Here is a 112374-nt window from a genome sequence, read left to right as displayed (position 1 = left end):
CGCTGCTGCTGCGCCGGCTCCGCCGGGTGGCCGCCCGGTACGGCGCGGACCCCACCTTCGTGCTCGCCTCCGCCACGGTCGCCGACCCGGCCGCGTCGGCGCGGGCGCTGCTCGGCGTGGACGTCGCCGCCGTCACCGAGGACGCCTCGCCGCGCGCCGGTCGCACGGTCGCGCTGTGGGAGCCGCCCCTGCTCGAAGACCTGGAGGGCGAGAACGGCGCCCCGGTGCGCCGGTCGGCCGGCGCGGAGACCGCGCGCATCCTGGCCGACCTGACCGTGGAGGGGGCCCGCTCGCTGGCGTTCGTCCGCTCCCGCGTCGGCGCCGAGCTGACCGCGATGGGCGCCCGCCGCCTGCTGTCGGAGGTCGACCCGGAGCTGGCGGGCCGGGTCGCCGCCTACCGCGGCGGGTACCTGCCCGAGGAGCGGCGGGCGCTGGAGCGGGCCGTGTCGTCGGGCGACCTGCTGGGCCTGGCCACCACCAACGCCCTGGAGCTGGGCGTGGACATCGTCGGCCTGGACGCCGTCGTGGTGGCGGGCTTCCCGGGCACGCTGGCCTCGTTCTGGCAGCAGGCGGGCCGCGCCGGTCGGACCGGCGACTCGGACGCCCTGGTCGTGTTCGTGGCCCGGGACGACCCGCTGGACACCTACCTGGTGCACAACCCGTCCGCCGTGCTGCACAGGCCGGTCGAGGCCACGGTGCTGGATCCGACCAACCCGTACGTCCTCGCGCCGCACCTCGCCTGCGCCGCGGCGGAGCTGCCCCTGACCCCGGACTCGGCGGCGGACTTCGGCGGTGACGCGGCGCTCGCGGTGCTGGCGGACCTGACGGCCGAGGGGGTCCTGCGCAAACGGCCCAACGGTTGGTACTGGACGTCGCGCGACCGGCCGCACGCCGACGTCGACATCCGCGGTTCCGGCGGCGAGCAGGTCGTGGTGGTGGAGGCGGACTCGGGCCGGATGCTCGGCACGGTGGACCCGGGCTCGGCGCACTGGACGGTGCACCCCGGCGCGGTCTACCTGCACCAGGGCGAGTCGTACGTGGTGGACCAGCTGGACCTGGAGACCGGTATCGCGCTCGTGCACGCGGAGCGGCCGGACTGGTCGACCACCGCGCGGGACACCAAGGACATCTCGGTGGTGCGGGTGCTGGAGGAGCGCCGGTTCCCGGGGGTGACGGTGTGCCTGGGCGAGGTCGAGGTGACCTCGCAGGTGGTCGGCTACCTGCGGAAGCTGCCGTCCGGCCAGGTGATCGACTCGGTGGTGCTGGACCTGCCGCCGCTGACCCTGGTGACGCGGGCGGTCTGGTACGCGGTGTCGTCGGGGTTGTTGGGCAGTGCGCCGGGGGGCGCCGGTCTGGCTCCGGCGCGCGTCCCCGGCGCACTGCACGCTGCCGAACACGCGGCGATCGGCCTGCTACCGCTCTTCGCGACCTGCGACCGCTGGGACATCGGAGGTGTCTCGACCGCCTTGCACCAGGACACCGGGGAGGCGACGGTGTTCGTGCACGACGGTCATCCGGGCGGTGCCGGGTTCGCCGACCGCGGGTTCAACGCGGTCGTCCCGTGGTTGGTCGCTACTAGGGAGGCCATCGCGGCTTGCGCGTGTCCGGCCGGGTGCCCGTCCTGCGTTCAGTCGCCGAAGTGCGGGAACGGCAACGATCCGCTGGACAAGGCGGGCGGGGTGGCCGTGCTGGACGTCGTGCTCGGGGTGGTCGGGGTAGACCCCGGAGGCGTCGCCCGGCACGGCCACGGGGATCACGACCGGTCGGCGGCGACCAGGTCGTAGCTCGGTGCGCTGAGCAGTGCCTCGTGCACGACGTTCGCGTGCGGCAGCTGCCAGGCGCAGATCTGGGGCTTGACCCGCCAGTGCACGACCCCGTGGTGGGCCGGGCTCGGCGGCAGCGGGACGTACTCGCCCTGCGCGTGGTGCGTGACACCCGGGTCGGCGATCACCACACCGCCGGAGGCCACCAGGAACATCCAGCGCCCGGCGGGCGTGGCCACGATCGGGACCGGGATGCCGGTGGCGCGCAACGCCACCGCCGCCCGACGGCCCAGGTCGGCGTCGACCTCGACGGCGTCCACGCCGTGGCCGGTGGCCAGCAGGATGCTGTAGGAGCCGCCGGTCCACCAGGTGGCGACCTGGTCCGCGCGGGTGCCGATGCGGTCCTGCCAATCGCGGTGGACGGGCACCGGTCCGTGGTCCTCGGCACCGTCGCGACCGGCCCACTGCCCACCCGCCGGATAGGTGCCCGGAAGCACAGACCACCCGTGCCACGCGAGGTTGACCGCCTCCGCGCGCAGCTCGATGCGGAAGGCCCCGCGCCAGCTATCCGACCACTCCATCGTTAGTTCGCCTCCTGATCGGCCTGTCGGCCCGCGACACCGTGTCGGGTGTTCCTCGACACCGCGTCGGTGCCGCCACTTGAACTAACGACATGACCGGGGGTTCTGGTAACCGCCAGTCGACAACTGGTCGATTCGGCACGGCGAGCGAAACAGCGGCGGACGAGCGGCAGAACGGCGGGGGAACTGCCCATACCCCGCCAGGCCGCGAATCTGCGGCCTGGTGAGCCCGCTCACCGCCGATGAACGACCGCTCGTCGCGGGAGCAGGGGTTCATCCTTCAGCCGGGCCTGCCCGTGCCCGCGCGCTCGGCGCGCCGAACAACGGAGAACCGCCGAACAGCGGAGAACCACCGGACACCGCGGAACCACCGGACGACCGGGCCTCACCGACCACCACGACGCTCACCTCCCACCCGTCCACCTCGCAACCGGTCAACCGACCACCCATCCGCCCCACCACCACCTCGGCCTTCCCGCACGCCGCGCCGACCCCCGCCACCAGGTGCCCGGCCGCCGCCACGGCCGCGAGGTCGGCGGCAGCGGCCACCCGGTGCCGAGCCACCACGGCCTCCCCGACGTGCACCCCCACCAGGACGAGCCCGAACCACACCCCCGCGACACCGACCGCGAACACCGAAGCGGCCCCTCGGTCGTCCCCGAGCCGCAACCTCCTCATCGCACCCCCACCACCCCCGGCTCCACGACCGCGTAAGCACGGGCCCGCAACTCCACGCCCAACCGGGACACCGCCACCTCGACCCAGGCCCCGTCCCCTTCCCGCCGAACCGACACCCACGCCCCGACCGGAGCGATCGCCAGCACCACGGCACCCACCCGCCCCTCGTCCCCCCGAGCGACGAGCCGAGCCGCCTCCCGGGCCGCGTCCGTGCACCGGACCTGGTCCACGACCGCCATCACCGCCGACGCACCGAGCACCAGCACGATGACCAACCCGGACATCACGATCGCCGCCTCGACGGTCACCGCGCCCCGGTCCCCGCGCAACACCCACCGCCACCGCGAGCACCACCCGCCCCGACGCCGACCGCGCCCCGCAGCCCGCCCACCGCCGTCCACGGCGGGCAGGACCGGCAGGGCCAGTGCGGTTCGCGCAGCCGCTGCGGCTGGTGCGGCTGGTGCGGTCCGTGCGGCTGGTGCGGCTCGTCGGGGCGATGCCAGCTGCGCGGCCGATGCGGCTCGCGCAGTCGGTGCGGTCCATGCCGCCGGCGCAGCCCGCGCGGCCGGCAGAACCCGCGCGGCCGGCACGGCGCCCGCGACCGCCCCGGTCGGCGAGTTGTTCCGGGGCAACTCCTCCCCCGGCTCGGCCCTGGCGCGGACCCGGTGAAGCCACCACTTCCCCCTGCTCTTCCCCCGAGCCGCCGAGTTCTCCCGGTTCGACGCGCAGCCGGTCCTCATGCGCTCACCGTGAAGGCCCGTTCCAGCATTCCCTGGACCTCCCTGGCCACCCAGTCGCCGTTCACCACCACGATCAAGATCGTCGCCAGTGCGGCGGCGGCGAGCAGGCAGAGCGAGTACTCCACCGTCGAAGTTCCCCTGTCGTCCAACAACTTCTTCCCCTTTCCTCCAAAGTGGACATTCGTCATCGCTCGCTCACCCCGCCGACCAGACCGATCACCACCGGCACCACGCCGAGGCACAGGAAAGCGGGCAGGAAGCACAGCGCCAGCGGTCCCGCCACCAGCACCGCCGCCCGTTGCGCACGGGCCTCGGCCTGGTCGGACACCTTCGCCCGCGCCTCGGCGGCGAGGTCCGCCGCCGCGCTCGCCAGCGCCGCGCCGGAGCGGGCCGTGCGCCGGGCCGCCCGCGCCAGCGGCGCGATGTCGGGGTGGTCCAGGGCCCTGGACCACGCGGTCACCGGGTCCGCGCCCAGGGCGAGGAGGTCCCCGACCTCGCGCAGGCGTTCGGCCGGGCCGGGCGGCACACCCGAACGCACGGCGTGCACGGCCCTGGCCACGGGCAGCCCCGCCCGGAGCGCCGCCGCGAGCAGGTCCCAGGCCGCCGCCGCCGCGAGCGGGTCCGGCGGGACGGGTTTGAGCTCGCGCGGGTGGGCGCGGGCCGGCTTGAGCCTCGACGCGGCCCTCCGGGGTGGTGGGAACACCAGCAGCGCCAAGGCGAGCAGGAACAGGCTCACGGGATCACCTGCCTGGTCAGTCGACCGCTCCAGCGCAGTCCCGCGCAGATCAGCAGCGCGCCGACGACGAGGAGCACCTGCCCCGACCCGGTACCGATCAGCACGGCGAGCGGACCCGCTCCGGACAACTCGCCCAGCACGACCCCGAACAGCGGCAGACCGGCCAGGACGGCGGCGCTGGCACGCGGCCCCGCCATGCGGGCCTGGACCTGCCGGGTGAACGTCGCGCGCCGGTCCAGGTCCCGGCGCACCGCCTCCAGCACGTCGGCCAGCGGCACGCCGTGCTCCGCCGCCAACCGCCACGCCCGCGCCAGGTGACGGGCGTCCGGGAACCCCGCCAGCGCCACCTCGACGTCACCGCCCCGAGCCGACGCGGCGGCGATGGCCCGCAAGACCCCGTCGGCCGGCGGCTCCGCGTCCTCGGCCGCGCAGGCGGCGGCCCTGGCCGGGTGCGCGCCCGTGCGCAGTTCGGCGACGAAGGCGTTCAAGCCCTCGGCCAAGGCTGCGGAAGTCCGGAGTCGCGCGCGCCGACCCACGGTCTCGCGGTGACCGTGCCAGGCGGTCACCGCCAGCACCGCGCCCGCGATCGCACCCCCGACACCGGCGAGCAGACCGACGGCCGCGCCCACCGCCACCACGACCGGCCGGCCGGGGGCGGGGAGCCGCCACCGGCGCACCGGCCGACCCCGGAGCAGAGCCAAGCGTCGGCGAGCGGAGCGTGATGGATAAAGCAGGACCGCAGCCGCCAGCAGCAGGAGGCTCATGGCACACCCGCCTCGGACCTCGTCCTGACCACGGGGATGGTTTCGGGCAGCGGTGCCGTGCCGATGAGCAGCGGCGCGGCCACCGACTTCGCCCCGCCGGCTCCGGCGGCCAGTTTCGCCCTGCCGACTACCTCTGCCCCGCCGGCCCCACCGGCCGGCTCCGCCCCGCTGGCCAGTTCTGCTCCGCTGGCCAGCTCTGCTCCGCCGACTACCTCCGTCTCACCAACCAGCTCCGCCCCGCAGGCTCGGCCGGCCAACTCCGCCCTGCCGGCCAACTGCGCCCCGCCAGTCGTGCCGGTCCTGCCAGGCCCGTCAGCCGCACTGCCCCAGCCAGCCGCATCCGCCCAGCCAGCCGCATCCGCCCAGCCAGGCATGAGAGCCCCGCCCGGCACGAGTGCCACAGCTGGCGTGGATACCGCGTCCGGCGTGGGTGCCAGGCCCGGCGCAGGTGCCAGGCCCGGCGTGAGCGCCGCACCTGTCATGGGTGCCAGGTCCGGCGGAGGTGCCGGGTCCGCCGTAGGTGCCGGCGGCGAGGAGCGCGGCTCCGGCCAACCCACCAGGGACCTCAGTGCGACCGCAGCGTCGTGCCAGCCCATGTCGCGCTGCCAGGCCGGCTCGACCACCACATCACCGTCCCGCCGGTGCAGCACGCCGATTCCCGCCAGGTGCCGGGTGCCGTCTGGGGCGCGGCGCACGTGGAGCACGACCTTGACCGCCGCGGCCAGTTGGCTGTGCAGCGCGTGCCGGTCCAGCCCGCCGAGGGCGGCCAACGCCTCCAGCCGTGCCGGGACCTCGGCCGGCGAGTTGGCGTGCAGGGTGCCCGCACCGCCGTCGTGGCCGGTGTTGAGCGCGGACAGGAGGTCGCACACCTCGGGGCCGCGCACCTCGCCCACCACGATCCGGTCCGGCCGCATCCGCAGTGCCTGGCGGACCAGGTCGCGCATCGTCACCTCGCCCGCGCCCTCGATGTTCGGCCCCCTGGCCAGCAGCCGGACGAACTGCGGGTGTCCGGGTTGGAGCTCACCCGCGTCCTCCACGCAGACCACTCGTTCGTGGTGCGGCACGCAGCCGAGGAGCGCGGCGAGCAGGGTGGTCTTCCCGAAGCCCCGGCGGAGACACCCAAAAAGACGATCCCGCCCGGTGCTGTCACACCAAGCGGGATCTAGACGGACGCTGGAGGTCCGCCGTGCCCGCAATCCTGCCCCATCCCTGTCCCCGCCCTGCGGTGACCCGCAAGCACCTCACGTACACGGAGCCGTCCGGCTGGACCTCCTCCGGTCACTGCCTGGAGGACCGCGCCGCCGCCGAACGTCTGCGCGCCGCGACGAACTTGCTCGGCGGTCGCAGCGCCGCCGCCCGCCGCACCTGGTCCATCACCGAGTGCCCCGGCGACGACTGCGGGGTGCAGCGGTGAACGCGCACGTCCCCTTCCCCGAACCGAGTGACGAGGATGTGGAGAACGCCGTGGCGGAGCTGGAGAAGTTCGTGGCCGGTCACGCCCCGGCCGTTCCGCAGTCCCCGACGCCGCCCGCCGACACCCGGAGGGTCCGGGAGCTGCGCGCGGAGGTCGCCGAGTCGCACGCGCTGCTGGACCTCCAGGCCGACGCCGCGCCGTTGCTCGTGGACACCGACCGCGTGCGCCGGTCCCGCAAGCGGGCGGCGGAGGCGGCCCGCCTGCACGCCCTGGCGCAGGACCCTGCGGCCCGCGCCTGGCAGGCCGCCCGCGTGCGCCTGGTGCTCACCGCCGTGGCGTTGACCGCGCTGGTCGGGGCGCTGGCGTGGTCCACCACGGGCGTGCACCACACGCTCACCCTGGGCATGGTCGAGCGCACCGCCGCGTGGTGGGGCGCGTGGGCCGTGGAGCCGGTGATCTCCGCCGTGCTCCTGGTCGTGGTCGGCGCGCGGGCGTTCCTGGCGGCCCGGGGCCGGGTGCTGCGGCACCGGCACCTGACCGTGGTCGAGTACGGCGCGCTGGGCGTCACGCTCACGCTCAACGTGTGGCCGTACCTGCCATGGCAGGTCGAGCGGTTCGACCCGATGCAGCTCCTGGCGCACGCCGTCGGGCCGCTGATCGCGGTCGGCGCGGTGGCCGTCCTGCCGATCATCTGGACCGCGTTCGCCGAGCTGGACCACGGCCTCCCGGCCGGCCCCGCCGCCGCCCCTTACCCCGGCCTTACCCCCGCGTCGTACAGCGGAAATGCCGCCGCGACCGCCCCCGCCGGGGACGGGCTTACCGGCCGCCTGGCGGCCCGTGCGCGGAACCTGATCGCCGCCGGGGAGCTGCCCGCCGACCCGTCCGCGAACCGGCTGCGCACCGCCCTGGGCTGCGGCATGGACACCGCCCGCGAGGTCCGCGACGCCCTGCGCGGGGGTGCCGCGTGAGCGCGCCGATCCGGAAAGACGAGGACGACATGACGGGCGAGCTGATCCCGTTCCCCGGCGCGGCCGTGCCCGCGCCCGCCGACGAGCCGGGGCCGGTCACGCCGGCCCCGGCCGCCGGGCCGGTGCAGCCCGCGCCGGAGGTGCTGACCGGGGAGTTGGTGGACGAGGTCGAGTACGCGGCGCAGCGTCGTCGGCGGTTCACCGAAAGCCTGCCCGCGCTGCTGGGCGACCCGGCCGCGCGGCGGCAGGCCGGCCGGGACCTGGGCGCGCGGGTCGCACGGGTGCCGCTGGACTACCCGGCCGCCGTCGCGCGCGGCACGGTCGTCACGTGGCGGACCTGGCGGGCGTGGGTGCGCGTCGCCGAGCTGCGCGACGCCGCCAAGGAGGCCGGGGCCGCCACGGTGGTAGCCCGGTTCGACGACGTGCGCGAGCTGTCCCGCGCCCGCTGGCGGGTGACCGGGATCGGCGTCGGTGTGGCCGGCATCGGTGGGACCGTCGTGGAGCTGGCCGTCGGGTCCGTGCCGCTGATGATCGCGGGCGGCGTGGCCTCGGCTGTGCTCGCCGTGGCGGGGCGCAGGAAGGACGGCACGCCGGGCCGCAAGTCGGTGTTCCCCGGCCCGCGCACGCTGGCGTGGACGATCGACGGGGCCGCGTTCGTGGAGGCGTTCCGCGCAGCGAAGGTCATCGGCCCGCGCGAGGTGCTGCTGTTCGCCGAGCGGCCGGTGAACGACGGCACCGGCTGGGCGGCCGTGGTCGACCTGCCCGCCGGCCGCAAGGCGTCTTCGGCCATCGCCGCCCGCGAGGCGCTGGCGAGTGCCCTGGGCGTGGACGAGTCGCAGGTGGTGCTGGAGCGGGTGCGCGGCAAGGGCGGCCACGCGGCCCGCCTACGCATGTGGGTCGCCGACACCGACCCGTTGGCCGAACCGCCGTTGGTCTCCTACCTGGAGGCGCTGCCGGAGCTGTCGATCTGGGACGGGATCACGATCGGCGCGACGGCACGCGGCCGTGAGGTCGTGGTGGCCCTGACCTGGACGGCGTGGCTGATCGGCGGCCTGCCCCGCTACGGCAAGTCCAACCTGCTCAGGCTGTTCCTGGTCGCCGCGTGCCTGGACCCGCACACGCGGATCTACGCGGTGGACTTGAAGGACGGCGCGGACTTCAACCCGCTGCGCCCGGTGGCGCACCGCCTGCTGATCGCGTCGGCGGAGGGCGAGGACACCGTGCCCACGCTGCTGCGGCTGCTGGAGCTGCTGGTCGAGGTCGAGAACGAGGTGCTGGACCGGTATCGCCGGTTCAAGGCCATGCCGGAGGCCGACGTGCCAGAAGGCAAGATCACGCGGGCGCTCGCCACCGACCCGGCGGCCGGGATGCCGTGGATCGTGCTCGCGATCGACGAGTGCCAACTCACGTTCGAGGCGCTGGGCAGCGACGACAAGGAGGTCAAGTCGCTGCGCCGCGTGATCGTGGACAAGGTGAGTTGGCTGATCCGCAAGGGTCCGGCGGCGGGCTGCACGGTCATGTTGGCGACGCAGCGACCGTCCGCCGAGTCGGTGCCGACCCGGTTGCGGGACAACGTGGGCAGCCGGGCCGCGCTGCGCCTGCCCACGCAGGCCGCCTCGGACATGGTGCTGGGCACCGGGATGCACGCCGCCGGGGTGTCCGCGACCGCGTTCACCGCACGGCACCGGGGCGCGGCCTGGCTGGTCGCCGACGACCTCTCCGGGGTCGGCGCGGACGAGGGCGTGGTCATCCGCGCCGCGAAGCTCGACCTCGGCCCGACGCGGGCGGCGGCGGAGATCGGCAGGGAACGCCGGGAGGCGTTGGGGCTGCTGACCGGCGACGCCGCCGGCCGCCCGCTGACCGGCGGCGTGGACCCGGCCGTCCTGGCCGTCCTGGCCGACGCGGACGACGACGGGCCGGTGGACGCCGAGCTGCTGCCGGAGGTGCTGGCGGCGCTGGCCGACGTGCTCGGCGATGACGAGCGCGGGACGGTGCCCGTCGCCGAGCTGGCGGCGCGACTCGACTGGACGCCGAAGCGACTCGGCGAGGAGCTGCGCGCGGCCGGGGTGCCGTCGGCGGGCAAGCGGCGCGTGGAGGGCCACCCGAACCCGGTCGCGGTGGTCGACGTGGGCGCGATCAGGGCCGCGCTCGGCGGCTGACGGGCCGGAACACGGGTCGGAACGGTCGGCACGGCCGTTCCGACCCTCGGTGCCACTGTTCCGACCCCGCAAGACCGCCTGACAGGCCCGTGAGCTGCACGGACGGGCTTGTTCCGAGGTCACCGCGGGCTCACCGCAGATCGCCCTCACAGGGGCTCTCAGGCCCGATTCCGGGCCTTGTTCCGACCACCTCGGCACACGGTCGAGGTCGGCACATCAGGGAGGACACCATGCCCACCATCAGCACGTCCCGCGAGTTCCGGCCCGCCCGGTGGCTCGCCCTGGCCGCCGCCGCGTGCGTCGCCGCCTACGTGTTCGGGTTGGTCAGCGCGACGCCGGACGGCACCGCGACCGCCCCGCCGTCGGCGGTGTGCACCACCCCCTGACCGACGGGGCCGGAGCGGCTTTCACCCCGGCCATTTTGCGTTTTCGCAGAATACTGCTCTGGCCGCACCGAGTTAACTCGGCTAGTCATTCCTATTTGATGCGCCGAGTTAACTCGGGAAGACAAACCCGCAGGTCAGAGGGGGTGCGCAGCTTGCCGGCGAGGCGGCCCGCATGTAATGTCCCCGCTTGTATCGACCCCTGGGAGGAGTTCGACATGACGCGTAGCTACACCGTCCCGAATTCGGAGAAGTCCCGCGCGCACCAGGCGGCGGCTCGCGCACGCTGGGCGGGAACCACCCCCGAGCAGCGCAGCGAGTTCGCACGGCGCGTGGTGCGGGTCCGATGGGACCGCGTCGCCGCCGAGCGCGGGAACGAGAACGGCGGCCCGGCCGCCGCGTGAACACGGGGGCACACCGCCCCTGAGCAGTGAAAAGGCCCCCCGCCTGAGTCCGGTGGTAGCACACCGGGGCGGAGGGCCTTGAGACCGGAATCCCCTCACAGGAACCGCTCTCGTCCCGATTGTAGCCGGCTAAGGCCGGCGCGTGAACCGGGATGGGGGCGTTCCGCACACCCCCCAAAGGACTCACCACGATGGTGTCACACCCCGTCGACCTGCGCGAACCCCGACGGTGCCCTGACTGCAACGCCGACCTCGTGCCCACCGGGCGCGGTCCGTTCTCCCTCGTGCACAAGGCGACCTGCCCCGTCGCAGTGGACGACCGCGCGCAGCGCGCCGCCGACTTCGCGTGGCTGACGGCCCACCCCGGCGAGGTCCGCGACCGCGAGCCCAGCGCCGGCGAGCGCGAGATGATCGCGATGCTCGGCGCACCCCGCAAGATCGTCCGCTCCGTGCGCGTGCGGGTCAGCGCGCACCATGGCGGGCGGCTGATCATCTTCCACCGGCACGGCACGGCGCTCGTCGCCACCGCCGACGTGCCCCGTGGCGGTACGGCGTGAGCGCGGCCCTCGACACCAGCGCCCACCTGCGGAGGTTCGACCCGCCGGCCGCTGACGCGCCCCTGCTCGACTGGGCGATCTGGTGGGCCGTTAACCACGGCGTACCCGTGGTCCCACTGGGCGACCGCCGGACCCCCGGCACCCTCCCCGCCGGCGCGCAGGACTGGTCCAAGCGGCCGCGCGGCGGGTGCGCCGCGTGCAAGTCCGCCAAGGCCGCCGGGCTGGCCGCCCGGCGCTGCTTCGAGCAGTGCGGGCACCGGCTGTGTCACGGCGTGCTCGGCGCGAGCACCGACGTGGAACAGGTCGTCGAGTGGTGGACGCGGTTCCCCCGCGCCAACATCGGCGGCGCGATGGGGCCGGAGGCGGGCATCCTGGTGTTCGAGGCCGACACCGCGCACAAGACCGCCGACGGGTCCATCGTGGACGGCCGCGACACGCTGCGCGCGGAGATCGAGGCCAACGGCGGCGACTGGCCCGCCACCTGGACGAACACCAGCGGCGGCGGTGGCCCGCATTTCCTGTTCGCATGGCCGACGCGGCGGCGCGGCGACGGCAAGCCGTGGGGAAACGGCGTCGGCGCGGAGAACAAGAACAGGATCGCCACGGGCGTGGACGTGCGCGGCGCGGGCGGCTACATCGTCTTGCCGCCCAGCAGCAGCAACAAAGGCGTGTACCGCGTCGACCGCATGGCCCCGCTCGCCCAGCCTCCCGGGTGGGCACTGGACCGCATCGACAAGCAGCCCCGGCCCGTCGCGCCGGCCCGTGCCGCCGGGACGGGCACGTTCCGCTCCACCGCCACAGGGTCCGGCCGCCGCGTGTTCGAGAACCTGGTCAACGAGCTGCGCAACACCGGCAGCGGGCGCAACCAGAAGCTCAATGACACTGCGCACGCCGTCGCCGGGCTCGTCGCGGACCCCGCCAACGGCATCGGAGAGGACGAGGCCCGCGATGCCCTGTGGCGCGCGGCCGAGGCCAACGGCTACGTCGGCAAGGACGGCCTTGCCGAGACCACCACGACCCTGGACAGCGGGTTCTCCTCCGGGCTGCTGCGGCCGTGGCAGCCCGACGAGCGTCCGTGGATCCGTCCGCCCGTCCACCGCGAGACGGTCGCCTCCGTCCGCAAGGCCGTGCTCAGCGGCACCTATGACCGTGAGGACGCCGTGACGACGTTCGGCCTGGACGACGAGCAGATCGCCTACGTGGGCCTGGACGACCTCGTGACCCAGCGCGCCCGCATGGCGGCCGACGGCGTCGAGTACGACGAGGACACCGTTCCCGCACCGGCCCCGGCGGACCGGGCGCAGCAGGCCGACACCGTGCCAGCCGCCGACGAGAAGCCCCAGGGCCGCCGCAGGACCAGGGCGGCCTTGGAGGAGAGCCCCGGCGACAAGCGCCCGCGCGTGCGGATCAACGCCCGCCACCTGCGCGACATGTACGACGACACGGTCAAGCACCTGCTGGTGGCAGAATTGACCGACCCCACGCTGTTCGCACATGGCAGCGAGGCCCTGGCGACCGTCAGCCCCGAGTACGGCGTCCTGCGGCAGCTTGGCGCGGACGAGCTGTCCGTGGAGCTGTCCCGCCGGATCGACTTCGTCCACGTGTCGCTGGACGAGGAGGGCAAGGAGAAGGACACCCCCTCCGACCCGCCGATCCGGGTCGTCAAGGCGCTGCTGGCGAACCCGGAGAAGACCGGGCTGCCCAACGTCGCCCGCGTGGTCAACGCCCCGTACTTCACCGCGTCCGGCCGCCTGATCACCCGGCCCGGCTACGACAAGGAGTCCAAGGTCCTGTTCCTGCGCCCGCGCGGCGGCGTCCTCGTCCCCGAGGTCCCTGACGACCCCAGCCTGGCTGAGGTGAGCACCGCCCTGGACACCCTGCACGAGATGTATGGCGACTTCCCGTTCGCCTCCGAGGCCGACCGGGCGCACGCCTTCGCCATGCCGCTGACCCTGATCACCCGGCCGATGATCGACGGGCCGTGCCCGCTGTTCGCCATCGACGCGCCCACCGAGGGCAGCGGCAAGGGCCTGTTCACCGAGGTCACCCTCAACCCGCTGATGAGCGGGTTCACCGTCGAGGCCGCCCCCACCCAGGCGTCCGAGTGGTGGAAGACCATCATCTCGTCGCTGATGGAAGCTCCGAGCGTCGTGATCTACGACAACGTCCACGGCGAGATGGACAGCGGCCCCCTGGCGAGCGCCGTCACCGCGTGGCCGCTGATCAGCGGTCGCGTCTTGGGGCAGAGCAAGCTGGTCCGGCAGCACCCGCCCGCCGTATGGGCCGTGAGCGGCAACAACATCGCCATGTCCTCCGAGCTGACCCGGCGCACCGTGCGCGTCCGCCTCGATCACACCGTGCACGGCTACCACGGCAAGCCCTCTGAGCGCACCGGGTTCCGGCACCCCAAGCTGCGCTCTTGGGTCCGCGAGAACCAGGGCCAGGTCATTTGGAGCTGGCTCGTCGTCATCCAGTCGTGGCTCAAGGCCGGTCGCCCGATCCCCGACAACCTGCCCACGATGGGGTCGTTCACCGAATGGGTCGAGGTGGTCGGCAGCATCCTCGACCACGCCGGGATCAAGGGCCTGCTGACCAACCGCAACGCCGTCGCCGCGCAGGTGGACACCGAAGCCCAGCTCACCGAGGGGTTCATGTTCTCCTGGGCCAACGACCCCGGCCAGAAGGAGATCAAGAACGCCGACGGCGACGTGATCAAGCCCGGCCGCGCCTCCTACGCCCTCACCGCCGTGTCCGCCGCCGACCTGCTGAAGATGGTCGAGGGCCTGGAGCTGGAGTTGCCCACGAAGATCGGCCCGATGGGCACCGACCGGCGCTCCGCCTTCGGCAGGTGGCTGGGCAGCATCGTGGACAAGCAGTTCGGGCCGTACCGGGTCACCAAGGGCACGGCCAAGGGCAAGTCGATCTACCGGATTCACAACAACGGCACGAAGTCCCAGATGGACGGCGACGACGGCGGCGTGTTCATCCCCGAGTCCCCGGACGCGCCCCCCGTGGCGGAGCACCCGACCGCGCACGTGGCGACGGGGCCCGAGGACGGCGAGGAGACCCCGCAGGCCACGCGGGACGACGAGGAGGAGGCGTACTGGGCCAGCCTGGCGAGCGAGGACGCCTGACCTCCACAGCACGACCCACGCGACCCCGGTCTCCACGGCCGGGGTCACGGCATGTCCGGGGTCGAGAAGTGGATCAAGGTAGGGGTGAGGGTAGGAGTGAAATCGGGCTGGGTAGGAGTGCGGGTAGGGGTGGATTGTTCAGGTTTCCGCAGTTCAGACCACGTGGGTAGGAGTGGGTAGGAGTGACCTCGAAATCCAAGCGTGTGAGGAGTTGTTGTCGTGGTCGTCGTGTGGCGTACGGACGGGCGCAGGTGCGCGCTCGTGTGGGTAGGGCGGCAGGTTCACTCCTACCCACTCCTACCTAGTGCCACTGACCTGCGAAAACCTTCGGAATCCACCCCTACCCGCACTCCTACCCAGGCCGATTTCACTCCTACCCGCACCCCCACCTTGATCAACTTCACGACCCGGCCCTACCCGCCGTAGCCCCGATCCGCGCCGCCCACCGGCCCGCCGACGGGAATCCGCGGTGACCTTCCCCGCGTTCTGCGGCTTGCCCTGCGTCCCGTAGTGCGCGGTTGTCGCTCTCGACGGGATCGGCGTCCCGCTACCCTCGCCGGCGGTCCCCGGTGTGCTGTGGGACCACCATGCAGTGCACAACGCTGGAGGGGTTCGTGGACAACCCGGTGGAGTCGAGGACTTTCGAGGGATGGGCTGGCCCGTTCAAGGCCGGTGACCTTGTGACGGTGTACGCGGCGGGCACCACCCATCAAGACGGTGTTATCGCGCTGCTCAACGACGATGGGCTCTGGCTGACACATCCCGACTACCGCAACTCCGGCCGGTGGTACCCGAGAAGCGGCATCACCTGGATCGGCCCCGATGGCTGGCAGGTACGTGGACCGGAGTAGAAGCGACGGCTGCGGCGCACTGACCATGCCGTCCGTCCGGAGTGCGCCGGGGACATGTCCGTCCGTGCGTGCGGCGTGTTTTTGACGCGCCGGCCAAGCGTCGGGCGCACCATGCCTGTATGGATCACGACACGTCCCGCGCGCCCGTGGTGACGCCCACGTGGCGGCGGCCCGACACGTTGCCGCCCCGTCCGGTGCCGCCCGCCGAGCGCACCCGGCTGCGCGCCGAGTTCGGCGCGGCGGTCTGGGCGGAGCGCGCGGCGCGCGGCTGGAGTCAGCCCGTGCTCGCTGCCGCGCTCGGCGTGTCCACGCGGACCGTGCAGCGCTGGGAGGGCGGCACCGTCCGGCCGACGGCGCGCGTGTGCGCCCGCCTGGCCGCCGCGTTCCTGCCCGACTCCGACCCGGTGAGCCGCACGGTGCTGGCGCTGCGCCTGGAGCGCGCCGCCGGGTCGAGCCTGCGCAGGCCCCGCCGTAAGCCGCTGCGGGCGCACGTGCGGCGGGTGCGGGAGCAGGCGGCGGCCCGCCTGGAGCGGCCGGACGCGGCCGGGGGCCTGGCCCTCGCGCAGGCGCTGGCGGCGCTGGCCCCGCCGCCGGAGCCGTGGGCGCGGCGTCGCCCGGCCGTGCGGGGCGCGGCGTGACCGGCCCGGCGGGACCGGACGGGCCGTCGGTGTGGGCGGTCGACGTGGCCGAGCTGGCGCGCTGGGCACCGGCCGTCGACCCGGACGCGGCGGGACGGCGGGCGCTGTCCGAGGCGCTGGAGGAGCTGGAGGAGGTGCGTGGTGACGCTGGTTGACCTGGCGCCGGGTTCCGGGCGGTTCCCGACGGCCCGGAGCGTGCCGGAAGGCCGTGACCAGGGCGTGGACCCGTTGACGGCGCTGCCCGCCCTGCTGCGGCTCGCGCAGGCCCGCGCCGACTGGTTGGGGGAGCGGCTGCGCGAGCAGATCGAGCGCGACGGCCTGGCCGGCGTCGTCGGTGAGGTGGTGGCGGTCGGGCCGGAGGGCCTGCCGGTGCGGGTGGGCGAGTTCGCGCGGCAGCTCGCGGACCTGGAGCACCGCGAACGCGTCACGGCGGAGAGGTTGGCGCGGGACATGCTGCGCCTCGACCTGGAGGCCCGCGCGGGACGTGCCGACGCGGCGTCGGGCGCGTTGATCGTGGCCGCGCTGCGGGCGTTCGCGGAGGAGTTGGGCGTGCCGTGGGAGGCGGAGGCCACGCGCGGGGCGGCGCGGGCGGCGGTGCTGGCGGTGCGCCGGCAGGCCGGTTACGAGCGGCCCGGGGCGGCCGACCACGGGCAGGGGGCGTGATGACGATGACGGAGCCGGCCACGGGCGTGGTCGAGGTGTTGGCGGCGGTGACCGGGGTCAAGGACGACGTGGGCGACGTGATCACGCCGGGGGCGTTCGCGCGGACGTTGCGGGAGCGCAGGCCCAAGGTGTGCTTGGGCCACGACTGGCAGCGTCCGATCGGGCGTGTGCTGGAGGTGCGGGAGCTGCTGCCGGGGGACGCGCGGCTGCCGAGGCTGACCGCCGACGGCGGGCCGTGGCCGGCGGGAGCGGGCGCGCTGTGGGCGCGTGCGGCGATCAACACCGAGACGCCGGACGGGCGGGCGGCGCTGCTCAACGCGAAGTTCTACGGGCCGCAGGAGTCGACGTGGTCCATTGGGTACAACGCGAAGCGGACGCGGCAGGTCGGCGGCACCCGCCACATCGACGACCTCGACCTGTTCGAGTTCGGGCCGGTGCTGCACCCGGCGAACCGGTACGCGCGGCTGCTGTCGGTGAAGGGCGGCCCGGCGGGGCCGCTGGAGGTCAAGGTCGTGGGCCTGCGCGCCGGCGGGCCGTCGTCACGGCCGGGCCGTGCCCGGCTGACGCGGGACGAGCTGGCGGCGGCGCGGGCGGTGCGGGAGGACGTGCGGGCGCTGTACGCGGAGGCGACGGACCGGGAGGTCGTGCGCGTGATGACCCCGGACGGCGACGTGGTCCCGGCGGCGTGCGCGGTGTGCGGCGGGCGGGTGCTGGCGCGCGACGGCGGCCGGGCCGGGGGCTCGCTGTACTGCGGTCGGCACGCGTGGGGACGGACGGCGTGACCGGGGACATGCGGGAGGTGGCGGCCGAGACGGCGGAGCGGTTGCGGGCGGTGCTGGAGTCGATCGACGCGGGGGAGCTGGAGGCGGAGCCGGGGCAGCGGGCGTACTTGGAGGGCGCGATGGACGCCTTGGAGGCGTTGGCAGCCGGGGTCGATCCCACCAGATTTACGGAAAACGACCGTTTACCGTAAAGTGGAGTCGTGACCGCCCCGCGCAAGACCCGCCCCACCGCCACCGTCGACACCTCGAAGGTGCTCGCCTACCTCCGCGTGTCCACCGCCGAGCAGGCCGACTCCGGCGCGGGCCTGGACGCCCAGCGCGCCGCGATCACCGCCGAGGCCCTGCGCCACGGCTGGGACGTCGAGTTCGTCGTGGACGCCGGGTACTCGGCGAAGTCGCTCGACCGGCCCGCGCTCACTGAGGCGCTGGCCCGGCTCGACCGGGGCGAGGCCGCCGCACTGGTCGCCGCGAAGCTCGACCGGGTGTCCCGCTCCGTCGCGGACTTCGCGAGCCTGCTCGACCGCTCCCGCCGCAAGGGGTGGCGGCTGGTGCTGCTGGACACGGGCGTGGACACCTCGACCGCGTCCGGCGAGCTGGTCTCGAACATGTTGGCGTCGGCCGCCCAGTACGAGCGCAGGCTGATCAGTCAGCGCACCCGTGACGGCCTGGCCGCCAAGCGCGCCGCCGGGGTCCGGCTGGGGCGTCCGTCGGTGCTGCCCACGGCGGTCGTGGAGCGGATCGTGGGGGAGCGTGCCGAGGGGAAGGGCCTGCGCGTCATCGCCGAAGGACTGACCGCAGACGGCGTGCCCACGGCGCGCGGCAAGGCGACGTGGTCGACCAGCTCGGTTCAGGCGGTGCTGCTCGGACAGGAGGCGGAGAAGGTGGACGGCAAGTACAACCCGTTGAACCGGTACCTGCGGGACGCTGCGGACCGCGAGACCGCAGAGATCGAACTGGCCTTCGCCGAGATCGCCGCGCTGGTGGGTCCACTGCCGGCCTCCGCATACCGGAGGCGGTCGTGGTGGGGCAACGATTCGGGCAGCACGCACACGCAGGCCCGTGCGTGGCGTGACGCCGGTTGGAGTGTTGCTCGGGTTGATCTCGTCGGTGAGCGGGTGACGTTCACGGCGAGCCGGGCCAGCAGGTAGTGCTATGGGGCTCTGTCGTCAGCTCCGGCCGATCACTCCGCCGAAAGCTGAGACCTGAGAGCACTACCGGACCGAACGGTGTCGTTGCCCATTCGCGGCGTTACGCCGCAGTGGGCGTGTTGATAGGTACCGCGCGCGCATAACGGCACCCACGGCAAGATCGATTGCCGTCAGCGCCAACACGGACAGGGCGACTACCCCGGTCAACGGAGAGTCGTCGCCCTTGACCTTTGCCAAGACAAGCAGGGCAATCAGTGCGGCTAGGCTGGACAGTCCTGCCACCACGCGAACTATCGTCAGCGCCTGCGGGGCACGTTCCTGTCGGACCGTGACGTCTACTAGGTCGCCAACCGGGCAGAAGTCCGGTTTGCCGTCGAGCAGCACCGTATAGCGAAGTCGGTGCCGCCGGGTCAGCAACGAGGGACCCAGGTGCAGCGCGGTTCCGATGATCTCGACCTCGGGCGGCCGGACCGCCGCCCGACCTGCGTCTGCCTGCCACTCCAGTAGACCCAGTACGGGCGCGCCGAACTCCAACTCCAGGGGGCGTCCGCCGAACGCGGACGCGGCGATGTCCAGCGCGCCCCGACTGACGACCTCCGCCGCCACCACATACGGCGCGGTCAACTCCTGGTCGTCGAGGGTGACCGCGAGCCGCCGACCGTGCAGTCCTCGTGCCGTGTTCATCAGCGGCACCGCCGAGTCGACCCACACGTAGAGAACGCGTCGGGGACGGGCGCTGCGGAACGCCGCCCACGCCCCCACCACGATCGCCACCACCGCGACCACTACAGCCGCAATCGCCCAGAACGTGCCCGAGGCGTACCAGGGCTCCCCCGCTGCCAGCGGCTGCTCGGTTAACGGCATTCGGCGATTTAAGCAGGCCGTCAGGCGGATGATGCGCCGACCCGGCCCGGCTACTCTCACGGGCACTGGAAGCCCGTATCGCCCGATCGCGGCCACGCTGGACTCCGAGGGGCACCGGCCGCACCGGGCCGCCACGTGGTCGGCGATGGCCGTGCGCAACGTCGTGCTGCGCGAGACGAAAGGGAAAGTCTCAGCCGGCGAAGAAGACGATGACAGCGGAGACATGCAGACAAAACGATACTCTGCGTGGTAATCTATTACACAACGTTACATCGGACGCAAATTCATTTCAGCATGTGACTTTTCTGTTTCACGGGAAACGTGAGTTATCCACATCGCATGTGCATTTTATACTAGACCGCAAAGTCTCGATATTGCGTGTTTGCCCAGCTCAGAGGGCATAAGTAGACCACTTTCGAGTTGTCCACAGGGACGACGGCCCCGAGGTGACAAAGCGGGGGGCGTAGTCATACGTTCTCGACGTGATCCAGCGAGCGGGTTCTGTAGGGGGCGGTGTCGCCGCCCGTCCACTCATGCACGCCTTCATCGACGAGTCGGGGCAGCGCGCCCGCTCCGCCAAGTCGAGCGCCCACTTCGTCATGACCGCCGTCGTCGTGCGGGACGAAGACCTCCCCGAAGTGCCCGCGATGCTCGCCAAGCTCCGCGTCGACTTGAACCGGCAGCCCGGCAACCCGCTGGCGTGGAAGAACATCAGGCCGCACTCGCAGCGCCTGCACGTCAGTCAGACGCTCGGTGCCGCCGACTGGCTGACCGTGTCGAGCGTGGTCGTGTGCAAGCCGCACTTGACCGGCGACCCGCTCGACGACGACCGGACGTACCTCTACACGCTGCGGTACCTGCTCGAACGGCTGTCGTGGCTGGCGAAGGGCAACGGCAGGGTGCTGAACTACACGATGGCGCACATCGTGCGGTTCAAGATCGCCAAGCTGCGCGCCTACGAGGCGAAGCTGCGCGCGGAGCCGAGGTGCAGCATCGAGTGGCCGTGGCTCGACCCTCGCGGCGGGCAGATGGACCAGCCGTCGCGCCTGGAGGAGTTGCAGCTCGCGGACCTCGCCGCGTCAGCGACCGGGGCCGCGTTCAACGCCGACGACTTCGGCAACACCGAGACCCGCTACCTCCGGCAGGTGGCACCGCGGCTCTACCGGCGCAACGGCAACCTGCTGTCGTACGGGCTGAAGCTGCACCCGTCCGACCAGACCACGAAGGCCGCCTACCCGTGGGTGGCGGCCCTGTGAGGCACGTCGACCGGCTGTGCTGCGCAACGCAGGTGCCAATGTCTCCATCAGCAGACGGCCATCCGTGCACCTTCCATGCTACGTACCCCCGGTGACGAGGGGTAGAGGCACGGGGGGTGCCCCCGCCTCTGCACACCTATAACCGCAGGTCAACACTGGTATTTCAGGTGAAGATCCAACAAATGGAGCAGCGTTGATCACTGTGCGGTGGCCTGATCGCCACGACGAGCCCGAACTGGGGCGACGAATCTGGGAGGTCTTGGACGGTGCCGGCCTGAAGGTCGAGCAGTTCAAGCTCATCCACCGCCCGCTGACCGATCCGGTCGCCCTCGCGGAGACCGCCGACGGGCGCGCCGTCGGGGTGGTTCGGGCCGACTTCCGCCCGGAGCCGTTCGACGAGCGGTTCGGCGAGTTGGCCGGGCTTCCCGGGCCGCGCTGCCTGGTGAACCAGATCGCCGTGTTGCCCACCGAACGCCGGTCGGGCATCGGCAGGCTGCTCATGCACGAGACCGCCCAGGAGGCGCGTCGCAGGAGGTGCACCAACATGGCCCTGATGGTCGACTGGTCGTCGACTTCGACGGCGGAGCGGGTCGCGTTCTTCGAAGCTTGCGGCCTGCGTCCGCTGGTCCCGACGAGGGGCGACGACCGGTACGGCGCTGACCTGGAGACCGTTCTGGAGGCGACCGCCCCGGCGTAAGCGGTGGTCGTGCACCGACGTCGCGCTGCGGGAAGTGGCGCGGAAATGCTGGCCGTGCATCCAGCCTGTCCGTGCTGGCGCGAGAGCTTCTGGAAGGTGTGAAGGGTCGAACGCGGCCCCGATCCCGACCAGCAGGAGTAAGAGATGACCGACTACATCGACCCGACCGATGACAACACCGCCGACCCGCGACGCTGGAAGGCGGGCCGCGAGGTGTACCTGGACGCGGCCGGACTCCGTCAGGAGGGGCCGATGCACATCCTGGACGAGAACGGGACGATCGCGCACGACCTGGCCACCGGGCACGCCTTCGAGCCGATGGGTGATCAGCGCTTCGGCGTCGCGTGGTTCCGGCACTGCGACGCGTGCCTCGCTGCGGTTCCGCAGGGCTGACGAACGACACCGGCCCGCCTCTGGACAAGGCGGGCCGGTGAGGCCGCGGCGGGTTCGCCCGCTGCCGTGGGCCGGCTGGACGGCCTACGGCGTCCACAGTCCCGGCCCGACGCCCTTCACGAGGCGCGGCGCGGTCGGCGCGTCCGGCGGCGGCAGTTCCAGCAGCGCGTCCACGACCTCCGCCAGGCCGCCTTCGCGCTGCCACAACAGGCCGCCCGTGTCGTCGGTGCGCACGGCCGCCGCGTCCGTCGCGGTCCGGACCCGGACGGCGTCGGCGTAGCCGCCGGTCCACGTGCGGACGCCGTGCAGTTCCACCACCTCGCCGTTCCGCGCCGTCGGCAGCCACACCCACGGGCCGCTGTCGCGCAGGGTCGCCAGTCGTCGCAGCTCCGGGTGTGCGCCGAAAGCCAGGTACTCGTTTTGGGTCAGCACGTCGTCTCCTGTTGCGCAGGGGCGGGCCTCACGGCACGACTGTGCGCGCGAGATGAGCATCAAACAAGAATCACGAGCATATTCCCATCCTGATGCCACCCGATCGGGCGATGATTCGCGGGCGTCCGGTGGCTTTCGATCGTCGGGGCGCGAGCATCGGCGAGCGCGGCACCGATCCGAGGAGAACGACGTGAAGTTGACCCACCTGGGCACCACCAGCGGCACCACGACGTGCCCGAACCTGTACGAGACCGACCGGGGCACCTACCTGGTGCAGGGCTACGTGGTGACCGACCCGGAGGCGCTGGCGACCATCCGGGAACGCGGCCTGCCCGAGGGGGAGACGGTCGTGGAGATCCCCAAGGAGCTGCTGGCGTTCGCGCCGCAGCCGGGCGCGTGACCGGCCGCCCCGTCGACCGCGCCGGGTTCGCGGAGCTGTTCCACGGCTTCGCGGACTCGGCGTTCCGGCTGGAGACCCTGCCCGTCTACCGGGAGCCGCACGAGCGGGACGCGGTGCGCCGGTTCCTGGCGGGCGAGCCGCCGGACGACGCGTGGATGGTCGGCTACCTCGACCTGCTGCGGGAGCTGCGGCGGACCGGCCGGACGCTGCGCCGCGTGCGGGTGCTGGACGACCCGCCGACCGACTACCAGCGGTTCGTCCAGGACCTGGCGGCGCGGCGCAACGTCCCGGCGGGCGAGGAGCTGCGCGTGCTCGACCGCGACGCCGCCGCGGGCCTGGGCGTGCGCGGGGGCGGCGACTTCTGGCTGTTCGACGGCGCGACGGCGGCCGTGATGAGGTTCGACGGCGGCGCGTTCGCCGGAGCTGAGATCATCACGGCACCCGACCTCGTGGCCGGGTACCGGGCGCTGCGGGACGTCACGTGGAACGCGGCGCGGGAGTTCACGACGACGAGGTGACGGTGACGTTCCAGGAGCGGCGCGAGGCGTTCGGCGACAAGCTGCGCGCTTTGCGCGCCCGCTCCGGCATGACCGGCCGCGACTTCGCCGCCGCCCTGGGCGCGGGGCAGCCGAAGGTGTCGAAGCTGGAGACGGGCCGCCAGACCGCCACCGACGAGGACGTGACGGCGTGGGCCGCCGTGGTCGGCCTGTCCGAGGAGGAGACGGCCGCGCTGCTCGCCGAGCTGGCGGAGCTGCGGGTGGAGCAGGCCGGCTGGCGGCGTCAGCTCCGCTCCGGCCACCGGGCGCGGCAGAACGAGATCGGCTCGCTGGAACGCTCCGCGGCGCGCATCCGCGCCGTGGACGTGATGGCCGTGCCGGGCCTGGTGCAGACGCCCGACTACGCCCGCGCGATCTTCGCCGGCCAGGCCGAGCTGTACGACGTCGAGCGCGACCTGGACGAGGCGGTGCTGGCCCGGATGCAGCGCCAGCAAGTGCTGTACGAGCCGGGCCGCGACATCGAGATCCTGATCGCGGAGGCGGCGCTGCTGCATCCGGTGTGCACGTCCGCCGAGACGGCGGCGCAGCTCGACCGGCTCATGGCCGTGATCGGCCTGCCCGGCGTGCGGCTGGGCGTCCTGCCGTCCGGCCGGCGGCTGCCGTTCGTGCTCGCCCACGGCTTCGCGATCGTCGGCGATCAGGTGCTGGTGGACACGATGACTTCGGAGCTGCGGATCGTGGACCCGGACCAGGTGGCCACCTACAACCGGATCACGGACCGGCTGTGGCCCGTCGCGGTGGAAGGCGACGACGCCCGCGCTCTGCTCGCGCGGCTCGCGTCCGGCCCGCTGTGACCGGTGGTCCCATCGACCGCGAACGCCGCTCCATCAGGGGATCGCTTGGCCAACGGTCCACGGCCACGCTGAAGACGTGCGACGACTCGAAGTTCTGTTGCCCGCCGACGTGACCAGCCGCGAGTACGCGGCCGTGGCCCATGCCGTGTGGGCCGTGCTGAACGCGGCCGGGCTGGGCGGGGACAGCGCGTTGCGGCCCGACGAGAAGATCACGGATGCGGAGCTGAACGCGGCGTTCGACGAGGACGTGGCCGGCTACCCGTGGGCACCGTGAAGCTCGATGACTGGTGCGAGCTCACCGCCGATTCTGTAGAAGCGCAAGACCGCCCTGCCTGGTGAGCCTGGGCACCGACACAATCAGGTCATCACCGGTCAGCACTTCGATCATGCCGTCTTCATGCAGTGATCGCAGCGCCTGCTGGACGTGGTGGTCCTTCAGACCCAGTTCGTCGGGCAGTGTCTTGACGTTGACCGGCCGCCTGTCCTGGAGACGTTCGTAGAGAGCCCTCAGCACGAGAAGGTGGAGACCTTCGTCCGAAGGGGATGCGGCCACGGGCGTCACGGCGTCACGAGATGTCGCTTCGGACGTCTCCTCGGCGGTCACCCGCACGGGGGTGCCGCTGTTGACCCGACGCCACCGTTGGCCGCTTGCGTCGGTGAAGCTGATGGTGAAGTGGTAGCCCTCGCCTGGCGCACGGTGCTCTGCGCCGTCCTCGTCGGTGAAGTCGATGTAGTACGTGTGGGAGCCGCCCGCCGTCAGCGTTTCCCGCACCGCCCTCTGCGTTCCCACGGTCGGGCGGAACCGCCATGTGAAGGTCGGGTTCCCTACGGCCTCCACAGACTCCAACTCAAGGTCGTACACCGGCTTGGTGCCGTCGTTGGTCACCTTCAAGGCCACGCCGCCCATGTTCGTGAGCGCGCCTCGGACGGTGCTCGCTTCGGCCACGGCGGTCTCGTCGCGTTCGGTTTGCTCGCGTGCGTCCTTCTCCCGCATGAACTCGTTCGCTTTCCGGGCCTCAGCGGCGCTCTCCTCGGCTGCCTTCGCGCTGCGCTGAGCCTGCTCGACGCCCGCCTCCGCGGCCTCGCGGGCCTTCTTCGCCTCGTCGGCCTGTTGAAGTGCCGCAGCCGCCTGTGTCTTCGCCGCTGTGACCTGCCGACTGGAGAACACGGCGGCGACCACCGCGACCACCATCGAACCGAGCGCCACGACGGCCGCGACCCATGCGGGAACATCTCCGAAGTCCACCCTGCCCCCTTGCCTCACCGAGTCGACCCGGCGCGTCATTGGTGGAGAGAGGGTACGCGCACCTCCGACACGACGGGCCGCACGACAACCGGGCGGGTGGAACGACGAGCCACGACATGGCGATGATGCCGACGTGACCGACGAGCACCCCGCCCCGTTACCCCGCCCCACCCCGCCCGTCCCCGAGAACACGAAGCCCCGGCCCCGCTTGCCGCGGTGGCCGGTCCCGCTGGTCGCAGTGCTCGTGTCAGCCGCCACCGTGGCCGCGCTGGTGGTGCTGTGGCGTTGGATCGACGGCCTCGCACTGGCCGACGCGGAGAAGCGGGCGACCGCGCAGCTCGACGCGCTGAAGCTGGCCGCGTCGATCGTCGTGGGCGGCGGCGGGCTGTTCGCGCTCTACCTCGCCGCCCGCCGGCAGCGCACACAGGAGATGGAGTTGGACGCCCGGCACGCCGAGCTGACTCAGCGCGACCGGGTGCAGGTTCACGCCGAGCAGGTCGCCGAGACCAACCGACTGCACGCCGAGCGGGTCGCTACTGACGCGCATGTGCACGCCGAGGCTCAACGCATCACGGAGCTGTACACCAAAGCCTCCGAGCAGCTTGGGTCCGAGAAAGCCCCGGTCCGGCTGGCCGGGCTCTACGCCCTGGAGCGGCTGGCCCAAGACAATCCGCACCAGCGACAGACCGTGGTCAACGTGCTCTGCGCGTACCTGCGGATGCCGTACACGTTGCCCGGTGATCCGCCCGCCGAGGACGCCGACGAGCAGATCCGTGCCCGCTACGAGAAGCGGGTGCAGGAGCGCGAGGTTCGGCTCACCGCCCAGCGCATACTCGCCGACCACCTATACATCGGAACCGCTGCGCGCAGGGTCGCGACTTTCTGGCCTGACATTGACCTCAATCTCATCGGAGCCACCCTTATCGACTTCGACCTTGCGCGCTCCGAACTCCGCGATGCCAACTTTCTCAGGGCAAGGTTCATTGGATATACCCGGTTCAGTCGGGTGAATTTCGGCAGGATCGCACTATTTGCTGAGGCGGCATTCGAGGGGGACGCCGAGTTTGTTGGGGCTACGTTCGCCGAGGCCCAGCTGCTCGCCGAGCATGTGGAGTTCGTCGGATCGATATTTGCCGGGCTCGCCGGATTTACCCTTACAACGTTCGGCAGGCGGGCCAGATTTGAGGGAGTAGATTTCGGTGGGTACGCCGTTTTTGACGATGCAACCTTTGTTCAAGGTGTGAGTTTCGACGGCTCTTTTAGCGCCCATTTGACACCCGACCACTCGGTTTGGCCAGCCGGATGGGGTCTTAGAGACGAGCACGGTCCCATCAAGGGGCGAGACGGTACCTGGCACCAACTCGTTCCCCTGCCGTCGGTGACTCAGACGAGCTGACCGCCACTTCTGATGTCAACGCTTCTTTCGTGACGTAACCAGGCCGCCCCGGCGACGTGCCCGGGGCGGCCTCGTGGTCATGCCCCCGGCCGTGACCGGGGCACGACCGTCATCCGCGCCGCAGTACGCGAGTCCACCCCGGCGGCGGTTCCGCCGGGGCCTGCTGCGGCCGGGCGTCCAGCTCCGCGAGCGCGCGCAGCAACTCGGCGCGGCGCTCGGCGCGCTCGACGTCCTCCACCAGCTCGACGCGCTGCCGGTCGGCCCGGTGCTCGTCGGCCACGACCTGGCGCTCCCGCTCCGCACGGGCGCGGCCCGCCGCGAGCTTGACGGCCGCCTCCAGGTCGGCCGCTCCCGGCGTGACGCCGAGCTGCGGCACGACGTTGCGCCTCGCGACCATGTCGCGCAGCACGTCCGTCGTGATCAGCACGGCCTGGCCCGCCTCGCGGCCGACCAGCGCCCCGTCCTCGTTGAGCGCGAGCGGCCCCGCCCAGCTCTCCAGCAGCCGCGCGAGCTGCTGCCCGAGCGGCACGGCGGACGGCGCGCCGGCCTCCCGCACGAGCGCGGCACGGAAGCGGGCGGCCGGTTCCTCGCCGCCGGGCTGCGGCAGCGACATGGTCGACACGTCGGAGGCGGTCACGCGGCGGCCTCCTCGGTGGACGCGGCGTCGAGGGCGGGCGAGCCCGCGAGGATCGCGGCGACCCGCGCCCGGGTCTCAGGGGACAGCGGCGGCGCGGCGTCCACGGTGGCCTGCACGTACGACACCAGCCGCGCCTCCTGGTACGCGGCGCGGGCCTGGCGGGTGGCTTCGTGGTCGCGGCCGAACTTCTTGGAGGTGCGCGCGAGCTTCCACGACGGGATCTGCTGACATCGGTGCTCCTGGGCACGCCGAAGGGCGTCCAGGTCGGAGGCCACACGCCCGCGTAGCGGGGCGGCTTCCCGGAGGACCGGGGTGCGCGGCACTTCTTTCGACGGCGTCCGCGCCGACCGTCCTGGCACCTACTGTAGCTAGGTATGGGCTTAGAAGACGATCTCAGACGGTATGACGAGCTTGAGGCGACACGGAAGCGCGTCGACGAGCGCGCCGCACAAGAGCACGATGCCCGCATCGCCGAGTTAGCGGCAGACTTTCAAGCCGCACTGCGCAAACGCGGGGTGGCCCCCCGTCCCGTTCACGCCATCCGCAGCTTGTACGGGAACTCCGTACCGACTCCGAAAACCATCGGTAACGGCTGGATCTTTGGAGTGTCGGACAACGAGAGCTCGTCGTGGTACGTCGCACTGCTGACCGACGGCAGCCTGCGAAATGCGCACCCTATGGGGCATATGCGCCCAGGGCAGATCAAGAAGTTCGGCATCACCAGGAAGTACTGGCCGCAAGGCGACTTCATCGGCATGGACGAGTCGTCCCAGGGCTACTACGGGAACATCGAACAGATCAAGGACGGGATGATGCACTTTCTCCGCCGAGGTTAGCCGCGCTCCCGGCCACGCCATCCACCACGAACCACCATTTGTCCGGCCGGTGCGTGAGGTCGTACAGGTCGAGCCGCCCGCCCCCGGCCGCCTCCCACCGGTCCAGCAGCGCCGTCAGCGCGTCCACGGGCAGGGTCACCGACCCGCGCCGGTCCCCCGTCGCCGCGCACGTGGGACAGCGTCCGCGCCACACCGCGCCGCCGGGCCGCTGGAACACGCGCGAGTGCCCCTTGCCGGGCAACGCGTCCTCCGGGTGCTGCGCGTCCGGCAGGGTCGGCCCGTCGGCCAGCGGTCCGCAGTTCTCGCCCGTCCACGCGCCGTCCAGCAGCTCGAACAGCTCGATCCGGCGGGGCCGGCGACCGGTCCGGCCGCACGTGCACGCCAGCCGCACCTCTCCCCAGCCGCTCACCGCGCGTCCTTCCAGTCCCAGCTCAGCGAGTTCTTGTCGAAGTACGAGCCGTCCGCGCGGCGGCCCGGTGCCTGCCTCCGGACGGTGACCGTGACCACCGCGTCGAGGATGGACCGACGGCGTCCGAGGTCGAGGCCGTCGGAGCGGTCGGGCAGCGTGCCGAACCACACGCGGTGGACGTCGGGTGCGCCGACGACCCCGGCCAGCGGGTCCACGCGCACCGCGCCCGCCAACGCCTTGTCCAGCTCGTCCAGGCGGACCTTCAGCCGCTCGTTGCGGCGTGCCCAGCGCACTCGGCTGATGGTGCCCGCGTCCAGGTCGTCGTCCAAGGCGTCGAGCTGGTGGCGCACGGCCTGGATCTCGGCGTTGAGCGCGGCCACGTCCACCGCGTCCGTGCGACGCCGCAGCAGGTCCACCGCGTCTGGCCGCGACAGCCGCTCGACCAGGACGCGCTCCACCACCTCGTCCACGGCCGTGGCGCGGCGGCTCACGTGCGGGCCGGTCACCTGCCGGTCCCGCGACGAGCACCGGTAGGCGGGTGCCCGCGAGCCCCCGGCGACGCTGGCCCGGAGCGTGGGCCGCTCGCACACGCCGCACAGGTACAGGCCGGAGCCGAGCCACTTGACCTTGTTGTTCGCGCCGTTCGTGCGCCGGGCCGGGTCGGTGAGCAAGGCCATCAGTGCGCGCCACGTCGGCTCCGGGAGGATCGCGGGCCAGCGCCCCTTGACGCCCTCCATGATCGCGCCCTGGTAGACAACCAGGCCCGCGTTGCGCGGCCGGAGCAGGACGTCGCGGAACGCGATCGTGGACCACTCGTCCTTGTTGAACGTGGTCGTCACGCCTCGCGCGTTCAGGTCGCGGACCACGCTGCGCAGGCTGCCGCCGGCCAGGATCGCCTCCGCCGCCTTGACGATCTCGGCGGCCTCCGCCGGGTTTAGGGACTCCCCGTCCGCCCCGTACCCGAACGGCCTCGCGCCGCCCTGCCAACGGCCCTCCCGGGCCGCCTCCAGGCGGGCACGCCGGACGCGGTCCGCTTTGTGCTCGCTCTCCTGCGCGGCCCACGCCGCTTGGGTGATCGCCGACGCCCGGCCCGTCGGGGTCGTCAGGTCGAGCTGACCGGCCCGGCACGTGTGGGTGTCGACGCCGCCCGCGTTGCTCGTGGCGATGTAGTCGAGAAGTTCCCGGACGTTGCGGTGCAACCGGTCCGTGTGCCAGGCGAGTACGCCGCCGATCTCGCCGTCGCGCATCGCGGCGAGCAAGGCCCGGTAGCCCGGTCTCGGCTTCCCCGAGTACGCCGAGATGTCGTTGTCGGTGAAGACGTGCACGACGTCCCAACCCAGCCGGGCGGCCAACTCGCGGCAGTCCGCCACCTGGCGGTCGACGCCGAGGTGCGCACCCTCGCGGTCTTCAGAGATCCGCGCATAGATCGCGCAACCGGTTGTGCTCATGCCGGAAGGGTGTCATAGAGTGGGTCTCGTCTTGCCCGAGCCCGTGCCGCCGACCACGAGGAACGCCTGCCTGCTCACCACGATCGCCCGGAGCAGGGCGGCGATCTCGGCGTTGAACGTGCCCCTCGCCTCCAGTGCGGCCAGGTCGTGCGCGGCCGGGCGAAGGACGCGCAGCGACAGGCAGGTCGTCGGCGCGACGGGCGGCAGCACCGCGTGCAGCCGGACCGAGCCGGGCAGCCAGCCGTCCACGTACGGGGCGGCGTCGTCCAGCCGGCGGCCCGCCGCCACCGCCAACCGCTGGGCGAGCCGCCGGACGGCGGGCTCGTCGGGGAACGCGACCCCGGTGCGGCGCAGTCCCTCGGCACCGTCGACCCACACCTGGTCGGGCGCGGTGACCAGGACGTCGGTGGTGCCCGGGTCGCGCAGGAGCGGTTCGAGCGGACCGGCGCCGACGAACTCCTGACGCAGCACGGTGAGCGCGCGCCGGACGTCCTCGTCACCGAGCACGCCGCCCGCCTCGCCGCGCACCGCCGCCGCGACGGAGGCGGGGGTGAGGTCGGCGGGTCCGTTGGCCAGGCGTTGGCGAACGCGTTCGACCAGGTCAGCCACGGCCTGACTCCTCGGGGTGGGGTTCCCGCTGCCGGGCGGGGGGAACGGGGTGGGCGACGGGGGTGCCGGACGGGAATCCGGTCGTGAGGCGGGGAGGTGCCCACGGGGTGGCCGCGTCACCGCGCGGGCCGTCGACGCGAGCCGGGACGTCGACACAAGCCGGGACGAGCGGTGCGGGCAGGCCGAGCGGTGCGGACAGGACGGCGACCGCCGACCGCACGAGGCGCGCGAAGCGGTCCTCGATCGGGGCCCGGGGGAACGGCAGCCCCGACGCCTCGCCCCGCTCGTCCGGCGGCACGTGCGGGCGGCAGGTGCGGAACCCCGGGGGTGGGCGGTGCAGTGGGTGCCGCACCACGGTCGGTTCGCGGTCAGCGCGCATGGAGCACCGCCAGGACCTCACGCGCCGCCTTGGCCAGCGGTCCCCGGCCGGTGCGCGGGACGCGCCCGTTGTCCAGGGCGGCCGCCAGCCCCGGCTCGGAGCGCATGGTGGTGAGCAGCGGCAGCTCCACTGCGTCCGCCACCTCGGCCGTCGACAGACCGCCGGGCGCCGGACCGCGCACCACCGCGCGCATCCGCACGCCGCGCGCCGCCACCTGCTCGACCAGGCCCTTGGCGGCCATGCACGCCTTCACGTCCGCGGGCACCACCAGCACCACCAGGTCGGCCCGGTCCAGGGCCGCGCACGCGGCCCCGGTGAGCTGCCGCGGCACGTCGCACACGACCGTCCCGCCGGCGCGCCTGCCCGCCTCGACCACCGCCACCACGGCCTCCGGCACGGGCCCCGGGCCGCTCCTGCCGCAGGACAGCACGGACAGCCTGCCCTTCCCGCGCTCACGCCCCGGCAGGGCCGAGTGGAGCGCCGCCGCGGGCACCCGCCCCTCCTTGAGCTGCAACGTGGACCAGCGCAGGCCCTCCTGCCGCTCCGCGCCCAGCAGCAGGTCCAGCCCGCCGCCGAGCGGGTCGCAGTCGACGAGCAGCGCCCGGCCGCCGGCGGCCAGCACGGCCTGGCCCACCGCGACCGCCAGCACCGAGGCCCCCGCGCCGCCCCGCGCGCCCACCACCGCCAGCACCCTGCCGCCGCCCGCCGAGCCCTCGACCGCGTCGGCCAGCGCCGCGCCCAGCCCGGTCAGGCCGCCGGGCAGCTCGAACACCTGCTCCGCGCCCAGGGCCAGGGCGCACCGCCAGGTGGCCGAGCCCGGTGGACCGGTGCTCACCACGAGCACCCCGGGTCTGCGCGGCAGCTCGGCGGCCGCGCACGCGACCACCGCGCCCTCGTCCAGCACCACCGCGGGCGCGCCGGCCCAGCGGCCGCGCAGCTCGCCCGCGTCGGCCACCCGCTCCAGCTCGCAGCCGACCACCGCCGCCGCGTGCAGCACCTCGTCGACCAGCACCGCGTCGGCCACCAAGGCCACCGGTCGCTTCATCGCCCCTCCCGAGCCCGAGTCGTGGATGTTCGGGTTCCACGGTCTCGGGCGGTGAGGAAGGACACAACGGGGCAAGATCAAGCTGTGGACAACTCGGGGGCCTGTGGACAGGTCGGTCGGATCAGGCCCGGATGCACCCGGTCGGGCTAACCCGTCCCACAGACGCGAAAAAAGTTCAGAAGACGATGGAACCGGCCGCGAACGCCTTCGGCGGTCCACGCGGGGGAGCCGGAAACCGACCCCGGACATGGGACGACCCCCGCCAGGGGGGAGGGACGGGGGTCGCCGATGGTTCAGTCCCGGGGGTCGGACTGAACCTGTCCGGTCGAACCGGACCCGTCTACTGTATCCCCCTGGGGCGGGGTCTTGCGTGTCTTCCGTTCGAGGGACGCCGAAAATTCGGCCGACCGCACATTCAGTTCGTAAAACGCCGAACGAGTGCCGGCGGACCGGACCCTCCCCCCGCCTAAGCTTGACCGGTGACCGATCGCGCCAACGAGGGCAGTCGAGTCGCCGCGTTCTTCGACTTGGACAAGACGGTCATCGCCAGGTCGAGCACGTTGGCGTTCAGCCGGCCCTTCTTCCAAGAGGGCCTCATCAACCGGCGCGCGGTGCTCAAGGGCGCCTACGCGCAGTTCGTCTTCATGCTGGCCGGCGCCGACGCCGACCAGATGGACCGGATGCGCTCGCACATCACCGCGCTCTGCGAGGGCTGGGACGTCGGGCAGGTGCGCTCGATCGTGGAGGAGACGCTGCACGACATCGTCGACCCCCTGGTCTACAAGGAGGCCACGCAGCTCATCGGCGACCACCGCGAGGAGGGCCACGACGTCGTCGTGGTGTCGGCCTCGGGCGAGGAACTGGTCGCGCCCATCTCGACGATGATCGGCGCGACGCTGAGCGTGGGCACGCGGATGGTCGTCGCCGAGGGCCGCTACTCGGGCGAGGTCGGCTTCTACTGCGCGGGCGAGAACAAGGCCATCGCCATCAAGCAGCTGGCCGACCAGCACGACTACGACCTGTCCCGCTGCTACGCCTACTCGGACTCGATCAGCGACCTGCCGCTGCTGGAGGCGGTCGGCCACCCCACCGCGGTCAACCCGGACCGCGCGCTGCGCAAGGTCGCGGCGCAGCGCGGGTGGCCCGTGCTCACCTTCTCCGACCCGGTCTCGCTGCGGGCCCGCATCCCGCGCCCCTCGGGCACGGCGGTCGCGGTGACCGCCCTCGGCCTCGGCGCGGCGACGGCGGCCGGCGTGGCCTGGTACGGCCTGCGCAGGCGCCGCCGGAGCTGATTCACCCGTCCATGCCCCGGACAGCGGTACCGAACCCGGCGCGTGAGCGGAAACCCCTGTCCCACCGGGAAAGCCGCTACGGAACGTCGCTTGAACGGTGCACCCCATCGAGCCCTTGCTGTGACGCCGAACACGGATTACAAATGAAGTGCGGACCTCGGGTCGGCCAGGGGCGAAGCGGAGGAGAAGCCTCGCCCTCCCCGGCAGAGCTCCGTACGCGGACTTCGAGACACCCACGCGCAGCACGCCGCGGGAGGCTTGTCGTCTAGGGCCTGCGTACCGGGACGCCGGACGCCGAGGCCAGGTCGGTACGACACGAGTTGCACGCTTGGTAACTCGACAGCCCGCGCTGCGACGGTGGGCCCCTCCCCGGAGGGGCCCACCGTCTGTTTGCGCGCCGCCGTCGTGGACCCGAACCGCCGTGGTGACCCCGAATTCCGCCAACTTCGCCCGATCGGGTGACCGCGCACGACGCGATCCTGTCGGTGCTCCCCAGGACAATTCCCCCGCGGCACGACACCGTTGACCCGCCCCAGCTACGTGGGTAACTTGCCGATTGTCGCCACTAGTGGTGGATGATTCCCAGTGGGGAGGTCGAAGTGCTCCGTCCGCTCTTCGCCGCCGTCGTGGTCGCGGCCTCCGCCGCGTCCGCCCCGGCCGGCGCCGCCCCCGCGGCCGACCCCGGCGCCGCCGACCAGGTCCGCGCCGTCACCACCCTGGTCCGCGGCATGACGCTGGAGCAGAAGGTCGGCCAGCTGTTCGTCACCTACGTGCACGGCCAGTCGGCCGACGAGGCGCACCCCGGCAACCTGCGCGACTTCGGCGTGGCCACCCCCGCCGAGGTGGTCGCGCGGCACCAGCCGGGCGGCGTCGTCTACTTCAACAACTCCAGCTACGACAACATCGACACCCCGCGCCAGATCGCCGCCCTCTCCAACGGCCTCCAGGCGGCCGGCCGGATCCCGCTGGCCATCTCCACCGACCAGGAGATGGGCCTCGTCACCCGCATCGGCCCGCCCGCCACCCAGTTCCCCGGCAACATGGCCCTCGGCGCGGGCCGCAGCGCGCGGGACGCCGAGCGCGCCGCCCGCACCACCGCCCGCGAGCTGCGCGCGATGGGCATCAACCAGAACTTCGCACCGGACGCGGACGTCAACTCCAACCCGGCCAACCCGGTCATCGGCGTGCGCTCGTACTCCTCGGACCCGGCGCTCGCCGCCGAGCTGACCGCCGCCCAGGTGCGCGGCTACCAGCAGCACCCGCTGTCCCCGCACGCGGTCAGCGCCACCGCCAAGCACTTCCCCGGCCACGGCGACACCGCCGAGGACAGCCACACCAGCCTGCCGGTGGTCGACCGCACCGCGGAGCAGTGGCGCGCCCTGGACGCCCCGCCGTTCGAGGCCGCCATCGCCGCGGGCGTCGACTCGATCATGACCGCGCACATCCGGGTGCCCGGGATCGACCCGTCGGGCGAGCCCGCGACGCTGTCCAAGCCCGCCATCGACCTGCTCCGCGAGGACCTGGGCTACGACGGCGTGGTCATCACCGACTCCCTGGCCATGGCGGGCGTCCGGCAGCTCCACCCCGACGCCGAGATCCCCGTGCTGGCCCTGAAGGCGGGCGTCGACCAGCTGCTCATGCCGATGAACCTGGGCGAGGCGATCGGCAGCGTGGTCGCGGCGGTGCGCGCCGGCGAGCTGACCGAGCAGCGCATCGACCGCAGCGTGCTGCGGGTGCTGCGGATGAAGCTCCTGCGCGGCGTGCTCACCAGCCCGCCCACCAGCCCCGCGCGGGTCGACTCGACCGTGGGCGCGGCCGCGCACCTGGCCACCGCGCGGGAGATCACCGACCGCACCGTGACCGCCGTGCGCAACGACGCCGGCGTGCTGCCCCTGGCGGCCCGCCCGACCGCGCCGCTGGTCACCGGCTGGGGCGAGACGGCGACCCGCACCCTGGCCTCGACCCTGGGCGGCACCGCGCTGCCCACCGGCACCGCGCCGACCGAAGCGCAGGTGGCCGCCGCGGTGCGCGCCGCGGGCGCCGCCGACCTCGTCGTCGTGCTCACCAACGCGCTGTCCCGGCAACCCGCGCAGCGGGCCCTGCTGACCGCGCTCCTGGCCACCGGCACCCCCGTGGTCGCCGTGGCCGTGCAGAACCCGTACGACGTGGCGCACACCGACGCGCCGACGTGGCTGGCCACCTACGCCTCCGGGCCCGTCGCGATGGCCTCACTCGCCCGTGTGATCACCGGCGAGGTCCGACCCAGCGGCAAGCTCCCGGTGGCCGTGCCGGGACCGCGGCCGTACCCCTTCGGCCACGGCCTGGGTTGGTGAGTCCGGGTGGACCGCAGGCACTTCCTCGTCGCCGGGGCCGGCGCGCTCGCCGTGCCCGCCCTGTCCGCACCCGCGCCGGCGGGCGCGGAGGACCACCGCGGGCCGAGCCGCCCGCGCCGGGTCGAGACCGGCGCGGAGCAGCTGGCCGCGCGGGGGTGGGACCGGTTCGCGGGCCGCCGGGTCGGCGTGGTCACCAACCCGACCGGCGTGCTCCGCGACCACACCCACGTCGTCGACTCCATGGTCGCCGCCGGTCGCCCGCCCGTCGCCGCGTTCGGCCCGGAGCACGGCTTCCGCGGCACCGCCCAGGCGGGCAGTTCGGAGGGCGACTACCGGGACCCGCGCACCGGCATCCCGGTCTACGACGCGTACGGCGCGAACGCCACCAAGCTCGCCGGCATGTTCACCAAGGCGGGCGTGGACACGGTCGTGTTCGACATCGCGGACGTGGGCGCGCGCTTCTACACCTACATCTGGTCCATGTACACGGCCATGCAGGCCGCCGCGGCCACCGGCGCCGAGTTCGTCGTGCTCGACCGCCCCAACCCGGTCGGCGGCACGTCCCGCGGTCCCCAGCTCGACCCCGCGCACGCCACGGGAGTCGGTCGCAAGCCCGTCGTCCAGCAGCACGGCCTGACCGTGGGCGAGCTGGCGCTGCTGTTCAACGCCGAGTTCCTGCCCGACGACGGCGGTCGCGTGGAGCGCCTGGACGTCGTGGAGGTGCGGGGCTGGCGGCGCGACGACCTGGACACCGGCCTCCCGTGGGTCCCACCGAGCCCGAACGTGCCCACGCGCGACACGGCGCTGGTCTACCCGGGCACGTGCCTGTTCGAGGGCCTGGTGTTCTCCGAGGGCCGCGGCACCACGCGCCCGTTCGAGACCATCGGCGCGCCGGGCCTGGACTGGCGGTGGGCCGAGGACCTGAACGCGCTGGGGCTGCCCGGCGTCCGGTTCCGCGAGGCGTACTTCACGCCGACCTTCCACAAGTTCGCCAACCAGCTGTGCGGCGGGGTGGCCCTGCACCTCACCGACCCGAGCCGGTTCGACGCGCCCCGCACCGCCGTGGCCATGATCGTCGCGGCCAAGGCCCGCTACCCCGACCGGTTCGGGTGGCGGCCGGACAACTGGATCGACAAGCTCAGCGGCTCCGACCGGCTGCGCCGCATGGTCGACGCGGGCGCGGGCACCGACGAGGTGGTCGGGGCCTGGCAGGACGAGCTGGCCGCGTTCGAGCGCACCCGAAGGCCCCACCTGCGCTACCGGTAGATGGAGGAGCGATGCGCGTCCCCGCCCTGCTGATCGCCACCACCCTGCTGACCGGCGTGCCCGCGCACGCCGCCGGGGGTCGCGAGGCCCGGTTCGACCGACCGCACGAGGGGTGGTCGAACAGCGTGCTGCGATCGGGTACCCCGGAGCGCGTGGGACTCGACCCGGCACCCCTGGACGAAGCGTTGGCGCAGGTGGAGCGCTACACGCAGGCCGACGCGAGCGGCCACCCGCTGTTCTCGGGCGCGGTCACGCTGTACGCGCACGAGGGCGCCGTGGTCACCCACGAGCCGACGGGCTGGGCGGTCCGCTACGCCGACGCCACCACCGAGCTGCCCGAGGACCAGCGGGTGCCGATGACCCGCGACACGATCTTCGACCTCGCGTCGATCTCGAAGCTGTTCACCTCGATCGTGGTCATGCGCCAGCACGAACGGGGGAAGTTCGAGCTGGACGACCCGGTCGCCCGCCACCTGCCGGAGTTCGGCGTCAACGGCAAGGAGGCCGTCACCGTCCGGCAGCTGCTCACGCACACGTCGGGCCTGGTGGCGTGGCTGCCGCTGTGGTCGCAGTACCCGGACGTGCCGTCCCGGCTCAAGGCCGTGATGGACACCAGGCCGGTCAACCCGCCCGGCACGAGGTACGTCTACTCCGACCTCAACCTGATCACGCTCGGCCTGCTGGCCGAGAAGTGGTCGGGCAGGGGGCTGGCTGACCTGGTCCGCGAGGGCATCACCGCGCCGCTGGGCCTGCGGGACACCGGCTACAACCCTCCCGCGAGCAAGCTCGACCGCATCGCCGCCACCGAGCACCAGGCCGGCCGGGGCGTGGTCAGGGGCGTGGTGCACGACGAGAACGCGTGGTCGCTGGGCGGCGTCGCGGGCCACGCGGGCGTGTTCTCCACGGCGCGCGAGCTGGCCGTGCTCGGCCAGGCGATCCTCAACGGCGGGCACCACGCGGGCAGGCGGATCCTGCGCGAGGAGACCGTCGAGCTGATGCTCACCGACTTCAACCAGGGCTTCCCCGGCAACTCCCACGGCCTGGGCTTCGAGCTGGACCAGCGCTGGTACATGGGCGCGCTGACCTCGCCGCGGGCCGCCGGGCACACCGGGTTCACCGGCACCACGCTCGTGCTCGACCCGCTGTCCCGGTCGATGGCGATCCTGCTGACCAACCGCGTGCACCCGACCCGCGACTGGGGCTCGATCAACCCGGCCCGGCGCGTCGTGGCCGACGGCCTGGCGCGGGCGCTGGCCGTGTCGCCGCGGCGCGGCACCGCGTGGACGCCGGAGGCCGACGGCGCCGTGCTGGCCACCCGCGACCTCGCGCGGCAGGCCGGTGAGCAGCGGTTGTCGTTCTCCGCGTTCGTCGACCTCGATCCCGGGGACCGGGTTGTCGTGGAGGCGACTAACGACGGCGCCACTTGGCGCGATGTCCAGGTGTTGGCCGGTTACGGGCAGCGGCGGTGGCAGCGGGTCGAGGTGGTGACCGAGGCGGCGCTGAGCTACCGCTGGCGGTACGCCCGGGGCACGGGTTACGGCGGTCGCGGCGTGTACGTGGACGCCGTGCGCGTCACCGACCAACACGGTGTGTTGCTAGACGCGGAGCGGGAACCCGCCGGACTTCACTCCGTTGGGTGGCGAGTCGCGGACCGGTAGTCACCCAAGGTCACGGTTTGGGGTGTTATGGGCCCACTCTCCGTTGACCGTTCCTTGAATGGTTAGTAAGTTTCCCACGTGTCCACCGAGAACACCGCCGAGGCCAGTCCCCTGGTGACCATCCGCTCCCTCCTGCCGGGCCTGGCCCGCGCGGAGCAGCGGGTCGCCAAGGTGGTGCTGGAGAACCCGGCGACCGTCGCCCACCGCAGCATCACCGAGGTCGCCGAGGCCGCGGGCACCAGCGAGACCACGGTGACCCGGTTCTGCAAGGCCATCGGCGTCGGGGGCTACCCGGAGCTGCGCATCGCGCTGGCCGCCGACACCGCGCGCACGGCCGCGCGCACCGACCGGGACCTCGGCGGTGACATCGGGCCGGCCGACGACCTGCGGCAGGTCGTGGGCAAGGTGGCGTTCGCCGACGCGCGGGCCGTCGAGGAGACCGCCGAGCAGCTGAACGTCGAGACGCTCCAGGCGGTCGTCAACGCGGTCGCGGGCGCCCGGCGGGTCGACGTGTACGGCTTCGGGGCCAGCGCGTTCGTCGCCTTCGACCTCCAGCAGAAACTTCACCGGATCGGGCGAACCTGTTTCGCCTGGAACGACACGCACATCGCGCTCACCTCCGCGGCCGTGCTGACCGGCGACGACGTCGCGGTGGGCATCTCGCACACCGGCTCCACCTCGGAGACCGTGGAGGCCCTGCGGGTCGCCCGCGACCACGGCGCGACCACCGTGGCGCTGACCAACTTCCCGCGCTCGCCGATCAGCGAGGTCTCCGACCACGTGCTCACCACGGCCGCGCGCGAGACCACGTTCCGCTCCGGCGCCATGGCCAGCCGGATCGCGCAGCTCACCGTGATCGACTGCCTGTTCATCGGCGTCGCGCAGCTGCACGTGGACAGCGCCAAGACCGCCCTGGAGGCGACCTACCACGCGGTGTCCGGGCACCGCCTGGGCGCCCGGCCGGACGGCAGGCGCCGACGGGAGACCGGTAAATGACGCCGCCCCGGCACGACGTCGCGGTCCGCGTGGACTCCCCGACCGAGGCCCGCAACCCCAGGACCGGCGACATCGACCGGCTCTCCACGCTGGAGGTCCTGCGCCTGATCAACACCGAGGACCACCTGGTCCCGGACGCCGTGGCGGCCGTGCTGCCCGAGCTGGCGCGGGCCGCCGACCTGGCCGTGGTGGCGCTGCGCGCGGGCGGGCGGGTGCACTACGTGGGCGCGGGCACGTCCGGCCGGCTCGCCACCCTCGACGCGGCCGAGCTGGTGCCGACGTTCAACTCGCCGCCGGACTGGTTCGTCGCCCACCACGCGGGCGGGCGGGAAGCCCTGGTGCACGCCGTGGAGGACGTGGAGGACCAGGCGACCAGCGGCGCGGCCGAGATCCGGCAGCACGCCGCGCCCGGCGACGTCGTGCTGGGCGTGACCGCGTCCGGCCGCACCCCGTTCGTGCTGGCGGCGCTGGCGGAGGCCCGGCTGCTGGGCGCCAGCACGGTGCTGGTGTCGAACAACCCGTCCGCGCCCGCGCCGGTCGACGTGGACGTGCTGATCGCGGTCGACACCGGTCCCGAGGCGATCGCGGGCTCCACCCGGATGAAGGCGGGCAGCTCGCAGAAGCTGGTGCTGACCTCGTTCTCCACCGCGGTGATGGTCCGCCTGGGGCGCACCTACTCGAACCTGATGGTGTCCATGCGCGCCACCAACGCCAAGCTGCGCGGCCGGACCGTGCGCATCCTGCGCGAGGCGACCGGGCTGCCGGAGCACGAGTGCACCACCGCGCTGACCGACGCGGGCGGCGACCTGAAGGTGGCCCTGGTGCACCTGCTGTCCGGCGCGCCCGCGGCCCAGGCGGCCGAGGCGCTGGAGATCACCCAGGGGCACGTCCGGCAGGCGCTCAGCCGGCTGTCACCGGGCGCCACGGGATAGGCGTCGACAGCACCATCGCGCTGGACGTCTCGCCGTAGCCGCCCAACCGCACGAGCAGCCGCTCCAGCTCGCTGACCGAGGTGGTCACCACCTTGACCACCGAGCAGATGTCGCCGGTCAGCCGCACCACCTCGACCACCTCGGGGCAGTCGTCCAGCAGCTCCGGGTGCACCGTGATGCACCGCGGCCCGTAGCACTTCATCCGCACCAGGGCGACCACCGAGCGGCCGACCGCCGTCGGGTCGACCGCGGCCCGGTAGCCGGTGATGACGCCCGCGTTCTCCAGCCGCCGGACGCGCTGCGCGACCGTGGGCGGCGAGACGTGCACGCGCCGGGCCAGCTCGTTGTACGACAGTCGCGCGTCCTGCTGGAGGGCTTCCAGCAGGGCCCAGTCCACGCGGTCAAGCTCGATGTTCACGAACCGAAAGCTACCGGCCCCACGGGTTCACGGACGCAAGAAGATGGCTGGTCGACAACGTGCGTTGCCCATTCAGTTCACCCTTTCGTCCACCCATCATTGGGTTCATGACTTGTCCCGTCTCACCCAAGCTCGACTTCGGCGGCACGACGCCCTACGAGGACTACGTGCACGCCTCCGTGCTGCACGGCCTGCAACGGCAGTGGTCCGACGACCCGCGCGAGATGTCGTTCCTGGTGATCACGCAGGTCATGGAGCTGTACTTCGGCCTGCTGTGCTTCGAGTGGCGGCAGGCGCAGAAGGAGCTGCGGGCCGACGACCTGCGGGCCGCCGTGCGCACCCTGCGCCGCAGCGAACTGCACATGCAGGCGTTGAACGCGGCGTGGCGGCCGATCGCGCGGATGACCCCGGCGGAGTTCAACTCGTTCCGCGACGCGCTCGGCGAGGGTTCCGGCTTCCAGTCCGGGCGCTACCGCGAGGTGGAGTTCCTGCTCGGCGAGAAGTCCCGCTCGATGCTGGGGCCGCACCGGGCCGTGCCGGCGCAGCACGACGCGCTGGAGGCGCTGCTGCACGAGCCGAGCCTGTACGACGACGTGCTCGCCGCGCTCCAGCGGCAGGGCCTGCCGATCCCCGACGAGGTGCTCAAGCGCGACCTCAGCCAGGCGTACGAGCCGAGCGACGCCGTGGAGGGGGTGTGGGCCGACGTCTACCGCGGCGGTTCCCGCGACCTGCTCGAACTGGGCGAGGCGCTGACCGACATCGCCGAGGAGTTCGCCCGCTGGCGCTACGACCACCTGCTGGCCACGCGGCGCTCGATGGGCGCGAAGGCCGGCACCGGCGGCTCGGCGGGGGTCGCGTGGCTGGAGAAGCGCACGCGGCGCTCGGTGTTCCCGGAGCTGTGGACCGCGAGGAGCTACGTGTGATCGACCCGTTGGCGCACGTCCGCGAGCTGTTCGACCTGGACGACGACGTCGTCTACCTCGACGGCAACTCCCTGGGGGCGCCGCCGAGGAACGTGGCCGCGCGGGTGCAGGAGGTGGTGCGGGAGCAGTGGGGCAGGCGGCTCATCCGCAGCTGGTCCGAGGGCTGGTGGGAGGCGCCGGAGCGGGTCGGCAACCGGATCGGGCGGCTGATCGGCGCCGGACCCGGGCAGGTGGTGGTCGCCGACTCGACCAGCGTGAACCTGTTCAAGGCGCTCATGGCGGCGGTGCGCAACACCGACCGGTCGGAGATCGTGGTGGACGCCGGGACGTTCCCGACCGACGGGTACGTGGCGCGGTCGGTGGCCGAGCTGACCGGGTTGGCGCTGCGGCCCGCGCCGCCGGAGGAGTTGGACCTGCGCGACACCACGGCGGTCGTGCTGCTCAACCACGTCGACTACCGGACCGGGCGGCTGCTGGACATGGCGGAGCTGACCCGGCAGGCGCACGCGGTGGGCGCGAAGGTGGTGTGGGACCTGTGCCACAGCGCGGGCGTGCTGCCGATCGAGCTGGACGCGCTGGGCGTGGACCTCGCGGTCGGCTGCACGTACAAGTTCCTCAACGGCGGGCCGGGGTCGCCGGCGTTCATCTACGTGCCGAAGCACGGGCAGGCCGGGTTCGAGCAGCCGCTGACCGGGTGGACCGGGCACGAGGTGCCGTTCGCGATGGACCCGGAGTACCGGCCCGACCCAGGCGTGTCCCGGGCGCGCGTCGGCACCCCCGACATCATCTCGATGCTCGCCCTGGATGCCGCGCTGGACGTGTGGGACCACGTGTCCCTGACCGACGTCCGCGCCAAGGGCCTCGCGCTGACCGCCCGCTTCCGCGACCTGGTGGAGCCCTTGCCCGGCGTCGAGGTGATCACCCCGGCCGACGAGTGGCGGGGCCACCAGGTCTCGCTGCGCCACCCCGAGGCCCTGCGCCTCGTGGACGAGCTCGTCGAGCACGGGGTCATCGGGGACCACCGGCCGCCCGACGTGCTCCGCTTCGGCTTCGCCCCGCTCTACAACACCTTCGACGAGGCCGAACGAGCCGCCACCACCCTGGCGAAACTCCTCTGACCCGCGCGAGTCGTACGTTCAGGACGACCGTGTCGTACCTCCAGGACCCCCGAGTTCTACGTTCAAGTACCCCCGAAAGGGCGCGAACGTGGAACTCGGGGGTCCTGAGCGTTCGACACGGTGGTCGCGAGTGTTCGACTCGCGCGGTCTGAACGTGTAGTTCGGGGGGTCTGGACGTACGACTCGCGCGGGCTGGAGGTACGACTCGCGCGGGTCAGGGGGTGGCGGCGTCGGCGATGCCGCGGGCCTCGCGGGCGCCGGACTGGAGGGTCTGGCAGCAGAAGAGGACCCACTGGGTGATGCCCTCGGGGGTGCCGGTGGAGAAGGCGTGCAGGGCGGTGTCGTAGTCGGTGCGGCGGCGCAGGCACAGGACCTCGGGGACGCCCAGGGACTTGGGGTCCAGGCCCGTCGAGATCGACGTCAGGCGGGCGGCGGCGCGGGCGACCACGCCGTTGGCGGTGGCGAAGGGCGACAGCGCCATCAGCTCGCCGTGGACGACGGCCACCAGCAGCGGGCCGGGGACCGACGTGCCGCCGGTGACCAGGTGGGCCAGCAGGTCCAGGCGCTCGGCGACGCCCGGCACGAGGCGCGGGCGGCCGGGGTCGGGGTCCAGGTCGGCGGCGGCCAGCACGTGCAGCCTGGCCAGGGCCTGGAGGGGCGCGCGCTGCCACGTCGGCAGGAGCACGCCCAGCGCCTCGGCCACGCGCAGGGAGCCGGCCAGCACCGGGTCGGTCACCTCGCCGTCGGCCGGGATCTCGGTGGGGCCGCCGTCGACGGCCGCCGACGCGCGGGCGGCCCGCACGGACGCCTCGGCCGCGGTGGTCGCCCAGCCGCGCAGGTTCACGCGGTGCCGGTGCACCTGGAACACGGCGTCGCGCGCCGAGGCGACGGCCTCGGGCACACCGGGCAGGTCCAGCAGCGGGGCGAGCGGGTCGGTCACGGCACCGAACACTACCCGTCGGTAAGTGGTCTCTTGAAAGACGTTGGGATTGGCCATTACGGATAGCCACTTCCGGGACTAGCTTCGGGGTATGACCTGGTACGACCGTCCTCTCCTCATCGGGGACCACGTCCGCCTGGAGCCCCTGGACCTCCACCACGTGGAGGGCCTGCACGCGGCCGGCCGGGACCCGGACACCTGGACCTGGATGAACACGCCGCAGCCGAGGGACCTCGACGACACCCGCGCCTACGTCGAGCGCGCCCTGGCCGACCCCGACCGCCTCGCCTGGGCCCAGGTCGACCCGCGCACGGGCGAGGTCGCGGGCACCACCTCCTACTACGAGATCGACCCGCGGCACCGCGGCCTCTACATCGGCCACACCTGGATCGGCACCCGCTGGCAGCGCACCGCGCTGAACACCAACGCCAAGTTCCTCCTGCTCCGGCGCGCGTTCGAGGAGCTCGGCGCGCACCGCGTCGGCTGGCACACCGACCTGCGCAACGAGCGCTCCCAGCGCGCCGTCGAACGCCTGGGCGCGACCCGCGAGGGCGTCCTGCGCGTGCACCGGGTCCGGCCGGACGGGACGTTGCGCGACACGGTCGTGTACTCGATGACCGCCGAGGAGTGGCCCTCGCTGAAGGCCCGCCTCACCGCGTGACCAGGCTCACGCCACGTGCCGTTTGTCGCAACTTTGGTGTCGTTCGTCGGGAACACCATGGTCAGGGGCCTCCGAGCGGGTTACACAGTTACCCACGCGTTTCGGAGACCACCGAAATTGGTCTGAACCTTTTGGGTGCGCAGTGAGCTGGATCGCACTACGGTCGGTGCGCACCCCACGGATTCAGGAGGTACGCCCCGCCATGACAGAGCCGCACGCCGCCCTGGACAACCTGCTGACGGAGAACAGGACGTTCCCGCCGAGCGAGGAGTTCGCCGCGCAGGCCAACGCCACCGCCGAGCTGTACGACCGGGCGAACGCCGACCGCGAGGCGTTCTGGGCGGAGCAGGCCGGGCGGCTGTCGTGGGCCGGCGGGTGGGACCAGGTGCTCGACTGGTCCGAGGCCCCGTTCGCCCGGTGGTTCGTCGGCGGCAAGCTCAACGTCGCCTACAACTGCGTCGACCGGCACGTCGAGTCCGGCCACGGCGACCAGGTCGCCATCCACTGGGAGGGCGAGCCCGGCGACAGCCGCGCCATCACCTACGCCGAGCTCCAGCGCGAGGTCTCCAGGGCCGCCAACGCGCTGACCGAGCTGGGCGTGGGCGCCGAGGACCGGGTCGCCATCTACATGCCGATGGTCCCCGAGGCGATCTTCTCCATGCTCGCCTGCGCCCGCCTCGGCGCGCTGCACAGCGTGGTGTTCGGCGGCTTCTCCGCCGAGGCGCTGCGCACCCGCATCGAGGACTCGCGGGCCAAGCTGGTGATCACCACCGACGGCCAGTACCGGCGCGGCAAGCCGGCCCCGCTCAAGCCCGCCGTGGACGAGGCCGTGGCCAAGGCCGGCAGCGTCGAGCACGTGCTCGTGGTCAAGCGCACGGACACCGAGGTCGAGTGGACCGAGGGCCGCGACGTGTGGTGGCACGACGTGGTCGACCGCCAGTCCGACCGGCACACCCCCGAGGCGTTCGACGCCGAGCACCCGCTGTTCATCCTCTACACCTCGGGCACCACGGGCCGGCCGAAGGGCATCCTGCACACCTCGGGCGGCTACCTGGTCCAGTCGTCGTACACGCACCACGCCGTGTTCGACCTCAAGCCCGACACCGACGTCTACTGGTGCACCGCCGACATCGGCTGGGTCACCGGGCACACCTACATCGTCTACGGCCCGCTCTCCAACCGCGTCACGCAGGTCGTCTACGAGGGCACCCCGAACACCCCGCACGAGGGCCGGCACTGGGAGATCATCCAGAAGTACGGCGTGTCGATCTACTACACCGCGCCCACCCTGATCCGCACCTTCATGAAGTGGGGCGCGGACATCCCGGCCAAGTACGACCTGTCCAGCCTGCGCGTGCTCGGCAGCGTCGGCGAGCCGATCAACCCCGAGGCGTGGATCTGGTACCGGGAGAACATCGGCGCGGGCACGACGCCGGTCGTCGACACCTGGTGGCAGACCGAGACCGGCTCGATCATGATCTCCCCGCTGCCCGGCGCGACCTCCACCAAGCCCGGCTCGGCGCAGCGCCCGCTGCCCGGCATCTCGGCGAAGGTCGTGGACGACCAGGGGGTCGAGGTCGCCAAGGGCGGTGGCGGCTACCTGGTGCTCGACGAGCCGTGGCCGTCGATGCTGCGCGGCATCTGGGGCGACGAGGAGCGCTACCGCGACACCTACTGGTCCCGGTTCGGCGAGCAGGGCTTCTACTTCGCGGGCGACGGCGCCAAGTACGACGCGGACGGCGACATCTGGCTGCTCGGCCGGGTGGACGACGTGATGAACGTGTCCGGGCACCGCATCTCCACCACCGAGGTCGAGTCCGCGCTGGTCTCGCACCCGACCGTGGCCGAGGCGGCGGTCGTCGGCGCGACCGACGCGACCACCGGCCAGGGCATCGTGGCGTTCGTGATCCTGCGCGGCGGCGTGGCCGAGGGCTCCGACGGCGCGGAGGCGATCAAGGCGCTGCGCGAGCACGTGGCCAAGGAGATCGGGCCGATCGCCAAGCCCCGGCAGATCATGGTCGTGCCGGAGCTGCCGAAGACCCGCTCGGGCAAGATCATGCGCCGGCTGCTGCGCGACGTGGCCGAGAACCGGCAGATCGGCGACGTCACCACGCTGGCCGACTCGTCCGTCATGGACCTCATCTCCAGCGGCCTGAAGTCCGGGGCCTCGGAGGACTGAGCACGAGGTGACGCGAGGGGGGCGCTCCCGGTCCGGGGGCGCCCCCCTCGCCCGCGCCGGGGTGGTTCCCGGTGAGCCCGCTCGTCCGCCGCAGCCGCGCACACCGGCGCGCCGACGCGCCGACGCCGGGAAGTGATCCGCCGGTCGAGCGGCCTCGACCGCCCGTGCATGGCACGATGGCGCGGTGACCAGCGCTCGGGAGAACACCAACGGCAGCGGGCTGCCACCTGTCCCGTCGATCCCGTTGACCGCGGAGAGCCCGGCGACGATCGCGCACGAGACCTCCATCGGCGGTCTCGTGCGCGATGCGACCGCCCACCTGTCCACCCTGGTCAGGGCGGAGGTCGAACTCGCCAAGTCCGAGGTCGCGGGTGAGATCAAGAAGGGCGTGAAGGGCAGCGTCTACTTCATCGTCGCGCTGACGGTGCTGCTGTTCAGCTCGTTCTTCGCGTTCATGGCCCTCGCGTTCTTCTTCACCGACGCGTTCGACTGGCCCACCTCGTTCTCGTTCCTGGTGACGTTCCTGCTGATGCTGCTGGTGGCGGGCGGGTTCGCGTTCCTCGGCGTGCGCAAGGTGCGGAAGCTGCGCGCGCCGCAGCGGACCATCGACTCGGCCAGGGACACCGTCGCCGCCATCCGGCACCGCGGCGAGAGCCGCTGACGGCCGTGCCGCCACCCGACCCGTCGAGTTCGCGGGTACCCGGCCCCTGGGCGCACCGGGACGTGTCCGCGAACGGCATCCGCCTGCACGTGGCGGAGCTGGGCGACGGGCCGCTGGTGCTGCTGCTGCACGGGTTCCCCGAGTTCTGGTGGACGTGGCGGCACCAGCTGCCCGCCCTGGCCGAGGCCGGGTACCGGGCGGTGGCCGTGGACCTGCGCGGCTACGGCGACTCGGACAAGCCGCCGCGCGGCTACGACGGGTTCACCCTCGCCGGCGACGTCGCCGGGCTGGTCAAGGCCCTCGGCGCGACGCGGGCGCACCTGGTCGGGCACGCGTGGGGCGGGATGCTGGCCTGGACGGTCGGCGCGATGCACCCCCGCCTGGTCTCCTCGGTGACCGCGGTGGCCGCGCCGCACCCGCTGGCCCTGCGCCGGGCGATCCGCCGCCACCCCCGCCGCCAGGGGCGCGCCAGCGCGCACGTGTTCCGCTTCCAGCTGCCGCTGCTGCCCGAGCGCGGGCTGACCAGGGACGGCGCCGCAGCGGTCGGCGGCCTGTTCACCGCCTGGTCCGGTCCGAAGTGGACGGCGTCGCCGGAGTTCGACGAGGTGGTGCGGCGCAACCGCGGGGCGGTCCTGGTGCCGGGGGTCGCGCACAGCGCCCTGGAGTACTACCGCTGGGCCGTGCGCTCGCAGCTGCGCAGCGACGGCCGCCGCTTCGCCGAGGCCATCGACCGCCGGCTGGAGGTGCCGGTGCTCCAGGTCCACGGCGCGCTCGACCCGGTGGTGCTGGAGTCGACGGCGACCGCGTCGGGCCAGTGGGCGGGGCCGAACTCGGCGCTGCACGTGCTGCCGGGGGTCGGGCACTTCCCGCACCAGGAGTCGCCGCGCACCACGACGAAGCTGATCAGCGAGTTCCTGGGGTCCGGTCCGGGCCCCGCCTGAACGCACGGGGGCCTGGTGACGAGGACCTGGTCCGAGGGGGCCGGGCTACGAGGGGACCTGGTCACGAGGGGACCGGGCCACGAGGGGACCGGGCTACGAGGCGCAGGTCTGCGTGGACGCCCGCCGCACCAGCCCCGGCGCCCGCTCCACCTCCTCCGCGACCTCCTGCGCGGTCAGCACGAACCCGGTCTCCTGGTCGTCCACCGCGGCGCCGAACACCACGCCCATCACCCGCCCCTGCGGGTCCACCAGGGGCCCGCCGGAGTTGCCGCTGCGCACCTCCGCCCGCACCGTGTAGACGTCCCGCGTCACGGTCTGCGCGTCGTAGATGTCCGGTCCGCGCAGCACCGGGATCCGCTCGCGCACCCGCGCCTCGGACGCGGTGTACGGGCCGTCCAGCGGGTAGCCCAGCACGATCCCGTCCTCGCCGGGCTCGATCTCGTCCGTGCGGAACTCCAGCGGCGCGGCGTCGAAGTCCGGCACCGCCAGGACGGCCACGTCGGTCTGCGCGTCGTAGTGCACGACCGTCGCGTCGAAGCGCCCCAGGCCGACCTCGATCGACACGTCCGTGGTGCCCGCGACGACGTGCGCGTTCGTCATCACCCGCTCCGGCGCGATGACGAAACCGGTGCCCTCCAGCGCCCGCGAGCACGCCGGCGCCCGCCCGCGCACCTTCACCACGCTGGGCCGCAGCCGCTGCACGACCGGGTCTTCGGTCAGCGCCGGGTCGGGCGGCTCGACGTCGCGCAGCGGGGTGCGGTCGAACGGGTTGACCGCCGCCGGGAAGCCCGACACGTCGAACAGGTTGCGCAGGTCGTCGGCCAGCTGCCGGGCCGCCTGCGGCATGGCGTGGTCCACCGTGGACAGCATCACCGACTGGTTCAGGCCCCTGGACAGGCCGGGCATCCCCGCGACCATGGTCAGCGGCAGCGCGATCATCCACGCCACCACGAACACCACGGACGCCTGCACGATCGCGCCGAGCGCGCTGTCCACGCCGCGCAGCGGGCTGGAGCTGACCCGCGACTTGAAGGTCCGCCCCGCGTAGACGCCCAGCGTCTCGCCCAGGGCCACCAGCAGCACCACGATGCCGACCGCGAAGACGACCTTGGTCACCACGTTCTCGAACTCGGCCACCACCAGCGGCGCGAGCTGGGTGCCCAGGACCAGGCCGATGAGCACGCCGACGAACGCGGGCAGCGCGACGACCACGCCCTGTCGGGCGCCGGACACCGCGGCGAAGGCGGCGAGCGCCAGCACGAGCAGGTCGACCCAGTTCACGGCACCTCCGTCGCACGCAGGGCGAGGTCCAGGTCGCGCACGTCCGCGGTGTCCCACGGCCGCTCCCACCCGCCCAGCCCCAGCAGGCCGTTGAGCAGCCCGGCGGTGAACCCCCACACCAGCATGCCGGGTGCGGAGAACGCGGGCCCGACGTAGCCGGCCGAGTGGCGCACCCGGAACCGGTTGGCCGGGTCCGCCAGGTGCGCGATCGGCACCCGCGCCACCGCGGCCGTCTCCGCCGGGTCGACCGCGACCACCGGCGACGGCTCGGCCCAGTGCGCCAGCACCGGCGTCACCACGAAGTTGGACACCGGCACGTGCAGCTCGGGGAGCATCGCGACCGGCCGCACGCCCTCGCGCAGCACGCCGGTCTCCTCGAACGCCTCGCGCAGCGCGGTGTCCACCGGGCCGTCGTCGGTCGGGTCGGCCGCGCCGCCGGGGAAGGCGACCTGGCCGGGGTGCGAGCCGAGGGTGTCGGAACGGCGCAGCAGCAGCACGTCCGGGCCGTCGTGCCCCTCCCCGAACAGCATCAGCACGGCGGCCGGGCGGCCCGTGCCGGGCGGCGGCGGCAGGATGCGGGTGAAGGTGCGGGCGTCGATCTCGGCGGTGGCCTTGACCAGGCCGGCCATCCAGTCCGGGACCTCGCCCGGGTCGACCAGGGCGGTCACCCGACCACCCCGCGCACCTGCTCCACCGACGTGAACACGGTCGGTTCCGCCACCTCGGTCAGCGAGCCGTCCTCGCCCACGAGGTAGCTCACCGGGAGCGTGGGCGGCACGCGGACGGCCCCGCGCACCACGTCGGCCGCGTCGTGGACGGCCGGCAGGCGCACCCCGAGCTTCGCCAGCAGCTCCAGACCGTCACCCTCCTTGCTCGCCACGAGCACCGCCAGCACCGGCACGGCGCCAGGCTCGCGCGAGTACGCGTCGAGCACCTTCAACTCCTCCTTGCAGGGAACGCACCAGGTCGCCCAGAAGTTCACCAGGGCCCGTCCGGGCAGCGCGCCGGCCAGGTCGACCTGCCCGCCGTCGCCCAGGCAGGTCACCGCCAGGCCGCGCAGCACCTCGGGCCCGCCCGGCTCCCCCGCGCACGGCGGCAGCCCGGCCCGGTCGCGCAGCGGGCCCAGGTCCGGCGCGGTCCGGGACGGCGGGCCGGCGCCCACCGGGTCGTCGGAGGCGCGCGGCCACAGCGCTACGGCACCCGCCACCACCAGCACCAGGACGACGACCGCCCACCGAAGCCCGGCGCTCACGCCAACTTCTCCCCCGCCCGGACGCGCTCGGCCAGCTCGATCAGGTGCGGCGCCTCGTCGCCCTTGACCAGCTTCTGCGCCTTGGCCGGGTCGACCTGGCCGATGCCGTAGGACGGGCACAGCGGCGCCAGCAGGCACGCGCCGCAGGCGGGGGTGCGGGCGTGGCACACGCGCCGGCCGTGGAAGATCGTGCGGTGCGAGATCAGGGTCCAGTCCCGGCGCTCGACCAGCCCGCCGACCTCGCGCTCCACCTTGACCGGGTCCTCCTCGGTGGTCCAGCCCCAGCGGCGGGTCAGCCGGCCGAAGTGCGTGTCCACGGTGATCCCGGGCACACCGAACGCGTCGCCGAGCACCACGTTCGCGGTCTTGCGGCCCACGCCGGGGAGTGTGACCAGATCCTCCAGCCGGCCGGGCACCTCGCCGCCGAACCGCTCCACCAGCGCGGCGCCCAGCCCCATCACGGAGTTCGCCTTGGCGCGGTAGAAGCCGGTGGGGCGCAGGATCTCCTCCAGCTCGGTCCGGTCGGCGGAGGCGAAGTCCAGGGCCGTGCGGTAGCGCCGGAACAGCGCGGGCGTGACCTGGTTCACCCGGACGTCGGTGGTCTGGGCCGAGAGCACCACGGCGACGAGCAGTTCGAGCGGGTTGGTGAAGTTCAGCTCGCAGTGCGCGTCGGGGTAGCCGAGGGCCAGGACGCGTGTCGTCCGGCGCGCCCGGCGAACCAGCCCCAGCCTCGTCTCCGGCTGCTTCACCGCGCTCTTGGCCATGCCCGAACACTACTGCGTTGGGCGGCGTCACCTCTCGTGGCGGCGGGTCCCGCCGCGGGGCGTTTGCCGGCTCACGATCGCGGGGAACAGCAACGGCGAGCAACCAGCACCCCGTACCGGACGTCCCCTGTAAGAACGCACGACGACTCGCCGGAGTGACCCCCTCTCATGCGCGCCCAGGCGGATGCGCAAGGATCGGAGCCATCATGACTGCCTGGTTCGTCATCGCCGTTCCGATCGTGATCATGTTCTTCGCGCTCTTCATGGAGCGCGTCGAAGCTCGTCTCCGGCACGTCGCGGTGCAGGAGGACGAGGTCGAGGAGTTCCTGGAGTCGGCGCGCCCCGACGAGGTCAGGGCGCTCTACGGGCACGGCATCGGCCGCGCGCTGGAGCTGTTCCGGCTGCGCAGGCTCGGTGGCCGGGCCAGGAACCTGCGTCAGCGGCGCACCCGCCGCTAAGCGGGGACCACATCGGCGAGGCCCTCGGGGGTCACCCCCGGCGGGTCTCGTCGCGCTGTCCAGGGCGCTGTTGGCGGCGCGCCGAAAGGCGATCCCCACCACAGCCCTTAGACTGCTCTCAGTGATCGGCGGCAAGGCGCTGCTCCGCCAGAAGGCGGAACGCGCTCGACCATGCCGCCGTGTCTCGACAGGAGGGACGAGGTGGACGAGACCCTGGCCCGTGCGGGCATCTTCCAGGGGGTTGAACCGGCTGCAGCGGAGGCACTGGCGCAGACGCTGGAGTCCGTTGAATTCCCGCGTGGCCACGTGATCTTCGCGGAAGGCGAGCCGGGCGACCGGCTCTACATCATCCAGTCCGGGAAGGTGAAGATCGGCCGGAAGTCCCCCGACGGCCGGGAGAACCTGTTGGGCATCTTCGGCCCGTCCGACATGTTCGGCGAGCTGTCGATCTTCGACCCGGGTCCCCGCACGTCCACCGCGACCACGGTGACGGAGGTGCGGGCGGTCAGCATGGACCGGCCGGCACTGCGGCAGTGGATCACCAACCGGCCGGAGATCGCCGAGCAGCTGCTGCGGGCCCTGGCCCGCAGGCTGCGGCGGACGAACTCCATGCTGGCGGACCTGATCTTCACCGACGTGCCCGGCCGGGTGGCCAAGGCGCTGTTGCAGCTCGCGCAGCGCTTCGGCAGCCAGGAGGCCGGGCTGCTGCGGGTCACCCACGACCTGACGCAGGAGGAGATCGCCCAGTTCGTGGGCGCCTCGCGCGAGACGGTGAACAAGGCCCTGGCCGACTTCGCCCACCGCGGTTGGCTGCGGCTGGAGGGCAAGAGCGTGCTGATCCTGGACCCGGAGCGGCTGGCCCGGCGGGCCCGCTAGCAGGACGCGCCCGCCGGCCCAACGGCGGGAACAACAGAGCCGGGCGCCGCCCCCGACGCGGCGCACCGGCTCTGTTGTCGCGCGGCCCATCCCCCGACAGACCACGCCTCCACACCTCCGACGCCCGCAGGCCCCGACCCTTCAGCGCCGGAAGGAGGTTGGGCTACCCGTCGCGACCTAGGCCGAAACGGGTGTGGGAAGGCTGTTTCGTCAACGATCGCACGAGACCCCTCCCCGCGCTCAAGGGTGTTCACCCTGGAGGACCCCCTGTTCAGCGGTTTTGTTGCAGGGTTTCACCCGGTCATCCCATTGTTGTTATCTGATCGCAATGTGATCCCCCCTTCGGGGCACCCCGCGCGGGTGAGGTCGTGACGCGCTCGTCCGTAACGCGCCGGCGGTGTCCCGTGAGGGAACGCACCGGTAAATGACTGGTACGGACGTACCAGTAGTCGCATACTGGTACGCATGTCCCACTCTGCCCGCCTCTCCGACTACCGCGCCGCCCTCACCACCCCCGCCATGCGCGGCCCCGTCGCCGCGTCCCTGCTGGCCCGCCTGCCGATCGCCATGATCGGCCTCTCGCTGCTGCTCTACGTCCAGCGCGAGCGGGACTCGTTCGCCATCGCCGGGCTGGTGTCGGCGGCGGCCCTGGTGGGCGTCGCGGTCGGGTCGATCGTGCAGGGCAGGCTGATGGACCGGTTCGGGCCGACGCGACCGCTGCTCTGCGCGGTGTCGCTGTTCGCGGTGTTCGTGGCGGTGGCCGTGACCGCGGTCGAGGCCGGCGTGGCGCTGCCCGCGCTCGTGCCGCTGGCGTTCGCCGTCGGGGCCACCGAGCCGATGGTCGGGTCCGCGTCCCGCGCGCTGTGGGCGCACGTGGTGCCCGCCGGGCCCACGCGGCTGGCCGGGTACGCCTACGAGGCCATCAGCATGGAGGTCTTCTTCATCCTCGGCCCCGGGCTGGCGGGTCTGCTGGTCGCGGCGCCGTGGGGCGGTACCGGCGTGGTGATCGGCGCGGTGTCGATGGTGGTCGGCGCGGTGTGGTTCGCGCTGAACCCGACCGTGCGTGGCGTGCGGCCGGAGCCCGCGCGGCGCGGCCTGCTGGGCGCCCTGGCGTCGCCGGGGATGCGGACGGTCGCGCTGGCCGCGCTCGGCTTCGGCGTGACCATCGGGTTCATCGAGGTGGCCGTGCCCGCCGCCGCGACCCGGGCGGGCCACGTCGGCGCGGGCGGGCTGCTGCTGAGCCTGTGGTCGGTCAGCTCGGTGCTGTTCGGCGTGCTCTACTCGATGCGGCCGTTCCCCCGGGCGATGCACCTGCGGCTGCCCGTGCTGCTGGGCGGGTTCGGGTTGCTGTCGCTGCTGCTGGCGGTGCCGACGGGGTTGATCGGGCTGGGCGCCGCGCTGCTCGTGGTGGGCACCCTGATCACGCCGCAGGCGACCACGCACTCGACGGCGATCGAGCAGGTCGCGCCCGCCGGGACGGCGACCGAGGCGTTCGGCTGGGTGGTGACCGCGGTGACGGTCGGGTTGGCGATCGGGCAGTCGGCGAGCGGGCAGCTGGTGGAGACGCACGGGACCGGGGTGGCGTTCGTGGCCGCCGGGGTGGCCGGGGTGGCGATCGCGGGGCTGGTGTGGCTGTTCCGCGGCACGGTGGCGGCCGGTGTGCCGGGGCTGCCGGAGCGAGATGAGGTGGAGCTGGCCGCGTCCCGCTGAGGCCGCCGCCCGCGCTCTTCCCGTCCTCTACCTGCTTGGGCCTTCCTCTGCCTGCTTGGCTTTCCCCTGCCTGCTTGGGCCCTTCCCTGCCGCCCTGCGGCTCTTCGCACCCTCAGCCCTTCTCCCCTGCCCGCCGCAGCCTCCTCACCCTCTCTGGGGCCTCTCCTGCCTCCCGCGGCTTCCTCCCCTTCCCCGGCTGGAGCTGGTGGCCCCTCTCAGCCGGAGTTGTCCACAGGCGGGCCACCGGGCCCGGTTTTGTCGGTGGTCGGCTCTGACTTCATCTCATGGACGTGACCGCCACCACGACGGACCTGGCCTTGGCGGACACCCTCCGCGGCCTGGAGGACCCCCGAGTCCGCCTGGTCGTGGAGGGTTCGCGCCTGGCGGTCCGCACGACCGACGCCCGGTTCGCGCTCCCGCTACTCGACCTGGGCCCCCACCCCGGCGTCGCCCCGGTCCTGCCGCCGGTGGTCGGCCCGGTGCCCGCGCGCACGCTCGCCACCACCCTGGCCGCCGTGCCGAGCGCCGCGCCGAAGGACGACGCCATCCCTCTCTTCACGGGCGTGCGCGTGCACGGTACGGCATCCGGATTGGAACCGATCGCGACGGATCGTTATCGAATGGCATTCGCTTCGCTACCGTGGGCGCGGACAGGCGAGCTGTGGACGTCCTGGCCCCGGCGGTGGTCCTGGCCGAGGCGTCCGGGCAGCCCGACCGCGGTGCCGAGGTGGCGGTCCACGCCGACGCCGACCGCATCGCCCTGTCCTGGCCAGGTGGCAGCACGAGTACCGCGCTGCCGGCTGCGCCGTTCCCCGACGATCGAGTGCGCAAGTTGCTGGAGGCGGTCATCGACAGCACGGTGTTGGTGGAAGCGGACGTCCTGGCGGGCGCCGTGCGCCGCGCGGTGCCCTACGCGGGCGCGCACGGCTCGGTGACCCTCCAGCTCCACGACGGTGAGCTGCGGGTGCGGGGCAGCGACCCGCAGGCGGGCGAGTCGGAAGAGTCGGTGAAGGCCACGATCGACGGCAACCGGGTGACCAAGACCTTCCAGGCCAGGTACCTCGCGGACGCCCTCCGGGCCTTCAGCGGCCGCCCGGTGGAACTCCGCATCCAGGACGGCCTGCGCTCCACGGTCCTCACGTCACCGACCGGCGTCGACGGCATGGAGCTGACCTACCTGGTGGTCCCCCTGCGCACCAACCCCTGACAACCGAGGCGTCGGCAAAGGTCACACGATGAGGTGATCATCGACGGAAAATGTACGGAAACACCGTCACCGATCATCGGTTAGACATGACGAAGCCACGAACCACCCCGACTCTCCAAGCCTCCCGCCCCACCACCACCCGACCACCCCACCCAGCCAGTTCCCCAACACACCGGCCAGGGCCAGCACCCCCGCCAGAGCAGGGCACAGGCCCTGCCAAAGCAGGAACGCCGGCCCACCGAAACGCCAGCCCTGGCCAGCGGAACCCCGGCCAGCGGAACCCCGGCCAGCAGGACACCGGCCCGCCAAGCAAGGGCGTGGGCCTGTCCAGCAAGAGCGCGAGCTCGTCAGCGCAGGGGGGGGCATGGGCCTGCCGGATCAGGACGCGGGCTCGCCAGAGCAGGAGCACGGGCCGCCCGTCAGATCAGGGGCGCGGGCCCATCAGGTGGCAGCCCCAGGTACTCCAGCTGCGACCTCACCGACCACTCGGCCGCGGGCCACAGGGAGCGGTCCACGTCGGCGTACACGAGTTCGACCACCTGCCTCGCGGTGGGTGCGCCGCCCAGGCGCTCGACCGCAGCCCTGACCTGGGCCAGCCGCTGCTCGCGGTGCTTCAGGTACGCCTGGGCCACCACCACCACATCGGGCAGCTCGGGGCCGTGGCCGGGGAGGACGGTGGTGCCGGCGGGGAGTGCGGCCAGGGTCTTGAGGGACGCCAGGTAGTCGCCCAGCTTGCCGTCGAGGACGGTGGTGCCCCGGCCGAGGATGGTGTCGCCGGTCAGGACGGCGTCTTGGGTCAGGAAGGAGATTGAGTCGTCGGTGTGGCCGGGGGTGGCCAGGGCCCGGATCTCCAAGCCGCCCGCCTCGATGACGTCGCCGTCGGTCAGGGCCGCGGCGGCGGTGCCCAGGGAGCGGGTCACGGCGTGCACGGGGGCGTTGACCAGCTCGCCGAAGGCTCGTGCCCCTTCCGAGTGGTCGGAGTGGCCGTGGGTGAGGAGGACGGCGTCCACCGGGCCGCAGGCGGCCACCCGGTCCAGGTGGGCGCGGTCCAGGGGGCCCGGGTCGACCACGGCGCACGTCGGGGAGCCCGGGGCGCGGAGGACCCAGGTGTTGGTTCCCTCCAGGGTCATCACGCCGGGGTTCTCGGCCAGCACCACCGACGCGAACGGTGTGACCTCGCGCAGCACGCCGTACCGGGCTCCGGGGCCGGCTTCGGCGAGGCTGCGGTTCTCGGCGGGGCGGCTGTCCTCGGCTGCGCTCACGGCACGATCACCCTCAGCACCCCGCCCTCCCGCACGATCTTCGGAATGATCTTCGACACCTCGCGCGGCGCGGCGAGGACCTCGGCCACCGAACCCAGCTCGGCCAGGTCGGCCAGTGTCACCCAGGTGGGTGGCAGCAGCGCCCGGCGGCCGGTTTTCCAGTCGGCCAGGGCTTCGGTGGGGCTCTGCCACTGGCCGTCGGACGCCTCGGTGGTCTGGTCGTCCGCGCGTTGCCCCGGCGGCAGCACCGCCACGAAGAACCTGGTGTCGTAGCGGCGGGGCTCTTCCTCCGGGGTCACCCAGTTCGCCCACGGGCGCAGCAGGTCGGCTCGCAGGACCAGGCCGGCCGAGGCCAGGAACTGGGCCAGTGAGAGTTCGCGCGCCACCAGGGCCGCTCGTGCCTGCGCGTAACCGGAGGTGTCCGCGATCACCGAATCGGGCGAGGGGCCGGCCAGCAGGACCCCGGATTCCTCGAACGTCTCGCGGACCGCCGCGCACACCAGCGCACGGGCCAGCCGGGGCGGGCAGGCGAACTTCTCCGCCCACCACGACGGCGGCGGCCCGGCCCAGGCCACGGACGTGTCGGCGTCGCGCTGGTCGACCCCACCGCCGGGGAACACCGTCATCCCGCCCGCGAACGCCATCCCGGCGACGCGCCGCAGGAGGAACGCCTCGACGCCCGCCCCGCCGTCGCGCACCAGGACCACCGTGGCGGCGTCGCGGGGCGTGGCCGGCGGTCCGTCGAGCGGTTCCGGGGCCATCTCCGGCGGCAGCACCAGTTCGTCGGGTAGTTCGCGCACGGTCCGAGCCTACGACGAGGATCACCCCCCGTGGACACCACGCGAAAAGGCTGCCTGCTCAACGTCCTGCTGTTCGGCTTCGGCGCGGTCCTCGGCACCGGTCTGACGGCGGTCGCGGCCGTGGTCCTCTTCCTGCCCTCCAGCACGACGATCTCCACGGACGAGGGAACCCCGAACGTGTACGTCAAGGAGCGGTCCCGCCTGCTGGGCGGCACCGATCACGAGGTGTGGCTGGGGCAGACCGCGGACTACGGCCACGTCGTCCCCGTCCCCGACGCGTGGGGGACCTCGCCCGAGGTCGTCCGCACGCCGGAGGGCGTGGAGCTGCGGTTCACCACCGGTGCGGGGAACGGTGAAATCCGGGGTGGGCGGATCTTCGTGCCGGCGGAGGCTTACGTCGGCGGCCGATGAAAGTCGGGTGGCCGAACGGCGCGCGACCTAGGATCTGCGGTGTGGACGATCAACTGCGCGTAGGGCTCATCGGCGCCGGTCCCTGGGCGAACCAGGTGCACGCGCCGGGCATCGCCGACCACCCCGGCACCCGCCTGACCACCGTCTGGGCCCGGCGCCCGGAGGCCGCCGAGCACCTGGCGGGCACCTACGGGGCGACCACCGCGCCGACTCCCGAGGACCTGCTCGACCAGGTGGACGCCGTCGCGTTCGCGGTGCCGCCGGAGGTGCAGTCCCCGATCGCCACCGAGGCCGCCGCGCGGGGCAGGCACCTGATCCTGGAAAAGCCCATCGCCGCGACCCTGGACGACGCGGAGCGCCTCGCGGACGCCGTCGAGCGGCACGGCGTCGCCTCGCTCGTCGTGCTCACCAGGCGCTACGCCCCCGAGACCCGGGAGCAGCTGGCGCAGCTCGGCGACGCGGGCGGCTGGGTCGGCGGCAGTGCCCGCTGGCTGACCGGCGCCCTGCTCGGCGGCCCGTTCTCGCACTCCGCGTGGCGACACGAGCGCGGCCCGCTGGACGACGTCGGCCCGCACGCCTTCGACCTGCTCGACGCCGCCCTGGGCCCGATCACCGACGTCGTCGCGGCCGACCGCTCCGAGCACGGCCTGTGGCAGGTGGTCCTGCGCCACGAGGGCGGCGCCACGAGCGTGGCCACGATGACCATGACGCTGCCGATCAACCCGGGCATCTCCGAGGTCGTGGTCTACGGCGAGCACGGTCACCGCGTGCTGGCCGACCGGGGTTCGACCGCGCAGCAGTGCTTCACCAACCTGCTGGACGACTTCGTGGCCATGGTCGACAGCGGCACGACCGAGCACCCGCTGGACGTGCGGCGCGGCCTGCACCTGCAACGGGTCATCGAGCTGGCGCGCCGGAAGGCGACGGGCGAGGCGTGAGGGCCGGGCCGGTCGGGCGGGGGCAGGCGCGGGGCCGGGCGGAGGGCTGAGCGCGCGGTCGAACGGAAGGGCTGGGCGTGCGGCCGGACGCGGGGCTGGGCGTGCGGCCGGGTTGGATGCTGGGTTGGACGCTGGACAGGAGACTCGGCCCTGGCACCCGCGCTGAGCGGGGGCCAGGGCCGAGTCGTCGAACGTGGTGCGGCTGCTAGCCGGACTGCCTGCCGTTGTTCCGCTTGGGCAGGCCGTTGACGAACTCCGGTCCCCCGGGCCACGTCTGCTGCTCGCGCTGCGCCAACTCCTCGTGCAACTGCTGGAGCAGTGCCCGCTCCCGATCGCTGAGCTTGGCGTCCACGGTCGGCGGGAGCTGCACGGAGGCGGGCGCGTGCCCGTCCGCCAGCGCCGCCTGGAGCGCCGCCAGGTCGTCCGGGCCCAGCTCCATGGTCACCTCGGACCGCGACAGCGGGTGGTCGTCGGGCAGCGGCAGCGGGGTGACGATCGCGGGCGCGATGGACAGCGGCTCGACGAGCACGGGCTCGGGCTCCGGCTCGGTGGTCACGGGCTCGGTGGTCACGGGCTCGGTGGTCACGGGCTCGGCGGCCACCGGTTCGGCGGTCACGGCGGGTTCCGCAGCGACGGGCTCGTGGACCGCGGGCTCGTCGAACGCGGGCCCGTGGACCGCGGGCTCGTCGAACGCGGGCTCGCCGACCGCGTGGTCATGAGCCGCGTGCTCGTGGACCGAGTGCTCATGGACCGAGTGCTCGTGAGCCGCGTGGACCGCGTGCTCGACCGGGCGCCGTTCCTCCTCGGCCGGTTCGCGCACGGGCAGGCGCTTGACCGGCTTGGGCGGGAACGGTTGTGCGCCCTCGTAGGAGTCGACGCGGGCGCGTCGTGACTTGGAGCCGGTCTGGGGTTCGGCAGGCACCGGTGCCGGCTCGACCACCGGTGCCTGGTCCCGGACGTCGCCGTCGAACCAGGTGGTCGGGTCGGGCGGTGGTTCGGGTGTGGTGGAGCCGGACGGGAAGAACACCTCGCGGGCCGTGGTGGTGGCCGCGGCGTGGTACTCGCCCAGCGGCGTGCCCGCGGTCAGCACCTCGACCGCGGCCCGGATGCCCGCCTGCCGCAGCACGGTGTCCACCCGGTAGGCGGTGGCGGGCGCGAAGCCCGACGGTCCGATGTCCACCAGGACGACCCGCTGGGGCAGCGGTCCGGGCGTGGCGCCGGACGGGCTGGACCGCCAGGTCGCCCGCACGCCCCGCACGTCCGGCAGCGTCGACAGGGTCCGGCCGAGCACCTCGCCGAGGCCCTGGGCCGGGTCCGACTCCGCGGTGAAGCGGTGCCGGGGCACGGGCACCTGCTCGACGGCGAACAGCCGGTCGGCCAGCCCGGGGTCGGAGCGGACCCCGGCGAGCAGCTCGCCGACCTCGTGCCGCTCCTCCGGGGACACCGGGATGCGTCCCGCCAGCAGGCAGCCGACCAGCAGCTCCACGGCTCTGTCCAGCTCGGCGACCGCCAGCAGCTCACGGGCCTGGGTCAACGCGTCGTCGTCGACGCGTCCGGCCAACGCCAACAGGAGGTCGTGTAAACGGACGGGGAGTCCCACTCCGTCGTTCGTCACGCCTGCTCTCCTTCCGGCCCGCGCGGGGAGCGCCGAGCTCTAGACGGGCACCAGGTGCCCGTCGGCCTCCGCGCCGGTGCACACCAGCTCCGAAGCCTCCAACGCCGCCCGGTGGTAGGGCGACAGGTCCAGTCCGGCGGGCAGGACCTCGACACACGGGTCGTGCTCGCCGAGCGCCCGCAGCACCCGCTGGAGCTCACCGGCCAGCCGGGCGAACCCGGACGTGGCGGTGACCAGGACGAGCCTCCTGGGGCCGTTCCCGCCCAGCCGCCACGAGGCCCGGACTTCGCCGACCCCGGGTCGCCCGCGCAGGGTCGCTCCGAGCACCACGGTCGCGGAATCACCCATCGACACCCGATCGGGTGATTCCGGGGAGAAGGTGTAGCCGGGATCGGGCAGTTCGTCCAGTCCCCTGATGGAACTGATGGCGGAGCGGTCGGCCCCGTGCGGCACGAGGGCGTCCACGAGCAGGCGCTGCTCCTGGTCGGTCAGGCCGATGCGGTCGTGCAGCAGCGTGCGGGGCAGGACCCGGGCGAGCACCAGGATCCCGTCCGTGGCGGCCCAGTCGCGGAACCGCCACAGCACCTCGTCCGGGAGCCTCCCGGCCAGGCGCAGCAGCAGCTCGTGGCACGTGTCCGACATCTCACTCCCCGCCGATCTCGACGATCAGTTCCACCTCGACGGGCGCGCCCAGCGGCAGCTCGGCCACGCCGACCGCCGACCGCGCGTGCCGACCGGCGTCGCCGAACACCTCGCCGAACAGCTCGGACGCGCCGTTGACCACGGCGGGCTGCCCGGTGAAGCCCTCGGCGGAGGCGACGAAGCCGACCACCTTGACCACGCGGACGACCGAGTCGAGGCCGACCAGGGCGTCGACCGCGGCGAGCGCGTTCAGCGCGCAGGTGCGGGCGTGGGCCTTGGCCTCCTCGGGGCTGACGTCGCCGCCGACCTTGCCGGTGGCCGTGAGGGAGCCCTCGACGAACGGCAGCTGGCCGGAGGTGAAGACCAGGGTGCCGCTGCGCTGGGCGGGCACGTACGCGGCGAGCGGGGCCGCCACCCCGGGCAGCTCGATGCCCAGCTCGGCCAGGCGCGCGGTCCAGCTCATGCCTTGGGCCGCTTCAGGTAGGCGACGTGCTGTTCGCCGGTCGGGTTGGGCAGCACGGTCACCAGTTCCCAGCCGTCGGCGCCCCACTGGTCCAGGATCGCCTTGGTGGCGTGGATCAACAGCGGGACGGTCGAGTACTCCCACGTCTGCATGGCGGGCAGCCTAGCGGCATCCCCCGGGTGGCGGCGGGTGTTGGCGGGCATCGGGGTCGGCCCGGAACCCCGGCCGCGGTTCCCGGACGCCCCGCCGCCGCGGTGGGGTCGTCCCCACCGGTGCCGGCCCCGCCGCGGCATGATCAGGTCGGCCCGGATCACCGCACCGGGCACCGCACCGCCGATCCCGTCGCACACGGTCACCCGGTCGAGTCTAGGGACCACCCTTTACGCAGAACTGCGGTTTCCGCAGGTGACGGCGCGGTCACCAGGCGCTACCTTGATCACGTGGAAACGTGGCGGATCGTCGCCACCAGCGCGTTCCTGGTGGGCGGGCTGGTGATGGTGCTCGTGGGCATGGCGCAGGCCCGCGACCGCAAGGGCGTCCGCCCGGGGGACGTGCGGCGCGCGGCGCTGATCGGGCTGGTCGTGGTCGCGGTCGTCGCGGTGCTCATCGCCTACCTGCTGCCGTCGGTGGTGGCGTGGGGCGTGGTGGGGGCGACGGCCCTCGCGGTGGTCTTCATCACCATGTGGGACTGACGTGGCGGCCCTCCTCCGACCAGCGGATCACCCGACCGCGCGCCTAGGCTGACCCGGTGGACGGCTGGACCGACGAACTCACCCGCGCCCGCCTGCACGTGGTGACGGGCAAGGGCGGCACGGGCAAGACGACGGTCGCCGCGGCGCTGGCCCTCGCGCTGGCCACCGGCGGGCGGCGGGTGCTGCTGGTGGAGGTCGAGAACCGGCAGGGCATCGCGCAGCTGTTCGACCGGCCGCCGCTGCCCTACGCGGAGCAGCGCATCGTCTCCGCGCCCGGCGGCGGGGAGGTGCGGGCGCTGGCCGTGGACCCGGAGGCGGCGCTGCTGGAGTACCTGGACATGTTCTACAACCTGGGCTTCGCCGGCCGGACGCTGAAGAAGATGGGGGCGGTCGAGTTCGCCACCACGCTGGCGCCGGGCCTGCGGGACGTGCTGCTGACCGGCAAGGTCAAGGAGTGCGTGCGGCGAACCGGCAAGACCGGGCGGCACGAGTACGACGCGGTGGTGCTGGACGCGCCGCCCACCGGCCGGGTGGTCCGCTTCCTCGACGTCACCCGCGCCATGGCGGACCTGGCCAAGGTGGGTCCGATCAAGGGGCAGAGCGAGGGCGTGGTGCGGCTGCTGCACTCCGGCGACACGGCGGTGCACCTGGTGGCGCTGCTGGAGGAGATGCCGGTGCGCGAGACCCTGGACGCGGTGGCCGAGCTGGACGGGGCCGACCTGCGGCCGGGCGCGGTGTTCGTCAACCGGGTGCGCCCGCCGCGGCTGCCCGCCCGGTCGGTGGCCGCCGCGGCGGCGGGACGGGTCGACGTGGAGCAGGTGCGCGCGGGCCTGGTGGCGGCGGGTCTCGACCTGGCCGAGGACGTGCTGGAGGGCCTGGTCGAGCAGACCGGGGAGCACGCCGCGCGGGTGCGCGCGGAGCAGCGGGCCAAGGAGAAGCTGGCCGAGTCGGACCTGCCGACCCTGGACCTGCCCGAGCTGACCGACGGGGTGGACGTGGCCGCGCTCTACGAGCTGGCCGAGGTGATGGTCGGGCGGGGTGTGCGGTGAACCTGCTGGACGTGGACGCGCTGCTGGACAACCCGGCGACCAGGGTGCTGGTGTGCTGCGGCTCGGGCGGCGTGGGCAAGACGACGACGGCCGCCGCGCTGGCGGTGCGGGCCGCGGAGCGCGGTCGGCGGGCGGTCGTGCTGACCATCGACCCGGCCCGCCGGCTCGCCCAGTCGCTGGGCCTGCGGGAACTGGACAACAACCCCCGGCGGGTCGAGGGCGGGTTCCCCGGCGGGCTGCACGCGATGATGCTCGACATGCGCCGCACGTTCGACGACATGGTGTGGCAGCACGCGGGCCCGGAGCGGGCCGAGCAGATCCTGGCCAACCCCTTCTACCAGACGATCTCCACCTCGTTCTCCGGCACGCAGGAGTACATGGCGATGGAGAAGCTGGGCCAGCTCGTCGCGCAGGACGAGTGGGACCTGATCGTCGTCGACACCCCGCCCAGCCGGTCGGCGCTGGACTTCCTGGACGCGCCGCAGCGGCTGTCCACGGTGCTCGACGGCCGGCTGATCCGGATGCTGTCGGCGCCCGCCCGGGCGGGCGGGCGCGGCATCCGCAAGATCGTCGGCGCGGGCTTCGGCCTGTTCACCAAGGCCGTGTCGACGATCGTGGGCAGCCAGCTCCTGAACGACGCCTCGACGTTCGTGCAGGCGCTCGACAGCACCTTCGGCGGCTTCCGGCAGCGCGCCCAGGCCACCTACGACCTGCTGCGGTCACCGGGCACGGGATTCCTGGTGATCGCGGCGCCCGAACCGGACGCGCTGCGGGAGGCCAGCTACTTCGTGGAGCGGTTGAACGCGGAGCACATGCCGCTGACCGGTCTGGTGGCGAACCGGACGCACCCGGTGCTGGCACCCCTGCCGGCGTCGAGCGCGCTGGCCGCGGCGGACCGGCTGGAGCGCTCCGGTGACGCCCCGCTGGCCGCCGCGGTGCTGCGGGTGCACGCGGACCGCGTCGCCGTCGCCGAACGGGAGAAGCGGCTGCTCGCGCGGTTCACCCGCGCGCACCCCGGTGTTCCGCTGGTCGGAGTGCCCGCGCTGCCGACCGACGTGCACGACCTGGACGGCCTGCACGAGATCGGTCGGCGGCTGGCGGGCGAGTGAACCCCCGGAGGGGGCTCAGCCGACCTTGGACTCCTCGATGTGCTCCTGGCGCGCGCTGTCGAGCAGCTCGTGCCAGGACGTGACGTCCGGGCGGCGCCGCAGCAGCGCCCGCCTCTCGCGTTCGGTCATGCCGCCCCAGACCCCGAACTCGATCCGGTTGTCCAGGGCTTCGGCCAGGCACTCGGTGCGCACCGGGCAACCGAGGCACACCACCTTGGCCTTGCGCTGTTCGGCGCCGCGCACGAAGAGCTGGTCCGGCTCCTCATCGCGGCACGACGCCTTGATCCGCCAATCCCCCTGATTCATATCTCCCCCACCTCGGTTCACACAGTGCCCAGACTTCCTAAATCCGCCACACCCCTGCCGCGGATGCCGTAGGCTGACCACTGTCGAGTGGCCGAACCCGTGGCTGCTGTCTTGGACAGTGACGGACTGTAGAGCCTTCCGGTTCCACCTCCAACCCTGGGTTGCCCACCTGTTACCTGTCTTGAGTACGAGTACTCATCCTGGGTAATCAACACTGCGCGACCTCTCGCCCACTTTCCGTGGCGCGTACCCTGACCTGCATGCGAGCCAGGAACGGCGTGCTGAAACTGCTCGGCCTGTGTCTGCTGGCCGGGGTGCTGCTGTCAGGTCTGCTGTTCCCGGTGGTCGGCTCGCTCGGGCTGGTGTCGAACCGGGCCAGCGACACCGTCGACAGCATCTCCGCGGACCTGGTCACCACCGACCCGCCGTTGATCACCACGATCACGGACAAGGACGGCGTGCCGATCGCCCACCTGTACGACCAGTACCGCGTGCTGGTCCCGCCGGAGAAGATCGCGGACGCGATGAAGGCCGCGCTGGTCTCGATCGAGGACCGCCGCTTCTACGAGCACCAGGGCGTGGACTGGCGGGGCACCATCCGGGCCGGCCTGACCAACCAGTTCAGCGGCGTGGTCACGCAGGGCGCCTCCACGCTCACGCAGCAATACGTGAAGAACTACCTCGTGCACGTGGTGGCGCGCAACAACCTGGTGGAACAGCAAAAGGCGCAGGAGCAGACGATCGCGCGAAAAGCGCGTGAAGCCCGCATCTCCATCCAACTGGAGACCAAGCTGGGCAAGGACGAAATCCTCGCGCGCTACCTGAACGTGGTGCCGTTCGGCTCGACCGTCTACGGCATCGCCGCGGCGGCCCAGGCGTACTTCGAGACCACTCCGGACAAGCTGACCGTGGCGCAGTCGGCGATGCTCGCCGGCATGGTCAACAGCCCGTCCGCGCTGAACCCGGAGGTGTTCCCGGAGAAGGCGCTGGAGCGGCGCAACCAGGTCATCGACAAGATGGTCGAGAACGACAAGCTGTCCCGGGACACGGCCGAGGCGGCGAAGGGGGAGCCGCTGGGCCTGGCCACGCCGGTGCGCACGCCGCCCAACGGCTGCGTCGGCGCGGGCCCGGAGAACGGGTTCTTCTGCTCCTACGTGCTGAACTACCTGGAGCGCAACGGTTTCAGCCTGGAGCAGCTCAAGACCGGCGGCTACACCGTGCAGACCACTTTGGACCGCACCATCACCTCCCAGGCCAAGCAGGCCGCCGAGGCGCAGGTGTCCAAGTCCACCAACGGCATCGCCAACACGCTGGCGATCGTGCGGCCGGGCCGGGAGCGCCACGAGGTGGTGGCGCTGGTGGCCAACCGGGACTACGGGTTGAAGGCCGACCAGTTCCAGACCCAGTTCGACCTGCCGTCCGGGGTGGAGAACAAGTTCGGCGCCGGGTCCGTCTACAAGGTGTTCACCGCGGCGGCGGCGCTGGAGAAGGGCATGGGCATCGAGAACACCGTCGCCACGCCCACCTCGCACGTGTCGCGGGTGTTCAAGGGCGGCCCGCCCGGCTGCCCGTCCACCGGCGAGCCGGACACCCGCTGGTACTGCCTGCGCAACTACGACAGCAGCTACCCGGCGCAGATGTCGTTGCAGACGGCGTTGCAGACCTCCCCGAACACCGGGTTCGTGATCCTGGAGGAGCAGCTGGGCATGGACCCGGTGGTGGACATGGCGGGGCGGCTGGGGCTGCGCGAGACCATGGCCACCAACCTCTCGGGCGTGCGGCCGGACACGCGGGCCAAGGACGCCAAGCTGCGGGTGTCGCAGACCGAGTTCTACAAGTCCAACGGCGGCAGCGCGTCGTTCACCCTCGGTCCCGCGCCGACCAGCACGCTGGAGCTGGCGAACGTGGCGGCCACCATCATGAGCGGCGGCGTGTGGTGCCCGCCGTCGCCGGTCGCGAAGGTGCTCGACCGCAACGGCGAGCAGGTGCCGGTCAACGAGGCGCCGTGCGAGCAGGTCGTGGCCGAACCGCTGGCCAACGGCCTGGTGACCGGCCTGTCGAAGGACGACCAGGGCGCGGGCACCGCGGCCGCGGCGGCGCGGGCGTTCAACTGGAAGCGGCCGATGATGGGCAAGACCGGCACCACCGAGGACTACAAGTCGGCGGCGTTCATCGGCTCGACGCCCGAGTTCGCGGGCGCGGTGCAGACGTTCAACGACGGTCCCAACCCGAGCCCGATCTGCGTGGGCGGCGCGCCGCGGCTGTGCCGCGACGGCACGATCTTCGGCGGCACCGTCCCCGCGCGCACCTGGTTCGACGCGATGACCGACGTCCACGCGGGCCTGCCGGTGACGGGCCTGCCCGCGGTCGAGGAGCGCTACCTCAAGGGCGGCAGCGAGATCCGCATCCCGGAGGTGGTCGGCCGCAACGTCAACGACGCCACGCGGACCCTGGAGGAGGCCGGGTACAAGGTCTCCGTGCAGAACCGCAACTCCGAGCAGCCGAAGGGCCGCGTGGTCGGCCAGACGCCGCGGGGCAGCGCGCTGAAGGGCACCGTGGTGACGCTGCTGGTGTCCACGGGCTACGTGCCGCCGCCGCAGCCCACCCAGCCGACCTCGGTGCCGGAGCAGCCCCAGCCGCAGCCCCAGCCGACCGGGCCGGGCCGGCCGGAACCCGGGCGGCCCACCGGGGGGATCACCATCCCGATCGAGCCGCCGGGCAGGTAGCGCCGGTGGGGCCCCGAGCCCCCACCGGGTCACCGGCGCGCCAGGCCGGCTTCGACTCCACCCGGCGTGCTAGGCCGGCTTCGACTTCACCCGGTGCGCTGGGCCAGCTTCGACTTCACCGCCGCGGCCACCCGGCCGCCCTCGGCGCGCCCGGCCACCTCGGCGTTGACCGCCTTCATGACCTGGCCCATCTGCTTCATCCCGGGCCGCTCGCCGGACTCGCCGGCCAGGGTCGCGAGCACGCCGTCGACCAGGGCGGCCAGCTCGTCGTCGGACAGCTGCGCGGGCAGGTACGCCTCCAGCACCTCCGACTCGGCGCGCTCCAGCTCCGCCTTCTCCGCGCGCCCGGCGCCCGCGAACGCCTCCGCGGCCTCCTTGCGCTTCTTCACCTCGCGGGTGATGACCTTCTGCACCTCGTCGTCGCTCAGCTCGCGGGCGGCCTTGCCGGAGACCTCCTCGGTCGTCACGGCCGTCAGCGCCATCCGCAGCGCGCCCGCCCGGACCGTCTCCCGGTTCTTGATCGCCGCCGTCAGGTCCGCCTGCAGCCGCGCCTTCAGCTCCGCCATGGCCGGAACCGTACCGGGCCACCCGGCACGCCCCGAATCGGTCGAGCCCCTACCCTCGAAGGCGTGAACACGCTCGGCCGCGCCCTCCTCGCCACCACCGCCCTCGGCACCGCCACCGTCGCCTACGCGGCGGGCATCGAACGGCGGCACTGGACGCTCCGGCAGGCCACCGTGCCGGTCCTCGCGCCGGGCTCGGCCCCGCTGCGCGTGCTGCACCTGTCGGACCTGCACATGCTCCCCGGGCAGCGGTCCAAGCAGCGGTGGGTCGCGGCGCTGGCCGAGCTGGAACCCGACCTGGTCGTCAACACCGGCGACAACCTGGCGCACCAGCAGGCCGTGCCCGCGGTGATCCGCGCCCTGGGCCCCCTGCTCGAACGGCCCGGCGCGTTCGTGTTCGGCAGCAACGACTACTTCGCGCCGCGCCCGAAGAACCCGGTGCGCTACCTGCTGCCGTCGGCGAAGACCAAGCGCGTCCACGGCATCCCGCTGCCGTGGCGCGACCTGCGGGCGGCGATGGTGGAGCGCGGCTGGCTGGACCTGACGCACGTGCGCCGGACGTTCGAGGCGGGCGGGCTGAGGATCTTCGCCGCGGGCCTGGACGACCCGCACCTCAAGCGGGACCGCTACGAGGAGATCGCGGGCGAGCCCCCGGCGGCGGACCTGCGGCTGGGCGTGACGCACTCCCCCGAGCCGCGGGTGCTGGACGGGTTCGCGGGCGACGGCTACGACCTCGTGCTGGCCGGCCACACGCACGGCGGGCAGCTGCGCGTGCCGGGGTACGGGGCGATCGTGACGAACTGCGACCTGGACCGGTCGCGGGCCCGCGGGGTGTCGCGGTGGGGCGCGCACACGTGGCTGAACGTGTCGGCCGGGCTGGGCACGTCGCCGTACGCGCCGGTGCGCTTCGCCTGCCCGCCGGAGGCGAGCCTGCTGACCCTGGTCGAGCGGCCCGTCGACGCAGGTCAGGCCGGATTCGACGCGGAAGTGGATACCCGGTTCGGAGTGGGTGGGGGGATCAGGTAGAGTTCTCCTCGTTCCACCGGGAAGCCGGTGGGGGCCGGGGTGTGGCGCAGCTTGGTAGCGCGCTTCGTTCGGGACGAAGAGGTCGCAGGTTCAAATCCTGTCACCCCGACCAGCTCAGGGCCTGTCCGAGAGATTTCGGACAGGCCCTGAGCCGTTTTCCGGTGGGGAGCACGACGACACCCGCGGGGACCGCGGGTCGCCGCGCGGGCGCGGGTCGGCCGGGTTCGGGGGAGCCCCGACCGACCCGCCGAAGAGGACTAGCGCGCGTGCGGGCGCAACTCGGCGAGCTTGCGGAGCAGTTCCCCGACCTCGTTCCAGTCGAGCTTCGCCGACTCGCCGGGCGGGGTGTGGAGGCACACGTCGCCGTCCTCCGTCAGGGACACCTCCAGCGTCCGCCGACGACCCAGCGCGTCCACGCACGGCACGCGGCCGCCCTGCCGAACCGTGTTCTCGATCATCGGTCAGACCTCCCCTGTTCGGGTTCGTATGTTCGGAACTTCGTTCGTCCGATCGTGGGCGTTACGCACTACTCCCCGCTGTTGCCAAAGTGATTACCTGGCCACCACGCGAAGGGTCGTCACGTTCTGTTAGCCCGAACGAGTGAAGGTTGACGATTCAACTCACTGAACGTAACGAGCGGCGGGGCTCGTGCGACGACGAGGCAGCGGACCCGGACCGAGGTCCGAGGTCCGGGTGCCACCAGCCGAGGAGAGTCCCATGAGCATCACCTCCGCCTCCCGCCCCGCCTCCCGCGGCTGGCTCCCCGTCCTGGCGTGGACCCACGTCACGCTGGGGTTAGCCGGTGTCGTGGCGGTCCTGGCCTCGCCCCTGTTCGGCCTCGTGGCGGGCGCCCTGGTCCTCTCCGCGGCCCTCGCGGTCCGCTCGTTGCGCCGCGCCGCGCTGACCGTGGACCGGATCTTCGAGGAGGAGCTGGACCGCTGACGACGAAGTCGAGTCGTCACTCTCCGCTTCCTCCCGCCGGCCGGTTGGCATGATCGGGTGGTGACAGATCGCGCGGAACGCACCGCCCGGCGCCGTCGGCTGTACGGCGAGGGCGACCTGGCCGCCCTCCCGGTGTTCGCCGGCGGCTTCATCAACTTCGGCTACTGGCGCGGTGTCGACCTCGCCGGCGAGCTGACCACCGAGCAGCGCGTCGCCAGCCAGGAGGCCCTCTACGACCTCGTCCTCGACGCCCTGGCCCCCCGCCCCGGCGACCGCGTCCTGGAGGTCGGCTCCGGGGGCGGCGTCGGCGCCCGCCGCACCCTGCGCCACGGCCCCGCGCTGGTCCGCGGCCTGGACCTGGAGCCGGAGCAGGTGGCCCGCGCCACCGCCGCCAACGACGACCCGCGCGTGGCGTTCACCACGGGCGCCGCGCACGACATGCCGTTCCCCGACGCCTCCTTCGACCGCCTGCTGTCCGTGGAGGCCGCCCAGCACTTCGAGGACGTCCCGGGCTTCGCGCGGGAGGGCGCGCGCGTGCTCGTCGACGGCGGCCGGTTGGCGGTCACCACGTTCTTCGCCACGAGCGCGGCCGCCGCGCCGGAACTGGTCCGGCTGGTCCGCTCCTTCACCTCCGGCCTCGACCTGCCCCACCCCGTGGACGAGGTGCTCGACCACCTGCGCGCCGCCGGCCTCGCGGACGTGACCGCGACGAGCATCGGCGAGCACGTGTGGCCGGGCCTGGACCGCTGGCTCGAACTCGGCCCGCACCCGAACGGGTGGGACCGCGCCTACCGGCGGGTCGCCGACCGGGGTCTGCTCGACTACTACCTGGTCACCGCCGGGAAGCCGGCAGGATCGGGGGTGTGACGACGCACCCGACCGCCGAGGTCCCCGACCCGCTGCTCCCCGACGCCGAGGCCGAGGCGCGCTGGCGCGCCCGCTTCACCGCGCCGCGCGTCAGCCTGCCCGGCTGGGCCGACGACGCGCCGGACCGCAACCTGTACCTGTCGAACGCCGGCGGGGTGTGGGAGGTCTACGCCTGGGACCGGGCCGCCGACACCCACCGGAGGGTCACCGACCGCCCGAACGGCACCTCCCACGCCGCGCTCACCCCCGACGGCGCGGAGATCTGGTGGTTCGACGACACCGACGGCGACGAGTTCGGCACCTGGGTGAGCGAGCCGTTCACCCGGGGCGGGAGCCCGCGGCCCGCCGTCGAGGGCGTGCCCGCGGCGTACCCGGCGGGCCTGGAGATCGGCCACGACGTGGTCGCCGTCGGCACCTCCACCGACGACGGCACCACCGTCTACGTCTCGCGCGGCGGCGGCCCCGCCGAGGTGGTCTACCGGCACGAGAACGACGGCGGCGTGTCCGCGCTGTCCAAGGACGAGACGCTGGTGGTGCTCGCGCACTCCGAGCACGGCGACAACCGGCACGCCGCGCTGCGCGTGGTGACGCCGACCGGCGAGCGGGTCGCGGACAAGTGGGACGGCCCGGGCAAGGGCCTCGACGCGATCGCGTTCAGCCCGGTGCGCGGCGACAACCGGCTGCTGGTCGGCCACGAGCGGCGCGGCCGGGACGAGCTGCTGATCTGGGACGTCGCCGCCGGCACCGAGACCGAGGTCGTGATCGACCTGCCCGGCGAGATCAGCGCCGACTGGTACCCGGACGCGCGGGCGCTGCTGGTCGCGCACACCTTCCGGGCGCGCAACACGCTGCACCGCTACGACCTGGGCACCGGCGGGCTGACCCCGCTGGACACCCCGCCCGGCACGGTCGGCGGCGCGCACGTGCGCCCGGACGGCGCGGTGGAGTACTCGTGGTCCTCGGCGGCCCGGCCGGGCGTGGTGCGGGTGCTCGGCGCGGACGGCGACGAGCGGGTGCTGCTCACGCCGCCCGGCCACGAGGCGCCGCCCTCGGTCGACCTGGAGGACGTGTTCGTCGGCGAGGTGCACGCCCTGGTCGCGCGGCCGTCCGGCGCGCCCGACGGCCCGCTGCCGACCGTGTTCCACCTGCACGGCGGGCCGCACTCGGCCGACGAGGACCGGTTCTCCGCCTACCGCGCGGTGTGGCTGGACGCCGGGTACGCCGTGGTCCACGTCAACTACCGCGGTTCCACCGGCTACGGCTCGAAGTGGCGCGACGCGATCGAGGGCAGGCCGGGCCTGACCGAGCTGGAGGACGTGGCGGCGGTGCACGACTGGGCCGTCTCCTCCGGGTTCGCCGACCCGGCGAGGTGCGTGGTCAACGGCGCGTCGTGGGGCGGCTACCTCACCCTGCTGGCCCTGGGCACCCAGCCCGAGCGGTGGGCGGCGGGCGTGGCGGGCGTGCCGGTGGCCGACTACATGGCCGCCTACGAGGACGAGATGGAGCCGCTGCGGGCGTTCGACCGGGCCCTGTTCGGCGGGTCGCCGCAGGAGCTGCCCGACCGGTACCGCGAGTGCTCGCCGCTGACCTACGTGGACGCGGTGCGCGCGCCGGTGCTGGTGCTGGCGGGCGAGAACGACCCGCGCTGCCCGATCCGGCAGATCGACAACTACCTGGACCGGCTGGCCGAGCGCGGCGCCGCCTACGAGGTGTACCGGTACGACGCCGGCCACGGCTCGCTGGTGGTCGCGGAGACCATCCGGCAGACCGCGGCCGAGGTCGCGTTCGTGCGGCGCGTGCTGGGCTGAGGAGTTCCCCGGTGGCCCGGGAGTGGGCCACCGGGGAACTCCGCGGAGCGCGGCGCGGCCACCGGGTCGTCCCGGTGGCCGCGCTCCGCCGCTCGGGGTCAGGCTTGCTGGGCCTGCCACATCCAGTGCGCCTGCTCCAGGTTCCTGGTGATCTCGATCAGCAGGTCCTGGCTGACCAGGTCGGCCTTGTCGACCTCGTCGATCCGCGCGCGCAGCCGCTCGATCAGCGTGGCGAGGGCGGTCACGACCGCCGCGACGACGTCGGCCTCCCGCAGCCAGTTGTCCGGGAACTCGGGCACGCCCGAGCCCGCGGCCACCGTCCCGGCCTTGCCGTTCGGCGAGATGCCGAGCGCGGCGGCCCGCTCGGCCACCTCGTCGGTGTAGGTCCGCGCGGTGGTCACCAGCTCGTCGAGCTGGAGGTGGACGCTGCGGAAGTTCTTGCCGACCACGTTCCAGTGCGCCTGCTTGGCGACCAGCGACAGGTCGATCAGGTCGACCAGGGTGGCCTGCAGGACCGCTCCCACCGCGGCCTTGTCGGACTCGGACAGCGAGCTGGTGATCGGGCTCTTGCTCATTGCCTGACGCCTCCTTCAGACGGTGGCGGTGACGGCCACCTCGATGTTGCCGCGAGTGGCGTTGGAGTACGGGCAGATCCGGTGCGCCGCGGCGACCAGCTGGTCGGCCTGGTCCTGCTCGACCCCCGGGAGGTGGGCGACGAGCGCCACGCCGAGCCGGAAGCCGCCGGTCTCGTCGCGGCCCAGGTCCACCTTCGCGGTGATGCTCGTCTCGCCGAGCCGGACCTTCGCCTGGCCGGCGGCGACCTTCAGCGCGCTGTGGAAGCAGGCCGCGTAACCGGCCGCGAACAGCTGCTCCGGGTTGGTCTTGTCGCCACCGGGACCGCCCAGCTCCTTCGGCGTCGCCAGCTGCTCGTCGAGCACGCCGTCCGACGACCGGACCTCGCCGTTGCGCCCGTCGCCGACCGCGACGGCTTCCGCCGTGTAGAGCACCTGCATCTGACGCTCTCCTCTGAGCTGGTGGTTGGTCCCGCGAATAGTTCCAACACCCGGCCGGCGCCGTTCCACACCGGGTGGTGCGGCAGCTCACGCCCTCGGGGAAGTCCTACCCCCTCAGTCGGCCCTCGACACGGCGAACTCGGTCACCTGTCGCCCGATCGTGCGGAGCTGGTCGGCCACCGAGGGCGCCGAGCAGCCGCCGTCGGCGTCGAAGTCGACCTCCTGCGAGTTGACCGCCGCGCCCAGGGGCGTGGGCCAGCCGCGCAGGGCGTGCACGATCGACCGCAGCGCGGTCAGCGTGGTCACCGACGCCTGCCAGCCCATGGCCGTGGCCACGCAGCCGACCGCCCGGCCGTCCAGGTACGGGCGGCCGTCGCCGCGCAGGTCCTCGACGTAGTCCAGGGCGTTCTTGACCAGGCCGGACACCGTGCCGTGGTAGCCGGGCGAGACCAGCACCACGCCGTCGGCCACGCGCAGGGCCTCGACCAGCCGGTCGGCGTTGTGCGCGCGCTCGGGGACCGCCGGGTCGTAGAACGGCAGCACCAGGTCCGGCCCGCAGACCTCGATGGTCTTGGCGCCCGCCTCGGCCGCGCCGGCGAGCGCGATGCGCATGGCGCGCTCGGACTGCGAGTTGGGGCGGAGCGAGCCGCCGATGCCCACCACGGTGACCGTCATGGTGACCGATACTGCCACTTCGACCTAGGTCGAGGTCCACTCCTCGCCTACGGGCCTACCCGCTAGTAACGTGGTTCTCATGTCGAAGCTCGCCGAATCCGTGCCCTCCGGCGTCCTCGCCGGCGCCCTGCGCTTCGCGTTCGGGCTGCCCGCTCCCCTGCGGCGGCTGGTCGCCGGCCGGCCGATCACCGTGGACGGCCAGCGGCTGCACCCCGAGGCCCAGCTCCTGCTGCGGTTGCAGCAGCTCAGCGGGGAGGACTGGCGGACCACGTCGCCCGCGGAGAACCGCCTCGGGCTGACCCGCAGCAACCAGCTGGTGTGCGGGCCGGTGATCGACGGCGTGGCGGTGCGCGCGCTGTCCGCGGGCGGCGTCGGGGCCCGGTTCTACGAGCCGACGGGCCTGCCCGAGGGCTCGCCGCTGCTGGTCTTCTACCACGGCGGCGGGTGGGTCAGCGGCGACCTCGACAGCCACGACAACCTGTGCCGGTTCCTGGCCGTCGAGGGCGGTGTGCGGGTGCTGGCGGTGGACTACCGGCTCGCGCCCGAGCACCCGTTCCCGGCCGCCGCGGACGACGCGCGCACCGCGTTCGAGTGGGCGGTGGCGCACGCCGGGGAGCTCAAGGTCGACGCGCGGCGCATCGCCCTGGGCGGCGACAGCGCGGGCGGGAACCTGGCCGCGGTGACCGCGCTGGAGGCGGGCGAGGTCAAGCCGGTGTTCCTGCTGCTGTTCTACCCGGCGGTGGACGCCTCGGTGCGGCGGCGGTCGCGCGACCTGTTCGGCCGCGGGTTCTTCCTCACCGACGAGAAGATGGACTGGTTCCTGGACCACTACGCGCCCTCGCGCGAATCGCACACCGACCCGAGGCTGTCGGTGCTGCTGGCGGAGGACCTGAGCGGCCTGCCGCCGACCTACCTGGCGACGGCCGGGTTCGACCCGCTGCGCGACGAGGGCGAGGCGTTCGCCGCGAAGCTGGCCGAGCAGGGCGTGCCGGTGGTGCTGCGGCGGCACCCCGGGCTGTTCCACGGGTACGCCAACATCCTCGGGGTCGGCGGGGTGTTCCGGGAGGCCGTGGCCGAGGCGGTGGGCTCCCTGCGCACCGGGCTGGCCCTGGCCAACGCGCGGCAGGACGTGCAGGAGACGGCCTAGCCACCGGACCCGGCCGGACCGGGACCGCACCGGACCGGCCACCGCACCGCACCCGGCCGCACCGCACCGGCCACCGCACCCGGCACGACGTCGCGGGACGCCGTGCCGGTTCGGCTTCCCGCACGGCGGCCGCGGGAACGCCTGCCGGGAACGCCAAGAGGCCGCCCGGTACCGGATCCGGGCGGCCTCACCTGGCAGGGCTAGTTGCCGGGCTCGTGGTGGATCACTTGCCGAAGGCGGCGGCGATCTTGTCGCCGGTCTCCTTGTCGATGCTGCGCCAGTACCCGAAGACGCGCTCCAGCACCGGCTCGGACACCCCGTTGGACGCGTGCGCGACCACGGTCCGCACCAGGCGCTCGCGCTGGGCCTCGTCCATGACCTCGCGGATCAGCGTGCCCGCCTGGCCGAAGTCGTCGTCCTCGGCGTGCAACCGGTAGGCCGCGCGCACGGCCTCGTCCTCGACGCCGTAGGTCGTGGTGACCTCGCCGGCCGCCGCGGCGGAGGCGTGCGGGCCGCCGTAGGAGTTGGGCGCGTACACCGGGTCGACCGCGTTGGCGAACCGCATCGCGCCGTCCTTGGAGTACGAGTGCACCGGCGACTTCGGCCGGTTCACCGGCAGCTCGTTGTAGTTCGCGCCGATGCGGTACCGGTGGGCGTCCGGGTAGGAGAACATCCGGCCGACCAGCATCCTGTCCGGCGACGGGCCGATGCCCGGCACCAGGTTGGTCGGCTCGAACGCGGCCTGCTCGATCTCGGCGAAGTAGTCCGCCGGGTTCCGGTCCAGCACCAGCCTGCCGACCTCGATCAGCGGGTAGTCGCCGTGCGGCCACACCTTGGTCAGGTCGAACGGGTTGAACCGGTAGGTCGCGGCGTCCGCGTACGGCATGACCTGGACGTGCAGCGTCCAGGACGGGAACTCGCCGCGCTCGATCGCGTGCCACAGGTCGGCGCGGTGGGCGTCGGCGTCCTCGCCGGCGATCCTCGCGGCCTCCTCCGAGGTGAGGTTCTCGATGCCCTGGTCGGTCTTGAAGTGGTACTTGACCCAGGACTTCTCGCCGGCCGCGTTCTCCCACAGGTAGGTGTGCGAGCCGTAGCCGTTCTGGTGGCGCCAGGTCTTCGGGATGCCCCGGTCGCCCATCAGCCAGGTGACCTGGTGCGCGGTCTGCGGCTGGAGGGTCCAGAAGTCCCACTGCATGTCGTGGTCGCGGCGGCCGGTGTCGGCGCGGCGCTTCTGGGACCGGATGAAGTCCGGGAACTTGATCGGGTCGCGCAGGAAGAACACCGGCGTGTTGTTGCCGACGAGGTCGTAGTTGCCCTGCTCCGTGTAGAACTTCAGCGCGAAGCCGCGCGGGTCGCGCCAGGTGTCGGGCGACCCCAGCTCGCCGGCCACGGTCGAGAAGCGCAGCAGCGCCTCCGTCCGCGCGCCCGGCTGGAACAGCGCGGCCTTGGTGAAGCGGCTGACGTCCGCGGTCGTCTCGAAGTGGCCGAACGCGCCGCCGCCCTTCGCGTGCACGACCCTCTCGGGCACCCGCTCGCGGTTGAACTGGGCGTTCTTCTCGATGAGGTAGTGGTCCTGCAGCAGGATCGGCCCGTTGGCGCCGAGGGTCAGCGAGTGGTCGTCACTGGCGACCGGGATGCCCGCGTTGTTCGTGGTGTGACGCGCTTGGGTCACGCTTCCAGCTCCTTTTGTGGGGTGCGGCAGTCAGCGCCCTTGCCCCTGGCAGTCGGGGCAGAGCCCCCAGAACAGGATCTCGGCCTCGTCCACGGCGAAGCCCTCCGCGGACGCGGGCTCCAGGCAGGGCGCGGAGCCGTGGACGCAGTCGACGTCCGCGGTGCGCCCGCACGCCCGGCACACGAGGTGGTGGTGGTTGTCGCCGGTCCGCGTCTCGTAGCGCGCCGGGGAACCGGCGGGCTCGATCCGGCGCAACAACCCGGCCCGCGCGCACGCGTTCAGCACGTCGTAGACGGCCTGCGTGGACACGGCGCCCAACCTCGCCCGCACGCCCTCGGCGACCTGGTCGGCCGTGGCGTGCGGGTGTTCCGCGAGCCAGTCGAGCACCGCGAGCCGGGGCGCGGTCACGCGCAGCCCGGCGTCCTTGAGCAGCTCACGAGGTCCTGGGGTCATGGCCCCACCACTCCACCACGTTATTTTGAATCAGTCAAGAAAACGAACCGTTAAAGTCCTTGCCCGGTCGGGTGAAGATGACCACGTGAACGTCGCCCCCTACCTCACCGTCCTGCGGACCCGACGCGTCCCCTCTTTCCTGCTGTTGATGCTGGTCGCGCGCGTACCGGCGACGGCGGCGGGCATGACGATCACCATGCACGTGCTGCTCGGCCTGGAGCGCGGCTACGGCGCGGCGGGCCTGGTCGGGGCCGCGAGCACCATCGGCATGGCGATCGGCTCGCCGCTGATGGGTCGGCTGGTCGACCGGCGCGGGCTGCGGGCGATGCTGTCCGTGTCGATCGTCACCGAGGGCGTCTTCTGGTTCGTCGCGCCGGGGCTGGACTACCGGCTGCTGCTGGTCACGTGCTTGCTCAGCGGCACGACCGTGCTGCCGCTGATGTCGCTGGGGCGGCAGGTCCTCACCGCGCTGGTGCCCGAGGAGCACCGGCGCACGGCGCTGGCGATGGACTCCATGGCGGTCGAGGTCGCGTTCATGGCCGGCCCGGCGCTGGGCGTGGCGGTGGTGACGCAGGGCTCCGGCCGCACCGCGATGTGGTCGATCGGCGCGGCGATGGTGGTGTCCGGGGTGGTGCTGTGGGTGGTGGACCCGCCGGTGCGGCACCGGGACGAGGACGGGGCGCGCGTGCCGGTCCGGCGGTGGCTCGACGGGCGGCTGCTCGGCGTGCTGATCAGCGCGGGCGGGTCGATCCTCGTCATCGCCGGGGTCGAGGTCGCCGTGGTGGCGTCCATGCGCGAGCTGGGCCTGACCTCGTGGACGGGGGCGCTGGTCGCGGTGATGTGCGCGGCGTCGCTGGTCGGCGGCTTCGTCTACGGCGGGTTGCCGCGCGTGCCGCCGCTGTGGGTGCTGATGGGCTCGATGGGGCTGCTGGCCGTGCCGATCGGGCTGTTCACCGGCTCGCCGTGGCTGCTGGCCCTGGCGGTGGCGCCGGTGAACCTGCTGTGCGCGCCGGTCGTCACCGCGACCGGCGAGGCGATCACCCGGTTCGCGCCCGCGTCCGCGCGGGGGGTGGCGCTGGGGTTGCAGGGGTCCGCGATGACGCTGGGGGTGGCGGTGGGGCAGCCGTTCACCGGGTTCGTGATCGACCGCTCCACGCCGGGGTGGGGGTTCGCGGCGGTGGGCGCGGGCGCGGTGGCGATCGCGGTGGTGGCGCTGCTGCTGGAGCGACGGGGGGTGGCGGATCGGGCGGTCGTGGCCTGATGCCGACGGGCGCCGCGTCGGGTGCCCGCGTAGTGCCGCACCGCCCCTCGTCCGGCCGGATCGCCTTGACCAGGCCGGTCATGACGCTGGGGTGGCCATCGCGCCCGGTAAAGCCGATCGCCACAACCCGATCGGGTTAGACATCCACCGACCGGTTTACCAAGAAGTAGACCTGGCACCGTTACGTGACAACTTGGCCCGCTACGTCCTCCCCGACAACCACCCGAACAGCCCAGGGCGATTTCTTGATGGTTTTCCCTACGCTCGATAGCCGGCGACCGAGGGATGCGGGGGTTGATCGTGGCGCGTACCGGACACGGGTCGACAGGATCGGGGAAGACGGCACAACAACTCGCCAAAGAAGCCGAACGGGCACGGGCGGCGGCAGAACGGCAACGCGCGGCCGAGGACAAGGAGAGGAAGCGGCAGCACGCCGAGCAGTGCGCCCGAGACGCTGAGGAGAGGACGGCCGGGCTCCAGGACAGGATCGATGTCTTGAGCGGCTTCCTGGTCACCGGGGTGGACCGCTCGGCAGCACCGGACTGGGGTCGGATGCGGGTGACCCCCGAGGTGCCCGTTCTCGACCTCGGCGAGTGGTCCGACCCCGTCCGGGCTCCGCGGTGGGAGGACTACGCCCCTGCTCCCCCGAGGGGGCCGTTCCGCCTACCGGGCTCCCGAACCCGGTACGAGAACAAGCTCGCCGGGGCGAAGATCCGGTTCGATCAGGACGTCGAGCGCTCCCGGGCAGCGGAGTTGGCGCGACAACGCCGGGTCGTCGAGCTGCGGGCGCTCCACGCCGCCGAGGAGGAAGGGCTCCGGCGGGGTGCCACCCGGCACAACGACCAGGTCGAGCGCTTCCGGCGGGGAGTGGGGGATCGGCAGAAGGAGCACGTCGAGCGGTACCTCTCGAAGGTGCTCGCGGGTGTTCCACTGCCCAAGGGGTTTCCACGCGGGTACGAGGTGACTTACAACCCGCGGTCGGAACAGGCTGTGGTGCGTTGTGAACTGCCGCCCCGAGACGTGGTGCCGACCACGGCTTCCTACCGCTACCTGCCCACCAAGGACGAGACGCGGGAGATCCCGCGGAAGGCCAAAGAGGTGGCCGAGCGCTACCGCGGCGTCGTGAGCCAGGTGGCGCTGTTGTGCCTGCGCGACCTCTTCAACGCCGACCCCGCGTTGCACTCGATCGGGTTCAACGGACACGTGCACGCCATCAACCCGGCCACCGGCGAACAGGAATACCCGTGCATCCTGAGCCTGGAGGTCCTCCGGGAGGATTTTCCCCCGGATGGGAACCTGCGTCGCGTGGACCCGGCGGCATGCGTGCGCGGTTTGAAGGCGATCGTGTCCAACCACCCGTACGAATTGGAACCGATCCAGCCGATCATCGATTTCGACCTGACCAAGTACAAGTTCGTGGACGGCTTGGACGCCGTCTCGACGCTGGACACACGTCCGGACTTGATGGACATGTCGCCGACCAACTTCGAGCACCTGGTGCGTCAGGTCTTCGAGGCGCAGGGCGCCGAGGGCTGGACCACCGAGCAGAGCAAGGACGACGGCGTCGACGCCGTGATAGTGCGGCGTGACCCACTGGTCGGCGGCTTGAGCATCGTCCAGGCCAAGCGGTACAGCAAAGTGGTCGGGGTGAGCCACATCCGCGAGCTCGCGGGCGCGATGGAGGAGAAGAAGGCGGGCCGGGGTGTCCTGGTCACCACCTCGTGGTTCGCCTCCGGGTGCGAGCAGAAGGCCCGTGAGCACGGCCGGATAGAACTCATCGACGGACCCCGGCTGGTCTACCTCATCAAGGAACACCTGGGCAAAGACGTCCTGATCGGAATTCCCAACCGACCCCGGTCGTCGAACGGCAGGTGACCGAGCGCCCCGGCGCTACACCAGCTCGCGCAGCGCCCGGTAGAGGCGCTCCACCCCGGGACGGGCCGCCGCGTAGTACCGCACCGCCCCCTCGTCCGGCCGGATCACCTTGGTCGGCTTGACCAGGTCCGCCGCCGAGGTCAGGGAAGACAGCTCGCCCAGCGCCCGCCACCCCAGCAGCGCCGCGCCCACGCCCGACCCCTCACTGTCCTCCGCGACCTCCAGCTCCAGCCCCAGCGCCGAGGCCAGCACGGTCGCCCACAGGTCGCTGCGGAACGCGCCCCCGGTCACCCGCACCGCGTGCACGTCCGCCACCGACCGCACCGCGTCCAGCACCAGCGCCAACTGCTGCGCCACGCCCTCCACCAGCGCCCGGGTCACCTCGGCGCGCCCGTGCTCGCGCCGCAGCCCGACCACGACCGACGACGCGTCCGGGTCCCACCACGGCGCGCGCTCACCCAGCAGGTACGGCAGGGCCGTCACGCCCGCCGCGCCCACCGGCACCGCGGCGGCCTCCTCCAGCAGCGTCACGACGTCGGCCCCGAACGTCTCCGCGGCCCACTGCGCGACCACGCCGCCGTTGCTCACCGCGCCGCCCAGCACCCACAGGCCGTCGGCGATGGCGTAGCAGAAGACCCGGCCCCCGGCGTCCACGCCCGGCTGGTCGCGGACCACCCGCAGCGCGCCGCTGGTGCCCAGCGACACCGCGGCCACGCCCGGCACCACCGCGCCGACCCCGAGGTTGGCCAGCGGCCCGTCGCCGCCGCCGAGCACGACCGGGGTGCCGCGCACCAGGCCGGGCACGTCGAGGACGAGCGGGAACCAGTCGGTGGGCGCGTGCAGCTCCGGCAGCCGGTCCGCGGTCACCCGCGCGTACGCCAGCGCGCCGGGGTGCCAGGCCAGCGACCGCAGGTCCATCAGGCCGGTGGCCGAGGCGGACGAGTGCTCGGTGGCCAGCCGCCCGATGAGCCTGGCCGCGACGTAGTCCTTCAACCCGCACCACCGGTCGGCGGCGAACCCCCGCTCGGCGAACCAGGCCAGCTTGACCAGCGGCGACATGGTGTGGACCGGGGTGCCGGTGGCGCGGTGCAGCTCCAGGCCCGCCTCGGTGCCGCGCAACCGGGCGGTCTGCTCGACGGCGCGGTTGTCGGCCCAGCTCAGCGAGGGCGTCACCGGGCGGCCGTCGGGCCCCAGGCCGAGCAGCGTGTGCATGGCCCCGGTCAACGCCAGGGCGCGCACGTCGTGCCCCTGCGCGGCGACCTCCCGCAACCCGGTCAACGCGGCGTTGAGCACCTCGTCCGGGTCGTGGGTCGCCTCGCCGGAGGGCGTCGTGCGCATCGGGTAGCCGTGCTCCGCGGACGTCACCACGCCCGCGTGCCGGTCGACCGCGATGACCTTGGTCGCCGTCGTACCCAGGTCGATCGCGAGCACCACCTCAGCCATGGTCATGAACCTACCTGCCCGCGAACGCGCGAACGCCCCCGCGCCGGGAGGCGCGGGGGCGTTCGACGGAGGACCTCAGAGCCTGGTCGCCAGCTCCTCCGCGATCTCGTAGGTGTTCAGCGCCGCGCCCTTGCGCAGGTTGTCCCCGCACACGAAGAAGTCCAGCGTGTTCGGGAAGTCCAGCGCCTGCCGCACCCGACCCACGTACGTGGGGTCCTCGCCCACCACGTCCGCCGGCGTCGGGAACCGCTTCTCCGCCGGGTCGTCCACCAGCACCACGGTGGGCTGCGCCGAGAACAGCTTGTGCGCCTCCTCCACGGTCACCTCGCGGGCGAACGTGGCGTGCACCGCCAGCGAGTGCGTGGTCACCACGGGCACGCGCACGCAGGTCGCCGACACCTTCAGGTCCGGGATGCCGAGGATCTTGCGGGACTCGTTGCGGACCTTCAGCTCCTCGCTGGTCCACCCCTCGTCCTTCAGGGACCCGGCCCACGGCACCACGTTGAGCGCCAGCGGCGCGGGGAACGGCGAGTCGGACACCGGCAGGCCCGCCGCGTCCAGCACCTCCCGCACGTCGCCCGCCCGGACGCCGACCTCCTTGCCCGCCAGCGCCGAGACCTCCGCGTACAGGCGGTCGATCGCCTCCTGCCCGCCGCCGGACGCCGCCTGGTACGAGGCCACGACCAGCTCGCGCAGCTCGTACTCGCGGTGCAGCGCGCCCAGCGCCGCCATCATCGACAGCGTGGTGCAGTTCGGGTTGGCGATGATGCCCTTGGGCCGGTTGACGACCTCGTCCGCGTTGACCTCGGGCACCACCAGCGGCACCTCGGGGTCCATCCGGAACGCCGCCGAGTTGTCCACCGCGACCGCGCCGCGCGCCACCGCGACCGGGGCCCACTCCGCGGACACCGCGTCCGGCACGTCGAACATGGCGACGTCGACGCCGTCGAACACCTCGGGCGCGAGCGCCAGGACGGTCAGCTCCTCGCCGCGCACGGTGATCTTCTTGCCCGCCGACCGCGGCGACGCGACCAGCCGGACCTCACCCCACGGCACGGACTCCCGGCCGTTGATGATGTCGATCATGACGGTGCCCACGGCACCGGTGGCGCCGACCAGCGCCAGGACAGGACCAGTGCTCATCGCCCGCTCCCCGCGTACACCACGGCCTCCTCGTCGCCGCCCAGCTCGAAGGCGTCGTGCAGGGCGCGCACGGCGTCGTCGAGCTGCGTGTCGCGGCAGATGACCGAGATCCGGATCTCCGAGGTGGAGATGATCTCGATGTTCACCCCGGCCGAAGCCAGGGCCTCGCAGAACTGGGCGGTCACGCCGGGGTGCGAGCGCATGCCCGCGCCGACCAGCGAGACCTTGCCCACGTGCTCGTCGTAGAGCACCTGGTCGAAGCCGATCTCCTCGCGCGCCTTCTCCAGCACGGCCACGGCGCGGGGGCCGTCGTCCTTCGGCAGGGTGAACGTCACGTCGGTGCGGCCCGACACGGCCTGTGACACGTTCTGCACGACCATGTCGATGTCGAGCTCCGCCTCGGCCACGACGCGGAAGATCCGCGCCGCCATGCCGGGCAGGTCGGGGACCGCGGTCACGGTCACCTTGGCCTCGGACCGGTCGTGCGCGACGCCGGTGATCATCGCCTGTTCCACGGGAAGGTCCTCCACTGACCCGGACACGATGGTCCCGGGCTTGTTGCTGAACGAGGATCGGACGTGCACGGGGACGCCGTACCGACGGGCGTACTCGACGCAGCGGAGCATGAGCACCTTGGCCCCGCTCGCCGCCATCTCGAGCATCTCCTCGTAGGTGATGGTCTCCAGCCGCTTGGCGTTCGGCACGATGCGCGGGTCGGCGCTGAACACGCCGTCCACGTCGGTGTAGATCTCGCAGACGTCGGCCTTCAGCGCGGCCGCCAGCGCCACCGCGGTGGTGTCGGTGCCGCCGCGGCCGAGCGTGGTGATCTCCTTGCTGTCCTGGCTGACGCCCTGGAAGCCCGCGACGATGGCGATGGCGCCCTCGGCCAGCGCGTCCTGGATGCGGCTGGGCGTCACGTCGATGATGCGCGCCTTGCCGTGCACGGACGTGGTGATCACGCCGGCCTGCGAGCCGGTGTAGGAGCGCGCCTCGGCGCCCAGCGAGCTGATCGCCATCGCCAGCAGGGACATGGAGATCCGCTCGCCGGAGGTGAGCAGCATGTCCATCTCGCGGGCGGGCGGCACCGGGGACACCTGGCGCGCGAGGTCGAGCAGCTCGTCGGTCGTGTCGCCCATCGCGGACACGGCGACGACGACGTCGTTGCCCGCCTTCCGGGTCGCGACGATGCGCTCGGCCACCCGTTTGATCCGCTCGGCGCTTCCCACCGAGGAACCGCCGTACTTCTGGACGACGAGCGCCACAGGACCTCTCCTCCCAGGTGCGAAAGCCCAGTTCTTCGGGAGAGTACCCGGCCCGAGGAGTGGACAGCGGGCACCGTGACCCCCACTACGCTCGTCGCCGTGGCAACCCTGGAGGCCGTGCACGTGGAGCCGGAGGACGCGTCGTCGCCGCGCGAGCGGCTGGCTCGGGCGGCCAGACACCGGGCGGTGCTGTTCCTGGCGCCCGCGGCACTGTTCCTGCTGGTCCGGGAGCTGGGCCTGCTGGCGCTGCGGCTGATGGCCGACCGGTGGGACAGGGACGTCACCAAGGCGCTCACCTCGTGGGACGGGCAGTGGTTCCTGGGCATCGCCGGCGGCGGGTACGGGGGCGTGCCCGGCGGCCTGGTGGACGCGTTCGGGCGCCGCTCGGCGGAGACGCCGCTGGCCTTCTTCCCCGGCTACCCGGCCCTGGTGCGGTGGGTCGACGCGCTGCCGGGCGTGGGGACGGTGGGCGCGGCGTTCGCGGTGAGCCTGGTCAGCGGGCTGGTCTGCGCCCACGGGTTGGCGCGGCTGGGTTCCTCGGTGTTCGGCGGGTCGCTGCGGGCCGGGCTGGTGCTGGTCGTGCTGTTCGCGGCGTCGCCGATGGCCGTGGTGCTGTCCATGACGTACTCGGAGGCGACGTTCTGCGCGCTGGCGGCGTGGTCGCTGGTCGGCGTGGTGGAGCGGCGCTGGCTGCCGGCCGGGCTGTGCTGCGCGGGCGCGGGGCTGGTGCGGCCCACGGCGGGCGCGCTGGTGCTGGCGGTGTGCGCGGCGGCGGCGCTGGCGGTCTGGCAGCGCCGCGACGGGTGGCGGCCCTGGGTGGGCGGGGCGCTCGCGCCGCTCGGGCTGGCGGGCTACCTCGCCTACGTCGCGGTGGTGACCGGGCGCTGGGACGGCTGGTTCGCGGTGCAGCGGGCCGGCTGGGACTCGCGGTTCGACGGCGGGGCGGCCACCGGGAAGTTCGCGCTGCTCGTCCTGGGCGACCCGCGGTCGGTGCTGGAGCTGGCCACGGTGTGGTTCCTGGTGGTGGCGCTGGGGCTGGTGGCGCTGGGCCTGCGGCGCGGGCTGGAGTGGCCGCTGGTGGTGTACGGGGCGGGGGTGCTGGTCATGGACCTCGGGTCGAACGGGCTGATGAACTCCAAGGCGCGGCTGCTGCTGCCCGCGTTCACGCTGCTCGTGCCGGTGGCCCTGGCGCTGGCGCGGCGGCGCACCTCCACCGTGGTGGTGGTGCTGGTCGGCCTGTCGGTGTTCGGCGCCTGGTTCGGCGCGTACGCGATCACGGCCTGGAGGTACGCGATCTGATGGACCTCAACCCCCTGATCGCCGCCCGGTGGAGCCCCCGGGCGTTCGACGCGACGGCCGAGGTGGCGCCCGAGGTGGTCCGGCTGCTGCTGGAGGCGGCCCGGTGGGCGGCCTCGCACGGCAACACCCAGCCCGCGCGGTTCCTCGTCGGGTACCGCGGGGACGACACGTTCGAGCGGATCTTCGGGGCGCTGCGGCCCGGCAACCGGACGTGGGCGGGGCGCGCCTCGGTGCTGCTGGTGGGCGCGGTGGTGGCGGCCGACGAGCGCGGGCCGCTGCCGAACGCGGAGTTCGGGCTGGGGCTGGCGGTGCAGAACCTGGTGCTCCAGGCCGTCGAACTCGGGCTGGTCACGCACCAGGTGGGCGGGTTCTCACCGGAGGAGCTGCGGACCGCCTTCGGCATCCCGGAGGACGTGCGGCCGGTCGTGGTGGTCGCGGTCGGGGTGCTCGGGGACCCCGACGCACTGCCGGTGGACCTGGCCGCCCGGGAGCGGCGGGAGCGCGTGCGCAAACCGCTGGCCGAAACGGCGTTCACGGGCGAATGGGGTCGCCCGGCTTTCGGGTGACCCCATTCGCGGTAGCCGTTGTTCCGGCGGCCGTTTGTTCCGGCGGCCGTTTGTTCTGGCGGCCATTTCCCCGCGGTCCGGGAAAACGCCGAGGGCTCCCGCCGCAGGGGGGAGGGCGGCGGGAGCCCAAGACGTGCTCGCGGTCGGTTCGGACCCGGATTACCGGGCGACGACCCTCGCGAGCAGGTTGGCGACGACGAGCCAGAAGATCGCCGCCAGGCCGTAGTTGACGATGAGGTCGAGGTTCGCGTTGCCCAGCTGGAACAGGCCGGGGAAGAACAACGCGAGCGGCTCGGCCAACTGCTGGATGAACTTGAAGAGCGCGTTGGCCGGATTCGCCCCAAAGAGGTTCATCAGGATGTAGATGACCTCGATGAGCGCGAACACGGCGCCAACACCGTGGATCACCCGGGCAGCGGTGTAGCTGCCGCTGCGCGTTGAGGTTCGCCATCTGGACATGTCAAGAGATTGCCCTCGCCACGATCGAGTGAAACTCCTCCGGGTGAAGTTCCACCATCTGGGCGCTCGGTTCCACGTCACCCGGCGATGTGGTTAACCTAGTCGACATGGCACGCGGCCTCCTGCTTCGCCGCCGTGACGGGGTCTGACCAGACCGGCCCCCCGTCGCGGGACCGAGTGTTGCCGCCGGTCGTTCACCCCACGACCAGCAGGAGAAGCCCCGTCATGACCAGCAGCCCCGACGCCTACACCTCCGGGACCAGCCGCATCCGCACCCCGGCCCGCCCGGTCGAGGGCGCGCCCGCCTGGAACCCGCAGCGCGGCACCTCGATGCCCGTCCACCGCTACCGGCCCTTCCACGAGGTCGTGGAGGTCGTCGACCTGCCCGACCGCACCTGGCCGACCAGGCGGATCGAGAAGGCGCCCCTGTGGTGCGCGGTCGACCTGCGCGACGGCAACCAGGCGCTGATCGACCCCATGTCGCCCGCGCGCAAGCGCAAGATGTTCGACCTGCTGGTGCGGATGGGCTACAAGGAGATCGAGGTCGGCTTCCCGGCCGCCTCGCAGACCGACTTCGACTTCGTCCGCGAGATCATCGAGGACGGCGCCGTCCCGCCGGACGTGACCGTCCAGGTGCTGACCCAGTGCCGGCCCGAGCTGATCACCCGGACGTTCGAGGCGCTGCGCGGCGCGCCCAGGGCGATCGTGCACTTCTACAACTCCACCTCGGTGCTCCAGCGGCGCGTGGTGTTCAAGGCCGACCGCGAGGGCGTCAAGAAGATCGCCACCGACGCGGCGCGGTTCGCGCTGGAGCAGGAGCGGCTGTACCCGGAGACCGAGTTCCGGTACGAGTACTCCCCCGAGTCCTACACCGGCACCGAGCTGTCCTACGCGCTGGAGGTCTGCGACGCGGTCTCGGAGGTGATCCGGCCGACGCCCGAGAAGCCGCTGATCATCAACCTGCCCGCGACCGTCGAGATGGCCACGCCGAACGTGTACGCCGACTCGATCGAGTGGATGTCGCGGAACCTGGCGCGCCGCGAGTCGATCATCCTGTCGCTGCACCCGCACAACGACCGGGGCACCGGCGTGGCGGCGGCCGAGCTGGGCTACCTGGCGGGCGCGGACCGCATCGAGGGCTGCCTGTTCGGCAACGGCGAGCGCACCGGCAACGTGTGCCTGGTGACGCTGGGCATGAACCTGTTCAGCCAGGGCGTCGACCCGCAGGTGGACTTCTCCGACATCGACGAGATCCGCCGCACGGTCGAGTACTGCAACCAGCTGCCCGTGGCCGAGCGGCACCCGTACGGCGGCGACCTGGTGTTCACCGCGTTCTCCGGCTCGCACCAGGACGCGATCAAGAAGGGCTTCGAGGCCCTGGAGGACGCGGCCAAGGACGCCGGGCAGCACGTGGACGACTTCCCGTGGGAGGTCCCGTACCTGCCGATCGACCCGAAGGACGTCGGGCGCACCTACGAGGCGGTCATCCGGGTCAACTCGCAGTCCGGCAAGGGCGGCGTGGCGTACCTGATGAAGACCGAGCACCACCTGGACCTGCCCCGGCGGTTGCAGGTGGAGTTCTCCCGGGTCATCCAGGAGGTCACCGACACCAACGGCGGCGAGATCAGCCCGAAGGACATGTGGGACGCGTTCTCCACCGAGTACCTGGACCCGACGGCCCCGCTGAGGCTGCTGCGCCAGAAGGTCTCCGGCGACGGCAGCGGCCACGAGCGGATCACGGCCGTCGTGGTGGTCGACGGCGAGACGCAGGAGATCACCGGCACGGGCAACGGCCCGATCGCCGCGTTCGTGGACGCCCTGGCCACGATCGGGTACGACGTCCGGGTCCTCGACTACTCGGAGCACGCGCTGTCGTCGGGCGACGACGCGCGGGCGGCCGCGTACCTGGAGTGCGCGGTGACCGACCGCGTGCTGTGGGGCGTGGGGATCGACAGCTCCACGGTGTCGGCTTCGCTGCGCGCGGTGGTCTCGGCGCTGAACCGGGCCAACCGGTAGCGGTCACCGTCGTTCCCGGCCGCCCTCGGGCGGCCGGGAACCGCCCGGGTTCCGCTCCGGCGCGGGCCGGTGGGATTCGGACCCGGTGGGATTCGGACCCGGCGGCCGACAGCGCGGGCCGGCGGGATCAGGATCCGGCGGCCGACAGCGGGGCCAGTCGGCTCCGCACGGCCGCGCGGGCCCGGTCGTAGGCGCGCGGGTCGTCGTGCAGGACGGACCGGGTGTTGGCCAGCTCCAGGAACGCGATCAGCTCGAACGCCAGCTGGTCCGGGTCGGTCACCCCGGGCACGGCCGCGGCCGTGTCCCTGATCAGCCCGTGCCACCGGGCGCCCAGCTCGGCGACCTGGTCGCGCACCCGGCCGGGCCGCGCGTCGAACTCGGCCTGCACCGCGTGGAAGAAGCACCCGCCGGGGAAGGTGCGCCCCTCCGAGTAGGCCAGCCAGCCGTCCAGCAGCAGGTCCAGGCGCCCGGGACCGGGCGGCGCGGTCAGCGCCGGGTCCACCACCTGCCGGACGAAGATCGCCGCAGCCGCGCGCACGGTCGAGAGCTGGAGCTCCTCCTTCGACCCGAAGTGCGCGAACACCCCGCTCTTGCTGACCTCCAGCTCGGTCGCCAGCCGCCCGATCGACAGGCCCTCCAGGCCCTCGACCGACGCGATCTCGGCGGCCCGCCGCAGGATCTGCCGCCGCGTCTGCTCGCCGCGCTCCACCCGCCCGTCCACCTTCACCCGTCCACGCTAACCCCTTGACCCCCGGCAAACTAATTGTACGATCGTTCGTACAACTTGAGGGGGAAGCATGAACCTGCTGGAGCTGAACCGCGCGGCGCTCGACCTGACCCTGGAGCTGTGGGCGGAGCTGGACGAGGAGCACCTGGGCCTGCCCACGCCGTGCGCCGGCTGGACCGTCCGCGAGCTGATGCGCCACCAGGTCGAGGTGACGGCGGGCTTCGCGGCCGCCGCGCTCGGCACCGCGCCGGGCGGACCCGCGAGCGACGACGCGCTCGTCGCCTACCGGGCCGCCGCCGACGCGGCGACCGCCGCGTTCCGCGCGGACGGCTTCCTCGACCGCACCGCCGTCTTCCCGGGCTTCGGCCCGCGCCCGGCCCGGGAGCTGGTGGCCGCGCACTTCGTCGACAACCTGGTGCACGCCTGGGACCTGCGCCGCGCGCTGGGCGTCGACGCCGCCCTGGACCCCGAGCTGGCCGGCGCCGCGCACCGGATGGCGCTGCGCTACCCGACCACGCCCGACGTCCGGGGTCCGGGCGCCCCGTTCGCCCACCCCGTCGGGGTGCCGGAGGACGCGCCCGTCACCGACCGCCTCGTGGGCCTGCTCGGTCGCTCGCCGAGCTGGCCGGCGTGAGGGGGACCGGGGGCGTCGACGAGGGGGGAGGCGCCCCCGGTCAGCGCTTCGGCCGCCGGACCTTGATCAGGTCCACGTCGGTGACCGAGGCGCGCAGGTCGCGGAAGTCGACGTCGTAGCGCTCGACGGCGCGGGCGGCCGAGGCCAGGCCCCGGTCGCGGACGGCGCGCTCGTCCGGGCCGACCTCGGCGCGGAGCTCGACGCGGAAGCTGAAGAAGTCCAGCGACCGGTCGTAGGTCAGCGCGCCCTCGGCGGTGAAGCCGTTGGTGAGCGCGTCGTGCCGGTCGACCGCCGCCAGCAGCCGGGCCCGGCCGGCGTCGTCCAGGTCGGTGAACCGACCGCGCACCAGGACCCGGTAGGTGTGCTCCACCACGTGCTCCTCCCCCGCGGGTGGACCCGCGGCACCGGTCGCCATCGTGGAGGAGCCCGCCATCGCCGGGCAAGCGAAAAAAGGGGGGCGCCCCGGGTGGGGCGCCCCCGTCCCGACTACGGGTTCAGGACCTCGGTCACCGAGGCCGGGCCGAGCGGCGAGGCGTCGGGCGAGAGGCCCTCCTCCTCGACCAGCACCGGCTCCACCTCGTGCGGCCTGATCGTCCCGGCCAGGATGTCCTCCGCCCAGTGGCACGCCACCCGGTGGCCGGGCACCACCTCGCGCAGCGCCGGCCGCTCGGTGTCGCACCGGGTCTGCTGCCGCCACGGGCACCGGGTGTGGAACCGGCAGCCGGACGGCGGGTTGGCGGGCGAGGGCAGGTCGCCGGTGAGCAGGATCCGCTCCCGGCGGTCCTCCACCAGCGGGTCCGGCACGGGGATCGCCGACAGCAGGGCCCTGGTGTACGGGTGCAGCGGCTGGGCGTACAGGGCGTCCGAGGTCGCCTCCTCCACCAGCCCGCCCAGGTACATCACGCCGACCCGGTCGGAGATGTGCCGCACCACGGCGAGGTCGTGCGCGATCACCAGGTAGGTGAGGCCGAACTCCTCCTGGAGGTCCTCCAGCAGGTTGACCACCTGCGCCTGCACCGACACGTCCAGCGCGGACACCGGCTCGTCGGCGATGATGAGGTCCGGCTCCACGGCCAGCGCCCGCGCGATGCCGATGCGCTGCCGCTGACCGCCCGAGAACTCGTGCGGGTACTTGCGCAGCGAGTTGACGGGCAGGCCGACCGCCGACAGCAGCGTGCGCAGCCGCTTGCCGGTGGCCTCCCGCCCCTTGTCCAGCCCGTGCGCCCGCAGGCCCTCGACCAGGAGCGACTCCACGGACTGCCGCGGGTCCAGGGATGACATGGGGTCCTGGAACACCATCTGCATCCGCCGCCGCATCCTGCGCAGCGACTCGCCCTTGAGCCCGACGAGGTCCGTGCCGTCGAACACCACGCGGCCCGCGGTGGGCTCGACCAGGCGCAGCATCCCGCGCCCGAGGGTCGACTTGCCGCAGCCCGACTCGCCGACGAGGCCGTAGGTCTCGCCGCGCCGGATGGTCAGGTCCACCCCGTCCACCGCGTAGACGTGGCCGACCGTGCGGTCCACCACGAAGCCGCGCTTGATCGGGAAGTGGACCTTCAGCCCCTCGACCGTCACCAGCGCCTCGCCCGCGGCCACGTCGCCGGTCGCGGTCGGCTCGACAGCCGCGGTCATGCGGGCACCTCCTGTGCGGCGGGCGTTCCCGGCAGCACCGGGTTGTGGCAGCGCAGCGCCCGCAGGTCGGCCCGCTCCAGCGCGGGGGTCACCTCGCGGCACACCGGCAGCGCGTTCGGGCAGCGCGGCGCGAACGCGCACCCCTGGTCCCACGGGATGTTGTCCGAGACCGAGCCCTTGATCGGCACGAGCTTCTCGCCGCGCGGGGCGTCGAGCCGGGGGATGGACGCGAGCAGGCCGTGGGTGTACGGGTGCCGCGGCTCGGCGAACAGCGGGTGCCGCTCGGCCTCCTCCACGACGCGGCCGGCGTAGAGCACGTTGACCTCGTCGCACAGGCCGGCCACCACGCCGAGGTCGTGCGTGATCATGATCAGCGCCGTCCCGGTGTCCCGGACCAGCTCCTTGAGCAGGGCCAGGATCTGCGCCTGGATCGTCACGTCCAGCGCGGTGGTCGGCTCGTCCGCGATGAGCAGCCGGGGCCGGCACGCCAGCGCGATGGCGATCAGCGCGCGCTGCCGCATCCCGCCGGACAGCTGGTGCGGGTACTCCGTCAGCCGCCGCCGGGGGTCGGGGATGCCGACCTTGTCCAGCAGCTCGGCCGCCTCCACCATCGCCTTCTTGCGCGGCATGTCGCGGTGCCGCTCCAGCACCTCGGTCACCTGCAACCCGATCGGGATCACCGGGTTCAGCGACGACAGCGGGTCCTGGAAGACCATGCCGAGGTCGCGGCCGCGGCGGTCCCGCATCTCCCGGTTGCTCAGCTTGAGCAGGTCGGTGCCCTCGAACTTCACCGAGCCGGTGACCTTGTTGCCCCGCGAGGGCAGCAGGCCCATGATCGCCAGCGAGGTCACGGACTTGCCGCAGCCGGACTCCCCGACCAGGCCCACGGTCTGCCCGGGGTCCACGTCGAAGGAGACGCCGTCGACGGCGTTGAACGGTTCGGAGCCACGGCGCTGGAACACCACGCGCAGGTCACGCACTTCGAGCATCGCCACCGAGGATCACCTCCTGTTCTTCGGGTCGAGGGCTTCGCGCAGCGACTCGCCGAGCAGCGTGAACCCGAGCGCCACGATGATGATCGCGATGGCCGGGTAGAACGCCAGCTCGGGCCGGACGTCGATCCAGCGCTGCGAGTTGCCCAGCATCAGGCCCCACTCCGCGCGGTCCGGGTCGGGGTCGCCGAGCCCGAGGAACGACAGCGACGCGGCCTCGATGATGGCGGTCGCCAGGGTCAGCGTGGCCTGCACGATGACCGGGCCGAGCGAGTTCGGCAGCATGTGCCGGAACACGATCGTCCTGCGCTTCACGCCCAGGGCGGTCGCCGCCAGGACGTGGTCGCTGTGCCGCTGCGCCAGCATCGCCCCGCGCAGCAGCCGGGCGAAGATCGGCACCGTGGTCACCGCCACCGCGATGATCACCGTGGTCTGGCTGCCCCGGCTGGCCAGCGCCGCGATCGAGATGGCCAGCAGCAGGCTCGGGATGGACAGCATGATGTCGGTGAACCGCATCAGCCAGCTGTCCACCCAGCCGCCGAAGGCGCCCGCGGCGCCGCCGATCAGCATGCCGACCACGAGGCCGAACAGCGTCGCGCCCACGCCGACGATCAGCGACTGCTGCGCGCCGACCAGCAGCCGGCTGAAGAAGTCGCGGCCCAGCTCGTCGCTGCCCAGCAGGAAGCCCGGCATCGGGCCCGGGATGAAGTCGGCGCGCAGGCCGTCCACCAGCTCCGGGTACCGCTGGTAGGGGTCCTTGGGCGTGATGAAGGGCGCGACCACCGACAGCACCACGAACAGCAGCACGATCGCCGCGCCGATGATCGCGACGGGGCTGCGGGCCATGCGCTTGAGCGCGTCGGCCGCCAGGCTGGTGCCCGCGGTCTCGGCCAGCTCGTCGACCCGCCGCTTCTTGCGCTTCAGCAGTGTCGTCATGACGTCCGCACCCTCGGGTCGATGATCGCGTAGGAGATGTCGACCAGCAGGTTCACCAGGACGTACACCACCGCCGCGAGCAGCAGCAGCGCCTGGAGGCGCGGGTAGTCGCGGCGTTCGATGCCCTGCGCGAGCAGCGAGCCGAGGCCACCCCACACGAACACGCGCTCGGTGAGGACCGCGCCGCCGAGCAGCAGGCCGGTTTGCAGGCCGATGGTCGTGGACACGGGCAGCATCGCGTTGCGCAGCACGTGCCTGCGCCGCACGACCGGCGCCTGGAGGCCCTTGGCGTTGGCGGTGCGGACGAAGTCCTCGTTGAGCACGTCGAGCACGGACGCCCGGGTGATCCGCACGATCACCGCGAGCGGGATCGTGCCCAGCGCCATGGCCGGCAGCACCAGGTGCCACAGCGCGTCGGCCGAGGCGTCCCACTCCTGGGTGAGCAGGCCGTCCAGCACGGCGAAGTTCGTGATGTGCGTCGCGTCGATCGTCACGTCCTGCCTGCCCGACGGCGGGAACAGGGCGAGGTCCTGCGCGAACACCTGCTTGAGCAGGATGCCGAGGAAGAACACCGGGACCGCGACGCCGACGAGCGTGCCGATCACGGTGGCGTTGTCGAGGAAGCGGCCTCGGTGGCTCGCGGCGAGGTACCCGAGCGGGATGCCCAGCGCCACGGCGAACAGCAGCGCCGCGAGGGACAGTTCGATGGTCGCGGGCAGTGCCCGGCCGATCTCGGCCAACACCGGCTCACCGCTGATCAGGGAGCTGCCGAAGTCCCCGGTGAGGACGCGGCCGAGGAACCTGAGGTACTGGATGAACACGGGCTGGTCGAGCCCGAGCACCTTGTTGAGCGCCTCGATCTTCTCCGGGGTGGCCTTGTCGCCGAGCAGCGCGCCGGCGGGCCCGCCGGGCAGCAGGCGCAGCCAGGCGAACACCAGCAGGGAGAGGATCAGCAGCGTGGGGATCGCCTGGAGCAGGCGACGGACTATGAATCGCAGCATGATGGAAACCCCTTGGACAGCAGTGGTGGCGCCCGGGTCGCGGGCGCCACCACCGGCCGTCCAGTCGGATCAGCCCTTGCTCACCGTGTCGAAGCGCTCGTCGGTGAGCGGGCTGGGCACGAGGCCCGAGATCTTGCTGCTCACCACGATCGCCGGCGGCGAGTGGGACACGGGGACCGCGGGCAGGAACTTGCTCATGAGGTCGCGGCTGACCTGCTTGTAGGCTTCCGCGTGCTCGTTCTGGTCGACCACCGCGTCGGCCGCGGAGATGGCGTCGAACAGGGCCGGGTCGTTGAAGCCGAACTCGGCCTTCTCGCGGCCGAAGAACGTGCCCACGAAGTTGCCGGCGTCGTTGTAGTCACCGGTCCAGCCGAGCAGGTGCAGGTCGTGCTTGCCGAGCTTCTGCACGTCGTCCTTGTAGCCGCCGTTCCACGGGCGGGACACGATCTCGACGTTGATGCCCGCGGCCTTGAGGTCGTCGGCGATGACGGCCGCCAGCTCGGTCGGGTTCGGCATGTACGGCCGGGAGACCTCGGTCGGCACGTAGAACTTCAGCGACAGGCCGGTCGCGCCGGCCTGCGCCAGCAGGTCCTTGGCCTTGGCCACGTCGTACGGGTACTGCTGGACGTCGTCGGCGTAGCCCGCCACCGTGTCCGGCATGAACTGGGTGGCCACCTCGGCGCCGGTGGGCAGCTTGGTCTTGACCAGCTGCTCGCGGTTCACCGCGTACGCGATGGCCTGGCGGACCTTCAGGTCCTTCAGCGCCGGCGTGTTGGCCCCGTTGATGCCCAGGTACAGGATGTTGAACGCCGGGCGCGGGGTGACGTTGAAGCCGTCGGTCTTGAGCGAGTTGTAGTCCGCCGGGCTGGGCAGGTCGTAGCCGTCGATCGTGCCGGCCTTCAGCTCCTGCTTGCGGGCGTTCTCGTCCGGGATGATCTTGAAGATCAGCTTGTCGAGCTTGGCCTTCTCACCCCAGTAGTCGTCGTTGCGGACGAGGGTGATCGTCTTGTTGGCCCGGTCGTAGCTCTCCAGCTTGAACGCGCCGGTGCCCGTCGGGTGCTCGGTCGCGTAGGCCGGGTAGCTGAACGAGTCGCCGGACTGCTGCACGTTGTCCGCGTCGTACTGCTTCAGCGCGTCCGGGCTGGAGATGGACAGCGAGGTCAGGCCGAAGGCCGCCGGGAACGCGCCCTTGTACTTGTTGAGGTTGAGGACGGCGGTGTGCTCGTCGCTCGCCTCGCAGGACTTGTAGACCGGGTCGCCCGCGGCGTCGCCCTCGTTGTTGGCGAAGCCCTCGAAGACGTCGCCGTAGTAGATCATCTGGCTCTGGGCGGCGGCGCCCTTGATGTTGAACCAGCGGTCGAAGTTGAAGCAGACGGCTTCGGCGTTGAACGCGGAACCGTCGTGGAATTTCACATTTTTCCGCAGTGTGAACGTCCACGACGTGCCGTCGGCGTTCGGTTCCCACTTCTCGGCCAGGCCGGGCGCGAGGTCGGCGGTGCCCCGTTTGTACGTGATGAGGGTGTCGAACATCTGGCGGATGGGCCGGAAGCTCTCGCCGTCGTCGTTGAAGATCGGGTCGAAGTTCTTGGGCTCGCCCGCGGCGCCGAAGACCATGGTGCCGCCGGTCTGGCCGGTCCCGGCGTCTTCCCCCCGCTCGGATTGCGCACAGGCGGACAGTGCGAGTACGGCGACGCCGGTCAGGCCGATCGCGGCCGTCCAGCGGCGTCGTGCCGTTCGGGAATGAACCATCAAACACCCCTATGGAAATCCGCTATCTCTCGGTGTGGTGAGGGACCCTAACCGGTCACCACAACCCTTCTGCGGCAGCACAGGTCACGATCCGGCCACGTGGTCTCGTATTCTCGTACATCCGGTTGACCCGCGCTGACCCAACGTGACCACGGCTGATCGGGCAAACGCTCTCCTACGCTGTACAACGGACAACGGAAACCCGCACTCGCGCGGAGGGGAGGTCGCCCGGTGAGCCCAGTGGTCGAGTTCCGCGTCCTCGGCCCGCTCCAGGTGCTGGTGGACGGGGAGCAGCTGGCGGTCCGGGCGGGGCGGCAGCGCTCGCTGCTGGTGTCGCTGCTGATGCGGGCCGGGGCCGGGGTCTCGGTGGACGAGCTGGCGGAGCACATCTGGGGCGCCGACCCGCCCGCGCGGGCGCGCGGCACGCTCCAGACCTACGTGATGAGGCTTCGGCAGGTGCTCGGGCCCGCGGTGCCGATCCGGACCGTGCCCGACGGGTACCTGATCGACGTCGACGAGCGCACGATCGACGTGATGCGGTTCGAGCAGCTGGTCGAGGAGGGCGAGCGGGAGCGGGCCGCGGGCCGGCCGGAGTCCGCGTCGGCGATCTTCGCCGCGGCCCTGGCGCTGTGGCGGGGCCCGGCGATGGTGGACGTGCCGTCGGAGGTGCTGCACCGCGACGAAGTCCCCCGGCTGGGTGAACGCCGGCTGCACGCCGAGGAGCGCCGGTTCGAGGCGGACCTGGAGCTGGGCCGGCACGCCGAGGTGGTGCCCGAGCTGTACCGGCTGACCGGCGAGCACCCGCTGCGGGAGCGGCTGTGGTCGCTGCTGATGGTGGCGCTGTACCGGTCGGGGCGGCAGGCCGACGCGCTGGCCGCGTACCGCCGGGTCGGCGGCCTGCTGGCCGAGGAGCTGGGCATCGACCCCGGCGACGAGCTGCGGCGCGTGCACCAGCAGGTGCTGAGCTCCTCCCCCGCGCTGGAGGCGGGGCAGTCGGCGACCGCCGCGCGCGAGCGGGTGGTGCCCTCGCAGCTGCCCGCCGACATCGGCGACTTCGTGGGCCGCGAGCAGGCCGTCCAGCTGATCGAGGCGCTGCTGCGCACCGCGCAGGGCGTGCCGGTGGTGACGCTGGCCGGGCCGCCGGGCGTGGGCAAGACGGCGCTGGCCGTGCACTCGGCGCACAAGCTGCGGCACTTCTTCCCCGACGGGCAGCTGTACGTGAACCTGCGCGGCTACGCCTCGGGGCCGCCGCTGAGCGCGGTCGACGTGCTGCCGCGGTTCCTGCGGGCGCAGGGCGTGCCACCGGGCGAGGTGCCGCTGGACCAGGACGAGCAGGAGGCGATGTTCCGGTCGCGGCTGACCGACCAGCAGGTGCTGCTGGTGCTGGACAACGCGGCCAACGCCGAGCAGATCCGGCCGCTGCTGCCCGGCTCGCCGGGGTGCGCGGTGCTGGTGACCAGCCGGGACACCCTGCGCGGGCTGGCCGTGAGCCACGCCGCGTCGAACGTGCGGCTCGACGTGCTGGACCGGACCGAGACGCGGGCGCTGCTGGCCGGGATGCTCGGCGAGGAGGTGGTGGCCGCGCAGTCCGGGGCCGCCGACGAGCTGGCCGCCCTGTGCGCGCACCTGCCGCTGGCGCTGCGCATCGCGGCGGCCAACCTGCTGTCGCGGCCGGAGATCACCATCGCCTCGTACGTGGAGGAGCTGCGGGCCGGCGACCGGCTGGCCGCGCTGGCCGTGGAGGGCGACGAGCGGGCCGCCGTGCACGCGGCGTTCGACCTGTCCTACACCGCGCTGAAGCCGGAGCTGGCGGCGCTGTTCCGACTGCTCAGCCTGGCCCCGGGCGACATCACGCCGGACGTGGCGGCCGCCCTGGGCGGGCTGACCACCCAGGACGCCCGGCGGCGGCTCGACCGGCTGGCCACCGCGAACCTGGTCGACAACCACGCGCCCGGCCGCTACCAGTTCCAGGACCTGCTGCGGGACTACGCGGCCGAGCGGCTGGAGTGCGAGGACGACCCGGCCGAGCGGGACCTGGCCGTGCGGCGGCTGCTGGACTGGTCGATCCGGTCGGTGGACAACGCGACCGACGCGTTCAAGAGCACCCTGCTGCGGCTGCCGCGGACCGGCGCGGCGGCGGGCGTGACGCCCCGGCTGTTCGCCTCCTCCGCCGAGGCGCTGGCCTGGCTCGACGCCGAGCGGGGCAACCTGGTGGCGCTGGTCGTGCACGCGGCCGACCGCAGGCCCGACCCGGACGTGTGGCAGCTGGCCGACGCGCTGCGCCGCTACTTCTACCCGACCGGGCTGCCGGTGGAGTGGCTGGCCACGGCCAAGGCGGGGCTGGCCGTGGCGCAGGCGACGCAGGACCCGGTGGGCGAGGTGGCGATGCTGTCCTCGCTGGGCACGCTGTACTGGGCGATCGGCCAGCACCGGGTGGCCGTGGACCACTTCCGCCGCACCATCCCGATCCAGCAGCGCACCGGCGCCGCGCCCGCCGCGGAGGCGGCCGTGCTGGCGAACCTCGGCGCGCTCTACATCGAGGTGGGCGAGCTGGAGCTGGCCGCCGACCACCTGGAGCGGGCGCTGGTGATCACCCGGTCCATCGGGGCGCTCCAGCAGGAGGGCATCGCCCAGCTGAACCTCGGCGGGGTCTACATGCAGCTCGGGCAGCTGGACCGGGCGGTGTCGTCGTTCGAGGGCGCGCTGGACGTCGGCAACCGGTTGGGCGCGTGGATGACGCAGGCCGACAGCCACCGGGCGCTGGCCGAGGCGCACCTGTTCCTGGGCGAGCCGGAGCGGGCGGCGCGGCTGTACGAGCGGTGCGGCGAGCTGTACGAGCGGGCGGGCGCGCGGCGGTTCGCGCACTTCTCGCACGAGGGCCTGGCGCTGGCCCACCTGATGCGCGGCCGGTTCGCGGAGGCGGCGGCCGAGGCCGGGCGGGCGGTGGACATCGCGGAGGGCCTGGACAACCTCAAGGGCGTGTGCGACGCGACGAACGCGCTGGGCGAGGCGCTGTGCGGGCTGGGGCGGTTGGACGAGGCGGTGGAGCGCACCACCGAGGCGCTGCGGGTCGCGGAGGAGACCGGCTACCCGATGGGCATCTGCGTGGCCCGCCGGGGGCTCGCGCTGGCGCACCGCGCGGCGGGTCGGCTGGACGAGGCCCGCTACTCGGCGCACCAGGCCCTGGACAGCGCCGTGCGCTACCGGCTGCGGCTGGCCGAGGTGGAGGTGCTGACCGTGCTGGGGCGGGTGCGGCTGGACCAGGGGGCCCTGGCGCAGGCGCTGGACCTGGCGCTGCGGGCGCTGGAGCTGAGCCGGAACACGGGGCAGCGGTTCGTGGGGGCGCGGGCGGCGCACCTGGCGGGCGACACCCTGGCCGCGTCGGGCGACCGGGACGGCGCGGTGGCGCACTGGCGGGCGGCGCTGGAGGGGTTCGGCGCGGTCGGCTGCTCGCCGGAGGCCGAGGTCGTGCGCCGGTTGTTGGGGTAGCTCCGGGGAGAGGACGGGTGGCTCCGGGGCGGGTCGCCCGCGCTCAGTCCACCGTGACCACGCGGGTCGCCCGCGCCCTGGTGCCGTCCACGGCGAACCAGCCCCGCTCGAACGCCTGCCAGCGCTCCAGGTGGGCGCGGCTCGCCGCGCCGTCCCGGGCCACGGCCCTGGCCAACCGCTCCGCCGGGTCCGGCAGCTCCACCCACACGGCCTCGTCCAGGCGTGGCGCGATGGCGCGCCGCGCGGCCGACACGCCCTCGACGACCAGGACGCCCGACACCGGCACGGTGACCCACCCGCCGAGCCTGGGCCAACCCTCCGACCAGTCCATGCGCCGGTAGCGCCCCGGCTCCCCCCGCCACAGGGGTTCCAGGACGCCGTGCAGCAGGCGCGGCCACCACGCGACCGGGTCGGTCCACGTGGCGAAGTGGTCCGTCGGGACCACGGATGCGCCCAGCTCCCCGGCCAGCCGCGCCGCGTAGGTCGACTTGCCCGAGCCGGACGGGCCGTCGACCGCGACGAGCCTCACATGCTGCGCCGGCCGGACAGCGCCCGACCGAGGGTCAGCTCGTCGGCGAACTCCAGGTCACCGCCCATCGGCAGGCCCGAGGCCAGCCGGGTGACGGTGAGGCCGGGGAAGTCGCGCAGCATCCGCACCAGGTAGGTGGCGGTCGCCTCGCCCTCGGTGTTGGGGTCCGTGGCGATGATGATCTCGTTGACGTCCGTGCCGATGCGCGTGAGCAGCTGCTTGATCCGCAGCTGGTCCGGCCCGACGCCCGACAGCGGGTCGAGCGCGCCGCCCAGGACGTGGTAGCGCCCCTTGAACTCCCGGGTCCGCTCCACCGCGAGCACGTCCTTCGGCTCCTCCACCACGCAGATCAGCGTCAGGTCGCGGCGCGGGTCGCGGCAGATGCGGCAGGTCGTCTCGGCGGAGACGTTGCCGCACACGTCGCAGAACACCACGCCGTCCTTGACCTTCTGCAGGGCGTCCTGGAGCCGGCCGATGTCGGCCGGGTCCGCGGCGAGCAGGTGGAAGGCGATGCGCTGCGCGCTCTTCGGACCGACGCCCGGCAGGCGGCCGAGCTCGTCGATCAGGTCCTGGACGGGCCCCTCGTACATCAGCCGAACAGCTTCCCGAGACCGCCGAGGTCGTCCATCCCGCCCATGCCCGCGGCCAGCGGGCCCATCTTCTGGGCGGCCAGCTCCTGGGCGGCTCGGTTCGCGTCGCGCACGGCGGCGACGACCAGGTCGGACAGCGTCTCGACGTCGTCCGGGTCGACCACCTTCGGGTCGATCTCCAGGCGCTTGAGCTCACCGCCGCCGGACACCACCGCGGTCACCAGACCACCGCCCGCGGTGCCGGTCAGCTCGGATTCGGCCAGCTCCTGCTGGGTGGCCGCGAGCTTCTGCTGCATCTCCTGCGCCTGCTGGAGGATCTGCTGGATGTTGGGCCCACCGGGTTGCACCGCGGGTTCCTCTCTTCCGGGTTTGCCGCCGTTCACCAGCGTAGCCGCGTCGATCAGCCCTTCAACGGGCGAGCACCCAGCTCGTCGGCCAGGAGCTTGAGCACCACGGCCTCCGGGTCGAGTCCCCGATCGCCCTCCTCGGTCGGTCGGGCGGCCTCGGCGAGCATCTCCTCCTCGTCGACCGGTTCCGGCGGGAGGGGGTCGTCGGGCTCGGGCGGTTCGGGCGGCGGCGGGATGTCGTCGGCGGGCGCCGACGAGGCGGACGGGGCCTGCCGGGACGGCTCGGGCCGGCGCGGCTGGGCCGCCTGGCTGGGCCTGGTCGGGGCGGGCCGCTGCGGTTTCTGCTGCACCGGGCGGGTCGGGGCGGCGCTCGGCTCGCCGTGGACGCACTTCACCTGCCACGTGCCGCCCAGGACCTGGGCGAGGGCGGCGGAGATGGCGTCGACGTTGCGCGGTTCGGCCAGGCGGCGGGCCAGCGGGGCGGACGGGTGGGTCAGGGTGACCACGCTGCCGTCCACGTCGGACACCGCGGCGTTGGTGAGCATCGCCTCGGTGCTGCGGCTGGTGCCCCGGACCACGCCCAGCAGCTCGGGCCAGCGGCGGCGCAGCTCGGCCACGTCGAGGCCGGCCGGGCCGGCGGGTGCGGGGTGTTCGGCGGGTGCGGGGTGTTCGGCCTGCGGGGCGGGCGCGGGGCGCTCGACCGGTGCGGGGCGTTCGGCGGGTCGTTCGGCGGCCGGCCGGGTCGGGGGCGTGGCCGGGCGGTCGGCCGGCGGGGTCGCCTGGGCCGGGACCTGCGGCGCGGCGGACGGTGCCGCCGGGTGGTCGGCCGCCGGGTGGGCCGCTGCGGGTTGGGAGGCCGCTGGGGAGGGCGCCGGGTGGGGCGCTGCGGGCTCGGGCGTCGCGGGCCGGGGCGCGGCAGACGGTGCGGCCTGCGGTGTGGCGGCCTGCGGGCCGGGAGCCTGCGGGCTCGGAGCCTGCGGCGGGGCAGCCGGTGGCCCGGCCTGCGGTGCGGGCTGGTGCGCGACCGCGTGGTGCGCGACCTGAGGTGCGGGCTGGGGTGCGACCTGCGGTGCGGCCGCGTGGTGCGCGGCCGGCTGGGCGGTAGAGGGTGCGGCGGAGTGGTCCCCGCCGGCCTGCGGGGCGTCCCCGGGCCGCTGCGAGGGGCGCTGGAACGTCCGACCGGCGGGCGCGCCGCCGTTCCCGGCCGCACCCCCGTTCCCGGCCGCGCCACCGGCCGGCGGGCCGTGGCGCTCCAGCTGCTCGACCCGCTGGAGCAGGCCCGATTCCACATCGCCCACCGAGGGCAGCAGCATCCGCGCCACCACCAGCTCCAGCAGCAGCCGGGGCGCGGTGGAGCCGCGCATCTCGGTCAGGCCCTGGTGCAGCACCTCGGCCCACCGGGTGACCGTCGCGGGCCGGGTCGCGTCGCGCTGGGCCGCCATCTTGGCCAGCTCGTCGGCGGGCGCGTTCACCAGGCCGCGCTCACCCGCGTCCGGCACCGCGTGCAGCAGCACGAGGTCGCGCAGCCGGTCCAGCAGGTCCGAGGCGAACCGGCGCGGGTCGTGGCCCGCCTCCACCAGCCGGTCGACGGTGCCGAACACCGTCGAGCCGTCGCCGGTGGACAGGCCGTCCACCACGTCGTCGATCAGCGCCACGTCGGTCACGCCGAGCAGCGAGATCGCCCGCTCGTACCGCACGCCCTCCGGCCCGGCGCCGGACAGCAGCTGGTCCATGACCGACTGCGTGTCGCGCGCCGAACCGCCACCCGCCCGGATGACCAGCGGGAACACCGCCGGCTCGACCACCACGCCCTCGGCCGCGCAGTTGCGCTCCAGCAGCGCCCGCATGTCCCTGGGCGGGATCAGCCGGAACGGGTAGTGGTGGGTGCGCGAGCGGATGGTGGGCAGCACCTTGTCCGGCTCGGTGGTGGCGAAGATGAAGATCAGGTGCTCGGGCGGCTCCTCCACGATCTTCAGCAGGGCGTTGAAGCCCTGCGTGGTGACCATGTGGGCCTCGTCGATGATGAACACCCGGTAGCGCGCCTCGACGGGCGCGTAGAACGCCTTGTCGCGCAGCTCGCGGGCGTCGTCCACGCCGCCGTGGCTGGCCGCGTCCAGCTCCACCACGTCCACGCTGCCCGGCCCGTTGGGCGCGAGGCCGACGCACGAGTTGCAGTCGCCGCACGGCTCGGGCGTGGGGCCCTTCACGCAGTTCAGCGAACGCGCCAGGATGCGGGCGCTGGAGGTCTTGCCGCAGCCGCGCGGCCCGGAGAACAGGTACGCGTGGTTGACCCGGCCCGCCCCCAGGGCGACGCGCAGCGGATCGGTGACGTGCTCCTGCCCGACGACCTCACCGAAGGTCGCCGGTCGGTACTTGCGGTAGAGGGCGAGCGCCACGTCGGCGACCTTACCGGGAGGGTCCGACACCCCCGTCGGGCCCGGTGGGTGAGACGAAAGGGGACCCCGTGCACCCACCAGAGCCCACTTATCCTTGCTGCCTTCCGGCCCTGGGGAGGTTCATGGGATGTGTGCCGCACGAGGTCCGCAGTCAGTGTAGCCAATGCCCCTGGACGACCTCGCGGCGGGCACGGGAAACTCTTCACCGACATCGGTAACTCCCGGTGAAGGAGGAACGCCATGAGGGTCCTGCTCCTCGCGTGCGCCACCCTGCTCCTCGCCGCCGGCACGGCGGCGGCCGACCCGGTCGTGCCCAGGCACGCCATCGTCGTCTGCCAGACGGCGAGCTTCTACGGCAACTACGACCACTCGTCCGGTCCGGTCCAGTTCAAGCGGACGCTGACCTACGGCAACAAGATCGGCCACACGCCCGGCGCCCACCCCGTCTACAACGGCTGGGCGGCGAGCATGGACTTCGGCCCCAACGACTGGGGCTACCTGCGCGCCGAGTGCATCGGGGGGTACGACTCGTGGTGACCAGAGCGCTGCTCGTGGCGGCGGTCGCCCTGGTGGCGACCGCCGCACCCGCCCAGGCGGCCAACGGCACCGTCGGTGAGCGCGAGACCGTGTGCGCGACCGACCTCTACGTCCGCACCGCGCCCAACGACGGCCCGTGGATGGGCACCCTCTACCGGGGGCAGACGTTCCTGGTGAAGGGTCCCAAGGTCGGCAACTACGTCTACGGCTTCGCCTACGGCCACATCAACGCGAACGGCTGGGTGGCCGACGGCTGGTTCTGCTAGAGCCCGAGCGCCCGGCTGAACAGCGGCACCGCGTTGTCCAGCGCGTAGGCCGTGCCGAGCGACGAGCCGCTGGAGAAGGCGTTGACCAGGGCCTTGTCCTCCAGGACCAGCGCCTTCTCCGGCACCAGCGGGTTGCCCTTCAGCGCGCTCGCGTCGCCGCCGATCGGGAACAGCACGGTCAGGTCGGCGGCGAGCAGGTCCAGCCGCTCCGCCGAGATGTCGACGTAGAACGAGCCGGACGCCAGCTCCTCGACCTCCCGGCGCGGCGTGAAGCCGATGGCCCTCATGAAGTCGGTGCGGGCGTCGCCGGAGACGTACGCGCCGAACTTGCCGTCGAAGTACGCGCCGACGACGGTGGTCTTGCCGTCGAACTTCCGGTTGTCGGCGAACTTCGCCTGGAGGTCGCTGATGATCTTCCGGCCCTCGTCCTCCTTGAACAGGGCCTTGGACACCAGTTCGACCTGCTGCTCCCAGGTCGTGCCGTACTGGATCACGTCCTTCGGCGCGCCGATCGTGGGCGCGATCTTGGCCAGCGTCTCGTACTTGGCCTGGTCGTTGTCCGACCGGGTGTTGAGGATCAGGTCGGGCTGGAGCGCGGCGACCGCCTCGTAGTCGATCTCCGTGGTGCCCAGCAGCTGCGGCGCCTGCCGGTACAGGCCCTCCGCCCACGGGCCGACGCCCTTGCCGCCGAACCCGAGCCAGTCGCTCGCGCCCACCGGCTGCACGCCCAGGGCCAGCGCGGTCTCCGCGTCGGACCAGCCGAGCGCGACCACCCGCGTCGGGGGCTCCTCGACGGTGACCGGGCCGAACCGGGTGTCGACCGTCACCGCCCCCGGGGCGGCGCCCTGCCCGCTTTCCGGGTTTTCCCCGTCGTCACCACCGCCGCCGCAAGCGGCCAGCAGCAGTGCGGACAGGACGACCACGAGACCACGCTTCACCTTGCACCTCCTTAGGTGAGCCTAACCGAAGAAATGGTTGTGACCGCACACAAGGGGTGGCGCTGTGACCAAGGCGTCGCCCGGACCCGACCGGCGGCCGGGTCCGGGCACGCGTTCAGGACGTGGTCTCGGCGAAGTACTCGTAGTTGTCCGCGTTCCGCACGGCCTTCCCGGGCTCCTCCTCGGCCAGCCGGAGCGCGGCCTCGGTGCCGTAGACGTGGTCCTCGGTGTGGGCGGCCGCGTGGCTGAGCTCGTGCACGACCGTGCCGGCCTTGGAGTCGAGACCGGTCATCTCGATCCGCCAGAACACCGGGCACAACCACACGGCTTTCGCGTCGAAGTAGGTGTAGGCGTAGTAGTCGTCCCGGCACCCCTCGCCGTGCGGGGTGTAGGTGATGGTCTCCTGCGTGAAATAGCGCAGGACGGCGCCGTAGGAATCGTGCACGCGCTGGTAGCGGTTCTCGCCGAAGGCGCCGAACCACTTCTTGTAGCGCCGCGGGGGCGCCTCGCCCTCGGGCACCTCCCGGAACGCGTCACGCGTGTAGCGGAAACCCTGCTCGTGCGCCCTGGTGATCTGCCTCCGCTCGGTGTCCGTGCCCCCGTCGAACGCCGGCGGGTTCGGCTCGGCGCGCCCGGCCGGGGTCGCGGCGGAGCGGCGGGCGGTCTCGCCGCCGGTGATCCGGGCCGGGCCGCCGGGCAGCACGCGGAAACCCACCGCGACCGGCTCCAGCGCGACCCCGGCGAGGTCGGCGCGGGCGCGGGTCGACGGGGCGCCGGTGACCACGTCGCGCAGGCGGGCGTCGAGGGTCGCGGTGTAGTCGCCGGGCTCGGTGATGGCGAACGCCGAGGTCAGGTCGAAGGACGCGTGGACCGCGCCACCCGCCGGGACCGGCGCGTACGAGGCGGCGGACGGGTCGCCGCGCTTGATCGAGCGGCCGTCGTAGGGCACCTCGACGCCGGCGCGGTGGACGCGGACGAAGCGGAGGGTGCCGCCCTCCAGCGGGGTGTCCCACACCAGCACCGACACGTCGCGGTCGGTGGCGTTGCGCAGCTCGAAGTCGAGCACCACGGGATCGCCGAGCCGGTGCTCGGGCGCGGTGGTCAGGGAGACGGGGAAATCGGTGGTCACGGAATTCCCGATCGCGTTCGGACCCGGCGTCGCGGCGGCGGTGGCGGCGGTGGCGCCGGTCAGGAGCAGCGCGGTCAGCACGGCCACCGGGGCGGCGGACCTCTTCTTCGCCATTCGGCTTTCCCCTCACGGGATTCGACGGGGTTCCCCGCTCCCCGCGAACCGGGACGCGGGCGGACCAGCCGAACGTACGAGGTGCTCCGCGAGGAGTTGAGGTGCGCATTTCGGGATCACCCGGCGGGAACGGCCGGTTCAGCCGTCGGGACCCGAACACGCCGTTCCGGTGACCGCCGGCTGCCACGGGAGGGGGACGCTCGCGCGACCGGGTCCACCCGGGCGGGTACTACCGCCGAACCCGTCGCCGTCCCCACCGAACCCGTCGCCGCCGTCACCACCGGCCGGCGAACCCGTCGCCGTTCCCACCACCCGCCGGAGAACCCGCGCCCACCAGCCGTTTTGGGCGGGGAGCGGCCGTCCGTTAGACTTCCCGGCGGAGGATTCGCATAGTGGCCTAGTGCGCACGACTGGAAATCGTGTTGGGTTAACCCCCTCACGGGTTCAAATCCCGTATCCTCCGCTGGCCGAGGGCCCCGACACCGCGTGTCGGGGCCCTCGCCACGTTCGGGCCCTCGCCACGTTCGGGGCACACCCGTTGCCCCGCCCGGTTCGACGTGGGCACCCTGGGTGCACCAACCCACCGGATCGCCGACCGACGTCGCGACCGACCGGCCGGCGCACGAGCCGCCGAGGTGCTCCCGTGCCCCACGATCGGACGACCCCCGAAGAAGCGGTCCCGCTCCCCCTCCGCGCCACCCGCGCCGCACCACGCGCCCGGGCCCGACCGGGGCCGGTCGGCGTTCCCGGTTTCCTGGCGCTACAACGCGCCGCCGGGAACCGGGCGACGGCCCTGGCGGTCCAGCGGGCGGCCGACCCGAAGGAAGGGCTGTGGAGCGCGGACACCGATCGCCTCATGGCCACGAAGAAGGCGCAGACGGGGAAGAAGAAGGTGTGGAGCGGCGAAGCGGTGTCGTTCAGCCCCGGGTTCAAGGGGAAACTGATCAACGACAAGTGGCTCAACTCGAAGGTCCTGGTCACCGACCGGAGCCACACCAAGGAAGCCGTCCGGACGTTCCACGACGATCCCCACGTCGGCAACTGGCTCCCCCTGACCGCTTTCCAGATCGACCACATCCTGCCCTGGGACAAAATCAAGAGTTCCCTGTGGGAGATCGCGAAGTGGGCGGACAGAAACGGAGGGGACATCAAGTCCTGGAAGGAGACGATCAAGAAAGAGAAGCGAGGGATCACTTTTGAAGAACTCTTCCTGGACACAGGAAAATACGGCTGGTACCCCACGCTGTTCGCCGCCAAGATGTACTACCACAACGTGGAGAACCTACAGCCGATGGAGGGTTCCCTCAACGCGGCGAAGGGCGCCAGCAGGGACGAGGCGCTCAAGGAGTACGTCGATAAAATCGCGGAGGTGGGCGATGACCAACTGGTGCTGGAAAAGCGCTTGACCAGGTACTACCTCACCCTGCTGCACCACGTGCAGACGATCGGGCACCACGGCCGGGGCGAACACGACAAGCAGGCGTGGGAAAAATTGGAACACCTGTTGGAAACAATGAGCGACACAGCCGATGACCTGAAAGTTCTCCACACCGAGGCGCGATCGGGTTCCGGCACCGCCACACCGAAGAGCAAAAAGTGGATCCGTGAACCCATCGACACCCCGTCGACACCGAAGCAACTGCGAAGGACTCTGCGACCACCTTCTTCCGACGCCACCGCCGCTCTCGGCGAGAACCACGAACTCAACACGGCGTTCTACGGGCATTCCGATTCAGAGGAGAGGGAATCGAGTTCAGAGAGCGACTGAGGGGCGGCCCCGTCCGGGACCGCCCCTCTCGTGCGTCGTCGCGCCACTACCGGGGGAGGCACTCCAGGACGTCCTCCAGCAGGAAGACGACCTTGTCGACGCTCGCGTTGCCGGTGCTCGGGCGCAGCTTCACGACCTGCGGGTCGTGGTCGCTGGCCTGGTCGGCGAACTCCGCGTTGATGTGCACCACGTCGTAGCGGTAGCGGGTGATGTTCGAGCTGATCAGGATGTGGTCGAGGGTCTGCGAGTTGCCCTCGAACACGTAGCTGTACCGCTCGGCCTCGGGGAGGGTGTTCATCAGGGCGACGACCTGCCCGCCCGCGGTCAGGGAGTTGACGACCGGGGAGAACTGGTAGTCGTTGATGTCGCCCGCGAGGACGACGTTGGCGCCCTTGTCGACCGCCTTCACCCGGTCCACGAAGCCCTTGAGCAGCGCGGCCTGCTGGAGGCGCTGCACCTCGGAACCGCGGGTCGGCTCCTGGTAGCGGCCGTGCATGGCCTGGTCGCCGCCCTTGGAGTTGAAGTGGTTCGCGACCACGAAGACCGTGCGGCCGCGGAACTTGAACTCGCCGACCAGCGGCTTGCGGCTGCTGCCCCACGCCGGGTCGGCGGGCGCGATGCGGCCCGGCGACACCGACAGCGCCGCGCGGCCGTGCTGCTTGACGACCTCGACCGGGGTGGTGGCGTCGCCGCCCGCGCGGTCCACGAAGGACACGCGGTCCGGGTTGAACAGGAACGCGACCCGGATGTTGCCGCCCGGCGCGCCGCCGTCCGCCCCGTCGACCGGGTTGATCTGGCGCCACCGGTAGCGCGGGCCGCCCGCGGCCGCGATGGCGTCGGTGAACCTGGTGAAGGTCGCGTCCGCGGCGACCGTGCCGTCGTTGGTGGTGCCGTTGTCGTCCTGGATCTCCTCCAGCACGACCACGTCCGGGCTCGCCAGGTTCGCCACCACGGCGGCGGCCAGGCGGTCGAACTTCGCCTGGTCGTTGGTCGCGGCCAGGTTCTCCACGTTGTAGGTGGCCACGGACAGCTCGTAGCCGCGCTGCGCGTCGGTGACCTCCGGCTGGAGGCCGCCCGGGACGTGCTCGCCCACCGACTTGGCCGCGAGGACGTAGCCGCCGAAGTTGGCGTACTCGATGTTGCCGAGGGTCGCGCCCCGCCAGGTGTCGCCGACGTTGCTCTTGGTCGGCGTCGCGCTGCCCGGCTTGACCTTGATCCGGCCGTTGTTCGGCCGGTCGTAGCCGAGGTAGATCGTGCCGCCGCGCGCGGTCGGGTTCTGGTCCGGCGCGAGCGTCACGAAGGTCTCGTTGAAGTTGTTGGTCGGCCCGACCACGCGGAGGTCGTCGGCCTGGACGTACATGCCCTCGCGGGACTCGAAGTAGTCCAGCGCGTAGGTGGCCGGGTCGAGCGGGAGCTGCTCGATGGAGCCGCCGCCCGCGGTCGGCAGGTAGCCCGCGGGGACGGAGAGGACCTCCGGCGCCGGCAGGGCGTTGCCCTTGGACCTCACGGTGACCGCGGCGCCGGTCAGCTCGGTGAGGGTCTGGAACGAGTTGGCCGCCGTGTCCCCGTCCGGCCGGTACTCGGCGACCGTGCCGGTGACCAGCACGTCGTCGCCCGGCTCCACGGTCGGGTTCAGGCCCGCGGTGTAGACGAACAGGCCCTCGCTGGTGCGCGGGTCGGCGTCCGGGGCGGTGTCCTGGAACCAGAAGCCGCGGTCACCGGTGGTGCGCACGGCGGTGACGACGCCCGGGACGCCCGCGACCCGCCGGCCCGCCAGCGGCGAGAGGCGGGTGGTGCCCTGGATGTCGCGGATGCGCTTGTCCCCCGGCTCGGGGTCGGGGTCCGGGTCGGGACCGCCCGGACCCTGGCCGGCGGAGTTGACCGGCGTCGGCGCGCCCACGGCGAAGTCGGCGGCGTTGTCGTCGGTGTCGGTCAGCGCGGTGCGCGCGGCCGAGGTGGTGTTGCCCAGGTTGCCGGTGGGGGTGCTCTCGCGGACCACGGTGGACGTGCCGTAGCCGACCAGGTCGCGGACGCGGGTGTCGGTGCCGCAGTCGGCGGCGGTCTTGCAGGTCAGCGCCGCGGTGCCGGTGACCAGCGCGATGGTGCCCCCCGTGCCGCTCATCGCGGTGGTGCCGGTGGCGTCCGGGGTGGGCAGCTCGACCGTGCCGCCGGTGCCCTTGGCCTGCCCGACGAGGAACCTGCCGCCGGGGGCGATCGAGCCGGTCAGCGGGGTGACCTGCCACTGGCTGCTCGGGCTCGCGGAGGCGGGCAGGTACTGGACGCTCCAGCCGTCGACGGCGACCGGGGCGGCACCGCGGTTGGCCAGCTCGACGAAGTCCTGGGTCAGGGTCGCGCCGGAGTTGCCGCCGCCGCCGTAGACCTCGGCGACGAGGGCGTCCGGGCTCGGGGCCGCGAGGATCGGCGTGGCGAGGGCTAGCGTCACGGCCGAGGCGGCGGTGACCGCTACTCCGAGGCGGAGCGGAGTGGGTCTCAAGGGGTCCTCCGGAAGTTGGCGGGTGCGCGCATCCTCCCCGGATCGAGTGAACGGCGGTAGTCACCGTCACTAACTGTTGACCCAGCCCACCCTCTCGAACGTGTGTTCGAGTGGTGAGGTAGAGTGCCGAACGCGCATCCGATCGGTGGCCCTCCCAGCGCCGACCCGGGTGCGGTGCGCACGACAGGGGCGCCGACCCGGCCTGACGAGGTGCGGATCGGCGCCCCTGTGCCATTCCGGAGCGCGTTGCCGACCTGTTCCGGCACGGCCGTCCGCTGTTCGCGTGAATCCCCGCGTCACCGCTGGCGATCATTTCGGCGGGGGTTTAGCATTGCCTGGAGATGTGCTGCGGTCGCCCGACCTCCCGGGCCCACCGTCATCAAGCTGCAACGCTCTGACCAGCGCACTTCGGTCACTTAAGGTGTGAGGTAAATCACACCAGAGGATATACCCCAGCGGACGGTGTCGATCTCGTGACGCTCCGCTGTGCCGCGTGGTCCGGGAGTGTGAATTCACCGGTGATGCCCTTGCCCAGGACCCCCGGTCGGGTTTACAACGGGAATACCGGTGTGGCGATCGCCGGCCTCCGGGGATATCCCCCATCTTACCGGATGATCCATTGATCGGAATTCGAGCGGACCCCGGCTCTACGCTCCTCCCATGACAGCTCTTGCCGGCGCCTACCCGTGGGCGTTCGTGGTCGTCGTCGCGCTGGTCCTGGTCTTCGTATTCGGCGTCGTGTGGCTCGTGCTGAGCAAGAAGGGCAAGAACGACGAGGTGGTCATCCGCCTCTTCCCGAAACCGGAGATCACGATCGGCAGAACCGTCAGCCGACAGCGGCAGGTGACGGCGCCCCGCCAGGGACGCCGATAACCGACCCCGCCGCCCCGGCAGCGCGGCCGGGTGCGGCGGGGCAGGGTCGCGAGGGAGACCGGGCAGCGGTTTCCCTGGACGCGGCCTAGGGGGGCGGTTCGGG

General features: G+C 72.8%; 115 protein-coding genes, 2 tRNA genes, 1 other RNA gene and 2 pseudogenes (1 of these 120 running past the window's edge). 64 read left to right on the top strand and 56 right to left on the bottom strand.

Annotation, left to right across the window (positions count from 1 at the left end; all coding sequences use genetic code 11):
* A protein-coding gene (locus Q5530_RS05655) for a DEAD/DEAH box helicase (RefSeq protein ID WP_415361125.1) crosses the window boundary here: on the top strand, positions 1-1784 show its 3' portion. 598 nt of this gene lie to the left of the window's left edge; 1784 of the gene's 2382 nt are visible here — the last part of the coding sequence; its start codon lies off the left edge, out of view; the stop codon is at positions 1782-1784.
* On the opposite strand, the gene Q5530_RS05650 is transcribed toward Q5530_RS05655, so the two are convergent.
* From Q5530_RS05650 to Q5530_RS05620, 7 genes and pseudogenes are all read right to left on the bottom strand, one after another.
* The gene (locus tag Q5530_RS05650; protein ID WP_415361124.1) at positions 1754-2344 is read right to left on the bottom strand and encodes a bifunctional DNA primase/polymerase; all 591 of its coding nucleotides are present in this window, start codon (positions 2342-2344) and stop codon (positions 1754-1756) included. The two genes, Q5530_RS05655 and Q5530_RS05650, sit on opposite strands and share 31 nt — an antisense overlap.
* A gap of 273 nt (positions 2345-2617) precedes the next feature.
* The gene (locus tag Q5530_RS05645) at positions 2618-3022 is read right to left on the bottom strand and encodes an Rv3654c family TadE-like protein (RefSeq protein WP_415361123.1); all 405 of its coding nucleotides are present in this window, start codon (positions 3020-3022) and stop codon (positions 2618-2620) included.
* Entirely contained in the window at positions 3019-3354 is a 336-nt protein-coding gene (locus Q5530_RS05640; RefSeq protein WP_415361122.1) for a TadE family type IV pilus minor pilin, read from the bottom strand. Before Q5530_RS05640 ends, Q5530_RS05645 begins: the two co-directional genes overlap by 4 nt.
* A 404-nt stretch (positions 3355-3758) precedes the next feature.
* Complete coding sequence (locus Q5530_RS05635; protein WP_415361121.1) at positions 3759-3950, bottom strand: DUF4244 domain-containing protein; 192 nt, start codon at positions 3948-3950, stop codon at positions 3759-3761.
* Entirely contained in the window at positions 3947-4498 is a 552-nt protein-coding gene (locus Q5530_RS05630; RefSeq protein WP_415361120.1) for a type II secretion system F family protein, read from the bottom strand. The genes Q5530_RS05635 and Q5530_RS05630 overlap by 4 nt, the downstream gene beginning before the upstream one ends.
* Entirely contained in the window at positions 4495-5199 is a 705-nt protein-coding gene (locus tag Q5530_RS05625; protein WP_415361119.1) for a type II secretion system F family protein, read from the bottom strand. Before Q5530_RS05625 ends, Q5530_RS05630 begins: the two co-directional genes overlap by 4 nt.
* 617 nt (positions 5200-5816) lie before the next feature.
* Positions 5817-6368: pseudogene (locus Q5530_RS05620) on the bottom strand (CpaF family protein); the annotation flags it as partial.
* Positions 6369-6487: 119 nt separating this feature from the next.
* On the opposite strand from Q5530_RS05620, the gene Q5530_RS05615 reads away from it, so the two are divergent.
* The 14 genes from Q5530_RS05615 (at position 6488) to Q5530_RS05550 (ending at position 18363) form a co-directional block, all read left to right on the top strand.
* Complete coding sequence (locus Q5530_RS05615; protein WP_415361118.1) at positions 6488-6676, top strand: hypothetical protein; 189 nt, start codon at positions 6488-6490, stop codon at positions 6674-6676.
* A complete protein-coding gene (locus Q5530_RS05610) occupies positions 6673-7644 on the top strand; it encodes a hypothetical protein (RefSeq protein WP_415361117.1) in 972 nt (323 codons plus the stop codon). Before Q5530_RS05615 ends, Q5530_RS05610 begins: the two co-directional genes overlap by 4 nt.
* Positions 7641-9803 carry an FtsK/SpoIIIE domain-containing protein gene (locus Q5530_RS05605; protein WP_415361116.1) on the top strand — a complete coding sequence of 721 codons (2163 nt, stop codon included), beginning with the start codon at positions 7641-7643 and terminating at the stop codon, positions 9801-9803. The genes Q5530_RS05610 and Q5530_RS05605 overlap by 4 nt, the downstream gene beginning before the upstream one ends.
* 230 nt (positions 9804-10033) lie before the next feature.
* Entirely contained in the window at positions 10034-10189 is a 156-nt protein-coding gene (locus Q5530_RS05600; RefSeq protein ID WP_415361115.1) for a hypothetical protein, read from the top strand.
* A gap of 215 nt (positions 10190-10404) precedes the next feature.
* A complete protein-coding gene (locus Q5530_RS05595) occupies positions 10405-10590 on the top strand; it encodes a hypothetical protein (RefSeq protein ID WP_415361114.1) in 186 nt (61 codons plus the stop codon).
* Positions 10591-10781: 191 nt separating this feature from the next.
* The gene (locus Q5530_RS05590; RefSeq protein WP_415361113.1) at positions 10782-11147 is read left to right on the top strand and encodes a hypothetical protein; all 366 of its coding nucleotides are present in this window, start codon (positions 10782-10784) and stop codon (positions 11145-11147) included.
* Positions 11144-14281, top strand: a complete 3138-nt coding sequence (locus Q5530_RS05585; RefSeq protein ID WP_415361112.1) for a bifunctional DNA primase/polymerase — start codon at positions 11144-11146, stop codon at positions 14279-14281. The genes Q5530_RS05590 and Q5530_RS05585 overlap by 4 nt, the downstream gene beginning before the upstream one ends.
* A gap of 614 nt (positions 14282-14895) precedes the next feature.
* Positions 14896-15132 (top strand): hypothetical protein, encoded by a 237-nt coding sequence (locus tag Q5530_RS05580; RefSeq protein ID WP_415361110.1) that lies wholly within the window; start codon positions 14896-14898, stop codon positions 15130-15132.
* Positions 15133-15251: 119 nt separating this feature from the next.
* Positions 15252-15770: a helix-turn-helix transcriptional regulator gene (locus tag Q5530_RS05575; protein ID WP_415361109.1), complete on the top strand. Its 519-nt coding sequence runs from the start codon at positions 15252-15254 to the stop codon at positions 15768-15770.
* Positions 15767-15925, top strand: a complete 159-nt coding sequence (locus tag Q5530_RS05570; protein WP_415361108.1) for a hypothetical protein — start codon at positions 15767-15769, stop codon at positions 15923-15925. The genes Q5530_RS05575 and Q5530_RS05570 overlap by 4 nt, the downstream gene beginning before the upstream one ends.
* On the top strand, positions 15912-16433 hold the full coding sequence (locus Q5530_RS05565) for a hypothetical protein (protein WP_415361107.1): 522 nt from the start codon (positions 15912-15914) through the stop codon (positions 16431-16433). Before Q5530_RS05570 ends, Q5530_RS05565 begins: the two co-directional genes overlap by 14 nt.
* Entirely contained in the window at positions 16433-17215 is a 783-nt protein-coding gene (locus tag Q5530_RS05560) for an HK97 family phage prohead protease (protein ID WP_415361106.1), read from the top strand. The genes Q5530_RS05565 and Q5530_RS05560 overlap by 1 nt, the downstream gene beginning before the upstream one ends.
* The gene (locus Q5530_RS05555; RefSeq protein WP_415361105.1) at positions 17212-17406 is read left to right on the top strand and encodes a hypothetical protein; all 195 of its coding nucleotides are present in this window, start codon (positions 17212-17214) and stop codon (positions 17404-17406) included. The genes Q5530_RS05560 and Q5530_RS05555 overlap by 4 nt, the downstream gene beginning before the upstream one ends.
* 9 nt (positions 17407-17415) lie before the next feature.
* Entirely contained in the window at positions 17416-18363 is a 948-nt protein-coding gene (locus Q5530_RS05550; RefSeq protein ID WP_415361104.1) for a recombinase family protein, read from the top strand.
* Between the two features lie 63 nt (positions 18364-18426).
* Here the strand turns inward: Q5530_RS05550 and Q5530_RS05545 are convergent, their stop codons facing one another.
* Positions 18427-19227, bottom strand: coding sequence for a hypothetical protein (locus Q5530_RS05545; RefSeq protein WP_415361103.1), 801 nt, complete (start codon positions 19225-19227; stop codon positions 18427-18429).
* 533 nt (positions 19228-19760) lie between these two features.
* On the opposite strand from Q5530_RS05545, the gene Q5530_RS05540 reads away from it, so the two are divergent.
* The 3 genes from Q5530_RS05540 to Q5530_RS05530 all read left to right on the top strand — a co-directional run bounded on the left by Q5530_RS05540 (position 19761) and on the right by Q5530_RS05530 (position 21573).
* Positions 19761-20483 carry a DUF3800 domain-containing protein gene (locus tag Q5530_RS05540; protein ID WP_415361102.1) on the top strand — a complete coding sequence of 241 codons (723 nt, stop codon included), beginning with the start codon at positions 19761-19763 and terminating at the stop codon, positions 20481-20483.
* Between the two features lie 259 nt (positions 20484-20742).
* Positions 20743-21180, top strand: coding sequence for a GNAT family N-acetyltransferase (locus Q5530_RS05535; RefSeq protein WP_415361101.1), 438 nt, complete (start codon positions 20743-20745; stop codon positions 21178-21180).
* Positions 21181-21324: 144 nt separating this feature from the next.
* Positions 21325-21573: a hypothetical protein gene (locus Q5530_RS05530; protein ID WP_415361100.1), complete on the top strand. Its 249-nt coding sequence runs from the start codon at positions 21325-21327 to the stop codon at positions 21571-21573.
* An 84-nt stretch (positions 21574-21657) separates the two neighbouring features.
* Here Q5530_RS05530 and Q5530_RS05525 read toward each other — a convergent pair whose 3' ends face one another.
* Positions 21658-22005, bottom strand: a complete 348-nt coding sequence (locus Q5530_RS05525) for a hypothetical protein (RefSeq protein WP_415361099.1) — start codon at positions 22003-22005, stop codon at positions 21658-21660.
* A gap of 190 nt (positions 22006-22195) precedes the next feature.
* On the opposite strand from Q5530_RS05525, the gene Q5530_RS05520 reads away from it, so the two are divergent.
* The 4 genes from Q5530_RS05520 to Q5530_RS05505 all read left to right on the top strand — a co-directional run bounded on the left by Q5530_RS05520 (position 22196) and on the right by Q5530_RS05505 (position 24030).
* Complete coding sequence (locus tag Q5530_RS05520) at positions 22196-22405, top strand: hypothetical protein (protein WP_415361098.1); 210 nt, start codon at positions 22196-22198, stop codon at positions 22403-22405.
* Entirely contained in the window at positions 22402-22923 is a 522-nt protein-coding gene (locus tag Q5530_RS05515; RefSeq protein WP_415361097.1) for a DUF6879 family protein, read from the top strand. Before Q5530_RS05520 ends, Q5530_RS05515 begins: the two co-directional genes overlap by 4 nt.
* Entirely contained in the window at positions 22920-23756 is an 837-nt protein-coding gene (locus tag Q5530_RS05510) for a helix-turn-helix domain-containing protein (protein ID WP_415361096.1), read from the top strand. The genes Q5530_RS05515 and Q5530_RS05510 overlap by 4 nt, the downstream gene beginning before the upstream one ends.
* A 76-nt stretch (positions 23757-23832) precedes the next feature.
* Positions 23833-24030, top strand: coding sequence for a hypothetical protein (locus Q5530_RS05505; protein WP_415361095.1), 198 nt, complete (start codon positions 23833-23835; stop codon positions 24028-24030).
* 21 nt (positions 24031-24051) lie between these two features.
* On the opposite strand, the gene Q5530_RS05500 is transcribed toward Q5530_RS05505, so the two are convergent.
* Positions 24052-25002, bottom strand: a complete 951-nt coding sequence (locus Q5530_RS05500) for a hypothetical protein (RefSeq protein WP_415361094.1) — start codon at positions 25000-25002, stop codon at positions 24052-24054.
* A 259-nt stretch (positions 25003-25261) separates the two neighbouring features.
* On the opposite strand from Q5530_RS05500, the gene Q5530_RS05495 reads away from it, so the two are divergent.
* Positions 25262-26398 (top strand): pentapeptide repeat-containing protein, encoded by a 1137-nt coding sequence (locus Q5530_RS05495; protein ID WP_415361093.1) that lies wholly within the window; start codon positions 25262-25264, stop codon positions 26396-26398.
* Positions 26399-26507: 109 nt separating this feature from the next.
* Here the strand turns inward: Q5530_RS05495 and Q5530_RS05490 are convergent, their stop codons facing one another.
* Together Q5530_RS05490 and Q5530_RS05485 are read right to left on the bottom strand one after the other, a co-directional pair.
* Complete coding sequence (locus tag Q5530_RS05490; RefSeq protein ID WP_415361092.1) at positions 26508-27035, bottom strand: hypothetical protein; 528 nt, start codon at positions 27033-27035, stop codon at positions 26508-26510.
* Positions 27032-27310: a hypothetical protein gene (locus Q5530_RS05485; protein ID WP_415361091.1), complete on the bottom strand. Its 279-nt coding sequence runs from the start codon at positions 27308-27310 to the stop codon at positions 27032-27034. The genes Q5530_RS05490 and Q5530_RS05485 overlap by 4 nt, the downstream gene beginning before the upstream one ends.
* 99 nt (positions 27311-27409) lie before the next feature.
* Here Q5530_RS05485 and Q5530_RS05480 point away from each other — a divergent pair, with 99 nt between their 5' ends.
* Positions 27410-27871, top strand: coding sequence for a hypothetical protein (locus Q5530_RS05480; protein ID WP_415361090.1), 462 nt, complete (start codon positions 27410-27412; stop codon positions 27869-27871).
* Here the strand turns inward: Q5530_RS05480 and Q5530_RS05475 are convergent.
* From Q5530_RS05475 to ssd, 5 genes and pseudogenes are all read right to left on the bottom strand, one after another.
* Positions 27834-28280, bottom strand: a complete 447-nt coding sequence (locus Q5530_RS05475) for a hypothetical protein (protein ID WP_415361089.1) — start codon at positions 28278-28280, stop codon at positions 27834-27836. The genes Q5530_RS05480 and Q5530_RS05475 overlap by 38 nt on opposite strands.
* Positions 28277-29728: a recombinase family protein gene (locus Q5530_RS05470; RefSeq protein ID WP_415361088.1), complete on the bottom strand. Its 1452-nt coding sequence runs from the start codon at positions 29726-29728 to the stop codon at positions 28277-28279. Before Q5530_RS05470 ends, Q5530_RS05475 begins: the two co-directional genes overlap by 4 nt.
* Positions 29729-29755: 27 nt before the next feature.
* A pseudogene (locus Q5530_RS05465) lies at positions 29756-30337 on the bottom strand (ATPase, T2SS/T4P/T4SS family); the annotation flags it as partial.
* Positions 30330-30716 (bottom strand): hypothetical protein, encoded by a 387-nt coding sequence (locus Q5530_RS05460; protein ID WP_415361087.1) that lies wholly within the window; start codon positions 30714-30716, stop codon positions 30330-30332. The pseudogene Q5530_RS05465 and the gene Q5530_RS05460, both read right to left, overlap by 8 nt.
* Positions 30706-31761 carry a septum site-determining protein Ssd gene (ssd, locus tag Q5530_RS05455; RefSeq protein WP_415361086.1) on the bottom strand — a complete coding sequence of 352 codons (1056 nt, stop codon included), beginning with the start codon at positions 31759-31761 and terminating at the stop codon, positions 30706-30708. Before ssd ends, Q5530_RS05460 begins: the two co-directional genes overlap by 11 nt.
* A 479-nt stretch (positions 31762-32240) precedes the next feature.
* Here ssd and Q5530_RS05450 point away from each other — a divergent pair, with 479 nt between their 5' ends.
* The 6 genes from Q5530_RS05450 to murQ all read left to right on the top strand — a co-directional run bounded on the left by Q5530_RS05450 (position 32241) and on the right by murQ (position 40238).
* Positions 32241-33053, top strand: coding sequence for an HAD family hydrolase (locus Q5530_RS05450; protein WP_380632251.1), 813 nt, complete (start codon positions 32241-32243; stop codon positions 33051-33053).
* Positions 33054-33652: 599 nt separating this feature from the next.
* On the top strand, positions 33653-35386 hold the full coding sequence (locus tag Q5530_RS05445) for a glycoside hydrolase family 3 protein (RefSeq protein ID WP_415361085.1): 1734 nt from the start codon (positions 33653-33655) through the stop codon (positions 35384-35386).
* 6 nt (positions 35387-35392) lie between these two features.
* Positions 35393-36652: an exo-beta-N-acetylmuramidase NamZ domain-containing protein gene (locus Q5530_RS05440; RefSeq protein WP_415361084.1), complete on the top strand. Its 1260-nt coding sequence runs from the start codon at positions 35393-35395 to the stop codon at positions 36650-36652.
* Positions 36653-36663: 11 nt separating this feature from the next.
* Positions 36664-38310, top strand: coding sequence for a serine hydrolase domain-containing protein (locus Q5530_RS05435; RefSeq protein ID WP_415361083.1), 1647 nt, complete (start codon positions 36664-36666; stop codon positions 38308-38310).
* A gap of 78 nt (positions 38311-38388) precedes the next feature.
* A complete protein-coding gene (locus Q5530_RS05430) occupies positions 38389-39306 on the top strand; it encodes a MurR/RpiR family transcriptional regulator (RefSeq protein ID WP_380632258.1) in 918 nt (305 codons plus the stop codon).
* Positions 39303-40238, top strand: a complete 936-nt coding sequence (gene murQ, locus Q5530_RS05425) for an N-acetylmuramic acid 6-phosphate etherase (protein WP_415361082.1) — start codon at positions 39303-39305, stop codon at positions 40236-40238. Before Q5530_RS05430 ends, murQ begins: the two co-directional genes overlap by 4 nt.
* Here murQ and Q5530_RS05420 read toward each other — a convergent pair.
* Complete coding sequence (locus Q5530_RS05420) at positions 40207-40656, bottom strand: Lrp/AsnC family transcriptional regulator (protein ID WP_415361081.1); 450 nt, start codon at positions 40654-40656, stop codon at positions 40207-40209. The genes murQ and Q5530_RS05420 overlap by 32 nt on opposite strands.
* Positions 40657-40763: 107 nt before the next feature.
* Between Q5530_RS05420 and Q5530_RS05415 the strand changes: the two genes are divergently transcribed.
* Both Q5530_RS05415 and kynU read left to right on the top strand, forming a co-directional pair.
* Positions 40764-41579, top strand: a complete 816-nt coding sequence (locus Q5530_RS05415; protein WP_415361080.1) for a tryptophan 2,3-dioxygenase — start codon at positions 40764-40766, stop codon at positions 41577-41579.
* The gene (kynU, locus tag Q5530_RS05410; protein WP_415361079.1) at positions 41576-42697 is read left to right on the top strand and encodes a kynureninase; all 1122 of its coding nucleotides are present in this window, start codon (positions 41576-41578) and stop codon (positions 42695-42697) included. The genes Q5530_RS05415 and kynU overlap by 4 nt, the downstream gene beginning before the upstream one ends.
* A gap of 214 nt (positions 42698-42911) precedes the next feature.
* Here kynU and Q5530_RS05405 read toward each other — a convergent pair whose 3' ends face one another.
* Positions 42912-43637 carry an oxidoreductase gene (locus Q5530_RS05405; protein ID WP_415361078.1) on the bottom strand — a complete coding sequence of 242 codons (726 nt, stop codon included), beginning with the start codon at positions 43635-43637 and terminating at the stop codon, positions 42912-42914.
* A 91-nt stretch (positions 43638-43728) separates the two neighbouring features.
* Between Q5530_RS05405 and Q5530_RS05400 the strand changes: the two genes are divergently transcribed.
* The 4 genes from Q5530_RS05400 (at position 43729) to Q5530_RS05385 (ending at position 48079) form a co-directional block, all read left to right on the top strand.
* Positions 43729-44298, top strand: a complete 570-nt coding sequence (locus tag Q5530_RS05400) for a GNAT family N-acetyltransferase (protein ID WP_415361077.1) — start codon at positions 43729-43731, stop codon at positions 44296-44298.
* Positions 44299-44500: 202 nt separating this feature from the next.
* Positions 44501-46477 carry an acetate--CoA ligase gene (gene acs, locus Q5530_RS05395; protein WP_415361076.1) on the top strand — a complete coding sequence of 659 codons (1977 nt, stop codon included), beginning with the start codon at positions 44501-44503 and terminating at the stop codon, positions 46475-46477.
* Between the two features lie 184 nt (positions 46478-46661).
* A complete protein-coding gene (locus tag Q5530_RS05390; protein ID WP_415361075.1) occupies positions 46662-47138 on the top strand; it encodes a phage holin family protein in 477 nt (158 codons plus the stop codon).
* Between the two features lie 5 nt (positions 47139-47143).
* Entirely contained in the window at positions 47144-48079 is a 936-nt protein-coding gene (locus Q5530_RS05385; RefSeq protein WP_380632274.1) for an alpha/beta fold hydrolase, read from the top strand.
* A 93-nt stretch (positions 48080-48172) separates the two neighbouring features.
* Here the strand turns inward: Q5530_RS05385 and Q5530_RS05380 are convergent, their stop codons facing one another.
* From Q5530_RS05380 to nth, 4 genes are read right to left on the bottom strand one after another with little or no spacing between them, the layout of a single operon-like run.
* The gene (locus tag Q5530_RS05380) at positions 48173-49360 is read right to left on the bottom strand and encodes a MarP family serine protease (protein ID WP_415361074.1); all 1188 of its coding nucleotides are present in this window, start codon (positions 49358-49360) and stop codon (positions 48173-48175) included.
* Entirely contained in the window at positions 49357-49989 is a 633-nt protein-coding gene (locus tag Q5530_RS05375; RefSeq protein WP_415361176.1) for an NUDIX hydrolase, read from the bottom strand. Before Q5530_RS05375 ends, Q5530_RS05380 begins: the two co-directional genes overlap by 4 nt.
* Before the next feature lie 35 nt (positions 49990-50024).
* Positions 50025-50612: a TlpA family protein disulfide reductase gene (locus tag Q5530_RS05370; RefSeq protein WP_415361073.1), complete on the bottom strand. Its 588-nt coding sequence runs from the start codon at positions 50610-50612 to the stop codon at positions 50025-50027.
* Positions 50609-51376: an endonuclease III gene (gene nth, locus Q5530_RS05365; RefSeq protein WP_415361072.1), complete on the bottom strand. Its 768-nt coding sequence runs from the start codon at positions 51374-51376 to the stop codon at positions 50609-50611. The genes Q5530_RS05370 and nth overlap by 4 nt, the downstream gene beginning before the upstream one ends.
* Positions 51377-51582: 206 nt before the next feature.
* Between nth and Q5530_RS05360 the strand changes: the two genes are divergently transcribed.
* From Q5530_RS05360 to Q5530_RS05345, 4 genes are all read left to right on the top strand, one after another.
* Positions 51583-51834: a hypothetical protein gene (locus Q5530_RS05360; protein ID WP_015097743.1), complete on the top strand. Its 252-nt coding sequence runs from the start codon at positions 51583-51585 to the stop codon at positions 51832-51834.
* Between the two features lie 201 nt (positions 51835-52035).
* On the top strand, positions 52036-52710 hold the full coding sequence (locus tag Q5530_RS05355; RefSeq protein ID WP_015097742.1) for a Crp/Fnr family transcriptional regulator: 675 nt from the start codon (positions 52036-52038) through the stop codon (positions 52708-52710).
* 465 nt (positions 52711-53175) lie between these two features.
* On the top strand, positions 53176-54420 hold the full coding sequence (locus tag Q5530_RS05350) for an MFS transporter (RefSeq protein WP_415361071.1): 1245 nt from the start codon (positions 53176-53178) through the stop codon (positions 54418-54420).
* A 640-nt stretch (positions 54421-55060) separates the two neighbouring features.
* The gene (locus Q5530_RS05345) at positions 55061-55627 is read left to right on the top strand and encodes a hypothetical protein (protein WP_415361070.1); all 567 of its coding nucleotides are present in this window, start codon (positions 55061-55063) and stop codon (positions 55625-55627) included.
* Between the two features lie 419 nt (positions 55628-56046).
* Here the strand turns inward: Q5530_RS05345 and Q5530_RS05340 are convergent, their stop codons facing one another.
* Positions 56047-56814 carry an MBL fold metallo-hydrolase gene (locus tag Q5530_RS05340; RefSeq protein ID WP_415361175.1) on the bottom strand — a complete coding sequence of 256 codons (768 nt, stop codon included), beginning with the start codon at positions 56812-56814 and terminating at the stop codon, positions 56047-56049.
* A 71-nt stretch (positions 56815-56885) separates the two neighbouring features.
* Complete coding sequence (locus Q5530_RS05335) at positions 56886-57650, bottom strand: NUDIX hydrolase (RefSeq protein ID WP_415361174.1); 765 nt, start codon at positions 57648-57650, stop codon at positions 56886-56888.
* A gap of 69 nt (positions 57651-57719) precedes the next feature.
* Between Q5530_RS05335 and Q5530_RS05330 the strand changes: the two genes are divergently transcribed.
* Both Q5530_RS05330 and Q5530_RS05325 read left to right on the top strand, forming a co-directional pair.
* Positions 57720-58100, top strand: coding sequence for a hypothetical protein (locus Q5530_RS05330; RefSeq protein ID WP_415361069.1), 381 nt, complete (start codon positions 57720-57722; stop codon positions 58098-58100).
* Positions 58097-59038 carry a Gfo/Idh/MocA family protein gene (locus Q5530_RS05325; protein ID WP_415361068.1) on the top strand — a complete coding sequence of 314 codons (942 nt, stop codon included), beginning with the start codon at positions 58097-58099 and terminating at the stop codon, positions 59036-59038. The genes Q5530_RS05330 and Q5530_RS05325 overlap by 4 nt, the downstream gene beginning before the upstream one ends.
* Before the next feature lie 205 nt (positions 59039-59243).
* On the opposite strand, the gene Q5530_RS05320 is transcribed toward Q5530_RS05325, so the two are convergent.
* The 4 genes from Q5530_RS05320 to Q5530_RS05305 form a co-directional block, all read right to left on the bottom strand.
* Complete coding sequence (locus Q5530_RS05320) at positions 59244-60605, bottom strand: hypothetical protein (protein ID WP_415361067.1); 1362 nt, start codon at positions 60603-60605, stop codon at positions 59244-59246.
* 87 nt (positions 60606-60692) lie between these two features.
* Complete coding sequence (locus Q5530_RS05315) at positions 60693-61295, bottom strand: hypothetical protein (RefSeq protein ID WP_415361066.1); 603 nt, start codon at positions 61293-61295, stop codon at positions 60693-60695.
* A gap of 1 nt (position 61296) precedes the next feature.
* Positions 61297-61758 carry a RidA family protein gene (locus Q5530_RS05310; protein WP_415361065.1) on the bottom strand — a complete coding sequence of 154 codons (462 nt, stop codon included), beginning with the start codon at positions 61756-61758 and terminating at the stop codon, positions 61297-61299.
* Positions 61755-62114 carry a hypothetical protein gene (locus tag Q5530_RS05305; RefSeq protein WP_415361180.1) on the bottom strand — a complete coding sequence of 120 codons (360 nt, stop codon included), beginning with the start codon at positions 62112-62114 and terminating at the stop codon, positions 61755-61757. The genes Q5530_RS05310 and Q5530_RS05305 overlap by 4 nt, the downstream gene beginning before the upstream one ends.
* 84 nt (positions 62115-62198) lie before the next feature.
* On the opposite strand from Q5530_RS05305, the gene Q5530_RS05300 reads away from it, so the two are divergent.
* Genes Q5530_RS05300 through Q5530_RS05290 form a run of 3 tightly spaced genes read left to right on the top strand, consistent with a single transcriptional unit; the run spans position 62199 to position 64608 of the window.
* Complete coding sequence (locus Q5530_RS05300; RefSeq protein WP_415361064.1) at positions 62199-62450, top strand: hypothetical protein; 252 nt, start codon at positions 62199-62201, stop codon at positions 62448-62450.
* Between the two features lie 56 nt (positions 62451-62506).
* Positions 62507-63499: an ArsA-related P-loop ATPase gene (locus tag Q5530_RS05295; protein WP_415361062.1), complete on the top strand. Its 993-nt coding sequence runs from the start codon at positions 62507-62509 to the stop codon at positions 63497-63499.
* Complete coding sequence (locus tag Q5530_RS05290; protein ID WP_415361060.1) at positions 63496-64608, top strand: ArsA family ATPase; 1113 nt, start codon at positions 63496-63498, stop codon at positions 64606-64608. Before Q5530_RS05295 ends, Q5530_RS05290 begins: the two co-directional genes overlap by 4 nt.
* 15 nt (positions 64609-64623) lie before the next feature.
* Here the strand turns inward: Q5530_RS05290 and Q5530_RS05285 are convergent, their stop codons facing one another.
* Positions 64624-64914 carry a WhiB family transcriptional regulator gene (locus tag Q5530_RS05285; RefSeq protein WP_415361059.1) on the bottom strand — a complete coding sequence of 97 codons (291 nt, stop codon included), beginning with the start codon at positions 64912-64914 and terminating at the stop codon, positions 64624-64626.
* Between the two features lie 260 nt (positions 64915-65174).
* On the opposite strand from Q5530_RS05285, the gene Q5530_RS05280 reads away from it, so the two are divergent.
* Positions 65175-67640: a transglycosylase domain-containing protein gene (locus tag Q5530_RS05280; RefSeq protein ID WP_415361057.1), complete on the top strand. Its 2466-nt coding sequence runs from the start codon at positions 65175-65177 to the stop codon at positions 67638-67640.
* A gap of 86 nt (positions 67641-67726) precedes the next feature.
* Here Q5530_RS05280 and Q5530_RS05275 read toward each other — a convergent pair whose 3' ends face one another.
* A complete protein-coding gene (locus tag Q5530_RS05275) occupies positions 67727-68206 on the bottom strand; it encodes a GatB/YqeY domain-containing protein (RefSeq protein WP_415361055.1) in 480 nt (159 codons plus the stop codon).
* A gap of 63 nt (positions 68207-68269) precedes the next feature.
* Between Q5530_RS05275 and Q5530_RS05270 the strand changes: the two genes are divergently transcribed.
* Together Q5530_RS05270 and Q5530_RS05265 are read left to right on the top strand one after the other, a co-directional pair.
* The gene (locus Q5530_RS05270) at positions 68270-69229 is read left to right on the top strand and encodes a metallophosphoesterase (protein ID WP_415361053.1); all 960 of its coding nucleotides are present in this window, start codon (positions 68270-68272) and stop codon (positions 69227-69229) included.
* Positions 69230-69264: 35 nt separating this feature from the next.
* Positions 69265-69341, top strand: a tRNA-Pro gene (locus tag Q5530_RS05265).
* A gap of 145 nt (positions 69342-69486) precedes the next feature.
* Here Q5530_RS05265 and Q5530_RS05260 read toward each other — a convergent pair.
* On the bottom strand, positions 69487-69687 hold the full coding sequence (locus Q5530_RS05260) for a hypothetical protein (RefSeq protein ID WP_380632309.1): 201 nt from the start codon (positions 69685-69687) through the stop codon (positions 69487-69489).
* 259 nt (positions 69688-69946) lie between these two features.
* Between Q5530_RS05260 and Q5530_RS05255 the strand changes: the two genes are divergently transcribed.
* From Q5530_RS05255 to Q5530_RS05245, 3 genes are read left to right on the top strand one after another with little or no spacing between them, the layout of a single operon-like run.
* Entirely contained in the window at positions 69947-70171 is a 225-nt protein-coding gene (locus Q5530_RS05255) for a hypothetical protein (protein WP_415361051.1), read from the top strand.
* A gap of 60 nt (positions 70172-70231) precedes the next feature.
* Positions 70232-71038, top strand: a complete 807-nt coding sequence (locus tag Q5530_RS05250; protein ID WP_415361049.1) for a class I SAM-dependent methyltransferase — start codon at positions 70232-70234, stop codon at positions 71036-71038.
* Positions 71035-72846: a prolyl oligopeptidase family serine peptidase gene (locus Q5530_RS05245; protein WP_415361047.1), complete on the top strand. Its 1812-nt coding sequence runs from the start codon at positions 71035-71037 to the stop codon at positions 72844-72846. The genes Q5530_RS05250 and Q5530_RS05245 overlap by 4 nt, the downstream gene beginning before the upstream one ends.
* A 98-nt stretch (positions 72847-72944) precedes the next feature.
* On the opposite strand, the gene Q5530_RS05240 is transcribed toward Q5530_RS05245, so the two are convergent.
* The 3 genes from Q5530_RS05240 to Q5530_RS05230 form a co-directional block, all read right to left on the bottom strand.
* Positions 72945-73421, bottom strand: a complete 477-nt coding sequence (locus Q5530_RS05240; protein WP_415361045.1) for a Dps family protein — start codon at positions 73419-73421, stop codon at positions 72945-72947.
* A 15-nt stretch (positions 73422-73436) separates the two neighbouring features.
* The gene (locus tag Q5530_RS05235; protein WP_380632318.1) at positions 73437-73859 is read right to left on the bottom strand and encodes an organic hydroperoxide resistance protein; all 423 of its coding nucleotides are present in this window, start codon (positions 73857-73859) and stop codon (positions 73437-73439) included.
* A 114-nt stretch (positions 73860-73973) separates the two neighbouring features.
* Complete coding sequence (locus Q5530_RS05230; protein WP_415361043.1) at positions 73974-74534, bottom strand: NADPH-dependent FMN reductase; 561 nt, start codon at positions 74532-74534, stop codon at positions 73974-73976.
* 79 nt (positions 74535-74613) lie between these two features.
* On the opposite strand from Q5530_RS05230, the gene Q5530_RS05225 reads away from it, so the two are divergent.
* On the top strand, positions 74614-75681 hold the full coding sequence (locus Q5530_RS05225) for an alpha/beta hydrolase (protein ID WP_415361042.1): 1068 nt from the start codon (positions 74614-74616) through the stop codon (positions 75679-75681).
* A gap of 223 nt (positions 75682-75904) precedes the next feature.
* On the opposite strand, the gene Q5530_RS05220 is transcribed toward Q5530_RS05225, so the two are convergent.
* Both Q5530_RS05220 and Q5530_RS05215 read right to left on the bottom strand, forming a co-directional pair.
* Positions 75905-77353, bottom strand: coding sequence for a catalase (locus Q5530_RS05220; RefSeq protein ID WP_415361041.1), 1449 nt, complete (start codon positions 77351-77353; stop codon positions 75905-75907).
* 30 nt (positions 77354-77383) lie between these two features.
* Positions 77384-77806 (bottom strand): Fur family transcriptional regulator, encoded by a 423-nt coding sequence (locus Q5530_RS05215; RefSeq protein WP_380632322.1) that lies wholly within the window; start codon positions 77804-77806, stop codon positions 77384-77386.
* 85 nt (positions 77807-77891) lie between these two features.
* Here Q5530_RS05215 and Q5530_RS05210 point away from each other — a divergent pair, with 85 nt between their 5' ends.
* Positions 77892-79067: an MFS transporter gene (locus tag Q5530_RS05210; RefSeq protein ID WP_415361040.1), complete on the top strand. Its 1176-nt coding sequence runs from the start codon at positions 77892-77894 to the stop codon at positions 79065-79067.
* A 495-nt stretch (positions 79068-79562) separates the two neighbouring features.
* A complete protein-coding gene (locus Q5530_RS05205) occupies positions 79563-80942 on the top strand; it encodes a restriction endonuclease (protein ID WP_415361038.1) in 1380 nt (459 codons plus the stop codon).
* Between the two features lie 15 nt (positions 80943-80957).
* On the opposite strand, the gene Q5530_RS05200 is transcribed toward Q5530_RS05205, so the two are convergent.
* The 3 genes from Q5530_RS05200 to Q5530_RS05190 form a co-directional block, all read right to left on the bottom strand.
* Entirely contained in the window at positions 80958-82391 is a 1434-nt protein-coding gene (locus Q5530_RS05200) for a gluconokinase (RefSeq protein WP_415361036.1), read from the bottom strand.
* 69 nt (positions 82392-82460) lie between these two features.
* A complete protein-coding gene (locus tag Q5530_RS05195; protein ID WP_415361034.1) occupies positions 82461-83528 on the bottom strand; it encodes an aspartate-semialdehyde dehydrogenase in 1068 nt (355 codons plus the stop codon).
* Complete coding sequence (locus Q5530_RS05190) at positions 83525-84790, bottom strand: aspartate kinase (RefSeq protein WP_415361033.1); 1266 nt, start codon at positions 84788-84790, stop codon at positions 83525-83527. Before Q5530_RS05190 ends, Q5530_RS05195 begins: the two co-directional genes overlap by 4 nt.
* Positions 84791-84889: 99 nt before the next feature.
* Here Q5530_RS05190 and Q5530_RS05185 point away from each other — a divergent pair, with 99 nt between their 5' ends.
* Both Q5530_RS05185 and Q5530_RS05180 read left to right on the top strand, forming a co-directional pair.
* The gene (locus Q5530_RS05185; RefSeq protein WP_415361032.1) at positions 84890-86089 is read left to right on the top strand and encodes a hypothetical protein; all 1200 of its coding nucleotides are present in this window, start codon (positions 84890-84892) and stop codon (positions 86087-86089) included.
* Positions 86089-86655: a nitroreductase family protein gene (locus Q5530_RS05180; RefSeq protein ID WP_415361030.1), complete on the top strand. Its 567-nt coding sequence runs from the start codon at positions 86089-86091 to the stop codon at positions 86653-86655. Before Q5530_RS05185 ends, Q5530_RS05180 begins: the two co-directional genes overlap by 1 nt.
* 159 nt (positions 86656-86814) lie before the next feature.
* Here Q5530_RS05180 and Q5530_RS05175 read toward each other — a convergent pair whose 3' ends face one another.
* On the bottom strand, positions 86815-87114 hold the full coding sequence (locus Q5530_RS05175) for a hypothetical protein (RefSeq protein WP_344034236.1): 300 nt from the start codon (positions 87112-87114) through the stop codon (positions 86815-86817).
* 225 nt (positions 87115-87339) lie between these two features.
* On the opposite strand from Q5530_RS05175, the gene leuA reads away from it, so the two are divergent.
* Positions 87340-89130: a 2-isopropylmalate synthase gene (gene leuA, locus Q5530_RS05170; RefSeq protein ID WP_415361029.1), complete on the top strand. Its 1791-nt coding sequence runs from the start codon at positions 87340-87342 to the stop codon at positions 89128-89130.
* 127 nt (positions 89131-89257) lie between these two features.
* On the opposite strand, the gene Q5530_RS05165 is transcribed toward leuA, so the two are convergent.
* Positions 89258-89857, bottom strand: a complete 600-nt coding sequence (locus Q5530_RS05165; protein ID WP_415361027.1) for a TetR/AcrR family transcriptional regulator — start codon at positions 89855-89857, stop codon at positions 89258-89260.
* A 70-nt stretch (positions 89858-89927) separates the two neighbouring features.
* On the opposite strand from Q5530_RS05165, the gene Q5530_RS05160 reads away from it, so the two are divergent.
* The gene (locus tag Q5530_RS05160; protein ID WP_415361026.1) at positions 89928-90491 is read left to right on the top strand and encodes a TIGR03086 family metal-binding protein; all 564 of its coding nucleotides are present in this window, start codon (positions 89928-89930) and stop codon (positions 90489-90491) included.
* 40 nt (positions 90492-90531) lie between these two features.
* Here Q5530_RS05160 and Q5530_RS05155 read toward each other — a convergent pair whose 3' ends face one another.
* The 6 genes from Q5530_RS05155 to Q5530_RS05130 all read right to left on the bottom strand — a co-directional run bounded on the left by Q5530_RS05155 (position 90532) and on the right by Q5530_RS05130 (position 96666).
* Positions 90532-90924 carry a DUF6204 family protein gene (locus Q5530_RS05155; protein ID WP_415361023.1) on the bottom strand — a complete coding sequence of 131 codons (393 nt, stop codon included), beginning with the start codon at positions 90922-90924 and terminating at the stop codon, positions 90532-90534.
* Positions 90925-90977: 53 nt separating this feature from the next.
* Positions 90978-92123 carry an ABC transporter ATP-binding protein gene (locus Q5530_RS05150; protein WP_415361022.1) on the bottom strand — a complete coding sequence of 382 codons (1146 nt, stop codon included), beginning with the start codon at positions 92121-92123 and terminating at the stop codon, positions 90978-90980.
* Positions 92120-93118: an ABC transporter ATP-binding protein gene (locus Q5530_RS05145; RefSeq protein ID WP_415361020.1), complete on the bottom strand. Its 999-nt coding sequence runs from the start codon at positions 93116-93118 to the stop codon at positions 92120-92122. Before Q5530_RS05145 ends, Q5530_RS05150 begins: the two co-directional genes overlap by 4 nt.
* A gap of 6 nt (positions 93119-93124) precedes the next feature.
* Entirely contained in the window at positions 93125-94051 is a 927-nt protein-coding gene (locus Q5530_RS05140; protein ID WP_380632348.1) for an ABC transporter permease, read from the bottom strand.
* A complete protein-coding gene (locus Q5530_RS05135) occupies positions 94048-95052 on the bottom strand; it encodes an ABC transporter permease (protein WP_415361018.1) in 1005 nt (334 codons plus the stop codon). Before Q5530_RS05135 ends, Q5530_RS05140 begins: the two co-directional genes overlap by 4 nt.
* Before the next feature lie 69 nt (positions 95053-95121).
* Entirely contained in the window at positions 95122-96666 is a 1545-nt protein-coding gene (locus tag Q5530_RS05130; protein WP_415361017.1) for an ABC transporter substrate-binding protein, read from the bottom strand.
* Between the two features lie 366 nt (positions 96667-97032).
* Here Q5530_RS05130 and Q5530_RS05125 point away from each other — a divergent pair, with 366 nt between their 5' ends.
* Positions 97033-100290, top strand: a complete 3258-nt coding sequence (locus Q5530_RS05125; protein ID WP_415361016.1) for a BTAD domain-containing putative transcriptional regulator — start codon at positions 97033-97035, stop codon at positions 100288-100290.
* Positions 100291-100333: 43 nt separating this feature from the next.
* On the opposite strand, the gene Q5530_RS05120 is transcribed toward Q5530_RS05125, so the two are convergent.
* The 5 genes from Q5530_RS05120 to ffs all read right to left on the bottom strand — a co-directional run bounded on the left by Q5530_RS05120 (position 100334) and on the right by ffs (position 104302).
* Positions 100334-100819 (bottom strand): uridine kinase family protein, encoded by a 486-nt coding sequence (locus Q5530_RS05120; RefSeq protein WP_415361015.1) that lies wholly within the window; start codon positions 100817-100819, stop codon positions 100334-100336.
* Complete coding sequence (gene recR, locus Q5530_RS05115) at positions 100816-101409, bottom strand: recombination mediator RecR (RefSeq protein WP_380632356.1); 594 nt, start codon at positions 101407-101409, stop codon at positions 100816-100818. Before recR ends, Q5530_RS05120 begins: the two co-directional genes overlap by 4 nt.
* Complete coding sequence (locus tag Q5530_RS05110; protein ID WP_344034248.1) at positions 101409-101756, bottom strand: YbaB/EbfC family nucleoid-associated protein; 348 nt, start codon at positions 101754-101756, stop codon at positions 101409-101411. The genes recR and Q5530_RS05110 overlap by 1 nt, the downstream gene beginning before the upstream one ends.
* Positions 101757-101809: 53 nt before the next feature.
* Positions 101810-104152, bottom strand: coding sequence for a DNA polymerase III subunit gamma and tau (locus Q5530_RS05105; protein WP_415361014.1), 2343 nt, complete (start codon positions 104150-104152; stop codon positions 101810-101812).
* A 55-nt stretch (positions 104153-104207) separates the two neighbouring features.
* Positions 104208-104302, bottom strand: an RNA gene (ffs, locus tag Q5530_RS05100) — signal recognition particle sRNA small type.
* Positions 104303-104392: 90 nt separating this feature from the next.
* On the opposite strand from ffs, the gene Q5530_RS05095 reads away from it, so the two are divergent.
* Together Q5530_RS05095 and Q5530_RS05090 are read left to right on the top strand one after the other, a co-directional pair.
* On the top strand, positions 104393-104689 hold the full coding sequence (locus tag Q5530_RS05095) for a hypothetical protein (RefSeq protein ID WP_380632364.1): 297 nt from the start codon (positions 104393-104395) through the stop codon (positions 104687-104689).
* Positions 104683-104955, top strand: coding sequence for a hypothetical protein (locus Q5530_RS05090; RefSeq protein WP_415361013.1), 273 nt, complete (start codon positions 104683-104685; stop codon positions 104953-104955). The genes Q5530_RS05095 and Q5530_RS05090 overlap by 7 nt, the downstream gene beginning before the upstream one ends.
* Here Q5530_RS05090 and Q5530_RS05085 read toward each other — a convergent pair.
* Both Q5530_RS05085 and Q5530_RS05080 read right to left on the bottom strand, forming a co-directional pair.
* A complete protein-coding gene (locus Q5530_RS05085; RefSeq protein WP_415361012.1) occupies positions 104952-105893 on the bottom strand; it encodes an iron-siderophore ABC transporter substrate-binding protein in 942 nt (313 codons plus the stop codon). The two genes, Q5530_RS05090 and Q5530_RS05085, sit on opposite strands and share 4 nt — an antisense overlap.
* A gap of 115 nt (positions 105894-106008) precedes the next feature.
* Positions 106009-107136: a M35 family metallopeptidase gene (locus Q5530_RS05080; protein WP_415361011.1), complete on the bottom strand. Its 1128-nt coding sequence runs from the start codon at positions 107134-107136 to the stop codon at positions 106009-106011.
* A gap of 378 nt (positions 107137-107514) precedes the next feature.
* Between Q5530_RS05080 and Q5530_RS05075 the strand changes: the two genes are divergently transcribed.
* A tRNA-Ser gene (locus tag Q5530_RS05075) sits at positions 107515-107599 on the top strand.
* A gap of 180 nt (positions 107600-107779) precedes the next feature.
* Entirely contained in the window at positions 107780-108904 is a 1125-nt protein-coding gene (locus Q5530_RS05070; protein ID WP_415361010.1) for a hypothetical protein, read from the top strand.
* Between the two features lie 46 nt (positions 108905-108950).
* On the opposite strand, the gene Q5530_RS05065 is transcribed toward Q5530_RS05070, so the two are convergent.
* Positions 108951-111347 carry an endonuclease/exonuclease/phosphatase family protein gene (locus tag Q5530_RS05065; protein ID WP_415361009.1) on the bottom strand — a complete coding sequence of 799 codons (2397 nt, stop codon included), beginning with the start codon at positions 111345-111347 and terminating at the stop codon, positions 108951-108953.
* 711 nt (positions 111348-112058) lie between these two features.
* Between Q5530_RS05065 and Q5530_RS05060 the strand changes: the two genes are divergently transcribed.
* Complete coding sequence (locus Q5530_RS05060) at positions 112059-112271, top strand: hypothetical protein (RefSeq protein WP_380632376.1); 213 nt, start codon at positions 112059-112061, stop codon at positions 112269-112271.
* Positions 112272-112374 lie beyond the last annotated feature (103 nt).

The organism is Saccharothrix sp. BKS2 (assembly GCF_047689505.1).
GTDB lineage: Bacteria > Actinomycetota > Actinomycetes > Mycobacteriales > Pseudonocardiaceae > Actinosynnema > Actinosynnema lopnurensis.
This window is presented reverse-complemented; position numbering and strand designations above follow the sequence as displayed.

What these genes read in the sequence shown, in the direction of transcription:
- Q5530_RS05650 (WP_415361124.1), bottom strand. Translation starts at nt 2,344, where the DNA reads ATGGAGTGGTCGGATAGCTGGCGCGGGGCCTTCCGCATCGAGCTGCGC.
- Q5530_RS05645 (WP_415361123.1), bottom strand. Translation starts at nt 3,022, where the DNA reads ATGAGGAGGTTGCGGCTCGGGGACGACCGAGGGGCCGCTTCGGTGTTC.
- Q5530_RS05635 (WP_415361121.1), bottom strand. Translation starts at nt 3,950, where the DNA reads ATGACGAATGTCCACTTTGGAGGAAAGGGGAAGAAGTTGTTGGACGAC.
- Q5530_RS05600 (WP_415361115.1), top strand. Translation starts at nt 10,034, where the DNA reads ATGCCCACCATCAGCACGTCCCGCGAGTTCCGGCCCGCCCGGTGGCTC.
- Q5530_RS05595 (WP_415361114.1), top strand. Translation starts at nt 10,405, where the DNA reads ATGACGCGTAGCTACACCGTCCCGAATTCGGAGAAGTCCCGCGCGCAC.
- Q5530_RS05590 (WP_415361113.1), top strand. Translation starts at nt 10,782, where the DNA reads ATGGTGTCACACCCCGTCGACCTGCGCGAACCCCGACGGTGCCCTGAC.
- Q5530_RS05575 (WP_415361109.1), top strand. Translation starts at nt 15,252, where the DNA reads ATGGATCACGACACGTCCCGCGCGCCCGTGGTGACGCCCACGTGGCGG.
- Q5530_RS05560 (WP_415361106.1), top strand. Translation starts at nt 16,433, where the DNA reads ATGACGATGACGGAGCCGGCCACGGGCGTGGTCGAGGTGTTGGCGGCG.
- Q5530_RS05545 (WP_415361103.1), bottom strand. Translation starts at nt 19,227, where the DNA reads ATGCCGTTAACCGAGCAGCCGCTGGCAGCGGGGGAGCCCTGGTACGCC.
- Q5530_RS05540 (WP_415361102.1), top strand. Translation starts at nt 19,761, where the DNA reads ATGCACGCCTTCATCGACGAGTCGGGGCAGCGCGCCCGCTCCGCCAAG.
- Q5530_RS05530 (WP_415361100.1), top strand. Translation starts at nt 21,325, where the DNA reads ATGACCGACTACATCGACCCGACCGATGACAACACCGCCGACCCGCGA.
- Q5530_RS05480 (WP_415361090.1), top strand. Translation starts at nt 27,410, where the DNA reads ATGGGCTTAGAAGACGATCTCAGACGGTATGACGAGCTTGAGGCGACA.
- Q5530_RS05470 (WP_415361088.1), bottom strand. Translation starts at nt 29,728, where the DNA reads ATGAGCACAACCGGTTGCGCGATCTATGCGCGGATCTCTGAAGACCGC.
- Q5530_RS05460 (WP_415361087.1), bottom strand. Translation starts at nt 30,716, where the DNA reads ATGCGCGCTGACCGCGAACCGACCGTGGTGCGGCACCCACTGCACCGC.
- ssd (WP_415361086.1), bottom strand. Translation starts at nt 31,761, where the DNA reads ATGAAGCGACCGGTGGCCTTGGTGGCCGACGCGGTGCTGGTCGACGAG.
- Q5530_RS05435 (WP_415361083.1), top strand. Translation starts at nt 36,664, where the DNA reads ATGCGCGTCCCCGCCCTGCTGATCGCCACCACCCTGCTGACCGGCGTG.
- murQ (WP_415361082.1), top strand. Translation starts at nt 39,303, where the DNA reads ATGACGCCGCCCCGGCACGACGTCGCGGTCCGCGTGGACTCCCCGACC.
- Q5530_RS05415 (WP_415361080.1), top strand. Translation starts at nt 40,764, where the DNA reads ATGACTTGTCCCGTCTCACCCAAGCTCGACTTCGGCGGCACGACGCCC.
- Q5530_RS05400 (WP_415361077.1), top strand. Translation starts at nt 43,729, where the DNA reads ATGACCTGGTACGACCGTCCTCTCCTCATCGGGGACCACGTCCGCCTG.
- acs (WP_415361076.1), top strand. Translation starts at nt 44,501, where the DNA reads ATGACAGAGCCGCACGCCGCCCTGGACAACCTGCTGACGGAGAACAGG.
- Q5530_RS05375 (WP_415361176.1), bottom strand. Translation starts at nt 49,989, where the DNA reads ATGGCCGGCCTGGTCAAGGCCACCGCCGAGATCGACGCCCGCACCTTC.
- nth (WP_415361072.1), bottom strand. Translation starts at nt 51,376, where the DNA reads ATGGCCAAGAGCGCGGTGAAGCAGCCGGAGACGAGGCTGGGGCTGGTT.
- Q5530_RS05360 (WP_015097743.1), top strand. Translation starts at nt 51,583, where the DNA reads ATGACTGCCTGGTTCGTCATCGCCGTTCCGATCGTGATCATGTTCTTC.
- Q5530_RS05350 (WP_415361071.1), top strand. Translation starts at nt 53,176, where the DNA reads ATGTCCCACTCTGCCCGCCTCTCCGACTACCGCGCCGCCCTCACCACC.
- Q5530_RS05335 (WP_415361174.1), bottom strand. Translation starts at nt 57,650, where the DNA reads ATGGCCCCGGAACCGCTCGACGGACCGCCGGCCACGCCCCGCGACGCC.
- Q5530_RS05325 (WP_415361068.1), top strand. Translation starts at nt 58,097, where the DNA reads ATGAAAGTCGGGTGGCCGAACGGCGCGCGACCTAGGATCTGCGGTGTG.
- Q5530_RS05315 (WP_415361066.1), bottom strand. Translation starts at nt 61,295, where the DNA reads ATGTCGGACACGTGCCACGAGCTGCTGCTGCGCCTGGCCGGGAGGCTC.
- Q5530_RS05310 (WP_415361065.1), bottom strand. Translation starts at nt 61,758, where the DNA reads ATGAGCTGGACCGCGCGCCTGGCCGAGCTGGGCATCGAGCTGCCCGGG.
- Q5530_RS05285 (WP_415361059.1), bottom strand. Translation starts at nt 64,914, where the DNA reads ATGAATCAGGGGGATTGGCGGATCAAGGCGTCGTGCCGCGATGAGGAG.
- Q5530_RS05280 (WP_415361057.1), top strand. Translation starts at nt 65,175, where the DNA reads ATGCGAGCCAGGAACGGCGTGCTGAAACTGCTCGGCCTGTGTCTGCTG.
- Q5530_RS05275 (WP_415361055.1), bottom strand. Translation starts at nt 68,206, where the DNA reads ATGGCGGAGCTGAAGGCGCGGCTGCAGGCGGACCTGACGGCGGCGATC.
- Q5530_RS05260 (WP_380632309.1), bottom strand. Translation starts at nt 69,687, where the DNA reads ATGATCGAGAACACGGTTCGGCAGGGCGGCCGCGTGCCGTGCGTGGAC.
- Q5530_RS05255 (WP_415361051.1), top strand. Translation starts at nt 69,947, where the DNA reads ATGAGCATCACCTCCGCCTCCCGCCCCGCCTCCCGCGGCTGGCTCCCC.
- Q5530_RS05240 (WP_415361045.1), bottom strand. Translation starts at nt 73,421, where the DNA reads ATGAGCAAGAGCCCGATCACCAGCTCGCTGTCCGAGTCCGACAAGGCC.
- Q5530_RS05235 (WP_380632318.1), bottom strand. Translation starts at nt 73,859, where the DNA reads ATGCAGGTGCTCTACACGGCGGAAGCCGTCGCGGTCGGCGACGGGCGC.
- Q5530_RS05230 (WP_415361043.1), bottom strand. Translation starts at nt 74,534, where the DNA reads ATGACGGTCACCGTGGTGGGCATCGGCGGCTCGCTCCGCCCCAACTCG.
- Q5530_RS05225 (WP_415361042.1), top strand. Translation starts at nt 74,614, where the DNA reads ATGTCGAAGCTCGCCGAATCCGTGCCCTCCGGCGTCCTCGCCGGCGCC.
- Q5530_RS05215 (WP_380632322.1), bottom strand. Translation starts at nt 77,806, where the DNA reads ATGACCCCAGGACCTCGTGAGCTGCTCAAGGACGCCGGGCTGCGCGTG.
- Q5530_RS05200 (WP_415361036.1), bottom strand. Translation starts at nt 82,391, where the DNA reads ATGACCATGGCTGAGGTGGTGCTCGCGATCGACCTGGGTACGACGGCG.
- Q5530_RS05195 (WP_415361034.1), bottom strand. Translation starts at nt 83,528, where the DNA reads ATGAGCACTGGTCCTGTCCTGGCGCTGGTCGGCGCCACCGGTGCCGTG.
- Q5530_RS05180 (WP_415361030.1), top strand. Translation starts at nt 86,089, where the DNA reads ATGGACCTCAACCCCCTGATCGCCGCCCGGTGGAGCCCCCGGGCGTTC.
- Q5530_RS05175 (WP_344034236.1), bottom strand. Translation starts at nt 87,114, where the DNA reads ATGTCCAGATGGCGAACCTCAACGCGCAGCGGCAGCTACACCGCTGCC.
- leuA (WP_415361029.1), top strand. Translation starts at nt 87,340, where the DNA reads ATGACCAGCAGCCCCGACGCCTACACCTCCGGGACCAGCCGCATCCGC.
- Q5530_RS05160 (WP_415361026.1), top strand. Translation starts at nt 89,928, where the DNA reads ATGAACCTGCTGGAGCTGAACCGCGCGGCGCTCGACCTGACCCTGGAG.
- Q5530_RS05155 (WP_415361023.1), bottom strand. Translation starts at nt 90,924, where the DNA reads ATGGCGGGCTCCTCCACGATGGCGACCGGTGCCGCGGGTCCACCCGCG.
- Q5530_RS05150 (WP_415361022.1), bottom strand. Translation starts at nt 92,123, where the DNA reads ATGACCGCGGCTGTCGAGCCGACCGCGACCGGCGACGTGGCCGCGGGC.
- Q5530_RS05140 (WP_380632348.1), bottom strand. Translation starts at nt 94,051, where the DNA reads ATGACGACACTGCTGAAGCGCAAGAAGCGGCGGGTCGACGAGCTGGCC.
- Q5530_RS05135 (WP_415361018.1), bottom strand. Translation starts at nt 95,052, where the DNA reads ATGCTGCGATTCATAGTCCGTCGCCTGCTCCAGGCGATCCCCACGCTG.
- Q5530_RS05130 (WP_415361017.1), bottom strand. Translation starts at nt 96,666, where the DNA reads ATGGTCTTCGGCGCCGCGGGCGAGCCCAAGAACTTCGACCCGATCTTC.
- recR (WP_380632356.1), bottom strand. Translation starts at nt 101,409, where the DNA reads ATGTACGAGGGGCCCGTCCAGGACCTGATCGACGAGCTCGGCCGCCTG.
- Q5530_RS05095 (WP_380632364.1), top strand. Translation starts at nt 104,393, where the DNA reads ATGAGGGTCCTGCTCCTCGCGTGCGCCACCCTGCTCCTCGCCGCCGGC.
- Q5530_RS05080 (WP_415361011.1), bottom strand. Translation starts at nt 107,136, where the DNA reads ATGGCGAAGAAGAGGTCCGCCGCCCCGGTGGCCGTGCTGACCGCGCTG.
- Q5530_RS05060 (WP_380632376.1), top strand. Translation starts at nt 112,059, where the DNA reads ATGACAGCTCTTGCCGGCGCCTACCCGTGGGCGTTCGTGGTCGTCGTC.